Genomic DNA, 115,343 nt, shown 5'->3' on the forward strand with positions numbered 1-115,343 from the left:
GCTGCCGTCGGCGGCGGGCTGGAGCTCGTCATGGCCTGCGACCTCGCCGTGGCCGCCGAGGGGATCCTCTGGATGCTGCGGCAACCACCCGGGTACTCGGGGCACCGCGAGTCGATGGCGGCGCTGCGCGACCGGGAGGGCATCATGCCCAGCCGTGCCGAACGGCCCCACACCGGTCGACCCCCGACCGAGCTGTTCTCGGGCCTGGCCGACCTCGGCGACGAGGTCTTCGTCGAACCCTACTGACCCCCACCCCCTGGAGATCCCATGCTCGTCACCCGCGAACGCCACGGCCACACCGAGGTGCTCACCCTCAATCGTCCGGAGGCGGCCAACTCGCTCAACCCGGCCATCATGGACGAGCTCGGGGTCGCCCTCGCCGAGATCCTCGACGACGACGACGCCCGGGCGGTGGTGTTGACCGGCGCCGGCGAGCGCCACTTCTGCGCCGGCATGGACCTCAGCTCGCTCGGCGAGGTGAACGCCGGCTCCGACGGACCGCGCCCGGGGGCCGAGGCCTTCGGGATGTTCATGTCCGGCGACTACCCGAAGCCCCTCGTGGCGGCGGTCAACGGCGCTGCCGTCGGCGGCGGGCTGGAGCTCGTCATGGCCTGCGACCTCGCCGTGGCCGCCGACCATGCCCGCTTCGGGCTCCCCGAGGTGAAGCGGGGCCTGTACGCGGCGGGCGGCGGCACCATGCTCTCCACCCGCATCCCCCTCGCGCTGGCGTTGGAGATGGGGCTGACCGGTCGGCTCATCCTGGCCCCCAAGGCCGCGGAGATCGGCCTGGTCAACGAGGTGGTCGCCCTCGACGGGCTCATGGCCGCGGCGCGGGCCCTGGCCGACGAGATCGCCGCCAACGGGCCCCTCGGCGTGCAGCTCACGAAGAAGCTGATGCGTGACGCGGTCACCAGGGGCCCCGACGCGGGGAGGGCGACGCCCGAGGAGATGAGCAGGGTGTTCCAGAGCGACGACGCCCGCGAAGGCGCCGCCGCCTTCATGGAGAAGCGACCGGCCGCCTTCACCGGGCGCTGAGACGGGGGCGGCCGTGGCGTTCGAACGCAGCCTGCAGCACCAGGTCGCCCTGCACCCCGACCGCCCGGCCGTGATCATGGCCGGATCGGGCGAGATCACCTCGTACGCGGAGCTCGACGACCGGTCGAGCCGGATGGCCCACGTGCTGCGCGACGCCGGTCTGGGCATCGGCGGGCACGTCGCGCTGATGATGCGCAACAGCTCGGCGTTCCTCGAGGTGGCGTGGGCGGCACAGCGGGCCGGCCTGCGCTACACGGCGCTCAACAGCCACCTGCGCGCCGACGAGGTGCAACACATCCTCGACGACTGCGAGGCCACCGCCTTCGTCGTGTCGGCCGACCTCGCCGACGTCGTCGCCGGCCTCGACCTGTCCCGCGTCGGTCTGCGCATCGTGGTGGAGCCGCCCGGCGGTCCGGGGCTCGACGGGTTCGTCGACTACGCCCGGGCATTGGCGAGTGCGCCGCCGGGACCGATCGCCGACGAGGCCGAGGGTCGCGAGATGCTCTACTCGTCGGGCACCACCGGGCGTCCGAAGGGCGTGAACAAGCCGCTGGTGCCGGTCGCCCCCGGCGACCCGGCGTCCCCCGCGGTGGCCATCGCCGAGGGCATCGCCCTCGCCCTCGGCGACGACGCCGTCTACCTGACCCCGGCGCCGCTCTACCACGCCGCCCCGCTCGTCTACACGATGGGCTGCCACCGCTCCGGGGCCACCGCGGTCGTGATGGAGGCCTTCGACGCCGCCGCCTGCCTCGACGCCATCGAGCGTCACCGGGTCACCCACGCCCAGTTCGTGCCGACCATGTTCACGCGGCTGCTGCGCCTTCCCGACGACGTCCGCGCCGGCGCCGACGTGTCGTCGTTGCGGATGGTGCTCCACGCCGCCGCCCCGTGCCCGGTGGCCGTGAAGCAGGCGATGATGCAGTGGTGGGGGCCGATCCTCTACGAGTACTACGCCGGCACCGAGGACATCGGGGGCAGCTTCATCGGTCCCGACGAGTGGTTGGCCCATCCCGGCTCCGTCGGCCGACCCAACGCCGAGCTGCACGTGCTCGACGCCGACGGCCGGGAGCTGGGCGTCGGCGAGGCCGGCACCATCTGGTTCGCGGCCGGGGGTCGTGACTTCGAGTACCACAACGACCCGGACAAGACGGCCGCCATGACCAACGAGCACGGGTGGCGCACCCTCGGCGACGTCGGCTACGTCGACGCCGACGGCTACCTGTACCTCACCGACCGGTCGGCCGACATGATCGTGTCGGGAGGGGTGAACATCTATCCCCGCGAGGCCGAGGACGTCCTGGCCCTGCACCCGGCCGTGGTCGACGTGGCCGTGTTCGGCATCCCCGACGACGAGATGGGCGAGGCGGTCCACGCCGTCGTGCAGCTCGCCGACCCGGCGACACCGGTTCCCGAGGCCGAGCTGCTGGCCTGGTGTCGGGAGCGCCTGGCGTCCTACAAGTGCCCCCGGTCGATCGAGGCCACCGAGGCGATGCCCCGCGACCCGAGCGGGAAGCTCTTCAAGCGGCGCCTGCGCGATCCGTGGTGGGAGGGGCGCACCAGCCGCATCGTCTGAACGGCCGGCGCGGTGCGGTCCGGTGGCGCCGCTCAGCGGGGCAGGCCGAGCATCCGCTCGCCGACGATCGTGCGCTGCACCTCCGAGGTCCCCCCGGCGATCGAGGACGCCTTGCTCCACAGCCACTGCCGCTGCCACCGCCCGGCGGCAGGGTTGTCGCCGGCCGCCCCCCACAGCGGCGAGGCCGGGCCGACCACGTCGAGGGCGACGTCGGACAACAGCAGGGTCATGTCGGTCCAGGCCAGCTTGGCGACGCTCGACTCGGGCCCGGGCTCCTCGCCGGCGGCGAGGCGGGTCATCGTCCGCCAGTTGTGCAGCCGCAGCACCCGCAGGTGCACGTAGGCGTCGACCAACCGGTCGGCCACCAACGGGTCGTCGAGGGTGCCGTTGGCGTCGGCGAGCGCCACGAGCTCGTCGAGGTACACCTCGTGCACGACCTGTTCCTTGAACGGGAACGTGGTGCCCCGCTCGTGGGCGAGGGTGGTGTTGGCGACCGCCCACCCCCCGTCGAGGGCGCCCACCAGGTGGTCGCGGGGCACGAAGACCGAGTCGAGGAACACCTCGTTGAACTCGGCCTCGGTGGTCATCGTGACCAGCGGCCGCACGTCGATGCCCGGCGCGTGCATGTCGATCACCAGGTAGGAGATGCCGCGGTGGCGGGGCGCGTCGGGGTTGGTGCGGACGAGGGCGATGCCCCACCGGGAGTGCTGGGCGTAGCTCGTCCAGACCTTCTGGCCGTCGACCACCCAGCCGTCGCCGACGTCGGTGGCCCGGGTGGTGAGCCCGGCCAGGTCCGACCCCGCCCCCGGCTCGCTGAAGAGCTGGCACCAGATCTCGTCGGCGTTCAGGATCCCGGGGAGCCACCGGGCCTTCTGCTCGTCGCTTCCGTGGGCCAGCAGGGTGGGCCCGGTGAGGTTGACCCCGGTGCGGTTCACGGGCTGGGGAGCCTTCGACCGGGCGTACTCCATGTTGAAGATCGCCACCTCCACCGGGGTGGCGTCTCGGCCGCCGTAGGCGCGGGGCCAGTGGATGCCGACCCACCGGTCGCGGGCCAGTCGGGCCTGCCAGCGCCGCTCCCACTCGAACTCCTCGTCGAAGGAGTCGAAGGTGGGCGTGGGCTCGACGTTGGCGTCGAGCCAGGCCCGCGCCTCATCGCGGAAGGCCAGCTCGGCATCGCTCAGCGTCAGGTCCACCGGTCCTCCCCGGGGGCGGCCTCGGGCGGGACGGCCCGGGTCACGAGGATGCCACCGCCTGGCGGCGGAGTCGGGCCAGGTCGGGCTTGCCGGCCGGCAGCAGGGGGATGCTCGGCAGGCGGACGACCCGCTCGGGAACCTTGAATCGGGCCACCCGCCGGTCGGCGAACCACTCCCGGCACGAGCCGAGGTCGAAGTCGTCGTCGCTCACCACGAACGCCGCCACCCGCTCCCCCACCCGGTCGTCGGGGTAGCCGACCACCACCGCCTGGCGCACCGACGGGTGCTCGACGAGGACCCGTTCGACCTCGGCCGGCGAGATGTTCTCGCCGCCACGGATGATCACGTCCTTGAGGCGCCCCACGATCCGCAGCCAACCCTCGTCGAGCCGGCCGAGGTCGCCGGTGCGGAACCACCCCCGGGTCACCGCCCTGCGGGTCGCCTCGACATCCAGATAGCCGGCGAACATCTCTGGCCCCCGGAACCAGACCTCGCCCACCGCGCCCGGGTCGACGTCACGGCCCGTGGCCGGGTCGACCGTGCGCACCACGCCGTCGCCCAGGGCGTGACCGTCGGTGTCCCGGCCCTTGTCGAGCGGGTCGTCGGCCTCGCTGGTGGTGATGGTGGGGATCTCGGTGGCGCCGTAGGTGCGTTTCACCCGCGCCCCGAGGCGCGCTGAGGCCTCGGTGACGAACGCCGTCGACACACCCATGGCGCCGGTGGAGAGGAGCCGGAGCGACCCGACCCGCTCCGGGGTGAAGCCGTCGGTGGCCATCAGCCCGTCGAACAGGGTGGGCGGTCCCACCATGAAGCTCACCCCCTCGCCCTCGATCCGGGCCAGCCCGACCGACGGGTCCCAGCGCTCCATGAGGACGGTCGTCATCCCCGCCGCCGCCGGGACGAGCAGGCCGTTGAGCAGACCCGACACGTGGGCCATCGGCAACGGCATGAGGCTCACGTCCCGGGGGCCGAGTCCGTGGACCCCCACCATCTGGACCATCTTGGCGGCCAGGCCGCGGTGTGTGTGCAGCACGCCCTTGGGCTCGCCGGTCGACCCGGAGGTGAACAGCACGAGGGCGACGTCGGCCCCCCGCGCCGGTGAGACATCGACGGGCGGACCGGCGGGGAGACCGGCGAGACCCGACCGGGAGCCGGCGCCGCGCACCGGTGTCGAAGGCGTGACCTCGGCGAGGGGGAGGCCGGGGCCGGAGAACGTGACCGCCGGGCGGAGCACCTCGACCATACGCGCCACCTCGTCGCCGCCCGCCTGGTGGTGCAGGGGGGCGGCCACTGCGCCCAACCGCCAGCACGCCCGGTAGAGCACGACCGTCTCCCACCAGTTGGGGAGCTGCCAGGCGACGACCGCGCCGCGGCGGACCCCGAGGCGGCGCAGCCCGCCGGCCAGCGACGCGACCCGGAGGTCGAGCGCGGGGGCATCGAGACGCTCGGCGCCGTCGACCACCGACAGGCCCCCGCTCCGGCCGGCCCGGGTGAGGGCGTCGAGGGTCCCGACGTCCCACGGCCCGCCCGGGCGGCGATAGCGGGCGGCATGTCCCTCCCGTCGGGTGGCGCGCATCGTCAGCGCCGCCCCCGGGGGACGACGCCGTCGGACCGGCCGGGGCGAACCGTGCGGCCCACGCCGTCAGAGGTCGGCCAGGTAGGCGCCGAGGGCCATGTTGCCGGCCCCCAGGCCCAGCATCTCGCGCAGCTCCGGCGTGAGGGAACGCCGGGTCTCGCGGGAGAGCGACCGGTTCCAGTTGGTCTGGTGGCGCAGGAACGACCGGGTGTAGAACGCGAACAGCAGCGCTCGCTCACGGTCGGTCGAGGTGTTCGCCCCGCTGGTGTGCCAGATGCGCCCGTCCATGAGGATCACCGATCCCGCCCGGGCCTCGAACGACCGCATCCCGTCGGTCGGGTCGTCGGGGACCTCGGCGAAGCAGGTGTAGCGATGGCTGCCCGGCAGGTAGCGGGTGGCGCCGTTTCCCTCGTCGGTGTCGTCGAGGCACCAGATGGCGTTGAGGGCGTAGCACGTGGTCCACGGCTCGGGCATGACGGTCGACTGGTCGTTGTGGGGGTTCATCGACCGGCTCCCGGGCAGGGCCGTGTTGGCCGTGAAGTTCGACACCGCCACGTCGCCGTGCAGGACCGCCGCCACGAGGGGCAGGACCGCCGGGTGCACGACGAGGTCGACGAAGACCGGGTCGTGCTCGAGGAGGTCGTAGACCCGGATGTTGCGCCCGCCGGGGTCGAGGAACTCCATCCGGGTCGGTACGCCCTTGGCCTCCGAGGCGTCGGCGGCCCGCTCCAGCGCGGCACGCGCCGCGGCCACCTCGTCGGGTCCGAGCACGTCGGGGAGCACCGCCCAACCGTGCTCGGCGAAGTGGGCCAGGACGGCCTCGTCGACCTCGGCGGTGGAAACTGACACGCCTGTTAGTCTCGCACGTCACGGGCCGGCCGGCACCGGCAGTCGACCGGCCGGGGTCCCGACCCGGGACCGGGAACGCATCGCCACGAGGGGGACGACATGGCACACCGGCAACCACACGGGGGCGCACCCCGCCGACGGGCCGGGGTCGTCTGATGGCCGCCATCGACGACGCGCTGGCGGCCCTCGACCTCGAGGTGGTCGGCGACGACCGCTACCGGGCCCGGAACATGGACTCGCCGGGGCAGGTGGTGTTCGGCGGGCAGATCCTCGCCCAGGTGATCATGGCCGCCAGCCGCTCCGCGGGCGGCAAGGACGTGCGCTCGCTCCACACGGTCTTCGCCCGCGGGGGCCGACTCGACGCCGACCTCGAGATCGCCGTCGAGGCGCTCAACGACGGGCGGGCGATCGGCAGCTCCACGGTGACGGTCTCCCAGGGGGAGCGCACCGTCAGCCGATCGCTCGTGCTGACCAGCATCGAGGAGGCCGACCTCGTGCGCCACGCCGACCCCATGCCCGACGTCGACGGCCCCGAGGCCTCGCCCGCCTCGGCGCACGGCGAGGGCTGGTGGGAGATCCGCACCGTCGGCGGCGTCGACATCATGGACCCGACGCTCGTCGGCCCCGCCCGGCTCGACGTGTGGACCCGGGCCGCGGGAGCACCCGACGACGGCGTGATCGGCCAGGCGCTGCTGGCCTACGCCACCGACGGGTTCCTCATCGCCACCGCCATGCGTCCCCACGAGGGCATCGGCCAGGCCATGGCCCACCGGGCGGTGTCGACCAGCGTGCTGACCCACACGCTCACCTTCCACGAACCGGTGCGGGCGTCGGAGTGGCACCTGCTCGCCCACGAGAGCACCTACACCGGGCGGGGTCGCGCCTACGGGCGGGCCGAGGTGTTCACCGAGGACGGTCGGATGGTGGCGTCCTACGTGCAGGAGAGCCTGCTGCGGGCGAACCCCAACTGGGACCCCGCCAACGACGTCGCCGTCAAGTACTGACCGGGGTGCCCGTCCCCGCCGCACTCTGATGCGCGCCCTGCGCTGCGTCCACCACGGGCCGCCCGAGGACCTCGAGGTCGTCGAGCTCCCCGACCCGACCGCCGGGCCGGGCGAGGTGGTCGTCACGGTCCACGCCGCGGCAGCGAACTTCCCGGACGTCCTGATCGTCGCCGACCGCTACCAGATGTCGGTGCCGGCCCCCTTCACCCCCGGCAGCGAGCTGGCCGGGGCGGTGCTCGCCGTCGGCGAGGGCGTCGACGACCTGCGACCGGGCGACCTCGTCTACGGGACCACGGCGGTCGGCGCCTTCGCCGAGCAGGCCGTGCTCCCCCGCGCCGCGCTCCGGCGGGTGCCCGCGGGCGTGCCCACCGAGACGGCCGCCGCGTTCGGCGTCACCTACGCCACCGCCTACCACGCCCTGCACTCGGTGGCCGGCGTGGCCCCCGGCGACCGGGTGGCGGTGCTCGGGGCAGCCGGCGGTGTGGGGCTGGCGACGATCGACCTGGCCCGCGCCGCCGGGGCGGAGGTGGTCGCCGTCGTGGGTGGGGCCGAGAAGGCCGAGCTGTGCCGGGCCCGGGGCGCGGCGGCGGTGGTCGACCACACGATCGAGGACCCCAAGGCGGCGGTGCGCGCCGCCACCGATGGGGGCGCCGACGTCGTCGTCGACCCCGTGGGCGGCGCGCTCTCCGAACCGCTGCTGCGGGCCATGCGCTGGGGCGGACGGTTCGTGTGCGTCGGCTTCGCGTCCGGTGAGATCCCCGCCATCCCCCTCAACCTGGTCCTGTTGAAGGGCGTCACCGTCGCGGCCTTCGAGTTCGGCGGGTTCGCCACGCACCGGCCCGACCTGGTGGCCGCGGGCACCGACGCCCTCGAGGACCTGTTGGCCCGAGGCGTCGTGGCGCCCCACATCGGCGGGCGCTACCCGCTCACCGAGGCCGCCGACGCGCTGCGCGCCCTCGCCGGTCGGACCGCGACGGGGAAGCTGCTGATCGTCCCGGACACGACCGGCTGACCCGGACGCCCGACCTGCGGCCGCTCACCCGGTGACGAGGACCGGCACGTTCGAGTAACCCGCCACGTTCGACATGTGCACGCGGCGCAGCCCGTCCTCGTCGACCTCGTGGCGGGGCCAGCGCCGAGCGATCTCGGCGATGGCCAGGCGGGACTCGGTGCGGGCCAGCGCCGCCCCGAGGCAGCTGTGGATGCCGTAGCCGAACCCCAGCGACAAGCTGGGCGGACGGTCGATGTCGAAGCGGTCCGGTTCGTCGTAGGCCCGCGGATCGTGGGTGGCGGCCCCGGTCACCAGGAGCACCGGCTCTCCGGCCGGGATGGTGACCCCGTGCCGCTCGGTGTCGACCAGCGTGTAGCGCCCCTGGTACTGCGACGGCGGGTGGTAGCGCAGGATCTCCTCCACCGCCGCCGGGATGCGATCCGTGTCGTCGAGGACCTTGGTCCACTGCTCGGGGTTGCGGGCGAAGAGCACGACGGCGTTGCCGACCAACTTGGTGACCGTCTCGGCCCCCGCCCCTCCGAGGAGGCTGGCGAACCCGGCGATCTCGACGTCGTCGAGGCCGGTCGCGGAGCCGTCGCCCCGTTCGACCTCAACCGTCGTGAGTCGGCTGATCATGTCGTCGCCGGGATGGCGCCGCTTCTCGACGGTGAGCTCGTAGAAGTAGGTGCCCATGGCGATCGCCGCCGCGGTGCCCTCCGCCGAGGGGCGCATCTCACCTGGCTCGCGGTGCAGCGACAGGTCGAGGGACTCCCGGATCATCTGTCGGTCCCCGGCCGGGACGCCGAGCATGCGCGAGATGATCTCCACGGGGAACAACGCCGAGAACTCGGCCACGGCGTCGAAGGCGTCCCGCCCGTCGAGCGCCTCGGCGAACCCGGCGATCACCTCGGCGATCATGGGCCCGAGCTCGGTCATGGCCCGCGGGGTGAACACCCGGCTCACGAGAGCCCGCAGCCGGTCGTGCTCGGGAGGATCCATGAACAGGATCATCGGCGGGACGGCCTCGCGGGAGTGCTGCGTGAGGAAGTTGAGGTCGGTGCCGAAGGCACTCGAGAAGGTGGGCCAGTCGCGGTGCGCCTCGCACACGTCGTCGAACCTCGACAGGGCGTAGAACCCGTAGCGCTCGCTGTGGTACACCGGCGCCTCGTCGCGGAGACGGGCGTACATCTCGAGCGGGTCGTCGAAGAAGACGTCGGAGAACGGATCGAACTCGACGGGCTCGACGCCCGAGCCCCGACCGGTCCCGTCGGTCCCGCCGGCTTCGGAGCGCTCAGCCATCGCGCTCGGTCCCGACGACGGACACGAAGCTCACGCACTCACCGGGCGCCCCGCCGAGGTTGTGGGTGAGACCGAGCGACCGGCCGGCGGCCACCGTGGCGACCTGGCGCTCCGGGGGGGCCTCACCGCGGAGCTGGAGCCAGCACTCGAACAGCATCCGCAGCCCGGACGCCCCGATCGGGTGCCCGAAGCTCTTCAGCCCGCCGTCGGGGTTGACGGGCAGGTCGCCGTCGCGGTCGAACGAGCCGGCGAGCACGTCCTTCCACCCCGTCCCCCGCTCGGAGAACCCGAGGTCCTCCATGAGGACCAACTCGGTGGGGGTGAAGCAGTCGTGCACCTCGGCCATCGCGAGCTGGGCGCGCGGGTCGGTCACCCCCGCCTGGCGGTAGGCGTCCTCGGCCGAGCGCACGACCTCGGGGAAGGTGGTGTAGTCGTAGTCGGGGTCGATCGCTCCCCCACCGGGCCCGGCCACGAAGCTGAGGGCCTTCACGTACAGCGGGTGGTCGGTGTAGCGGTGGGCGTCCTCGGCGCGGCACAGGATCGCGGCCGCCGAACCGTCGCTCACCCCGCTGCAGTCGAACACCCCCAGCTGGCCGGCCACCAGCGGCGACCGGGCGATGGTCTCCATCGAGACCTCCTTGCGGAACTGGGCCCGGGGGTTGAGCGCACCGTTGCGGTGGTTCTTCCACGCGATGCGGGTCATCACCTCCTTCATCTCCGCCGGGTCGACGCCGTACTTCTGGGCGTAGGCGGGGGCGAGGAACGAGAAGGCGGCCGGGGAGGACAGGGCGGCGTCGGTGCCGTCGCCCACGGGGCGCACCCCGGTCAGTCCCGAGTAGCCGGTGTCCTTCAGCTTCTCGACACCGATCGCCATGGCCAGGTCGTAGGCCCCGGAGGCCACCGCGTAGCAGGCGTTGCGGAACGCCTCGGAGCCGGTGGCGCAGAAGTTCTCGAGCCGGGAGACCGGCTTGTAGTCGATCTTGAGGGGCTTGGACAGGGTCACCCCCGACACCCCCGAACCCATCGTGCCGAGCCAGAACGCGTCGACCTCGTCGAGCCCGACGCCGGCCGAGGCGAGCGCCTCGACGGCGGCGTCGGTGAGCAGGTCGTCGACGCCCTTGTCCCACCGCTCCCCGAACGGGGTGCACCCCATCCCCACGATCGCCACTCGATCACGGATGCCGTGACTCGTCATCGCCCGCTCCCCTCGTCGTCGGCGGCGGCCGGCCCGGTGTCGACCGGACGGGCCTTCCAGAAGTAGTTGTGCACGCCCTGGGCGGTGTGGAGCCGACGGAAGACCATCTCCACGGGGATCCCGATCGCCACTGCATCGGGGTCGACGTCGGTCATCTCGCAGCGGTACCGCCCACCGCCCTCGAAGTCGACGACGGCGCCGACGACGGGCGGTGACAGGGAGTAGGCGAGGTGGTCGATGGTGAACGTCGCCACCCTCCCCGGCGTGTCGGCGAGTCGCTCGAGGCGCATCCGGTCGACGGCGTGGCACGCCAGGCACACCCGCGTGGGCGGCAGGTGCCGGAACCCGCACGCCTCGCACCGGCTGGCCGCGAAGCGGTTCTTCCACGGCCCCGACCGCCAGGTGGCGGGGGCCCCCGGCCGCTCCGGGTCGGGGCGCCGGGCCGGTTCGCGGCGCAGCCGGCCCCGCCAGGTCAGGAAGCGGGCGTAGGGGAGGTCGTCGCGGCCGAGACCGACGAGCTCGTCGACGGTGCGCAGGCCCGAGCGCGTGCGTGCCGCTCGGATCTCGTCGATGCCGTCGGCGATCTCGAGCACCACCGCGTCGGCGCCGTCGGCGACGACGACCACGACGACCACCTCGCCGGGCCGGGCCCGGTCGAGCACGTCGGCGAGCAGGAACCCCGCCTGGGCCGCCCCGAGGTTGCCGGCGGTGACCGCCCGATCGGGCACCACCGCCTCGGCCCGCACGCCGAGCGACGTGCGCGCCGCCGCCACCGCCCGGGCGTTCAGACCGGCCACCACCAGGTGGTCCACCGCCTCGGGGACCACGCCGGCCTGCTTGACGGCGTCGGCGAAGGCCGCCTCGACGAGCGGGCCGTAGACCTCCTGGCCGAAGCGGTCCTCCCAGGTGCGGGAGTCGTCCTCGCCGGGCAAGCGCCAACGATCCAGGAACTCGGCGCTGGCCCGCCCCCGACCGACGACGGTGGCCGCCACCGAGCGGGAGCGGTCGTCGCCGAACACCAGCGCCACGGCACCGTCGCCGGCGTCGCGCTCGTCGGGGCCCCCGGCCGGCCCGCTGCGCAGGTCCGACAGCACGGCGAGGGTGAGGTCGTCCCCGGCGAGCGCCTCGGCGCTGCGCCACGCCCCGACCGCGGCCCGCACCGAACCGACGGCGTCGTAGCTGCCGACCGCGTCGTCGAGGGCGAGGGCGGCGTGCACCGCGGCGGCGTTGCTCTTGTCGAGGTAGGCCGGGGCGGGCGTGGAGAACACGAGGTCACCGATCCGGGCCCCGTCGACGGAGGCGAGCGCCCGGCGGGCGGCCTCGACGCCCATCGTCGTGGTGTCCTCGTCGTAGGAGGCGACCCGCCGGGTGCCCCGACCGGCCGGCCCGCCGAGCGCCTCGCCGATGGCGGAGCGCCGGAGACGCCAGTACGGGAGGTACACCCCCCACGACACGATCCCGATGGTCACGTACCCTCCGTTCTACGGCCTCGCCACGCGCCCGTCCGCGGGACTCGCGACAGCGGCGGTCAGCGGTTCGAACAGCGGCGTCACGAATCTAGTGGTTGCCCCGATCGGCCGCCCCGGGCAGGCTCGCCGCATGGAGATCGAGATGGACACCGAGGCCACCGACCACCTGCTCACCACCACCCGGGCGGTGCGCCGCCGACTCGACCTCGACCGGCCCGTCGACCCGGCGGTGCTCCTCGACTGCCTGCGCATCGCCACCCAGGCCCCCACGGCGAGCAACGACCGCAACTGGCGATGGGTGGTGGTCACCGATCCCGATCGGCGCGCCGCGCTGGCCGACCTCTACCGCGCCAGCGGGGCCGACTACCTCGCCCGGGCCGCCGAGACCGAGACCGATCCCCAGACCCGGCGGGTGTACGAGAGCGCGCTGGCGCTCACCGAGACCCTGCACCGCGTCCCGGTCCACGTGATCCCGTGCATCGAACGTCGCTTCGACGGGGCGGCCAACCCGATCGCCGCCTCGGCCTACGGCTCGATCCTCCCCGCGGCGTGGAGCTTCCTGTTGGCGTTGCGCTCCCGCGGCCTCGGGTCGGTGTGGACGACCCTGCACCTCTTCCGCGAGCAGGAGGCCGCGGAGCTGCTGGGCATCCCCGACCACGTCACCCAGGTGGCGCTGTTCCCGGTGGCCCACACCACCGGCGGCGACTTCCACCCCGCCGCCCGCCCGCCCGTCGAGTCCGTCACGTCGTGGAACCGCTGGGGCGAGGCACCTCCGGGGACCGGCGACCGATGAGTTCGGGCCCGGACCGTCGTCTCCATCACCGACACCCGACCGTCCGACCCCGGAGGCCCCGATGACCGCCCGAGACCACGCCCCCACCGGGGCGCCCTGCTGGATCGACCTGTTCACCTCCGACGTCGACGCCGCCGTGGCCTTCTACGGCGACCTCCTCGGCTGGACCGCCGACGAACCGAACCCCGAGTTCGGCGGCTACACCAACTTCCGCCACGACGGCGAGTGGGTGGCCGGGATGATGGCCAACGACCCCAGCTGGGGGGCGCCCGACGCGTGGTCCGTCTACCTCGCCACGAGCGACGCCGCCGCCACCGTGCAGGCCGTGACGGCGCATGGTGCGACCGTCAGCGCCGGTCCCCAGCGCGTCGGCGAGCTCGGGACGATGGTCGTGATCGACCATCCCGCCGCAGGCGGCGTCGGGTTCTGGGAGCCCGGCGAGCACGAAGGCTTCCGCACCTTCGACGAGCCGGGCACCCCGTCGCACTTCGAGCTCCACACGCCGGCCTACGCCGAGGCGATCGCCTTCTACCGCGACGCCGTCGGATGGACGACGACCACCATGAGCGACACCGACGACTTCCGCTACACCGGGGCGGAGTGGGACGGCGAGACGCTGGCCGGGATCATGGACCGCTCCGACCTGCCCCCTGGTTCGCCGGCCCGATGGGCGATCTACTTCCGCGTCACCGACGTCGACGCCGCGCTGATTCGGATCCCCGGGCTCGGCGGCACCGTCGAGGCCCCGGCCGCCGACACCCCGTACGGGCGCCTCGCCGAGGCCGCCGACCCGACCGGGGTCCGCTTCCGGGTCGTGTCCGGTTGACGACGCGCCCCGCCGACGCCTCCGGCCACGCCGATGACCCGACCGGATCTCTCCCACGTGGATCTGCTGTGCCACCTCCAACGCGCCGCGCAGACCCTCGGCTGCCGCTTCGTCGTGCACGACGCCGGAGCCGACCTGGTCGAGCTCCTCGAGCTGTCCGGGCTCGACCGGGTGCTGCTCGCCGACCCGCCCACGACCGCCCTCGCCGGTCCTCCGGCGAGCCCGGACCCGGGTTCGTAGCATGGGCGCCATGACGACCACGAGCACCGGCCTCGATCCGGCCGCCGCCGAGCTGCACCGCCGGGAGCTGACCGGCTACTGCTACCGGATGCTGGGGTCGGCCGCCGAGGCCGAGGACGCCGTCCAGGAGACGATGCTGCGGGCGTGGCGGGCGCCACCAACGTGTGCCTCGACATGCACAAGAGCCCGCAGCGCCGCGCCCGGCCGATGGAGCTCGGCCCGGCGCGACCGCCCGACCCTCGGTACCTCGACGCCGTGGGGCCCGAGAGCCTCTGGGTGACCCCCGTGGCCGACGACCGGGTCCTGCCGGTCAACGCCGATCCGGCCGAGGTGGCCGAGGCCCGCGAGTCGATCCGGTTGGCCTTCGTGACCGCCCTGCAACACCTCCCCGCCCGCCAGCGGGCGGCGTTGATCCTGTGCGAGGTGCTGCGGTGGCCCGCCGCCGAGGTGGCCGAGCTGCTCGACACCACCACCGCGGCGATCAACAGCGCGCTCCAACGGGCGCGGTCAACCCTGGCGACCGTCGACACCGCCCCGCTCCGCCCGACCGACGACGCGGTCCGCGACGAGGTCCTCGAACGCTACGTCGACGCGTTCGAGCGCTACGACATCGAGGCGCTCGTCGCGCTGCTCCGCCACGACGCCATCCAGTCGATGCCGCCCTACGAGATGTGGCTGCAGGGCGCCGGCGACATCGGGGCGTGGATGCTCGGCGCAGGCATCGGCTGCGAGGGGTCTCGCGTGGTGCCCACCCGCGCCAACGGCCGGCCCGCCTTCGGCCAGTACCGGGTCGACCCCGACGGCGGGCACTCGCCGTGGGCGCTCCAGGTCGTCGAGTTCGACGGGGACGCGATCGGGGAGCTCCACTTCTTCCTCGACACGGCGACGTTGTTCCCCCTCTTCGACCTCCCGATGCACCTTCCCTGATCGGCGGCGCCCCGGTCAGTGCGGGGGGCCGAGCACGTACTCCCCGGTGTCGGGGTGGTGGTACCAGCCGCTGGCGGCGTCGGTGCCGCCGTCGACGTGGATGGTCTGTCCGGTGATGTAGCTGGCGAGGTCGGAGGCCAGGAAGACGGCGGCCCCGGCCATCTCGTCGACGTGGCCGGCCCGACCCATCGGGACCGTGTGGCCGAACGTCGCCTGCATCCCCGCGGGCGCCAGGCCGAGGATCCCCTCGGTGAGGGTGATGTCCGGGGCCAGGGCGTTCACCCGGATGCCGTGGGGGGCGAGCTCGAGCGCGGCGGTCTTCGTGTAGTTGATGACGCCCGCCTTCGCCGCGGCGTAGGCGGCGTAGAGGGGGGCGGCGCGGACCCCCTCGATCGAGGTCACGTTGATCACGCTGCCGGGGAGGCCCGCGTCGACCAGGCCCCGAGCCACCCGCTGGGTGCACAACAGCACGTGGCGCAGGTTCGCCCGGTAGAGGGCGTCCCAGCCGTTCTCGGTCGTGTCGAGCAGGGGCGAGGCGAACACGCCGCCGGCGTTGTTGACCAGGATGGTGACGGGGCCCAGGTCGGCGACCGTGCGGGCCAGCGCGGCGTCCACCTCCCCGCTCTCGCGGACGTCCGTGGTGATGCCGAGGGCGCCGATCTCCTCGGCGGCGGACGCGCAGGAGTCGGCATCGCGCTCCCAGATGGCGACCGACGCGCCGAACGCCGCCAGGCCGGCGGCGATGCCTCGTCCGATGCCGGCCCCGCCTCCGGTCACGACGGCGACCCTGCCCGTCAACGCGACGTCGGATGGTCCGATGCCCATGGCGTGCTCCCCCTCGACCGGCTGACGCCCGGTCCCGCACCGAACCGTAGATGGTGCTGCCCTGGTCTCGCCGGGACACCGCCGACGCGAGCCCCGCGGCTCCTCGGACCGTTCCGGGTGGTTGCGCCGTGGCCCGCTCCTGTATACCCTGGGGGGTATGTGCAGACGAGCCACGTGCCCATCCTGTGACCGACCGACCTTCAAGGGCTGCGGCGCCCACGTCGAGCAGGTGCTCGCCGACGTCGCCCCCGCCGACCGCTGCCGATGCGCCGACCTCCCCCGGGCTCCGCGCGCCAAGCGGTCGTGGTTCCGATCCAAGGCCGCCGCCGACACCTGACCGGCGCCCGCTCCCGGGTGCGACCCCGTCGCCGGTGGGCTACACCGGGGCCATGGGTCGATCCGAGCCGGAGCACGAGTTCACCGCCGAGCTGTGGGAGCACGACGGGCCCGCCGCGTGGTTCTTCGTCAGCCTCCCCGAGGAGCTCGCCGATGACCTCGACGAGCGCCACGGCCACGAGACCAACGGCTTCGGTTCGTTGCGCGTCGCCGTGCGCATCGGGTCGACCCGGTGGTCCACGTCGGTCTTCCCGGACACCAAGCGCGGCACGTTCATCCTGCCGGTCAAGAAGGCGGTTCGACGCGCCGAGGGGATCGACGACGGCGACCGGGTGACGGTCCACCTCACGGTGGTGGGCACCGACGTCACGTCCGACCCCGGCCGCCCGGCCTGAGCGCCGAGCCCGACCAGGCCCTCCGGCGAGCGGGACCGGGCCCGCCGGTCAGCGGGCGCTCGCGACGAGCGGGTCGGCCCCGCGAGCGATCCGGAGGAGGTCGCGCACCGACACGTCCCTGGCCCGCCGTCGCTCCGCCTCGGTGAGGTTGCCCTCGGGGACGAGCAGCCGGAGACCCCTGGGGTGGATCCGGAACCGCAGTGGCGCCTCGAGCTCCAGGGCCTCGCCGTCGACGCCGGCGGCGACGGTCCCGCTCCTCGAGCGGACCTCGAACTCGCGGCAGGTGAACTCGTGCCAGTGGCGGCTGCGGCGTCGCTGGCCCAGGGCCGACATCGCGACGACCGACGCGGCCTCGGCGCCCGTCGACGCGGTGACGGCGACGACCCCCAGGGCGCCGGTGTCGACGCGACGGCGCTGGGCGACGTCGGGGGTCGGGCCGAGCACGTAGGGGTTGTTCGACACCTGGACGAGGAAGGCGCCGTCGACCTCGTTCCCGTCCGGTTCCCGGAACTCCAGGTCGAACGGGGCCTCGGTCCGGCCCAGCATGTCCGGGAGCAGCTGGAGTGCGGTCTCGGCCTTGGCCTCGCGGTAGCCGTCGTGCTGGACGATCGTGGCGTACACACCGAGCGACACGTTGTTGACGAAGAGCCGATCGCCGACGGTGGCGTAGTCGATCCGGCGCTCGATCCCGTCGCGGAAGGCGCGGAGTCCTTCGCGCGGATCCTCCCGGTTCAGGCCCAGGTCGAGGGCGAGGTGGTTGCGGGTGCCGGCGGACACCACCACGAACGGGAGGTCGTGCTCGACGGCGATCGACGCCACCAGTGCCTGGGAGCCGTCACCACCGGCCATGCCCAGGCAGTCGGCGCCCCGGGCGACGGCGTCACGGGCCAGCTGCTCGAGGTCGAGCCCGGCGTCGAGCATCACGACCTCGACGTCCATCGACTCGGCCAGTTCGACGAGGCCGAACCGCTCGACCTTCCCGCCCCCCGACCAGGGGTTGCAGATCAGCACCGGTCGGCGGGGCACGACGACCGATCTCGGCCTCCGCCGATCGAACTCGTGCAGGTGGCTGCTCAACGCCGCCCTCGCGGAGCCCACCGCGGCAGCCACCAGGACACCGAGCAGCACCAGCCGCAGCACCGGGTCGTCCCCCGCGGGGCTGGCCTGCCCGACGACCACCACCACGAGCGCCCCGCCGAGGGCCAGGCCGACGACACCCAGCAGCCGGCGGGGCATGCGCTCGGTGATGAGCCACCATGCGCCGGCCACCGCGACCGCCAGACCGAGCAACGTCAGCAGGACGTAGACCGCGTGTCGCCAGGCGAGGCCGATCGCGAGCACCGCGAGCACCGCTCCCGCAGCGAGTGACACGACCGCCCACAGCTGGGCGGGCACGCCGATGGGGGCTCGTTCGGACATCCCGACGATCCTAGGGAGCGACGAGTTCGTCGTCGCGCCCGCCGGGTCACGCCGGCCCGAGCGTCACTAGGCTGCCGGCCACAACGGCGGTCCGACGATTCCGGATCGCCTCGACCGACGTGGCCGCGGGAACGGCCGGGAGGCTTCGATGGGCTGGAATCTGGCGAACCTGTTCGAGTCGGTGGTCGACGTCATCCCCGACCGGACCGCCCTCGTCGTACCCAACGCCGTCGGCGGACCGGTGCAGCGCACCTACGCCGAGCTCGACGAGCGGGCCAACCGCCTCGCCCATGCCCTCGGCGACCGGGGGATCGGAGCCGGGGACAAGGTGGGGATCTACGCCTTCAACTCCCCGGAGTGGGTCGAGGCGCAGTGGGCGTGCTGGAAGCTGCGGGCGGTCCCGATCAACGTCAACTACCGCTACGTGGAGAACGAGCTCGGCTACCTGTTCGACAACGCCGACCTCGCCGCCCTCGTCCACGGCGCCGAGTTCTCGCCCCGCATCGCCGCCGTGCGCGCCAGCTGTCCGCTGTTGAAGGTGTGCCTCGCCTTCGACGACGGCTCCGGAACTGACATCTCGGTGTGCGACGCCGTCGACTACGAGCAGGCCCTCGCCGCAGCCTCCCCGGAGCGGGGGTTCGACGAGCGCACCGGCGACGAGCTCTACATGCTCTACACCGGCGGCACGACCGGCATGCCCAAGGGCGTGATGTGGCGGCAGGAGGACTTCTTCAAGGCCACCATCGGCCCGGTGATGACCACGATGACCCCCCCGCTCGTCGAGGAGTCGGAGGTCCCCGAGCGGGCCCTCGAACGGACGCCGTCGGTGTCGTTCCCGGTGGCCCCGCTCATGCACGGCGCCGCGCAGTGGACGAGCATCGTGGCCGCGCTCGGCGGCGACACCCTCGCCCTCAGCGGGGCTCACCACTTCGACCCCGTGGAGGTGTGGCGCATCGCCGCCGAGACCGGCACGGTCACGATGTCCCTGGTCGGCGACGCCCAGGCCCGACCCCTCGCCGACGCCCTCGAGACGCTCCCCGACGACATCGACCTGTCGTCGCTGTTCCTGGTGAGCTCGGGCGGGGCGATCCTGTCGCCGTCGGTCAAGCAGCACCTCTCGACGCTGTTGCCGAACATCATCATCTTCGACGCCATCGGCGCGTCCGAGACGGGTTTCCAGGGCACCGGCAGCAGCTCGGACGCCCAGGGCCGCCCCCAGTTCATGTTCGGCGACCACACCCTGGTCATCGACGACGAGGGCAACCCCACCACCCCGGGTGACGGCCAGGTGGGCCGGCTCGTGCGCCGCGGCCACATCCCTCTCGGGTACTACAAGGACGAGGTCAAGACCGCCGAGACGTTCCCGACCATCAACGGCGAGCGCTGGGTCGTCCCCGGCGACATGGCGGTGGCCGAAGCCGACGGCTCCATCACCCTGCTCGGGCGGGGTTCGGTGTCGATCAACTCCGGCGGGGAGAAGATCTTCCCCGAGGAGGTCGAGCTGGTGCTCAAGGGCCACCCCGACGTGTTCGACGCGGTGGTGGTGGGCGTCCCCGACGAGCGCTGGGGCGAACGGGTCGCCGCGGTGATCGCCCCTCGAGGCGACGCCCGACCCACCGTCGAGGAGCTCCGTGACCACGCGAAGGCGATGCTGGCCAGCTACAAGTTGCCCCGGGAGGTGCACTTCGTCGACGAGATGGTGCGCTCACCCTCGGGCAAGGCCGACTACCGCTGGGCCAAGGGCGTGGCCCGGGACGACGAGTCGTCGTCCTGACACCGCGCCGACACGGGAGCGGTCGCCCTCACCGCCACCGTCCGCTCCCCCGGGTCGCGCCGGTCAGCCGACCCGCTCGGGCTGGGCGTAGTCGAGGAGCAGGGCGCGGTCCTCGGGCAGCACGAACCCGGCGTCGATGCCACGGTCGGTCGCCTCGGCGAAGCGCCGCTCGTAGTCGGCCCGGCTCGGGTGGAGCTCGGCGATGCGCTCCGGCGGGAGCGGGAGCGTCGAGCCCATCAGCAGGCAGAGCAGCGAGGCGTCGGGCGCCGACTCGCCCGACAGTACGTCGACGGGCACGTCGACCACCGGGGTGCGCACCCCGCCGACGGCGATGCCGTCGGCGTCGCGGACGATGTCGGGCGCGTCGGTCACCTCGAGGCGCGGGGCGGCGGGGGGCGGCTCACCCGTGCGGACCCAGTGCTCGAGGCCCCGCAGCGCAGCTTTGGCGACGACATGGGTGGCACTGTCGTTGATGGGCACCGCGCACCCCAGCGAGTCGGCCCGGTCGCCGACCAGTCGGGTGTCGGCGTGGGCGCCGCCGGCGACCTCCCACAGCCGGTAGGTGTCGGTGTCGGGTTGGCGGACAGCCACCGATCCGAGGACGCTCGTCACGTCGCCCTCGGCCTGCAGGACCATGACCGGTGCCTCGAGGTCGCTGCGCAGCAGGACGGGGTCGGGCACCCCGAGCGAGCCGGCCAGGTCGACCGAGGCGCCCGGCTCGGCGAGCGGCAGCGCCACGAACGCCCGGCTGTGCACGAAGAAGCCGTCGAAGGCCCGGGTGAGCGGCTGGACCCCGTTGTGGTAGGTGGTGAGGGCGACCGCGGACTGGGACTCGCCGACGGCGAGCACCACGTCGGGGGTCACGCCGCCGGTGGGCGCCCCGCCGTCGCGCAGCGCCCGGGCCACCTGGGTGTAGATGTCGAACGAGTAGCCGTCGCCGGGATGGTCGAGGGTGGCGTACCGGGCCGGGTCGAGGGCCTTCAGGCCCTTGCCGGTGATGCCCTCGGCGCCGGGGGTGGAGACCAGCACGGGTCCGCCCTCGACGCCGCTGCGCTGGGCGGAGACACCGACCCAGGTGTGGCCTCGACGGGTGATCTCCTCGGCCAGCACCACCCAGTCGGGGTTGGCGTCGGCGCCGCCGCTCACGTTGAGCCACTCGACGAGCACCGTTCCACTGGCCTCGGCCGGGTCGGCGGGCCGGCGGACGACGATCCGGGTCCGGTACGGGGCCGTGGTGTCGGGCACGAACGACCACACGCCGTCGCCCGGGAGGCCGTCCGGCGCGGCGTAGTCCGTCGCCGTCCCGGCCGCCACGAACTCCTCCTGCACGTAGCCGGTCAGGTCCGGTTCGGTCGCCTCGGCGACGAACGGCTCTCCCGGTCCGGTGATCTGTTCGGAGAGGTCGGCGACGGGACCGTCCGGTCGGGCGACGGTCGGGACGGTCGCGCCGGCGGTCGCGTCGCTGCCCGACTCGTCCGACGGCCCCGAGCAGGCTGCGACGACGAGCATCGCCACCACGAGCCCGATCGCGCCGATCGCACGTCCCCGGCGCCGCCCCGCCTCCACCCCTGGACCGGCCACTCGCATCGCTCCCCCGTCGCCGCCCTTGCGACCGTCGGCGGGACCCTCCCGCCCGGGCGAGGCTATGCGACGGGCCGCCGCCCGACGCGGGACGCGTCCCCTTCGCTCAGACCGACGCGGTGCCGCCGAGGCCGCGCCACACGAGCGACGCGACGCGCTCGGACCAGTTCCGCGTCGGGGGTCGCCCTGCGAGGGCGTTGGCGTACCAGCTCCCGGTGAACACGGTGAGCGCCACCTCGACGTCGGCGTCGGCGTCGAGCAGGCCCTGCTCCCGGGCCCGTTCGAGGATGCCCCGCAGGCGCGACCGGCGCGGTGCCACGACCCGCTCGCGGTAGAGGGCGACCAGGGTCGGGTCCGTCGAGTCGAGCAGCATCGTCCCGACCATCGAGAGGCCGTCCGGGCGGCTCACCCCCCGGCGGAAGGCATCGAGCTCCCGCACGAGGTCGGCGAAGGGGTCGTCGGTGGGTGGTCGAGCCTCGGCGGCGGACATGGCGGCGATGGCCGCGGTGGCCAGGTCGGCCTTCGACGACCACCGGCGGTACACGGCCTGGCGGGTGGTGCCGGCCTCGGCGGCGATCGCCACCATCGACATGGCGCCGTAGCCGTGGGCGGCGAGGTGGCGACGGGTGACCTCGAGGACCCGGCTGTCGATCGCCGGGTCACGGGGCCGTCCGGGCGGGCGTTCGGGCACGGGAGGGAGGGTAGCGGAGAGCGGGGTTTCATTACAGGGCTGTAGTGTTTAGAGTCACTGTCCGGAACTCGCGGTCACGTCCCCGACCGAGGAGAGGAGACCTGCGGCAACGGGCTCGACATCGCCGACGCGCTCCTCCGGCGGTGACGGTCCGGGCTCCGCTCACGACGACGACCGACGACGACCCGCCCCTCGACCACGTGACCCCGACCAGACCGACGAGGAACCGATGACGCCGACCCCCCTCCCCTCCCCCGCCACCACGAACCTCCGGCCCCCCGACCCCGCGGAGGTGGACCTCCTGGCCCGCGGCGTCCTGAGCGCCGTGCGACCCCCCGGGGGTCACAGCGAGTTCCAGGTGCTGCTCGTCCAGTCGGCGTTCGAGGCGCTCACCGGGCACCGGATCGACCCCGCCGCGCTCCCCCCGATCTCCGCCACCGAGCTCGCCGAGGGGATGGCGGACCGCAACGCCGCGTTCCGCACCCGGATCCTGCAGACGATGATCCTCGGGGCCCTGGTGCTGCGCCCGCTCCCGCCGGCCGTCGCCGCCCAGGTGGAGGAGTTCGCCACGGCGATGTCGGTCGACGACGGCATGCTCGCCGTCGCCCAACGCTTCGCCGACGGCCAGCTCGGGTTGGCGGCCGTCGACTTCGACCGAAACGGGTACACGTCGGGATGGAGCGAGGAGCGGGCCACGAAGCTGAACGCCGCCGGACTGGCCGATGCCTGGGAGCAGTCGTCCGACGACCCCGCCCTGGCGGCCCGGTGGGCGGCGCTCGAGTCGCTCCCCGCCGGTACCCTCGGGCGCCGCATCTGGGAGCTCTACCGGGCCCGCGGTTTCGCCTTCCCCGGTCAACCGGGTTCCGCACCCCCGCTGCTCGCCCAGCACGACTGGGTCCACGTCCTGGCCGACTACGGCACGAAGGTCGAGGCCGAGCTCGAGGTGTTCGCGTTCATCGCCCGCGCCAACGACGACCCCAAGGGGTTCTCGCTGCTCGCCATGGTGGTGAGCCTGTTCGAGACGGGGTACCTCGCCACCGGGGCCGGGCTCTTCGAGTCGTTCCCCGGCCAGCTCTCCCGCGACGGGATGGCCGACCGGATCGCAGATGCGTTGCGACGCGGGGCGATGAGCCACGGACTCGACGATGAGCCCGATGTCGACTTCCTGGCCATCGACTGGTTCGAGCTGGCCGCACACCCCGTCGACGAGCTCCGTGAGCGGTTCCACATCACCCCGAAGTCGACGACCGCCGTGGCCGCCGGCAGCGTCGGGCCGTGGGAACGAGGAGGCATCAGCGAGTACCAGTACGACACCGCCCGTCGAGCCGCCGAGGCGGCCGGCGACACCTACGACGCCTACGGCGCCACCCCGTGACCGGGCCGACGCATCGACCCTCGGTGGGCGGCGCGGGTCGGGGAACGTCCGTGCCCCGGTGAGCGTTGCACCGCCCATGCGCATCGACGTGTGGTCCGACGTGATCTGCCCCTGGTGCTTCCTCGGCAAGCGCCGCCTCGACACCGCGCTCGCCCGGCTCGACTGGGGCGACGAGGTGGAGGTGCGCTGGCGGGCCTACCAGCTCGACCCCACCGCCGGGCCCGAGCCCGGCGACCTGCGCCAGGCACTCGAGCGCAAGTACGGGCCGGGCGCCTTCGAGTCGATGACCAGCCGGCTCACCGCGCTGGGCGCCGACGACGGCATCGACTACCGGTTCGACCGGGCCCTGCGGGTCAACACCGTCGACGCCCACCGCCTGCTGGCCTGGGCCTGGGACCAGGGCGGGGCGCCTGCTCAGGGCGCGCTGGCCGAGCGGCTGTTCCTGGCCTACTTCACCGAGGGCGCCAACGTCGCCGACCACGCGACCCTCACCGGCCTGGCCGGCGAGGCGGGGCTCGACGCCGCAGTCGCGACGTCGGTGCTCGCCGGCGACGGATTCCGCTCCGAGGTCACCGGGGAGCTGCACGGCGCGCTCGAGCGCCAGATCAGCGGGGTGCCGGCGTTCGTCATCGAGGACCGGTTCATGATCCCCGGCGCCCAGGACGTCGACACGTTCGTGGCCGTACTCACCCAGGCCCGCGACCGTCTGGACCCGGTCGGCCCGGGCACCCCGGACGGCGAGGCCTGCGCGGTCGACGATCCGACCTGCTGATCCCCCGGGGGCCGTCCCGATCGGCTCGTGTATCCCTCGACGGGGTTCGTTCGTCTCCTCGGTGCGGACCTGAACGACAGGCCCGAACGAGAGAGGGAGATCGTCATGACGAACGAGGCTGGTTGGGATCGTGTGGCCCGGGTGGTGCTCGGGATGGTGCTGTTGGTCGTCGGCTTCGGCGTGCTCGGCGGGACCGCCGGGGTGATCGTCGGGGTGGTGGCCCTCGTGCCGCTCCTGACCGGGATCATCGGCTTCTGCCCGCTGTACGCGGTGTTCGGCATCCGGACCAACCGGACCGAACAGCACACCAGCCCACGATGAGGGAGCGGCGGACGGGCCCGGCTCGGTCGGCTCCTACGCTGGCCGCCGAGGGGGCCCCCGCCGACCCGACCCCCCGTGGAGGCGGTCGATGAGCTTCGATCCCGACGAGCTTCCCGAGCACCTGGACGTGCTGTACCGCTACGCCGTCGGAGTGACCCGTGACCCCGGTCTCGCCGAGGACGTCGTGCAGGAGACGGTGCTGCGGGCCCTCGAACGCCGCGACCAGTACCGCCGCGACGCGCAGCTGTCGCACTGGCTGATCCGCATCGCCCACAACCTGATCGTCGACAGGGCCCGCCGGTCGAGCCGGGAGATCCTCGTCGACGCCGTCGAGAACGACTGGCGCGACGACGCCTTCACCGTCGACGCCGATGCCGTCATCGAACAAGCGGCAACACGCGCCGAGCTGCTCGACGCCCTGGCCCGACTGCCCTTCATCTACCGGTCGGCGGTGGTGCTCCACGACGTGGAAGGGCTGCGGGTCAGCGACATCGCCGAGATCTCGGGGGTGTCGCTCCCCGCCGCCAAGCAACGACTGCGGCGAGGGCGCATGGCCCTCGTCAGCGCCCTCGCTACCGGACACGAGCGCCGACTCGCCCTCGAAGGAGTGCCCATGCCGTGCTGGGATGCCCGACGCCACGTGAGCGACTACCTCAACGGCGAGCTCGACACGGACACCAGGTCCATGATCGAGACCCACCTCGCCACCTGTCCGACCTGCCCACCGCTCTACGCCGCGTTGGTCGGGGTGAGCGACGAGCTCGGGCAGCTGCGCGACCCCGACTCGGTCATCAACCCCGAGATCGAGGCCCGCGCCCGGGCCGCGATCGCCTCGCCGGCCTAGGCGCCTCGCCGGTGTCCGTCAGCGCACGCCGAGGGCGGATGCGGCCCGCTCGGCGGCCTCGGGTCCGACCGTCTGGCGCAGGAGCAACAGGCCGTCGAGGAGGGCGATCGTGGCGGTCGCCTCGGTCCGGCGACGCGCCGGTCGGCCCTCGAAGAGGGTGGTGAGCCAGTCGATCCAGGCCTCGACGAGTTGGGGCACGAGGGTCCGATGGGGCTCCCGACCCGCCGCGGCCAACCCCGTGGCCTCGAAGAAGAGGGCGAACACGGGGTCGACGCTCGATCGGGCCAACACCGGCCACGCCGCACGGGCGAGGTCGAGGTGGCCGTCCGCAGGACCGGTGAAGGCCTCGCCCAGCGCGCTCTGGAGACGGGCCCCGAGTGAGAGCAGCACTTCGGTGAGCAGGTCGTCCTTGGTGGCGAAGTAGTAGACGACGGTTCGGTCGCTGATGCCGAGGTGCCCGGCGACCCGGCCGAAGGTGATCTGGCTCAGACCCTCGGCGAAGGCGACCTCGACGGCGCCGGCGAGGATCTCTTCGCTCGAGTGCTTCGGGCCCATGGCTTGATTGTAGCGATCACTACAAATAGGGTCCGTAGTGACCACTACAAACCGTCGGGCACCCGGGCCGCCGCACCACCGCTCCCCTGCTCGACCCTTCGAGACCGGAGAACGGGTGCCACCTCTCACCACCGCCACCGCCGCCGACCTCTTCCGCCGACCGCCCGACCGCCACCTCGACGTCGGCGCCGGCGAGGTCGCCCACCGCTGCGTCGGCAGCGGGCCCGACGTGTTGTTCGTCCACGGCTGGCCCGCCAGCGGGGCGACCTTCCGGAAGCTCCTGCCCCACCTGGTCGATCATGTGACCTGCCACGTGATCGACCTCCCCGGTGCCGGTTCGAGCCGCTTCGACGCGAACACCCCGTTGACCGTCGACCAGCACATCGCGTCGGTCCGTCGGATCCTCGATCTGCTCGAGACGGACGACGTCGCCGTGGTCGGCCACGACAGCGGCGGTCTCATCGCCCGACATGCGGTGGCCGGCGACCCTCGCCTACGGGCCATGGGGCTCGTGAACACCGAGCAGCCCCACGGGTTGAGCTGGAGGTTCCGGTCGTTCCTCGCCGTGCGCAGGGTTCCCGGAGTCGGCGGCGGGCTGGGATGGGTGGTCGGTCGGCGGCGACTGCGCCGCCACCGTTTCGTGCTCGGGGACGCGTTCGCCGATGCATCCCTGCTCGACGGCGAGTTCGACGAGTTCTTCCTGCAACCCCTCCACGACGACCCGGCCCGCCGACGAGCGGCAGTCGCGCTCCTGCGCAGCTTCGATGTCCGCCTCGTCGGGGAGCTCGCAGGGGTGCACCGCCGTCTCGAGGTCCCCGTCCAGCTCGTCTGGGGCGACCGGGACCCGTTCTTCCCGTTGGCCTGGGCCGAGGAGATGGTCGCCGCGTTCCCCGATACCCACCTCCGGGTGATCGAGGGGGCCGGGTTGTTCGCCCACGAGGAGCGCCCCGCCGAGGTGGCCGAGGCGCTGCTGCCCGTGCTGACCGCGCCCGGCTGACCTCATCGCCGCCCCGAGCCGGAGGCCGTCAGCGAAGCGGTCGGACGACGTAGAAGGCGTAGGAGTAGTGGTCGCCGAAGCGCCGGAAGGCGTCGATCTCGGTCGCGGCGGAGCGGACCACCTCAGCGGCGGCCGCGTCGTCGGGGGCGCGGGCCCGCAGCGCGTCGACGCGTCCCTGCATCGGCTCGTAGTACTCGTCCCACCAGGCCGAGGGGGGCAGCGTGAACATGGCGACGCTGCGGTAGCCGGCCTCGTCGATCCGGGACCTGATCCCGGTGTCGTCGGTCATGGCCGGATACTCCGACGACCACCAGTCCCGGATCTCGTCCGGGGGCGCCTCGGTGAGCCAGACCGGTTCGGTGAAGGCCACCGTCCCGCCGGGGGCGAGCAGCGGCCGCCACCCTCGCAGCGCCTCGGTGACGCCCAGGTTGTAGATGGCGCCCTCGCACCAGATCAGGTCCTGGCCACCCGGCACCACCGGCGGTCGGGCCATGTCGCCCACCTCGGCGTGGGCCCGGCCCTCGAGGCCTGCGTCGACGAGGCGGCGGTTGGCCTCGTCGACCATGTCGACGAGCAGGTCCAGAGCGAGGATCTCCGCCTCCGGGAGGGATCGAGCGAGGCAGACGGTCTGCGCACCGGGCCCACACCCGAGGTCCAGGACGGATCGGGGGGTCGGCCCGGGCACCAGCGCCAGCGCCCTGGTGGTGTGCTCGTCCCCACCCGGCCCGGCACGGGGAAGGGTGCCGTACACCTCGAGGAAGCGCTGCAGGGCGTGAGGGTCGTCGAGGTCCACCGCGCCAGCCTACGAACGACGCCGCCCGGCGATCGGTTCTCGTCTCCGCGGTCCGGGCCTGCACGGACGCCGACGAGCCGACCGGCGTCGACGTCGGGTCCTGGCGGTCACGTCAGCGATCCCGATGTCCTCGACCCGCAGGGCCCGCATCCGCTCGTCCGGGTCGGACGGCCGCCCCTCCTCGATGCCGACCGGTTCTGCGAACCTCGCCGGCAGCGTCCCGAACCCTGTCGATGGCGACCTTCGGGGACGGCTTTCAAACCCTCCCGAGATCGCGGGAACCCTTGCAGGACAGGGGTCAGTGGGCCCGAGGCGCCCGCGGACGGCCGTCGATCGGACGCGAGACGGGGCTGCGCCGGGCGCGCCGGGCGCGGTTCCAGAGCAAAGGGGACGGCTTTCAAACCTTGTCCAGCGACGCCTGTCCGAGACCGCAGTGGATGCCATCGTGGTCGCCCACACGGAGGGGACGACGATCGACGCACTCGCGAGTCGATTCGAGGTCCACCGGACGACCATCCTCCATCACCTCGATCGCCGAGGCGTTCCCCGGCCGCCAAGCGCGCAAGATGACCGATCGCTCTGTTCACCAGGCGGCCAACGCTACGAGGCGGGCGAGTCGCTCAAGGTCGTTGGGGCCCAGTACGCCATCGACGCAGGCACCCTCGCCCGAGAGTTCCGGCGCGCCGGCGTACCGATCCGTCCCCGCCGAGGCTGGGTGCCCCGACCCAACCAGGCGAGCACCCCTTCCCCAAAGGGTTCCTGAGCTTCCGTCCCTGACGGAGCCGCTGACCTGAAGACGCCAAGTGCAGGACGCTGTGCTGCTCGGTGTCTGCGAGGCGCCGTCGACTCGGGCTGAGGTCATCGACAGATGTGTCGTTGGCGTCCCGTGAGGTGGTGGAAGTAGCGAGGCGGTCGAGGCCTCGGTCGTCCCGGGCCGGTCCGACCTGGGGTGGATCTAGTTGTTGCTGCCCGCAGCTGCAAGTGTCCAGCGATGGTGGTATGCGAACCCGACGGCAAACCCTGCCGTCCCTCCCCGCAGACGATTCGGTAGAAGACCTCAGTCCGCGACGACTTGCGATTCAGCCTCCGGCGCTGTCGGCCAAGGCCTCCTGGGTGAAGGGGTCGTCGTCGACGGGCACATCGGGGCGTCGGGTACCGGGCATGATCTCGAAGGTCGGGGTGAAGTGCACGAGCATGCCAGCGAGGGTGAGGAGGACGCCGGGGTCGCCCTCGACCTGGGCGGTGCCATCAGTGAGCTGCTCCTGCAGGGGCCTCGTACCGATCATCGCCTGCTCGATGTCGGAGCGGTTGATCGTGATCGTGAGGTCGGCGTCCTCCGCGAGGAAGCCTTCGAGGTTGGTGAGGGTGCCGTTGGTCAGCTCGACGACGAACCGCTCGCCGTTGTCGGGGGTGATCAGGTTGATCGTGAACGACGCGCTCTCGGCTCGCACGGGGTCGAGCCGGATCCCGAGCAGGTCGAGGAACTGCCCGGTGCTGACGGCGCGGATGACGTCGGGGCCCGAGGCCTTGGGGACCGAACCCTCGGGTAGGCCTGAGCGCAGCTCGAACGCGGCGGCCAGGAAGCTGTTGCGGACGCTGGGGCTCTCCCGCTGGTAGCCGATCTGCTCGAAGGCGTCGGCCAGCAGCTGGCGCGCGTCGGCGTTGTCGGGCTCGGCGTAGACGAGCTTGTTGAGGATCTCGACGGCGAGCAGGTACTCGCCCTCGTCGACCAGCTCACGGCCCCGAGCCAGGATCGGCTTCGCGCCGCCCATCATCTCGACGTACAGCGGGGCCGAGTCGCTCGGAGACAGCGGGAGCAGGGTGGCGGGGTTGCCGTCCCAGTAGCCGAGCCAGCGGTTGATCACGGCGCGGGTGTTGTGCTCGACCGAGCCGTGGTAGCTGCGGGCCGCCCACTGCTGCTGCAGGCTCCCCGGTGGCTGGTACACGTTGTGGATCTCGTTGATGGTGACGCCCTGGTTCGCGAGGTGCAGCACCGCGTTGTTGAGGTGGGCGTAAGCGTCGCGCTGGGTGCGCATCACCTCCTGGATCCGTTCGTTGCCCCAGCGCGGCCACGAGTGCGAGGCGAACATCACCTCCGCCTCCTTGCCGAAGAGGTAGAGCGCCTTGTTGATCTGGCGGGACCACTCGAGGGCGTCACGCACGAGCGCGCCGCGCAAGGTGTAGATGTTGTGGACCGTGGCCACGATGTTCTCGGCTGCCCAGAACGCCTTCCACTCGGGGAAGTAGGTGTTCATCTCGGCCGGCGCCTCGGTGCCGGGGGTGTTCTGGAACACCATCCGCACGCCATCGACGGTCAGCTCCTCGATGTCGTCCGCGATGTGCACCGTCGGAGCGATCAGGCCGGCGGTCCCGTTGGCCACGCCCTTGCCGATCGCCTGGTCGACGTGACCGAACGGGCTGCGGGCGAGGAGGGTCCCGTACTGGTACACCATCCGCCGGTTCATGGCGTTGCCGGCGTACACGTTCTCGGCCACAGCGTGTTCGAGGAACCCGATCGGGGCGATCACCTGGACCGTCCCGGCGGCCACGTCGGCCGAGTCGATCACGCCCCGCACCCCACCCCAGTGGTCGGCGTGGGAGTGCGAGTACACGACGGCGACGACCGGGCGCTCCCCGAGGTGCTCGGTGACAAGCGCCAGGGCAGCGGCCGCGGTCTCGGTCATCGTCAACGGGTCGAACACGATCCAACCCGTGTCGCCCCGGACGAACGTGATGTTGGCCAGGTCGAAGCCGCGCACCTGGTAGATGCGATCGGGCAACACCTCGTAGAGCCCGTACTCCATGTTGAGCACGGCCTGGCGCTGCAGCGACGGGTGGATGCTCTCGAGCGGCTGCCCGTCGAGCAGGAAGTCGTAGGCACCGATGTCCCACACGGCCCTGCCGTCGTCGGCCACGATCCGGCGTTCGCTCGGTGCAGCCAGGAAGCCCCGCCGAGCCTCCTCGAAGTCCCGTTCGTCGTCGAAGGGAAGGGCGGCGTGTGCCGTCTCGTGGGCCGCCACCGTATAGGAGGAGGCTGGTCGTCCCAGTGGGTGGAAGTGTGCGTGATCGGACATCGGACCTCCCGCTCCAGCGGTTCGCGCACGACGCTCCGCTTGGTGAACGCTGCCTGTGTTTCCAACTGTCTACACTAGGGGATTGTGGTCACGTCAACTCCGAGAGCACAGCAGCGGAGCGACAGCGATGCCGCCATCTTCGATGCGGCCTACCGGCGCTCAACGATGGCCTCCCGCAGCTGTCCGGCACTCGAACGAGCTGACCCGGCGACGGTCCGGCATCGGCTTCGCGGGAGTGTCCGTGACGGTCGTCGACGACACCGCTCCATCGTCGAAGTCGCTTGAATCGCCGTCGCGGCGCGGCTCACCTGACGAAGGGCAGACGTGGACACGCTCATCAACATCGCAACGTTGGTCTTCGTGGTCTCGTCGATGCTCGCCATGGGCCTCAGCCTGACCCTGACCGCGATCTTGGGACCTCTCCGGAGCCCGCGCTTCGTGTTCACCGCCCTCGGGGTCAACTTCGTCGCCGTGCCGCTCATCGCCGTTGGCATCCAAGCGGTGCTCGACCTCGACGACCCCCTCTACGCCGGGCTCTTGCTCATCGCAACCGCTGCTGGTGCCCCGTTCCTGCCCAAGCTGGCGGAGCTCGCCGGCGCCGACGCGGCCCGGGCGGTCGGCCTCATGGTCCTGCTCATGACAGCGACCGTGCTCTACATGCCTGTGGTGCTCCCGATGCTGCTTCCCGAGGTGACCCTCCACCCGTGGGACATCGCTTCGTCGCTGTTGCTCCTGATGCTCCTCCCGCTCGCCGTCGGCCTCCTCGTCAAGGCCAGAGCCGGACGAATCTCGGAGAAGTGCCAACCGATCGCGGCGCGTACATCCACCATCGCCATTGCCGTCCTCGTCGTGGTGGGCATCGCCGCGAAGTGGAGCAACGTCGTCGACCTGTTCGGCACCGGCGGACTGGCCGCCATCGCAGCCTTCCTCATCGGCGCGCTCGTGGCCGGCTTCCTCGCCGGTGGCACCGAGCCCGCTGCCAGGTCACTCAGCGGGCTCGGAACCGCCCAGCGGAACCTGTCCGCCGCGCTCGTCGTCGCCGCCCAGAACTTCAGCGACACGCCCGACACGCTGACGTTCGTCATCGTCGCCGCCCTCGTCGGCCTCGTCGCGCTGATCCTTGCTGCGAGCCTGTTCGGGCGACGAAACCGACCGGCCGCGCCCACGGATTCGCAGGGGGCTTGAACCTGCCCAGCCTCGTGCGCGTGGTCGGACACCGGGTCTCCCGCTCGTGGCAGTTCGCGCACGACGCTCCGCTCGGTGACGAAGCTGTCGCGTTTCCAACTGCCTACAGTGGAAGACCGTGGTTGCGACAATTCCGGGGGTCCAAGAGCGGACCGACAGCCAGGCGGCCATCCTCGATGCGGCCTACGGGCTGTTCGCCCGCTTCGGGCCCGACGGCGCCTCGTTGCGGGCCATCGGCGAGGCCGCCGGCTACACCCACGCGTTGGTCGTGCGCCACTACGGCACCAAGGACGGGCTCGTTGACGCCGTCGCGGCCCGCATGGCTGCCGTCGTCGATGGCGGAGTCGACAGGATCACCACGACGTCGGACCAGCCGGTGGCCGAACTCCTGCACGCCGCCCGCACCCATCGGGCCAGCAGCCAGCTCCTGATCCGCAGCGCCTTGGGTGATCTCCCGGCGACGGGCTTCCCGGCGTGCCTGCACCTCGGTTGGCTGCAGGCTCACGCGAACCGCCAGGGGCGTGCGAGCACGGCGATGCCAGAGCGGCGCCGACGAATCGCCGCCTACGCGGCGACCTGCGTGATGCTCGGTTTCGTCACCTTCGAGGGCTTCGTGGTTGCCGCCACCGGACTGGGTGCGCTCTCGCCTAAGCGACGCGACCGCGCGGTCGCACTCTCGGTGGATCGAATGCTGCAGGTCGGCGGCAGCCACGAGCCGCGCCTCGAGTCGCGCGATCTGTCGCCGCTGCCGTCGGTGACGGCCGCCGACACGGAGGACGACGACCGTCCAGCATCAGGTCGTGACGCCCTCCTGGCATCGGCCATCGAGCTCTTCGCGGCACGTGGCCCGGCTTCGGTGTCGGTGCGCGGCATCGCCCACCATGCGAACGTCAACCAAGGTCTGATCTACCGCCACTTCGGCTCCAAGGACGCGCTGCTGGCGGTGGCGATCGAGGAGAGCAGCAGCGGTCTGTTCCCCGCCGCGCTGGCGGACGAGGGCTTCGACTTCGACGCGGTGAGCTGGATGGTGCACCACCGCTCCCCCGCTCCCCGCCTGATCGCCCGGACCCTCGTCGACGACGTCGACATCCGCACCGTCCGTCGACGGTTCCCGATCCTGCGCCGCCTCATCGACGACTTCGACGATGTGCCCACCGGCGCGGGGCCGGGCGACCTGTCCGATCCCAGGGTCGCCGTCGCCTCGGCTGCCAGCCTCGTGCTCGGATCCGCCGTGTGGGGCGAAGCGGTTGGGCCCGCCCTCGGGCTGCGAGGCGGCATCGAGAGCGCTGTCTCCGACCTCGCCCGCCTCCTCGTCGCCGAACCGCTGGCGATGCAGACTGCGCCGGTCCGCGGGGATGGCTGACCCCGGCAACCCGCCGCTCCTGGCGCCCAGCCCATGGCGCCGCCGGTTCGCCTCGATCCAGGCGGCGGCCGTGGCGGGCATCATCTGTGCGGTCGGCTGGTCGGTGTCGCTGAGAGGACTGCTCGCTGCGCCAGGCATCTCGGCCACCGACGCCGAAATCGCTAACTTCTACGCCGAGCGGGCCAACGCCACCGCTGCGCTCGTGTGGCTGCAGGTCCTCGTGTTCTCCACCATCGCGTTCCTGTGGTTCGTCGGGGTCGTTCGTGGTCGAATCGGCGACAGCGAACCCAAGCTGTTCGGCACGGTGTTCCTCGGTTCCAGCATCCTGTTGGCCGCGCTGCTCTTCCTCGGCGGCGCGCTGCTGGCGGCACCGGCCGTCCAAGTGGCGGTGGCGGACAAGTCGCCGGACCCTGGCGCGGTGTCGCTGCTGCGGTCGACCGCTGCGGGCGTGCTCACGGTGGTGCTCCCCCGGGTGGCGACGCTGGTCATGTTCTCCACCGCCAGCCTGGCACGAGCCACCGAGGCGCTGCCGCGGTGGCTCGTGCTGCTCACCTACGCCGTCGGCGTGTACGAACTTGTCAACGTCACCGTCGACACGCCAACCGTCTACATCGTCCCCGCCTGGATCGCCCTCGTCAGCGTCGTGCTCCTGGTCCGCCGCCCCGCCCATCCCTTCGAGCTCGACGCCGCGACGACCCGACCGAACTCACCTACCTGACCGAACCACCGATCGGGCCACAGCGCAAGCACCTCTGCGACCCCACGTCAGCGCACCGCCGGCGGGTCGTCCCACGAGGGATCGGCGGAGAACTCGACGGTCAGCCACGCGTCGAGGCCGAGATCGGTGAGTGCCCTGGCGACGGACCGGCGGACGTCATCGGTCTCACCGACCGTCCGGTCGGGCTCGGTGACGTACTCGGCGTCGACGTAGAGCTTGGTGCCGACCTTGGTCATCCGCACGGTCGGCGAGTCGAGGCCATGGGCCACCGACACGGCCTCGATGGCCGACTGCACCCGTTCCTGCACGGCGTCGTCGGGTGCCGCCTCGAGCAGCTCGCGCAACATCGTGCGCACCATGCGCAGCGGCGGCACGACGAACACGCACGCCGCCACCAGCACGAGGCCGGGATCGACGTAGCCGGCCAGGTCCGACCGCGACGAGTCCGCCAGCAGCTGCGCCCCGACGAAGGCGGCGAGCATCCCGGCGCCGAACGCACCGCCTGCCCGCCACTGGGTCGCCTCGGCGTCGACCAGCTCCGACGACGACGTCCGAGTGAGCCAGGCGGCCATGCCGAGCGGGGCGACGAAGGAGATGGCGGCGTAGACGAGCCCCCATCCGCCGACCACCTCGCCACCGCCGGAGAGGATCGTGGAGAGCGCCTCGAAGGCGGCGTAGGCGCAGGTGGCCAGCAGGGCGACACCCTCGATCCCGATCACCAGCGGAACGACGCCCTCGCGTCCGTACGGGTAGCCGGGTGTGGGACCGCTGCGGCCGGCGCGTGACGCGAGCAGCGCCATCCACGCCAGCCCGACGCCGAGGAGGGAGAAGGCGCCGTCGAACAGGATCACCTGCGAGCCAGACACGATGCCCAACACGATGCCGATGGCTGCGAACACCCCGGCACCGACCATCGACGCCGTCAGCGCCCGCCGCTCGTTCCTGGCTTCGTCGGCCTGAGCTGGCACCGTCAGGTCCCCTCGTCGTCGGCCGGGCGGTGTTGCTCGACCCAGGCGGCGGCGTCCATCTCGGCGGCTTGCAGGGCGGCGCCAACCCGCTCGTCGCCCCGGTAGAGGGCCTCGGGTCCGACGACATCGAGCACGCCGGTGGCGGCCAGCTGCTCTTCGATCCGCTCGTTGGTCGAGACGACGAGGAGTCGTGACCCGACCTCTCTGACGGCGATGGCGTAGCGGCGCACGACGTCCATGAACGTGGTCCCGAGGTCCGACCGCCCCCGCAGCCGGAGGACGACGACCGTGCCACGTGAGGTCGACGCTACCGTCGGCAGGGCGTTCTCGAACACCGGGGCGGCGGCGAAGAACAGGCTGCCGTAGGGCTGCAGCACCACGACTTCGCCGGCGGGCAGCTCAGCTGGTGGTGCGACCTCGATCACGTGGCCGTCGGCGTCTCGGACCCGCCGCACCACCGTCACCTGGTTGGATTGGCGCACCACGTGCAGCACGACCGACAGGCCGACGCCGACCATCACCGCGTACTGCAGCGGGATCACCATCGTGAGCACGAACGTGACGACCAGGACCGCCTTCTGCACGACACCGGTCCTCCACACCGAGCGCACGTCGGCGGGCTTGACGGTGCGCACGCCGATCAGGATCAGCAGGCCGGCCAGCGCAGGCATGGCCAGGTAACCGACGGCGTCACCGAACGCGACGATCACGACCGCCATCACCGCTGACGCGACGATCGGCGCCCAGCGGCTGCGGGCGCCGGCCGCCTTGTTGATGGCCGACGCCGACACCGACCCGCCGACCGGCATGCCCTGCATCACCCCCGACGCCACGTTGGCGACGCCCTGCCCGACGAAGTCCCGGGACGCGTCCGGGTAGCGGCCATCGGGGTTCACGAAGTTCGCCGAGATCCCAGCACCCTGCACCAGCCCGACGAACGCCAGCGACGCCGCCGGCACCAGCAGTGCCGGCACCGCGCCGACCAGGGGCCACGTCGGTGTGGGCAACCCGTCGAGGTCGACACCGAGATCGGACAGCGTGGCGACGCCCGACCAACCCAGCGTCGCAGCGGCGGCCGAGGTGGCGATCACCCCGACCACCAGGCCCAACGCCCCGATCGATGTGCGTTCCAGAGCGATGATCAGCAGGATGGTGCCGAGGCCGACGGCCACGCTCCGCCAGTCGAGCTCGCCCGGCGACAAGACGGTGTTGAGCGCCCGGACCACCCGATTGGCTCCGTCGGCGGCGAACCCGGTCAGGTTGGCGAGCTGGCCGAGCACGATGTTCACGCCGACGGCGTTGATGAAGCCGACCATGACGGCGTTGGACACGAAGCGCAGCACCGAACCCAGCTTGAGGAGCCCGGCGGCCAGCATCACTGCGCCCGTGAGGATCGACAGCGTGAACAGCGCCCGCTCGGGGTCGGTGCTGTCGTGCACTGCAGGAACGTCGGCGACGACCATGGCCATCGCTCCGGTGCCCTGCACGACCATGAACGTCGACGAGGTCGCCGCTGCCCCGGCGAGGGTGCCGACCACGTAGGCGTAGAGGCCGGCCAACGGGCTCACCCCGGCGAGCAGCCCCGTCGCCAGGCCATCGGGCACGCTCTGCACACCGAGGACGAGACCGGCCACGCCGTCGCGGCGCAGCCTGCGACCGATCGCTGCGACGCGACTCGACCTCATCGTCACCGGACCTCCACAGCTCCGCTCGTTACCATATGTCTACACCTGGAGGATCTGGCCGATGAACTGGTCCGAAGTGCAGATGAGTCCGGCGTTCGGCTTCACCGTGGTCGGGCTGATCATCGTGGCCGCACCGATCATCTTCGAGCGACTCCGCCTGCCAGCCGTGCTCGGGCTGCTCACCTTCGGCGCCCTGATCGGCCCGAACGTGCTCGATCTGCTCCCGCAGTTCACCGGCCTGCGCGCCGTCGGGAGCATCGGCGTGCTCTACCTCATCTTCCTCGCCGGGTTGCAGCTCGACCTCGAGACCTTCGCCCGCTTCCGCAAGATCTCCGCCGGGTTCGGCGCACTCACGTCCGTCGTCCCGATGGCGCTCGGCACCGGCGTGGCGCTGCTCCTCGGCATCGACCCGCGCCCGGCGCTGCTCATCGGATCGTTCTGGGCGTCGTTCACCCTGATCGCCTATCCCACAGTTGCCCGGTACGGCCTGTCGAGGACTCGCGCCGTCGCGGCGATCGTGGGTGCCAGCGCGATCACCGACGCCGTCTCGCTCGTCGTGCTCGCCCTCATCGTGGGCGCCGAGACCGGCGACGCCGGCGGCGCCCAGCTGGTGCTCCAGATCGCCGCCGGGTTCGTCGTCCTCGGCATCTACTGCTTCGTCGTGGTCCCAGCTGTCGCCCGCTGGTTCTTCACCGGTCTCGGCCAGGAGCGCACCCTGCGCTACATGCTGGTGTTCATCTCGCTCACCTCGTCGGCCATGGTCGCCGAGCTCGTCGGTGTCGAGCCGCTCATCGGCGCCTTCTTCGTCGGGGTCGGGCTCAACCGCCTCGTGCCGAACGCAAGTCCGCTCATGGCCGTGACCGACTTCTTCGGGAACGCCCTGTTCATCCCCACCTTCCTGATCTCGGTCGGGCTGCTCTTCGACCCAGAGGTCATGTTCGTCTGGTCGACCATGCGACTGGCCATCGCCTTCACCGCCGCGCTCGTCGTCGGCAAGGCCATCGCCGCCTGGCTCACCGGACTGACCTTCCGTCTGGCGCGAGCCGAGGTGGGACTGCTGTTCTCCATGTCAGTCGCCCAAGCCGCAGCGACCCTTGCCGCCACCGTGATCGGGTACGAGATCGGCCTCTACGGCGCCGACGTGGTCAACGCCGTCATGGTCGTCGTGGCCGTGAGCCTGATCATCACCTCCGTCACCACCAACCGATTCGCCCCCCGCGTCCCACCTCCCGACGACGACCGCCGCCGCGCCGGCGAGATGGTGCTCGTACCCGTCCTCGGCAACCTCGACGGGCTCCCCGAGATGCTCCGGCTCGGTCGTGACCTGGCCGACCCCGCCGGCGGCATCGTCCAACCGCTGGTCCCGGTGGCCTCTGCGACCAGAGACGACCTCCGTGCCGGGCGCGCCATGCAGGCCCAAGCCGACCAGGCACTGCGCGAGCTCGGAGGCGACGAGGAGACCCTGCTTCGGGTGGACCGGTCGGTCGCCGGCGCATTGCACCAGGCGGCCATCGAACATGACGCCTCCCTCCTGCTCCTCCAGTGGCCCGGACCCGGCGACCTCCGTGCCCGGATGATCGGCGCGACGTTCGGTGAGATCATCACCGCCACGTCGGTCCCCGTCGTGATCGCCGGACTCCACCCCCGCAGCGGCGGCGAGCGCATCGTGGTGTACGGCACGCACCAGGACCTCGTGCCCGGCAACCGGCCCACGATGGCGCTCGCGCTCGAGGTGGCGTCCGCACTGTGTCGCCGCAGGGACGAGCCGCTCGTCATCGGCCCGGTCCCCCCATCAGCACTCGAGGACGCCGGTCTCACGATCCCTCCGACCGCGGACCATCGGGAGGCAGACGAGGACCTCGAGACCTGGGCGGCGGCAGTGACCCGCCCCGGCGACGTCGTCGTCGTACCGATCCACGACCGCGCCATCCGCAACGACGCGATCCGCGTCTACCAATCCGGCCGATCGGTGCTCGCGGTCAACCAGAACCCGGAAGCGTCGTCGGGACCGGCCACGAGTCCCCTGAACCTCGCCGTCGGCCGCTCGTTCGCCACCTGACAGCCCCCAGCCCGGGAGGAGCGAAGCAGGACCTCTCTCCAACGTGCCTACGAGCCACCCGGATCACGTCCTCGCGGAACTCACGGGGATAGGGCTTGGGCATGGTGGACATCCTTCCAGCGGTGCCTTCCGGCACCACAGATCAGATGTCACCGACTCACGGGGCAGGTATGACTCCCATGTTCGTAGCAGGTCTCGCCCGAGGAACCTTCGTCGCATCTTTCAAACCCTGCCTCTGACCAGGGGTGATGCGGCGAATCGTTGCGTTTTCCACAACGTTCGTGGGCGTAACAGGACTCGAACCTGTGACCTCTGCCGTGTGAAGGCAGCGCTCTAACCAGCTGAGCTATACGCCCGGGGTCCGGCACGATACCGCAGGCCCTCGGAGCCGCCCAACCGGTGCCGGGCGGTCGCGCCCGTCACGGGTAGGTGCGCAGCTCCACCACGTTGCCGTCCGGGTCACGCACGTAGACCCCCGTCCCCCACCCTCGGGCGCCGAAGAGGCGCCGGGGCCCGACGACCACGTCGAACGCCCCCGAGGCCGCCACCTCGGCCAGATCGGCGCCCTCGACGACGACGCACACGTGGTCGGCGTTCACCCCGCTGCGCTCGGTCTCCAAGAGGTCGATGATCGTGGTGTCGTCGAGGCGGACCGACAGGAACGGCGCCTCGCCGGCCTCCCACTCGGCGAGGCGGACCGGCTCCGCGCCGAGCAACCCCTCCCACCAGGCCAGCGCCCGCCGGGCATCGGCCACGTTGAGCACCACGTGGTCGAGTCCGGTGACGCGCAGCATCAGCCCAGGGTAGGACCGGCCCGGCGGTCGTCGCATCCCTCCTGGCGCGACCCCGGCGTCGGGTTCAGCGGGAGCTCTTCAGGCACAGGGTCGTGCGGTTGTCGTCGAGCGGCAGCGGCCGGGTGTCGGGCGGGCACGGTCGGGGCGTGGCCACGATCGAGGAGACCACCGCCGAGTTCCCGGTGCCGCAGCTCACCTTCACCGGCTGGGGCCCGGTGTCGAGCGCCGCCACGAGCAGGCACGACCCGACCGGGAACGTGGGCTGGGTGGTGGGCGGCGACGGCGTCGGGCCGGCGTCGTCCTGTTGGGTGGCGTAGGCGCTCACCACCAGGATGCCGATGAGCACCGCGGCGATCACCACCACCGGGAGGAACCGGAAGAACGGCGCATGGGCCTCCGCCACGACGATCCCCGACGGCTCCCAGTCCGGCGGGCGCCGCGGCGGACCCGCCGCCTCGCCCTGCACCGGGCCGGGAACCGTCGCGCCGCGGGCCAGCATCCGGTCGTACTCGGCACGCCGCGCCGGGTCGCGCAACACGTTCCAGGCCGCGTTGGCCGCCTTGATGGTGGTGTCGGCGCGCGCTCGACGCAGCGGGTCGTCGGCCTGGCGGCGGTCCGGGTGGTTGGCCTTGGCCAGCCGGACATAGGCCTGGCGGATGTCGTCCGTCGAGGCCCCCGGCGAGACCCCCAGCACCTCGTAGTGCGTGCCCACTCGACGCCATCTCCCTCGCGGCCCGCCCCCAGCGTAGGTGGGCCCGCCGGAGCCGCCACCGGGGCCCCAGGGATGTTTTTCGTACTTTTCATTACTTTTCACTTGATTCCAGACACACCGTCCGGGAGGATGCCGGCATGGGACACCGGGTCAGGGTGGTGCACGACGACGACGGTCGGCTGATGGCGGTGAAGTCGCCGCCCCCCGACGACCCCGACCGGACCCGGAGGGAAGTCGGCCTCCTCCGCGGCGTCCACCACCCCGGCGTGGTCGAGCTGGTCGACGGGGAGGACGACGACGCCACGGTCCGCACCCGCTGGGTGGGCGCCCGCACCGTGGCCGACCTGCCTCGTCCCCTCGACCCACCCCGGGCCGCCGGGATGGTGCTGGCGGTGGCGGCGACCATCGCCGACCTGCACGCCGCCGGCGTGGTGCACGGCAACCTCGACCCCACCCACGTCCTGCTCGACCCCTACGGCCGACCGGTGCTGTGCGGCTTCGGCGAAGCCCGGCGCCTCGACGCCGCCGACCCGCCCCGGCCCTCCACCGACGTCGCCGGCCTGGGGGCGTTGCTCGCCACGCTGCTCGCTCCGGCCGACGAGGACCCTGCGGCGGACGCACCGCCCGTGCCCCGCCTCCGCCGGCGGCGCAGCGTGCCGGAACGGGCCCTGCTCGCCGTCGCCCGCCACGCCACGGTCGACGACCCGGCCGGGCGGCCCGGGCTGCGGGCCTTCACCGACGCGGTGCACAAGGCCGCCCCCGACGCCCGCCTGGCCACCGGCGGTCCCCCCCGACCCGAGGCCCCGGCGGCGTCGACCACCCCCGCCGCCCACGGCGACCTCGACCCGCTCGTCAGCCTCCTCGCCGAACCGACGGGGGGACCGACGATCGACCCCCCACCGGGCGACGGCGCCGCCCCGAGTCGGGCGGAGCACGACGACGAGACCGGCTTCTGGGACGAGCTCGAGAGGCTGCGCCCCGCGGACGACCCCGACCGTGTCCACCGCCGTCGCCAGTGGTGGGGCGCCGGGGTCACTGCCGTGGGCCTCGCCGTGCTCGGGTTCGTCGGCATGTCCGCCGCCACCGGCGACCCGACCCCGCAGCCGGGGGCGACACCGGACACCACCGTCGCCGCCCCCTCGCCGGCGGCGGCACCCCGCGCCGAGACCGGCACCACCGGGCCGACGGTCCCGAGCACATCGAGCACCACCCCCACCACGGCGCCCGTCGTGGCGGTCGTCCCGGGCGAGGCGGTCACCGTGGAGCGGGACGGCCGCCGCTTCGCGGTCGGCGACCCCGGCGACCTCGTGCTCGTCGGCGACTGGCGCTGCGACGGCCGTCAGCTCGCCGCCGCCTACCGGCCGTCGACGGGTTCGCTGTTCGTGTTCGACGCCTGGCCCGAGGTCGGTGACCGCCTCGACACCGCGGCGGTCACGGCGTTCCCGGACGGGACGGCGCTCGCCCCCGGTCCGGCCGACGCCGACGGGTGCGCGACCCTCGTCATCGAGCGGGGTCCCGAACCGGCGGCGGTGCTCGGACCGGAGGAGCTCCGGTGACCCGCCCGCCCACGGCCCGCGCCCCGCTCCCCACCCACCCGGCCGCTCCTCCCGTCGCGCGCCGCATCGCCGGGCTGACCCTCGTGGCGGCGATCGTCGGCCTCGGAGCGGTCACCGCACTGCTGTGGTGGAGCGGGAACGCGCTGCCCCCGCCGACCACGCTCGACGAACGGGGCGTGGCCGAGTGGCTCGGCACCACCGATCCGGTGGTGGCCGCCTTCGCGCTCGTCCGCCTCGCCGGCCTGGCGGCGGCGGCCTGGATCGCGATGACCGGCACGGCGTCCCTGCTCGTCCACCTCAGCCGGCTCCGGAGGATCCGTTGGCTGCGCCGCCTGGTCGACCGCCTGTGCCTCCCCGTGGTGCGGCGTCTGGTGCACGGGGTGGCCGGCGTGACCCTGGCTGCGGCGACGCTGGCGCCCGGCGCAGCCGGCGCCGTCACCGCCCCGACGCCGCCCGCCCGCGTCGAGACCGCCTTCCTCGTCGCCGTCGAGGGGCCCAACGGTGCACGAGAGCCCGTCCCGACCGCCGACCGGGCCCGGATCGTGAGCCTCGACCCGGCCCCCACTGCACCGGCCCCCGCTGCGCCGACGCCCGCGAGTCCCGCGTCGGCCCCGCCTCCGTCGCCCGCCCCGGCGGCCGGCGAGACCTGGGAGATCCGCCGCGGCGACCACCTGTGGCACGTCGCCGAGGCCACGCTGGCCCGCCGCCACGGCACCGCCCCCACCGACGCCGAGACCGCCGGCTATCTGGCGGTCCTGCACCAGGCCAACCGCGATCGCCTGCTCGTGCCCGACGACCCCGACCTCGTCGTCGCCGGGCAGGTCATGACCCTCCCACCCACGACGCATCCCGGACCGGGCTGAACGTCAACGCAGGCGGACGGCCACCTCGTTGGCCAACAGGCGACCCGGGACGGTGAGGCGCAGCCGCCCGCCCGACTCCTCGACGAGACCGTCGAGCAGCTCGCGGTCCTCGACCGCGAGCGCGTCGACCGGGACGCCGGCGGTGGTGCGCAGCGCCAGCTGGAGCGCCTCGACGCGCCGGCGCCGCGGTTCGAGCTCCTCCGCCGCCGCTTCCGTGGGTGCCCCCGCCTCGACCGCGTCGATGTAGCGATCCGGGGTGCGCACGTTCCACCACCGCCGCCCGGCGAGATGGGAGTGGGCGGCGCAGCCGAAACCCAGGTAGTCGCCCTGGTCCCAGTAGAGCTCGTTGTGCCGGCAGCGGTGCCCCGGCTTCGCCCAGTTCGAGATCTCGTACCACTCGAGGCCGGCCCCCCCGAGCACCTCGGTGGCGAGGAGGTACTTGTCGGCCTGGTCGTCGTCGTCGGGATGGCGTTCGACGTCGTCGGCCAGCGGCGTGCCGGGCTCGACGGTGAGGCCGTAGGCGCTCACGTGAGGCGGGTCGAGGGCCACGACGGCATCGAGGGTGCGAGCCCACTGCTCGAGCGTCTCGCCCGCGCCGCCGTAGATGACGTCGAGGTTGACGTTGGTGATGCCCACCGCCCGGGCCGCGGCCACGCTGCGCTCCACGTTGGCCGGGTCATGGGTGCGGCCCAGCGCGGCGAGGACCTCCGGGACCATCGACTGCACCCCGAACGAGACGCGGTTCACCCCACCCTCGACATAGGTCGCGAGGAGCGCCTCGTCGACCGTGTCGGGGTTGCACTCCACGGTCACCTCCGCACCGGGGCGGCGGGGGATCTCGGCCAGCACGGCCGTCAGCCCGGCCGCGGGCACCATCGACGGAGTGCCACCCCCGACGAAGATCGACGACACCTCGCCGAGGCGCCCGTCGTCACGGTGCCGGGCGATGTCGGTGGTCAGCGCCCGCAGGTACGGCTCGGTCAGGTGGTGGCGGTCGGTCCAGGTGGCGAAGGCGCAGTAGTCGCACCGGGCCGCACAGAACGGGATGTGGACGTAGGCGCCGAACGGACGGGCGTCGGGCGACGCCGACATCAACCGTTGTGCCCGAGACCCAGGTCGTCGAGCCGGTCGCCGGCCAGATCGGGGCCGACACCGAGGATGCAGGCGATGGCCCGCAGGTCGTCCTTGCGGATCGTGAGCACCCGGCCGTTGAAGTCCTGGCGCTGCACCTGGATCATCGTGAGGTAGCGGTTGAGCATGTCGGCCTCGGGCCCGCTCAGGTCCTCGAGGCGACGCAGGTCGATGGTGAACGAGCGGTCGTCGAACATCCCGGCGGCGGCCGGCGCGGCGTCGGGGAACCCGGGGCTCTCGTCGGCAGGCAGGAGCTGGTCGACGGGGACGCTGTAGAAGCGGGCCAGGCGCTGGAGCCTCGGAACGGAGATGGCCCGCTCACCGCGCTCGTAGGCGCCGAGGACCGACGCCTTGAACTCCAGCTCGGAGTTCGCCTCGACCTCCTGGAGGCTCAGACGCTTCTGCCGACGGATCGCCCGGAGGCGGTCGCCCACCTTGCGACTGTAGGTGGTGGTCATCTCCCCCGTCGCCGACTCGCTCATCGAAAGGACTCCTTCGCGCCTCTGCAGGCTCGCCCGGGCACGCACGCCCGGGGCCCAGCCACCCATTGTGGCCCAAGAATCACCACGGAGGGTGGTTTCGTGAGGATTTCACGGCTCACCGGTGCCGGCCACCAGCCCCTCCCGCAGCGCCGCGAACACGGCACCGGCGGCGATGGCGGCGGTCTCGGCCCGCAACACGGTGGGCGCGAAGCCCACCCTCGCCGGGAGCCGACTCCGCTCCTCGGGCGACCACCCCCCCTCGGGGCCCACGAGCACGAGGGCGGAGCCCGGCCGAGGCGGCGGCCCGCCCGGGTCGGCGGCCACCGCGTCGGGACGGGCGATGACCTCGTCGAACGTCGTCACCGGCTCGACCTCCGCCAACCACGTGCGACGGCTCTGCATGGCCGCCTCCCGAGCGATCCGGGCCAGCCGCTCGGCCTGGCGGGCGCCCTTGGCGTCGTCCCAGCGCACGACGGATCGGTCGGCGACGAAGGGCACGATGCGGTCGACCCCGAGCTCGGTGAGCTTCTGCACGACGAGGTCGGGCCGAGCTCCCTTCACCAGCGCGAAGGCCACGGCCAGAGAGGGCTGGGGAACCGGATCGGCGACGACCTCGCCGTCCACGGCGAGCAAGGATCCGAACCGGCACCACCGCCACCGGCCGGCGCCGTCGGTCACGCTCACCGGATCGCCGTCACGCACCCGCCGCACCCGTTCGAGGTGGTGACGGTCGTCGGCGTCGAGCTCCGGGTGCTCGACATCGGCCACGATCACGTGCGGCGCCGCTCCCCCCGGGCGGTGCAGCGGCACGGCTACTTGAACGCCGACTTGAGCCGGGTGAAGACCCCGCCCTCGGGCGGGGCGACCTCGTGGCCGCGCAGCTCGGCGAGCTGTTGGAGCAGCGCGACCTCCTCATCGCTGAGGTCCGTGGGCGTCTCGACCACGATCTGCACGATCAGGTCGCCCCGGCCCCTCCCCTGGAGGTGTGGGACGCCCTTGCCCCGGTACCGGACCGTGCGTCCGGTCTGGGTGCCGGCGACGAGGTCGAGGTCTTCCTCGCCGTCGAGGGTGTCGAACGTGAGCCGGGCCCCGAGCGCCGCCTGGGTCATCGGCACGTACAGGTCGAGGAGGAGGTCGTCGCCGTGGCGGGTGAACACCTCGTGAGGTGCGACCCGTACGTGCACGTAGAGGTCGCCGACCCCGCCGCCCCGGGGCCCGACGGCACCGCGACCGCTGAGGCGCAGGGTGGCCCCGCTGTCGACACCGGCGGGGACGTCGACGGTGAGCGTGCGCTCCTCGACGACCCGTCCCTCGCCCCGACAGCGCGGGCAGGGTGTGGGGACGACCGATCCCATGCCCGAGCACCGCGGGCACGGACCGGCGGTGACCATCTGGCCGAGGATCGACTGGCGCACTCGACGCACCTGGCCGGCCCCGTCGCACTCGCTGCAGGTCTCGACGCCGGTGCCCGGCGCCGCCCCGGTGGCTTCGCAGTCGTCGCACGGGACCGCCGTGCGGACGGTGACCGGCGCCTCGACGCCGAACACGGCGTCGGCGAACTCGAGGTCGACGACGACCTCGAGGTCCGATCCGCGAGGTGGCCCGGACGGGCCGCTCGCCGCGCCGCCACCGAACGGGCTGCCGCCGGTGAAGAACATGTCGAAGATGTCCCCCAGACCCCCGCCGCCGCCGAAGGGAGAGCCCCCCGGGCCGGCCTCGCCGAACCTGTCGTACTGGCGGCGCCGGTCGGGGTCGGAGAGCGTCTCGTACGCGACGGCGATCTGCTTGAAGCGGGCCTCCGCCTCGACGTCACCGGGGTTGGCGTCGGGGTGGAGCTGGCGGGCGAGGCGCCGGTAGGACCGCTTGATCTCGTCGGGGTCGGCGTCGCGGGTGACGCCGAGCAGCTCGTAGTAGTCGGCCACCGCTCAGCCCTCGCTCAGCTGACGGCCCAGGCGGTTGCTGACCACGGCCACCGCCGCCAACGCCTGGTCGTAGTGCATGCGGGTGGGTCCGAGCACGCCGATGGAGCCCGCCGTCTCGCCGTCGACCAGGTAGGGGGCGACGACCAGGGAGCAGTCGGAGAGCGCCTGGTTGCCGGTCTCGGTGCCGATGGCCACCGAGAGTCCACGGTCGAGAACGTCCTCGAGGAGGCTGACCACCACGAGCTGCTGCTCGAGGATGCGCAGGATCTCGCTCACGGTGTCGACGGCGTCGAAGGCGGCGGCCATCTGGGCGGTGCCGCCGATGAACACCTGGTCGTCGTGACGGTGCTCGCCCCGCAGCTCGACCAGCGCGGCGTGCACGACGTCGGCCACCCCGGGACCGGCGTCCCCGTGCTCCGGTCCGTCGAGGTCGATCGAGGCCGCCGCGGCGAGCGTCTGGCCGACCAGGATCGACCCGAGGCGCACCCCGGCGGCGTTGACGACCAGCTCGTCGACGTCGCCGTCGAGGTCGATCGTGTGCTTCTCGAGGGCACCGTTGGACAGCACGAGGACGGCGAGCACGACCCGGGGCGCCAACGACACGAGCTGCACCGACTTGATGGTGGCCACCTCGTGGGGCGGCCCCACCACCACCGCCGCGTACTGGGTCAGCTTGGACAGCAGCCGGGTGGTGTCGGACAGCATCTCCTCGAGCTCACCGTGGGTCCGGGAGAAGAACGACCGCACCTGCTGGGCCTCGGTCGACCCGAGCCGACCGGGTCCGCCCAGCTGGTCGACGAAGAAGCGGTACCCCTTCTCGGTGGGCACCCGCCCGGCGCTCGTGTGGGGCTGGGTGAGGTACCCCTCGGCCTCCAGGGCGGCCATGTCGTTGCGCACCGTGGCCGAGGACACGCCGACCTCGGGCGACCGGGCCACGTGCCCGGAACCGACCGGCTGGGCGGTCTCGATGTACTCCGTCACCACCGCCCGCAGGACGGTGGCCTTGCGATCGTCGAGCATGGCGTCCTCTGGTTCGGAGGATCGGCGACCGAGCGGTCGGCCGTCCCTGCATGGTACCGGTCGACCCACCCGGCCAGCAGACGCAGGGCGCGAGTGCCAGCCCGGACGGGGGCGCGCGCTCAGTCCTCGAGGCGGAGCGCGGACACGAAGGCCTCCTGGGGCACCTCGACCCGCCCGATGTTCTTCATGCGCTTCTTGCCCTCCTTCTGCTTCTCGAGCAGCTTGCGCTTGCGGCTGATGTCGCCGCCGTAGCACTTCGCGAGGACGTCCTTTCGCTTGGCCTTCACCGTCTCGCGGGCGATGATGCGCCCGCCGATGGCCGCCTGGATGGGCACGTCGAAGAGCTGGCGGGGGATCAGCTCCTTGAGCTTCTCGGTCATGCGCAGGCCGTAGGCGTAGGCCTTGTCCTTGTGCACGATCATGCTGAAGGCGTCGACGGGCACCGAGTTGAGGAGGATGTCGACCTTCACCAGGTTCGACCGCCGGTAGCCCGACGGCTCGTAGTCGAGGCTGGCGTAGCCCTGGGTGCGGCTCTTGAGCTGGTCGAAGAAGTCGGTCACCACCTCGGCGAGCGGCGTCTCGTAGACGAGCTCCATCCGCTCCGGGGACAGGTACTCGAGCTTGACCATCTCGCCCCGCCGGTTCTGGCACAGCTCCATGAGCGCACCGGTGTAGGTGGTCGGGGTGAGGATCGTGGTGGTGAGGAACGGCTCCTCGATGTGGTCGACCTCGGTCGCCGGCGGCAGCTCGCTGGGGTTGTCGATCGTGACCGTCTCGCCGTTGACCTTGTGCACGATGTACTGCACCGACGGCGCGGTGGCGATGAGCGAGAGGTTGAACTCGCGCTCGAGGCGCTCCCGGACGATCTCCATGTGCAGGAGCCCGAGGAACCCGCAGCGGAACCCGAAGCCGAGGGCACCGGAGCTCTCGGGCTGGAACGTGTACGACGAGTCGTTCAGCCGGAGCTTGTCGAGCGCCTCGCGAAGGGCCGGGAACTCGTCACCGTCGATCGGGTAGAGCCCGCAGAAGACCATCGGCTTGGGCTCCTGGTAGCCCTCGAGCGCCGGCGCCGGTGACGCCAGGGTGGTCACGGTCTCGCCGGAGCGGGCCTCGCCCACGTCCTTGATGCCCGCGATCAGGTAGCCCACCTCCCCCGCGCCGAGGCCCGCCACGGGCGTCGGGTCGGGGGTGCGCACCCCCACCTCGTCGGCGTCGTGCACCGCGCCGGCCTGCACGAAGCGCAGCCGGCTGCCGGTCGACAGCACCCCGTTCACGACCCGCACCGACGACACGACCCCGCGGTACTGGTCGAAGTGGGAGTCGAAGATCAGGCCCTGCAGGTCGGCGTCCGGGTCGCCCTCGGGGGGCGGGACCCGCTCGACGACCGCATCGAGCAGGGCCTCGACGCCCTCGCCGGTCTTGGCGCTGACGCGCAGGATCTCGTCGGCGGGGAGGCCGAGGACCTTCTCGATCTCCTCGGCGTAGCGGTCCGGGTCGGCGGCGGGCAGGTCGATCTTGTTGAGGGCGGCGACGATCTCGAGGTCGTGCTCGAGGGCCAGGTAGCAGTTGGCCAGCGTCTGGGCCTCGATGCCCTGGGCGGCGTCGACGAGCAGGATCGCCCCTTCGCAGGCGGCCAGCGAGCGGCTCACCTCGTAGCCGAAGTCGACGTGGCCGGGCGTGTCGATCAGGTGGACGACGTGGTCCCGGTGCTCGAGGCGCACGCTCTGCAGCTTGATGGTGATGCCCCGCTCTCGCTCGATGTCCATCGAGTCGAGGTACTGGGCCCGCATGTCGCGTGGGTCGACCGCGCCGCACAGCTCGAGCAGGCGGTCCGCCAGGGTGGACTTGCCGTGGTCGATGTGGGCGATGATGCAGACGTTGCGGTAGCGCTCGAGGGTGGCCAACGGGGATCCGACGATCTCTTCGTGCTCAGGGGGACGAGCGCCGACGCCGGTGCGTCAGGCCCGGGGCGAGCCTACCGGTGGGCCCGGGGTGTGACGTGGGTGGCCCCGGCCGCTATCATCGCGTCTTCGTGTCCGGGCCCTGCCGCCCGGCCCTCCCCACAGCACCCCTCGCACCGCCCCTCGCACCGAAGGTCTCCACGTGGCCAACATCAAGAGCCAGATCAAGCGCAACAAGCAGAACGAGCGGCGTCGCCTGCGCAACAAGGCGGTGCGCTCCGAGCTGAAGACCCGCACCAAGCGGGCCGAGACCGCCGCCGCCGAGGGCTCCGACGACGCCACCGAGGCGCTGCGCGAGGCCATCAAGCGGATCGACAAGGCCGCCAGCAAGGGCGTGATCCACAAGAACCAGGCCGCCCGGCGCAAGAGTCGGCTGGTCAAGCGGATCTCCACCGCCGACGCCGCCGAGTAGCAGCCGGCCGCTCCCGGCCACCGCACCACCGCTCACCGACCGGAGCCTCGTGCTCCGGTCGTGTCGCGCCCGGGCCCGAGCTCAGCGCCGCGAGGCCGCCCGGGTGCGCCCGGCGAGGCGGGCCACCAGCACCTCGACCACCACGTCGGGCGGCCACGCCCTGGCCCCGTGCAGGTCGAGGTCGGCCCGGGCCAGCAACTCGACCACCTCGGCCAGGCGGTCCGAGCCCAACCGCTCGGCGCCGGTGAGCGCCTTCTTGGCGGGGAACGTGCTGCCCTTGATGCCGAGCACCTCGGCGGCCGCCTTCTCGCCGCGCACGTCCGGGTCGTCGAGGCGCAGCATCCGCAGGTAGTGGTTCGTGAGGGTGGCCATCACCTGCAATGGGTGCCGGCCGCCGCCGTCGAGCATCCGGTGCAACATGTCGAGAGCCCGGGGCACGTCCCCGGCGTCGATGGCGTCGGTGAGGTCCCAGGGGGCGACGTCGCCCGCACCGCCGAGGTAGGGCTCGACGTCGTCACGACCGACCCGGGCTCCCTCCCCGAAGACGCCGGCGAGGGTCACCAGGAGGGCGGGCAGGCGCCCGAGGTCGTCGCCGAGGGTGTCGACCACCGCGGCCCGGGCGGCCGCGTCGAGGACCACCGACGCGTCGCGGAGCTGGTCGTCCACCCAGGTCGTCCGGGCCTTCCCCCGGCCGGGAGCGGTGTCGACCACGACCCCGCCGGCCCCGCTGACGGCATCGGCGAGGCTGCGCGGGACGTTGCCGAGCCGGCCCTGCCGGCCGGGTCGGTCGTCCTTCTCCCACACCAGCACGAGGGCCGTGCTCGGCAGGGGATCGTCGAGGTAGGCGACCAGCGGCGCGACCGCTTCCTTGGTGGTGAAGACCGCAGCGTGGCGGGCGACCACCACCCGACGGTCGGTGAGGAACGGCGGCGTCTGGGCGGCGTCGACGAGCGGCGCGACGTCGAAGGCCCCGGCGTCGCGTTCGAACGCGTCCGCGGTGAGCTCCTCGACCATCAGTGAGCGGTCCCCGTCGCCCACGAGCTCGCGCACCAGGTCGACCGCAGCCGTCTCGAGCAGCACCTCGTCCGAGCCCTTCAACAGATAGACCGGGAGTGCGGTGTCGACGTTCATGCGGCGGCGAGCACCGCCGACATGGTGTCGGCCACGCGGCGGCCGTCGCGGGCGTCGTGGGACCGCAGGATGCGACAGCCCAGGGCGATGCCGAGCGCGTGGGCGGCCATCGTGCCCATCTGGGCCTCGGAGCGATCGACGCCCAGGAGCGTCCACAGGAACCGCTTGTTGGAGGCCGAGAGGAACACCGGGTACCCGAGCTCGGCCAGGCGATCCGACGCCCGCAGCAGCACCAACGACTGGGCTTCGGACTTGCCGAGGTCGAGCCCGGCGTCGACCATGATCCGCTCGCGCGGGATGCCGGCGACCCGGGCCCGCTCGGCCCGGTCGGCGAGGAAGGCGCACACCTCGCCCACGAGGTCGTCGTAGTGCGGGTCGGGGTCGGGGACCCGCGGCGCCAGGCGGATGTGGGTGGCCACCACCGACGCGCCGGCGGCGGCGCACACGTCGAGGTAGTCCGGGTCGGCGAACCCGCTGATGTCGTTGCCGACGCACGCCCCGGCCTCGAAGCACGCCGCGGCCACGGACGCCCGCCAGGTGTCGACCGAGAGCGGGAGGTCGAACCGGCTGCGCAGCGCCTCGACGGCCGGGACGACCCGGTCGAGCTCCTGAGCCTCGGTGACCTCCTCCCCCGGGCCGGCCTTCACGCCCCCCACGTCGAGGAAGTCGGCGCCGTCGACGACGAGTTGCTCGGCCTTGCGGAGGAAGGCGTCGAACTCGTAGTAGGCGCCCTGGTCGTAGAACGAGTCCGGTGTGCGGTTCAGGATGCCCATCACCACGGCCCGGGTGGTGATGTCGAAGCGGGTCGTCCCGAGGTCGAGGAACACGCGCCGGACCCTACCGTCGGTCCGACGCGTCACCGCGGCGACCCGTCGGGGTCCGTGGCGACGTCGACGTCGACGTCGACGTCGAGGCGGGGCTGGGTGGCCTGCACGTCGAGGGTGAGCCCGGCGAGGCCGACCCGACCCGGGTCGGGCGTCACGGCCCCGGGGATGCGGTGCCCCGGTGGCGCCCAGACCACGCCCAGGTCGACGCGCTCGTCGAGCGCGGCGAGTGCGGCGGCGGTACGGCTGCCCCCCGATCGGGCGACGACCAGGGCGACCTCCTCGACCCCGCGATCGCGCAGCGCGGCGAGGAGCGGGGCGGCGGCGACCGTCCCGTCCACCACCAGGACGGTGAGCGTGTCGCCCGAGGCGCCGTCGGCCGAGACCCAGAGCTGACCGCCCGCCACCTCCACGGGCCCCTCGGGCCGCAGCCCCGTCGCCGTCGAGCAGGCATGGACCGGCACGGCCACCAGGAGGAGCGCGACGACGGTCGCGAGGGCCCGGCGGCCCCGGCGGGCGGCGAGGACCGACACCCCGAGCCCGGCGGCGACCGCGGCCACGCCGACCGACCCGAGGCCGCCGAGGGGGAGATCGGCCGCCCAGCGGGCCACCGCCGCCACCCAGCCGATGCCCAGGCCGGTCGGCCACTGCAGCACGGCGGCCACCGGCCCGCCGGCGACGCCCGCCACCAGACCGGCGCTGCAGCCCCACATCATCACCAGCCCTGCGACGGGCTCGGCGAGGAGGTTGGCCGGGATCGCGGCCACCGGCATCGGGCCGAACGTGGGGATGAGCACCGGGGCCACCCCGGCCTGGGCGGCGAGGGTGACGGCCAGGGGCAGGACGACGAACCGGGGCCCGGGGATCGCCGCCGCCAACGGCGCGGCCAGGAAGAGGATGCCCGCCGACGCCGCCACCGAGAGGCGGAATCCGACGGCGTGGACGAGGAAGGGGTCGGCCACGACGAGCGCGGCGACGGCGAGGGCCAGGACGCGAACCCCGGATGCTGCACGACCGAGGGCCACCGCGAGCGCCGCGAGCCCGGCCATGACCGTGGCCCGCAGCACCGACGGCTCGAACCGGGTGACGGAGGCGAAGACGACCAGCAACGCCACCGTCGCCGCGAGACGGGTTCGGCGGTCGAACCCACGCAGCAGCGGACCGGCCACGACGAGGACGAACGCCACGTTCTGACCGGACACGACGAGCAGGTGCTGGAGGCCGGCGGCATCGAAGTCGTCGGCCACCTCCGGGGGCTGGCCACGGTCGTCGCCGAGCACGAAGCCGAGGAACAGCGCCCGCTGGTCGTCGGGCAAGGGCTCGGCACCGCGACGCAGCACGGACCGCACGCCGTTGGCCAGCCGTCCCAGCGGCCCGCCCTCCCGCCAACCCCCGACCTCGTCGACGACGAGGCGGCCGACCACGTGGCGGGCGGTCAGCCACGGCATGTCCCGGATCGGCTCGATCCGGCCGACGACGTCGACGTGCTGCCCCGCCGAACGGTCGGAGAGGCGGGCGCCGGCCGCCCCGGGAGCGAACGCCTCGAACCGGCGACCGCCGGCGACCACCTCCACCCGCCAGCCCCCGTTCCGGGCCTCCGGGTCACGGGCCAGGGTGACCGCCCCCCGGTACGGCGCGGGATCAGGAGGCGTCATGCCCGTCCAGGCCTGAGCGGCGAGCGACGAGGCCAGCAACGCTCCCGCCGCCCACACCAGCGCCACCCGGCGTGAGGCGAGCGCGGCGAGGGACACACCCACCGCCCCCACCACGGGGACCGCGACCGCGGCGAACGCACCGACGACCACCGCCCCGGCCAGCACGACCGCCCCGACGTCGTCGAGCTGTCCGGGCCGGCCCTGGAGGCCCAACCAGTCCAGGGCGCGACGCGACCGGTCGATGACGCTCACCCCACGGTCACGAGATCGCGCAGCGCCTCGAGCTTCGCCGGTCCGATGCCACGCACCTCGAGGAGGTCGTCGACCCGGGAGAACGGGCCGTTGGCCTCGCGGTGGGCGACGATCGCCGAGGCCGTGCTCGGCCCCACCCCGGGAAGGACGTCGAGCTCCGATTCGGTCGCCGCGTTCAGGTCCACCGGTCCCCCCGCCGTCGGCGAGGTGCCACCACCGGCCGCGCCCGCCGTGCCTGCACCGTCGGCCGCACCCACCGGTGCGGGCACCGCGGCCTCGCCGAGCCGGGGCACGTAGAGCCGCTGACCGTCGGCGACGAGGGCGGCCAGGTTGACCCGGTCGAGGTCGGCATCGGGGCCCGGACCACCGGCCGCCGCCAGCACGTCGGCGACCCGGGACCCGCCGGGGAGGCGGTGCACACCGGGCCTGACCACCGCACCGGCGGCGTGGACGACGACCGCCGTGGTCGTGGTGGGCGCACCGGCCGTGCCGCCCGGCCCGAGGACGTCACCGGTCCCGTCGACGGCCGTCGTGAACGGGAGGCTCAGGGGCGGCCCCTGCGCGGCGGTCGACCCCCCACCGACGACGCCGGTGACCCACAGCACCAGCCCGACGAGCACCACCAGGCCGACCGCCACGGCCACGACCACGCCGCCGGGACGCTCGACCACGGCGGGCCAGCGGGCGACGACCATCTCCCGGGCCCGGTCGACCCACCACGGTCGGACCAGCTCACCGTCGGCGGGCCGACCCGGCGAGGGCTCACGGCGAAGGGCCTCGAGCGCGGCGAGCGAGCGCTCGTCGACCGGGCCGTGCGGTTGGGGCTCGGACACGGCTCCCCCGAACGGGATCGGGCGGCCACCCGACGGTGGTCCACCACGGCATCTCTCGGGGGAGGACGGGCGACGGCGCCGAGGGCGCCGGCCCGGAGGCGCAGACTACGACGACGGCGCGACGGGCGAAAGGGCCCGCTAGAAGAGCACGGTCGTCAGGCGCTTGCGGTAGACGGCGGTGCGGGGGTCGTCCGGGCCCAGCAGCTCGAGCAGGTCGACGTACTGCTGACGGGCGTCGTCGTCGTCCTTGACGACCGCCAGCAGCTCGTCCAGCCGGGCCTCCACCTCGTCGGCGGAGGTGAACCCCCCGCCGCTCCGGGCCAACGCGGCGACGCGCCGGATGGCCGGCGTCTCGGGCACGCGGGCCAACAGCTCGAGGGCTTCGTCGTTGCGCTCGTCGGCGACGAGGACCTCGGCGAGATCGGCGATCACGTCGGCGTTGTCGGGCTCGAGCTCCAGCGCCGTGCGCAGCGACGCCTCGTCGCCGGCCTCCCGTAGCAGGTCGACCTCGCTGGGGGCCGCGCCCCCGTCGAGCCGATCGACGAACGCCTGGACCTCGGCAGGGCCCTGTGCGCCGATGAACGAGTCGACGACCTTGCCCTCCTGGACGGCGAACACCGCAGGGATGCTCTGCACACGGAACGCCTGCGAGGTGGCGGGGTTCTCGTCGACGTTCACCTTGACCAGCACCACCCGGCCCTCCGTGGCGTCGACGGCCGCCTCGATGATCGGGCCGAGCGTCGTGCACGGGCCGCACCACGGCGCCCACAGGTCGACGACCACCGGGGTCGTCATCGACCGCTCGAGCACGTCGGCCTGGAAGGTCTGGTCGGTCACGTCGATGGCTGCCACGACACCACGATACGGGGGCGGGGGACCCACCCCCACGGGTGCGACCCCGGTCGGCGGCCGCCGGTAGGTTGGCCGGGAGACCGGAACGACCGAGGGGGGACGTTGGCCGACACCGTGGAAGGGATCGACGTCGAGGCCGTCACCGCCTGGCTCGCGCCCCGCGTCGAGCGCCTCACCCCGCCGCTGTCGTTCTCGCTCATCCCGGGGGGCCATTCGAACCTCACCTACCTCGTGACCGACACGGACGGCCGCCGTTGGGTCCTGCGCCGCCCGCCCCTCGGCCTCGTGCTGGCCACCGCCCACGACATGGGTCGCGAGCACCGCATCATCACCGCCCTGCGGGGACACGTCCCCGTAGCCCCGGTCGTGGGCCTCAGCGCCGACGACGCCGTCAACGGGGCGCCGTTCTACGTCATGGACTTCGTCGACGGCGAGGTCGTCCGCGACGTCGCCGCCGCCGAGGCCCTCACCCCCGCCCAGCGGCACCGTGCCGGCGAGTCGCTGGTGGAGGTGCTCGCCGCCATCCACGCCGTCGACGTCGACGCGGTCGGCCTCGGCGACCTCGGACGCCGGGAGGCCTACCTGGAACGCCAGCTGCGGCGCTGGCACGGCCAGTGGGAGACGTCCCGTACCCGAGACCTGCCGGTGGTCGACGACGTCCACCGGCGCCTCGTCGAGAGCGTCCCGGACCAGGGCCCCGCCACGATCGTCCACGGCGACTACCGGCTCGACAACTGCATCCTGGGACCCGACGGGTCGGTCGCCGCGGTCCTCGACTGGGAGCTGTGCACCCTCGGCGACCCGCTCGCCGACCTCGGCCTGCTCTGCGTCTACTGGGCCGACCCCGGTGAGCCCACCCACTCCGGGATGCCCGCCGCGACGACCGTGGACGGCTTCGCCACCAAGGCCGAGCTCGTCCACCGCTACGCCGAGCTGACCGGTCGCGACGTCGCCCACATCGGCTACTACGTCGCGTTCGGGTACTGGAAGCTGGCCTGCATCATCCAGGGGGTCTTCGCCCGCTACGCCGCCGGGGCGATGGGCGACCGGGGCGACACCGGCGAGTTCGACGTCTTCGGCCGGCAGGTCGAGATGCTCGCCGACGCCGCCGAACAGGCGCTCGAGGCCATCGACTGAACCGAGCTCCCCGGGGATGCGCCGTGCCCCGGGCCCGGGCGTCGGTACTGTTCGCCTGGTGACCGCCGTCCTCGCCGTCTGCCTCGCTCTCGCCGTCGTCGCCGCCGTCTGGCTGGGCGCCCGCTCCTCGCGCCTGTCGACCCGGCTCGCCGAGGCCACCGGGAAGGTCACCTCCCTCGAGGAGGCTGCCGAGGCGGCCGAGGCGGAGCGCTCGTCCCTGGCTGCCTCGCTGGCGACCTCGACCGCCGACGCCACCGAGGCCACCTCCCGCGCCGACGCGGCGGACGCCGCTCGCCGGAACGCCGAGACCGACCTCGCCGCGGCGAGGGAGGCCACCGCCGCCGCCGAGGCACGAGCCGTCGAGGCCGAGACCCGCCGCGAGGAGGCCGACGACCGGTCGTCGGCGGCCACCGCGGCGCTCGAGCAGGCCCTCGCCGAACGATCGGACCCCCGTCCGGAGGGATGGAGCGGGCCCGAGCCCGAGGTGCTGTGGGCGCTGGAGCGGACGCGCACCGAGCGGACGTGGCGCACGAGCGTGGCCGCCGACCCGACCTCGAGCGCCTTCGAACCCGCCCAGGACGTCCTGCGCCGAGCCGTGGAGATCGACCTCGCCGCGCTCCGCGAGGAGGTCGGCGTCGAGTTCGCCCTCACCTGGGACGTCGACGTCGAGCTCCCCCACCTCACCTCCCTCGCCGTGCTGCGCACCACCCAGGAGCTCGTGGCGGCGGCCACCCGACTCGCCGACGAGGCCACGGTGTCGGTGGCGACGAACGACGGCGACATCGTGATCACGCTCCTCGAGGCGAACGGCGACGCCGGTCGCTTCGCCGACCTGGCCACCGAGCTGGCCACCGACCTCGACGGGCCGGGCCTCGAGGCCGTGCCGGGCGGTGTGCGGCTGGCGGGGGCCGTCCCCGCCCCTCCGACGTGACCGGCCGCCCCCCGACGGGGACGACACCTCGGCCGCCCGCGTGCGAGGGTGGGCGGCAGTGAGCGAGCTCTTCGAACTGCGCAGCCGACCCGATGTCGACGCCCCCGTCCTGGTGATGTGCCTCGACGGGTGGATCGACGCCGGTCTGGCGGCCACCAACGCCCTCGGCACCGTGCTGGAGGTGCTCGACACCGAGACCGTCGCCGTGTTCGACGCCGACCGCCTGCTCGACCACCGCTCGCGTCGCCCGATCATGCACCTCGACGACGGGGTCAACACCGGGCTGACCTGGCCGTCGATCGAGCTGCGGCTCGCCGTCGACCTCGACGGCAACGACGTGCTGTTCCTGGTCGGGGCCGAGCCCGACCACGTCTGGCAGGCGTTCTCCCGGGCCGTGGTCGACCTCGCCCTCGAGTTCGACTGCCGGATGGTGCTCGGTCTGGGCGCCTACCCGGCGCCCACCCCGCACACCCGTCCGACCCGGCTCGTGTCGACCTCCGCCGATCCCGAACGGGTACGACAGGTGGGGGTCACCCACGGCCGGATCGACGTGCCCGCCGGGGTGCACGCCGCCATCGAGCACCAGTGCCACGAGGTGGGGTTGCCGGCGATCGGCCTGTGGGCGCAGATCCCGCACTACGCCGCCGCCATGCCCTACCCGGCCGGCGCGGTGGCGCTGGTGGAGGGCCTCTGGACCGTCGGGGGCCTCCGGTTCCGCATGGGATCGCTGCGCGAGGACGCGGCGACCACCCACGAACGCCTCGAGAGCCTCGTCGCCAACAGCGACGAGCACGTGCAGATGGTGCAACAGCTCGAGGCCCACGTCGACGCCATCGAGTCGGTGACCGACGGCCCCCTCCCCTCGGGCGACGACCTCGCCGCCGAAGTGGAGCGCTTCCTGCGCGACCAGTAGCTCAGCCGGCGACGAGGTTGACCAGCTGGGGCGGCCGGGCGACGACCTTGCGGGGCGGGTTGCCCCCGAGGAACGGCTGCACCTTCTCGCTGGCCAGGGCGAGGCGTTCGGCCTCGGCGGCGTCGATGCCCGACGGCACCTCGATGCGATCCCGCACCTTGCCGTTGACCTGCACGACCATGGTCACGGTGTCGACGACGAGCAGCGCCGGGTCGGCCTGCGGCCAGGGCTGTTCGTGCACGTGGCCGCCTCGGCGCCGCTGCCACAGCTCGGCGGTGATGTGGGGCGCCATGGGGGCCATCAGCTCGAGGAGCGTGTCGACGGCGAAGGCCAGCGTCAGGTCGCGGGGCCCGTCGGGCGACTGCACGTAGCGGTAGAGCTCGTTCGTGAACTCCATGAACGCCGCCACGGTGGTGTTGTAGGACCATCGTTCGAGGTCGTCGTCGACCTTGGCGATGAGGCGGTGCGTGGCCCGGAGCACGTCGAGGTCGGCGTCGGTGGCGTCCCGGGCGACCGGAGGGTTCCCGGCGTCGCCGGTCCCCAACCGCCAGACACGGTGCAGGAACCGCGCGCAGCCCTCGATGCCGACGCCCTCCCAGTCGACGTCGTCCTGAGGAGGCCCGACGAAGAGGTGGGCCAGGCGGAGGGCGTCGGCGCCCTCCCGGTCGAGGATCTCCTCGGGCGCCACGAGGTTGCCCTTCGACTTCGACATCTTGTCGCCCCCGAGGCGGATCATCCCCTGGGTGAAGAGGCGGGCGAAGGGCTCGCGGAGGTCCTTCGGGGCCACGCCGAGGTCGGCGAGGGCCTTGGTGAAGAACCGGGCGTACATCAGGTGGAGGATGGCGTGCTCGACCCCGCCGATGTACTGATCGACGGGGAGCCATCCGGCGACCGCGTCGGACGAGAACGGCTCGCGTTCGTTCCAGGGGTCGGCGAAGCGCAGGAAGTACCAGGACGAGTCGACGAAGGTGTCCATGGTGTCGGTCTCGCGCGTCGCCGGACCCCCGCACGACGGGCAGGTGGTGTGCAGGAAGCCGTCGTGGTGGCGCAGGGGGGACTCGCCGGTGGGGAGGAACTCGACGTCGTCGGGCGCCAGCACGGGAAGCTGGTCGTCGGGCACGGGCACGATGCCGCACCCGTCGCAGTACACGATCGGGATCGGACAGCCCCAGAACCGTTGCCGGCTCACCAACCAGTCGCGGAGGCGGTAGTTGACCGTGCCCTCCCCGATGCCCTCCCGTTCGAGGAACTCGATCGCCGAGGCGATGGCCTCGGCCTTGCCCATACCGTCCATCCACCCGCTGTTGACGTGCACGCCGTCACCGGTCCAGGCCTCGCCCTCCCACCCGTCGGGGGGCTGGATCGTCCGCACGATCGGCAGGTCGTGCACACGGGCGAAGTCCCAGTCGCGTTGGTCCTCGGCGGGCACCGCCATGATGGCCCCGGTGCCGTAGCCCATGAGCACGTAGTCGGCGAGGTAGAGCGGGACGGGCGACCGGGTGAAGGGGTTCAGGACGTGCGCGCCGGTGAAGATGCCCCGCTTGTCGAGCGACCCCTCCGACGACATGCGTTCGACGTCGCTGGACTGCCCCGCAGCGAGGACGAAGGCGTCGACGTCCGCCCGGCGGTCGTCGGGCACGATCTCGGCGACGAGCGGGTGCTCGGGGGCCATCACCGCGTAGGTCATCCCGAAGGAGGTGTCGGGGCGGGTGGTGAACACCCGCACGCAGAGGCCGTCGGGGCGGGCGACACCGTCGGCGTCGGTGACCAGCAGGTCGAACTCGGCCCCCTCCGAGCGCCCGATCCAGTTGCGCTGCATGACCTTGACCCGCTCGGGCCAGTCGAGCGCCTCGAGGTCGTCGAGCAGCTCGTCGGCGTAGTCGGTGATCTTCAGGAACCACTGTTCGAGGTCGCGCTTGACGACGGCGTCGCCGGAGCGCTCGCACGTGCCGTCGGCGAGGACCTGCTCGTTGGCCAGCACGGTCTGGCAACCGGGGCACCAGTTCACCGGGGCGTTGCGCCGGTAGGCCAGGCCGGCCTCGAGGAAGCGCAGGAAGATCCACTGCGTCCAGCGCTGGTACCCCGGGTCGTGGCTGGTGAGGAGGCGCCGCCAGTCGTAGACCGCCCCGATCCGCACGATCGATCGCCGCAGCTCCTCGATGCGCTCGTCGGTGAACTCGCGGGGGTGACGTCCGGTGCGGATGGCGGCGTTCTCGGCAGGCAACCCGAAGCTGTCGAAGCCCATCGGCGAGAGGACGGCATAGCCCTTCATGGTGCGCGAGCGCACGATGAGGTCGCCGAACGTGTAGTTGCGGACGTGGCCCATGTGGGCGGCGCCGCTCGGGTACGGGTACATGCACAGCGTGTACCAGTGCGGCCGCGGGTCGTCGTTGTCGACGTCGTACGTGCCGTGCTCGGCCCACCAGGCCTGCCACTTCGCCTCGATCGCCTGGGGGTCGTAGCCGTCAGCCATGGCGCAGGATCCTACGGGATGGGGTGCCCCCACCCTCCGGGGCGATCGCGCGCCAGTTCGGGCCCCGGGAGATTTTGCGGCCCCCGGTCGTGCCGGTACAGTCGAGGGTCCCCAAGGGGCTATAGCTCAGTTGGTAGAGCGCTTCCATGGCATGGAAGAGGTCAGGAGTTCGATTCTCCTTAGCTCCACTCCGCGGCGGGCGGCCGGGCACCGTCGACCGACGCTCCGAGCACAGCGGGATCGACTCAGGTCCGCCAGTCGACGACGGGGACGTCGCCCCAGAGGCGCTCGAGGTCGTAGAACTCCCGCTCGGTGTCGAGCAGGACGTGCACGACGAAGTCGCCGTAGTCGAGCAGCACCCAACGGTTGGTGTCGCCACCCTCGACGCGACGGGGCTTGGGGCCACCGGCGTCTCGCACCTGCTCCTCGACCTCCTCGGCCAGCGCCCGCACGAGCCGGGTGTTGGTCGCGCCGGTGATGACGAACCACCCGGTGACCGAGAGCACCGCGCCGACGTCGAGGACGACGGTCGGCTCGTCGGTCTTGGACGCCGCCGCCCTCGCTGCGACCTTCACCCACTCGAGCGGATCGGGGGTGTCGGCCTCAGCCACCGGAGCCGCCGAACCCGGAGGCGGCCGACGTCGTGCCGGCGGGCGGTTCGATCCCGGGGACGCCGAACCCGTCCTCGCCCAGCACGACGGTCACCTGCACGGCGCTGCGCTCCTCGCTGCGCACCAGCTCGCCGACCCCGAGGGCGGCGCGCATCCGCTCGGCCGCGGCCAGATCGGCGTCGTCGAAGTAGATGATCTGCGACACCGGGTCGCCGAAGACCGGGGCGTTGCCGATCACCTCGACCTGGCCGGAGGCCGCCCCGAGCGTGACCGCGGCGGTGGTGCCGTGATCGAGGCGGCCGGTGGAGTCGAGGACCCGCAGCGTGGTGCGTCCGCCCGGCGGGCCGGCCGGGAACGGGACGAGCTCGGCGATGGTCGCATCGATGGCCTCGGGCTGGGGCCGGTAGAGCTCGGGAGGCCCCGGGCTGGCCTGGGTGACGGGGAGGGTCACGAACCGGACCTGACCGGCACCGAGCGCCCCGAGGAAGCGCCCCAGCCCCTGCTCGACGGGTTGGGGGACGCTCTGCAGTCCGGCCGCGCCGGTGGCGGTGATCCACGCCCGCCAGAACGACTCCACGCGGACGAGGCGGGCGAGGTCGGTCTCGTCGGGGCCGATGGCCCCGAGGAACGTCGAGACCTGCTCCGCGGGCACGCCGATCGAACCCCTGGGGAAGAGGATCTGACCATCGGGGCCGACGGCGGCGTCGGGGCTGTTGATCGCGAGCGGCGAGACGGGGGCCAGGAGGGCGGTCCACTGCTCCGGGCGGATCACCTGGGTGTCCGTGAAGCTCAGGTTGAGCAGGGCGCTCACGTTGTCGCGGACGGCGTCCTCGCCGAGCGCGAACCAGAGGTACGACAGCGTGACCTCGCCGATGGGGAGGGTGACGATCGTCTCGACCGGGACCTGCAGCACGGCGCCACTCGTGTCGCCGCTCAGGATGAGCACCGCCAGGCCCTGGAGCTCGTTCGACGCGTCGACGGTCATCACCAGCTCGGAGGGCGTGGGCTCGACGATGGCCTCCCAGCCCGGGGCGGTGGGGTCGGTGATGCGGGGGACCAGGCGGCCGTCGTTGCTGTCGAGCAGCACCTGGACGCCCGCCCAGACGAGCACCGGGATGGCGACGACGAGCGCCACCATGGTCACGGGGAAGCCGAACCGCCACCAGAGCGACCGCTGCGGCGCGGTGGGGGCCGCAGGGGGCGCACCGTCGCCGCCACTCCCCCTCCCTTGCTCGTCGGGGCGCCGGACCGGCGCCGGTTCCTCGGGGCCGTCCGTGCCGGGCAGCGGTGTTCGGGTGGGACTGGTCATGGGCTCGGCCAACCATAGAGGCGTCGCCGATCGATCTCGGCGATCACGGCGGGCGGCACGAGCACGTCGAGGGGCCGTCCGGAGGCCACGCGGTCGCGCAACTCGGAGCTCGACACGTCGAGCCGGGGGACCGACACGTGGACGAAGCGCCAGCCGGCGGGCGGCGGGGGTGACGGCAGCCCGGGGCGGTCGACGAGCACGAAGGTGGCCAGCGCGGCCAGCTCGTCGGCGCGCTCCCAGGTGGGGAGGCCGGCGGCGGCGTCGGCGCCCACGATGACGAACCACTCGGTGCCCGGCTCGGCGGCCCGCAGGGCGAGGAGGGTGTCGACGGTGTAGGTCGGTCCACCCCGCTCGACCTCGAGGCCCGACGCCACCACGCCGACGAGGGGGCCCACCGCCGCCTCGACGAGGGCGAGGCGATCGGCGGCCGGCGTCACGGGTCGGCTGCCCACCTTCTGCCACGGTTCGTTCGCCACCACGAGCCGCACCTCGTCGAGGTGGAGGACGTCCCGTACCTCAACCGCGGTGGCCAGATGGCCGATGTGAGGGGGATCGAACGTCCCCCCGAGGATGCCGACCCGGGCCGTGTCCTGGGCCATCGGCGGAGTCTACGGCGCCGTAACCGCTGGTCACGGCGCCGCCCGGCGGTCTCCGGGCGCCACCGTGGCGCCCACGGGTGACGGCCGGCGTCCCGCCGACGGCCACCAGGTGACACAGGTCACGTCTCAAACACGGAATCTTCGGGTACGGCCCTGCGGTTACACCTCTGTCATTTCCCCACGATTTACACCCGAGTTGGGAAGCTCGACCACCCCCGAGATTCGACCGGCGCAGGGCCCCCGCCCCGTCCCGGCATGGAGCATCAACGATGAGCGATTCAGTCGGCCAGTACCTCAACGAGATCGGCCTCGTCCCCCTGTTGACGGCCGAGGAGGAGCGCGAGCTCTCCCAGGTCATCGAGAAGGGCCGTGACGCCGCCGAGGCCCTCGACGCCGGTGAGACCGGTGTCGAGCTGAAGCGGGCCGTGCGCACCGCCGCCGCCGCCAAGGACCGGTTCATCCGGGCCAACCTGCGCCTCGTGGTGAGCATCGCCCGGCGCTACCCCCTTCCCCCCGGCATGGAGCTGCTCGACCTGATCCAGGAGGGCAACCTGGGCCTCGAGCACGCCGTCGACAAGTTCGACTGGCGCAAGGGCTTCAAGTTCTCCACCTACGCCACCTTCTGGATCCGCCAGGCCATCGGCCGGGCGCTCGACCAGAAGGCCAGCCTGGTGCGCCTCCCCGGCGACCGCTCGGCGAGCCTCCGTGCAGCCCTGCGCCAGGTCAGCGGCGACGGCGACGAGCTCGACGACGAGCACGCCCGTCTGCACCGTCTCACCACCCCGACCTCGCTCGACCGCACCATCGGCGACGACGACTCGAACGAGCTCATCGACCTGCTCCCCGACTCGCTCCCCGGGCCCGAGCAGATCGTCATGAACCGTCAGGACGAGCAGATGATCACCGACCTGCTGTCGGTGCTCGACGCTCGGGCCCGCTACGCCGTCGAGCAGCGCTTCGGGCTGAACGACGGGCGCAAGCGGTCCTACCGTGAGGTCGGTGAGGAGCTCGGCGTCACCGCCGAGGCCGCCCGCCGCCTCGTCAAGCGGGCCGTCACCGCGGTGCGCGACCAGGCCGCCGACCGCATCGACGCCGCCTGAGCGGACGGCACCGGCGAATCGGCTTTGCACGGCCGTCCCCCGGTCCGGCAACGTTGAGCCCGTGAGCACCCCCTGGTCACCGTCGTCCTGGCGCGACTACCCGGCCGTCCAGCAACCGGACTGGCCGGATCCCGCCGCGCTCGACGCCACCGTCAAGCAGCTGGCCACCCTCCCCCCGCTGGTGTTCGCCGGGGAGGCCCGGCGACTCACCGCCGAGCTCGCCGAGGTGACCGCCGGCCGGGCGTTCCTCCTCCAGGCCGGTGACTGTGCCGAGTCATTCGACGCGTTCAGCGCCGACGCCATCCGCGACAAGCTCAAGGTCATCCTCCAGATGGCGGTGGTGCTCACCTACTCCTCGGGGCTCCCCCTCGTGAAGGTCGGGCGCATCGCCGGGCAGTTCGCGAAGCCCCGCTCGGCGGGCACCGAGACCATCGACGGCACCGAGCTGCCCTCGTTCCGTGGCCACATGGTCAACGACATCGTGTTCAGCGCCGCCGCCCGCAACGCCGACCCCGAGCGACTGCTCACCGCCTACAACCAGAGCGCGGCCACGCTCAACCTCCTGCGGGCCTTCACGAAGGGCGGGTTCGCCGACCTGTCCCGCGTGCACGCCTGGAACCAGGAGTTCGTGGCCTCGAGCGCCGAGGGACGTCGCTACGAGGAGGTGGCGACCGGCATCGACCGGGCGCTCAACTTCATGGCGGCGTGCGGCATCGACACCGAGAACACCCCCCAGCTGCACACCACCGACATCGCCACCAGCCACGAGGCGCTGATCCTCGGCTACGAGGAGGCCCTCACCCGGCAGGACTCCCTCACCGGCGGTTGGTACGACTGCTCGGCGCACATGCTCTGGATCGGCGAGCGCACCCGCCAGCTCGACGGGGCCCACGTCCACTTCCTCTCCGGTGTCGAGAACCCCGTCGGCTGCAAGGTCGGCCCCACCGCCGGCCCCGACGACGTGGTCGCCCTGTGCGAGGCGCTCAACCCCGGTCGCGTCCCCGGCCGACTCACCCTCATCAGCCGCATGGGCGCCGATCGTGTCGAGGCGGCGCTGCCGCCGCTGCTCGAGGCGGTGCGCGACGCCGGCCATCCCGTGGCGTGGGCGTGCGACCCGATGCACGGCAACACCTTCACGGCGCCGAGCGGACGCAAGACCCGCCACTTCGACGCGGTGCTCGCCGAGATCGCCGGGTTCTTCCGTGCCCACCGGGCCGTCGGCACATGGCCGGGCGGCGTCCACATCGAACTGACCGGCGACGACGTCACCGAGTGCCTGGGCGGCGCGGAGGAGATTGTCGACGCCGACCTCGACACCCGCTACGAGACGATGTGCGACCCGCGGCTCAACGCCCGCCAGTCCCTCGACCTGGCCTTCCGGGTCGCCGAGCTGCTCCGGGCCTGACCCGGCGTGGGGCGTAGGGGCCACCGCTCGCTCCCCGGCGAACATTGCCCCAAGACCTGATCGGGAAAGTCGACTTTCGGTCCTGCCCCGGCTAGATTCCCGACCTGGAACCTCAGGATTCGAACGTCGCAGCCGCGACCGGGGAAGGGACGACATGGCCGATCTCACGATCGACGCCGGCACGGCCGCCGACATCGCCAAGTTCGAGGAGCAGCTCGGCCGCTTCCTCGCCGGTGATCTCGCCGAGGACGTGTTCCGGGTCTTCCGCCTGAACAACGGCATCTACGGCCAACGCCAGGGCGGCCACAACCAGATGGTGCGGATCAAGGCGCCGGCGGGCCACATCACCGCCGAGCAGCTCGACCGCCTGGCCGACATCGCCGAGCGGTACTCGAGGGGATGGGGCCACCTCACCACCCGGCAGAACATCCAGTTCCACTACGTCCAGCTCGAGCAGGTCCCCGACGTGATGCGCGACCTCGCCGCCGTCGGGATGACCACCCGGGAGGCGTGCGGCGACACCGTGCGCAACGTCCAGGGCTGCCACCTCGCCGGGGCCTGCCCCTTCGAGATCCTCGACATCACGCCGTGGGCCGAGGCCGCGTTCCAGCACTTCCTGCGCAACCCGATCGCCCAGCGCCTGCCCCGCAAGTTCAAGATCAACTTCTCCGGGTGCAGCACCGACTGCGGCCAGGCGATGTTCAACGACGTCGGGGTGATCGCCACCACCCACACCCACGACGACGGCCGTGTCGAGGCCGGGTTCCGCGTCTACATCGCCGGGGGCCTCGGCACCACCCCCCACCCCGCGCTCGCCCTCGAGCCCTTCACCAGCCGTGAGGACCTGCTGCCCACCATCGAGGCGCTGCTGCGGGTCTTCGACCAGGCCGGCAACCGCGACAACAAGCTCCGCGCCCGCATGAAGTGGCTCGTCGACGCGCTCGGCTTCGAGGAGCTGCAGCGACGGGTCTTCGCCAGCCGCCATCTGCTGCTGGCCTCGTCGTCGTGGCCTGGCGGCATCCCCACCGAGGTGGAGAAGCACGGCGACCTACCCGCCGGCGTGGCCGCCGACGTGGCCGCCACCCCGATGGGACACGGCACCCCGGTGGCGTTGCGGCGCACCGGCGCCTTCGAGAGGTGGGAGGACGCGAACGTCGTGCGCGGCGTCGCCAACGGCACCGTCTCGGCCTACGCCCACGCCCACCTCGGCGACATCACGGCCGCACAGTTCCGCGGGTTGGCCGCGATCCAGCGCGAGCTCGGCGCCGAGGTGCGCATCACCAACCGCCAGAACCTGGTGTTCCGGGGCCTCTCGGAGCGTCAGCTCCCGGTGCTGCACAGCCGCCTCGACGCCATCGGGATGGCCAGCCCCGGCGCGGAGCTGGTGCGCGACGTGGTGGCCTGCCCGGGTGCCGACACCTGCAACATCGCCGTCACCCAGAGCCGGGGCCTGGCCGACGCCATCGCCTCGGCACTCGAGGCCGAGGGCCTCGGCGAGGTCGGCGGGCTGCGCATCAACATCTCCGGGTGCACGAACTCCTGCGGGCAGCACCACGTCGCCGACATCGGGTTCAACGGTGCCGAACGTCGAGCGCACGGCAAGTCCGCCCCCGGCTACCAGATGCTGCTCGGCGGCTACGTCGGCGACGAGCAGATCCACTTCGGCGAGAAGGCGCTGCGGGTCCCTGCGAAGGCCGCCCCCGAGGCGACGGTCCGGGTCGTGCGCCGCTTCGCAGGCGAGCGCGAGGCCGGGGAGACGTTCCGGGGGTGGATCGAGCGGTCCGGGGGCACCAAGGCCATCGCCGCGGAGCTGAAGGACCTCGACTGGTTCCCCAAGCCCGAGGACGATCCCAGCTTCTTCGTCGACTACGACGAGACCGGCCCCTACGAGGCCGAGGTCGGCGCGTCGGAGTGCGCCACGTGAGCCTGACCAACCTCTCGGCGCCCGAGCTCTCCGACGCCGAACTGGCCGCTCTCAGCGCCCAGTTCGAGTCGTGGCCGGCGTCGCGCATCATCGAGTGGGCGGTCGACACGTTCGCCCCGCACCTGGCGCTGACGGCGTCGATGACCGACTCCGTGCTCATCGACCTGGCCGTGAAGGTCGACCCCGCCATCGAGGTGGTGTTCATCGACACCGGCTACCACTTCCCCGAGACGCTCCAGACCGTCGAGGAGGTCCGGCGCCGGTACGGGTTGAACCTGCGGATCATGACGGTGCAGCGCCAGGACGAGCCCCTCTGGCAGGCCGACCCGTCGAACTGCTGCTCGGCGGTCAAGGTCGGCCAGCTCGACCGGGCCCTCGCCGGCAAGGCGGCGTGGATGAGCGGCCTCCGGCGGGCCGAGGCCGACAGCCGGGTGACCGCGCCGATCGTGGCCCGCGACCTGCGGGGCCTCGTGAAGGTGAACCCGATCGCCGCGTGGTCCGACCTCGACGTGGCCGGCTACATCGCCGACCACGGCGTGCTCGTGAACCCGCTGCTCGAGCAGGGCTACCCCTCCATCGGGTGCCAGCCCTGCACCTCGCGGCCCACCGACCCGACCGATCCCCGTTCGGGCCGATGGGCGGGCCTCGACCGCACGGAGTGCGGCCTGCACGTCATGTAGCACCCCGGCGCCCGGGGCGGGCCGCTTGACCGCCAGAGGTGGTCAGAGTTGACTACGGCCGTGGCAGGAACGACCGGCGAGGTGACGACCGGGGTCGGGGCCCCGGCGGCACGCCGGACGACCTTCGGCTCGGGGACGGAGATCCCCACCCGGATGCTGGTCCTCGGCATGGTCCGCAAGGACGCCACCCTGCACGCCGCCGACGTGTACCCGGTGGCCGAGGCGTGCGGCCAGACCGCCGAGCAGGTCCGGTCGTGCCTGCGCCGCCTCGTCGCCGAGGAGCTGTTCGACCGCGAGGGCGAGGGCCGGGAGGCCTCCTACCGGGCCACCCCCCACGGCGTGCGGACCATGGCCGCGTCGATGGAACGGACGCGGCTGGCGTTCACCCAGGACGCCGCCGGGCGGGGCTGGGACCGACGATGGCACCTCGTGGCCTTCGCCGTCCCCGAGGCCAACCGCCGCGCCCGGGACGCCTTCCGCGACCACCTCCTCGAGCTGGGCGGGGCCGCCGTCCAGAACGGCCTCTACGTCTCGGCGCGCGCCTGGGAGGCGGACGTCGGCTCGGCCGCCGACCGCCTCGGGGTCGGCGACCACGTCACCGTGGCGTCCACCGACGACCTCGCCGTCGGCGGTGCCACCGACCCCCGGGAGCTGGCCGCCCGCTTCTGGGCCATCGACGAGCTCGGCGAGCGGTACCGGCGGTTCATCGAGGCCTACGAGGACGTCCCACCCCTCCTCGAGCAGTGGCGGCGCGACCACCGCCGGCTCACCGAGGCCGAGTTCCTGCCCGGGAGCCTGGCCATGGGCATCGACTTCCAGGCCTGCTTCGACCGCGATCCGCTGCTGCCACCCGAGCTCCTCCCCCGCCCGTGGCCCGGGCGGGCGGCCCGCGAGCTGCTCTTCACCTGCCGACGCCTCGGCGTGCTCCTGAGGGAGGCCCACGACGCCCCCCAGCTGTTCGCCCCGTGGGACGACCTCCTCCTCCGGTTCCGCCACGGCACGGGTGTCGAGACGCCGGCGACCACGACGATCGCAGGCCGATGACGTCGACCCACGACGCCGGCACCGCCACAGCGGCAGGGCGGGCGGTGACCCGATGGGCCCCGGGGTTGACGATGCTGCGCGCCTACGAGCGGCCGTGGTTCCGCCCGGACCTCGTGGCCGGCATCGTGCTGGCCGCCATCCTCGTCCCCCAGGGGATGGCCTACGCCGAGCTCGCCGGGCTGCCCGCGGTCACCGGCCTGTACACGACGATCGCCTGCCTCGTGGCCTACGCGGTCTTCGGCCCGTCGAGGGTGCTGGTGCTCGGCCCCGACTCGTCGGTCTCGCCCCTGATCCTCGCCGCAATCACGCCGCTGCTGGTCGTGGGCGACCCCGACAGCGCCATCACGCTTGCGGGGATGCTGGCCATCATGGTGGGGCTCATCCTCATCGGGCTCGGGGTGGCCAAGCTCGGCTTCATCGCCGACCTCCTGTCGAGCGAGGTCCGGGTCGGCTACCTCAACGGCCTGGCCATTACCATCATCGTGGGCCAGCTCCCCAAGCTCTTCGGCTTCTCGACGGACGCCGACGACTTCCTCGGCGAGGTCGGTGCGTTCCTCGACGGGCTCGACCAGACGAACCGCGCCACGCTGGTGACCGGCCTCGCCGTCCTCGTGGTGTTGCTCGTGATGCCGCGCTTCACCCGCCGGGTGCCCGCAGTGCTCGTCGCCGTGGTCGGCGTCACCATCGCCTCGTCCGTCCTCGATCTCGCTGCGGACGGCGTGGCCACGGTGGGCACCCTGCCCCAGGGTGTGCCGACACCGTCGCTCCCCTGGACGGCTTGGTCCGATGTCGGCCCGCTGCTCGTCGGCGCCATCGGCATCACGATGGTGTCGCTCACCGACACCATCGCCACTTCCAGCAGCTTCGCCGCCCGCCGCGGCGAGGAGGTCGACCCCGACCACGAGATGGTGGGCATCGGCACCGCCAACATCGCCGCCGGGTTCTTCCAGGGCTTCGCGGTCTCGGTGAGCAGCTCCCGCACGGCCGTGGCCGATCAGTCGGGGGCGAAGTCACAGCTCACCGGGTTGATCGGCGCCGGGCTCGTCGCCGCTTTGTTGCTCTTCCTCAACGGCCTGCTCTCCGATCTCCCCCAGACCGCGCTCGCCGCGGTGGTCATCACCGCGGCGCTGAGCCTGGTCGACCTCACCGCGCTGAAGCGCTTCGCCACCGTGCGACCCTCTGCGCTGGCCATCAGCCTCGTGGCCACCGCCGGCGTCATCTTCCTGGGCGTCCTCGAAGGGATCGTCCTGGCCATCGTGCTGGCCGTGCTGCTGTTCTTCCGGCGCAACTGGTGGCCGCACGGCGCCGTGCTCGGACAGGTACCCGAGCTCGGCGGCTGGCACAGCCTCGACGCGTACCCGGAGGCCGAGCAGCTCCCCGAGGTCGTCGTGTACCGGTGGGAGGCGCCGCTGTTCTTCGCCAACGCCGGCCAGTTCCGCCAACATGTGCGCCGCCTCGTCCGGGAGCGTCGACCCCACTGGGTGGTGTTGCAGTGCGAGGCCATGACCGACCTCGACGTCACCGCCGCCGAAGTCCTCCGCGACCTCGACGAGGAGCTCAACGCCGACGGCGTGCACATCGCCTTCGCGGAGATGCGCGACCGCCTCCAGGTTCGTGTGCAGCGCTACGGCCTGCACTCCAGCCTCGATCAGGAGCACTTCTACCCGAGCCTCGAGCGAGCCCTCGAGGGCGTGCGGACGCACCTTCGCGGGGGCGACGAGGACGAGATCACCGACGACACCGGAGGAACGCCCGCATGACCGAGGACCTAGAGGCCTCCGCAGGAGATTCGCCCAGCGGGAACCCGCGCCTCGCCCTGCTCTTGGCGATGGCGATGTTCGTGCTCGTCGTCGACACCTCGCTCATGAACGTCTCCATCTCCGCCGTGGTCGCCGACCTCGACACCACCGCCAGCGGCGTCCAGTCCGCCATCGCCCTCGAGGCCCTGGTCTCGGCCGCCTTCATCCTGATCAACAGCAAGCTGGGCGACCTCATGGGGCGCCGGCGGGCCTACGTGCTGGGCCTGCTCGCCTACGCCATCGGGGCCCTCGCCATGACGCTGGCCCAGGACCTGCGCACGGTCGTCGTCTTCTGGGCGATCGTGGGCGGTCTCGGCGCATCCCTCCTGCTGCCGGCCATGCAGTCGCTCATCCACGGCAACTTCGAAGGCACCGCCCAGAAGAAGGCCTACGCCCTGGTCGGCGCCTCCGCCGCGATCGCCGCGGCCGTGGGCCCCCTCCTCGGCGGCTTCCTCACCACCTACCTCTCGTGGAGGGTCGGCTTCGCCCTCGAAGCCGTCATCATCGCCGTCGTGCTGTCCCAGATCCGCCTCGTCCGGGACGTGCCCTACACCGGGCCGCGCAGGATCGACGCCGTCGGGGCCGTGCTCTCCGTGGTCGGCATGGGGGGTGTCGTGCTCGGCATCCTCGTCTGGCAGGAGGGCGGCGAGTTCGTGGCGCTCTTGATCTCGGTCGGCGCCGTCGCCCTGGGTTCGCTGGCCTGGTGGCTGGTGAGGAGGAAGCGGGACGGCAAACCCACGTTGCTCGACCCGGATCTCTTCGCCCACGTCAACTTCCGGATCGGTGTGTCCCAGCAGATGCTCCAGAACGTGGTCCTCGGTGGAGCGATGATCGCCCTGCCCCTCTTCCTGCAGATGACGCTCGAGCTCGACGCGATGCAGACCGGCCTCTCGTTGGCCCCGCTCTCGCTCTCGATGTTCGCCGTGGCACTCATCGCCGGCAGGAAGCTCAGCGACAGACGGCCCGCCGACATGGTGCTGAGCGGGTTCGCGCTGGCCGCCGTCGGCGTCGGGGCGATCGTCCCCCTCGTGCCGAGGGTCGACTCGGGCTGGTACCTGGTCGTCCCGCTGCTCGTCACCGGCACGGGACTGGGCCTGCTCGTGTCCCAGCTCAACAACTTCACCCTCGCCCCCATCTCGGAGGACCGGATCAGCGAGGCCGCCGGCGTCAACTCCGCGTCGGGCTCGTTCGGGCTGTCGTTCGGTCTGGCGGTGGCGGGCGCGCTCATGTTGTGGGCCCTCGCTCTCAGCTTCACCACCATGACCGAGTCGAGCACGGTCATCCCCCCACGTCAGCAGGAGCAGATCGCGTCGGAGCTCGAGACCGACGCCGAGGTCATGAGCAACACCGCCCTCGCGGCACAGCTGGAGGGGGAGCCACGAGCGATCCAGGAGGAGGTCCTGGCCATCAACACCGACGCTCGCAACCTCTCGCTCCAGGTCGCGCTGTTGGTGCCCGTCCTCGCCGGGCTCCTCGGTGTGGTCAACGGCATCCGCATGCGTCGGCTCCCCGACATCACCCCCGTCGCGCCGATCGACGGCGCGGGGTTCGGCTGACACCCGTCGTCGACCGCGGGCACCCGACACGGGGCCACGATCGCCGGCCCGGGCCGACGCGCCGTCAGGCGAGGTTCTCGACGAAGCGTTCGAGCTGACGCATGTTGCGGCACTCGAAGACCCCGTCGCAGTGCACCCCGTACTCGCCGACGATCGAGTCACCGGTGTCCCAGTAGGAGCCGGGCTCGGGGTTGAGCCAGTACACGTGGCGGGCCTTCTTGCGGATCTCCTTGATGACCCACGCCTGCGAGGCGTGGTAGTTGTTCCGGGCGTCGCCGAGGACCATCACCGTCGTCTTCGGGCCGATCTCGCGCCCGTACCGGTCCCAGAAGACCTCGAAGGCGTGGCCGTAGTCGCTGTGCCCGTCGACCCACACCACGTCGGCCTCGGTGTTCACGCGGTGCACGGCTTCACCGATGTCGTCGACGCCCTCGAAGAACCGGGTGACCTCGTCGATGCCGTCGATGAACACGAACGACCGCACCTTCGAGAACTGCCCGGCGATGGCGTACACGAGGTGGAGGGTGAAGCGGGCGAAGCTGGCCACCGAGCCCGAGATGTCGGCGATCACGAAGATCTCCGGCTTCGAGGGCCGGGGGTAGCGGAACCTCGGTTCCACCGGCACACCGCCGTAGCTGAGCGACTGGCGCACGGTGGCCCGGAAGTCGAGGGGGCCCTTGCGCCCGTGGCGCCGCTTGCGGGCGAGGCGGACGGCCAGCTTGCGGGTGAGGGGGTAGATGGCCTTGCGCAGGGACACCAGCTCCTCCCGGCTGGCGTGCATGAAGTCGATGTCCTCGGGAAGGGGCTTGCGGAGGGTCTTGGCCATCGCCTCGACACCCCGGTCGGCCACCAGTCGCCGGCGGATCTCGGCCTCGACCTCCTGCTTGAGCCGGTCGATGCGGCTCTCGAACTCGTCGCGCTCCAGGCGCTCCTCGAGAGGTGTCAGCGGCTCGGGGGCCTCGTCGCGGGACTGGGCCATCAGGGCCTCGAGGGTGTCGTCGAGGTCGAGGTTCCGCAGCGTGCGGTACAGGTAGTAGGTGCCGCCGACCGGCCGGCCGGGCTCCATCCCCGCGAAGCGCTTCACCGCCTGGCGGGCCAGGGCCCGCAACAGGGCCTCGTCGCCGTGGAGGAGGGCCTGGAAGAGCATCTCCTGGAGCTCCTCCGGCGAGAGGCTGTCGCCCCCGCCGCCCGCCCCCGCGCCGGCGTTGTCCTGCTGGCCCTGCAGTGACTCGTCGTCGTCCTCGGCGGCCTCGACGTCGTCGTCGGGTCGAAGCTGGTACTCCCGGCCCCGGATCGAGAAGTACACCTCGAAGACGGTCTCGAACGCCCGCCAGTGGGCGTTGTTCTTCACGAGCGTCGCCGCGAGGGCGTACTTGAAGGCGTCACGGTCCTCGAGGGGGATGTGGCGGACCGCCTCCATGGCGTCGAGGTTCTCGGTGAGGCTCACCGGCAGCCCGGCGGCGCGCAGCTCGCCCATGAACCCGCCGAGGAGGTCGAGCAGCGGCGAGCCGGGGTCGGCGACGGCCACGCCGCCGGCGCCGACCGGGGCCTCGGTGCCCCCCGGACCGCGGCCGGGGTCGACGTCGGGCGTCGGGCTCACGTCCGGGGCACGCCGGGCTTGCGGGGGCCGCCCCGGTCGCCCGACAGCTCCTTCGTGGCCTTGGCGATGTCGCTCTGGTACTTGAGCAGGATGTGGAGCGTCTCGGTGGCCTCCGCCTCGTTGACGGCGTCGACGCCGAGCAGGAGGAGGGTGCGGGCCCAGTCGAGCGTCTCGGACACCGACGGGGCCTTCTTCAGCTCGAGCTGGCGGATCGACCGCACGATGCGGGCCACCTGGTCGGCGAGGCTGTCGGTGATGTCGGGGATCTTGGCGAGGACGATCTCCTTCTCGCGATCCATGTCCGGGTAGTCGATGTGCAGGAACAGGCAGCGCCGCTTGAGGGCCTCGGAGAGCTCCCGGGTGTTGTTGGAGGTGAGGAACACCATCGGGATCTGGCGGGCCTCGATGGTGCCCAGCTCGGGGATCGACACCTGGTAGTCGGAGAGGATCTCGAGCAGCAGCGCCTCGGTCTCCACCTCGACACGGTCGACCTCGTCGATGAGCAGCACCACCGGGTCCTCGGCACGGATGGCCTCGAGCAGCGGGCGGGTGAGCAGGAACTCGTCGGAGAAGATGTCGGTCTCGATGTCCTCCCAGGTCGACTCGTTGTTCCGCTCGGCCTGGATGCGCAGGAGCTGCTTCTTGTAGTTCCACTCGTAGAGCGCCTTGGACTCGTCGAGGCCCTCGTAGCACTGGAGGCGGATCAGTCGGGCACCGAGGATCTCGGCCACGGACTTCGCCAACTGGGTCTTCCCGGTGCCGGCAGGGCCCTCGACGAGGATCGGCTTGCCCAACCGGTCGGCGAGGAACACCACCCCGGCGATGCCCTCGTCGGAGAGGTAGTTGACCTCCCCCAACGACGAGCGGACGGCAGCGGGTGACTCGAAGCGGTACTCCATCCGATCGACCCTACCGTTCTCATTGCGCCCTCCTCGGCGACGCCTCGTCGGGACGCAGTGCGTGCGGGGACGCTGGCGCTTCCGTTCCCATGGCGCCCTCCTCGGCGACGCCTCGTCGGGACGCGGTGCGTGCGGGGACGCTGGCGCCTCCCCCGCACGCCTGGCCCGGCCCGTCCGGGCGACCACAGCCGGCCGCACGTTCCCATGGCGCCCTCCTCGGCGACGCCTCGTCGGGACGCGGTGCGTGCGGGGACGCTGGCGCTTCCCCCCGCACGCCTGGCCCCACCCCACCGGACACCCACCCCTCGGCGACGCCTCGTCGGGACGCGGTGCGTCCGTCAGCCGCGGGTCTGGCCGGTGCCGTGCACGACGTACTTGGCGGTGGTGAGCTCACGCAGGCCCATCGGACCGCGGGCGTGGAGCTTCTGGGTCGAGATCCCGATCTCCGCGCCGAACCCGAACTCCTCGCCGTCGACGAAACGGGTGCTGGCGTTGACCACCACCGCGGCGGCGTCGACCTCGGTCGTGAAGCGCTCGGCCGCCTCGAGCGACCGGGTCACGATCGCCTCGCTGTGGCCCGAGCCGTAGCGGGTGACGTGGGCGATGGCGGCGTCGAGGGAGTCGACCACCCCCACGGCCAGGCGCAGGTCGAGGAACTCGGTCGACCAGTCCTCGTCCGATGCCGGGGTCGTGCCGGGCAGAACCGCTCCCGCACGAGCGTCGACGAGCAGCTCGACCCCGTCGAGGGCCTCGGCCGCCCGGGGCAGGAACACCCCGGCCACGTCGGCGTGCACGAGCAGCGTCTCGGCGGCGTTGCACACCGAGGGCCGCTGGGTCTTCGCGTTCACGACGATGTCGAGCGCCATGTCGAGGTCGGCGTCGGCGTCGACGTAGACGTGGCAGTTGCCGTCGCCGTCGATCACGTAGGGGACCGTGGCGTTCTCGAGGATGGAGCGGATCAACGACGGCCCGCCCCTGGGGATGAGGCAGTCGATGGCGTCGCGCTGGCGCATGAACTCCACGGCCGCCTCGCGGCTGGTGTCGGTCACGAGTTGCACGGCGTCGGCGGGGAGCCCGGCCTTGGCGACGGCGTCACGGAGCACGTCGGCGATGACGGTGTTCGAGGAGATGGCCCCCGACGACCCCCTCAGGAACGCGGCGTTGCCGGACTTCAGGCACAGCCCGGCGGCGTCGGAGGTGACGTTCGGGCGGTTCTCGTAGATGATCGCCACCACGCCGAGCGGCACCCGCACCCGCCGGATGCGCAACCCGTTGGGGCGGACCCACCCGTCGAGCACCTCGCCGACCGGATCGGCCAACGCCGCGACCTGGCGCAACCCCGAGGCCATCGCCTCGATGCGCCGGGGGTCGAGGCGGAGCCGGTCGACGACCGTCGACGACACGCCCTCGGCCTCGGCGCGGGCGACGTCGGCGGCGTTGGCCTCGAGGATCGGGGCGCTCCGGTCGACCAGCAGATCGGCGGCGGCCAGCAGGGCGTCGTCCTTGGTGGCGGTGGACGCCGTGGCCAACGCCCGGGAGGCCTGCTTGGCTCGGCGGCCGAGCTCGGGGATGGGCACGGGGGCCCCGGTGGCAGCGGGATCGGTCACGCCCGAGAGGCTACCGGCGGGCCACCGCGGGGCCGGAGGGCGGGCCGGGTACGTTGTCGCGATGATCCCCGCCGGCGCGCCGTCCTCCTGCACGGCCCCGGCGCAGCGGCGGTGAGCAGCTCGACCCGCTGGCGCGACCGCGTCGCCGCGGCCCTGCCCCGCCGCTCCCGGTGGCGGATGCGGACCCGGGCGCTCGGCCCCCGGTGGCAGCGCTTCGTGGTCGACGCCGTGGCCGCCGAGGACCGCTACCTGGCGGCCGTCCGCCGGATCGACCGCGGCCCGCTCCGCGACCGCCTGGAGGCCATCGGCGACGACGTCGCGGTCGCCGTCGAGGAGACGTGGCGGGTGGCCGCCGCCGGCCAGGACCTCAACGATGCCCGCGACGGCATCGACGTCGCCGGCATCATCGCCGAGCTGGCCGCCGCCGAGCGCGCCGGCGGCTCCGCGGCGGAGGCCCGCCGCCGCCAGCTCGACATCGCCAAGCGCATCGACCAGCGCCTCACCGCCACCGAGCGCCGCCTCGCCGAGCTCGACGCCCGCCTCGACGAGACGGTGACGCGGACCCTGGAGCTGGGCGCCACCCAGCAGACCGACGCCCTGGCCCTGATCGGCACGACGGTCGACGACGTCGTCGCCGAGCTGCAGGCGCTGGCGTCGGGCCTCGACGCCCTGCCCCCCACACCCTCCGACGCACCCCTCCCTCCTCCCCTGCCGCCGTTCGAGCCGCCCGGGTCCCGCGACGAGAGGCCCGAGCCCGGGCCGGCCGTCCCCCCCTACGAGGGTCCGATGCCCGATGATCCCGACCCGGACCCGCTGGAACGGGGCGGGGGGGCCGTCGGCGGGCCCGAGGGCGAGCGTCGCGAGGGCATGCCTCCGCCCGACCTGCCATGACCGCGACGGGCGGCAGCCGGCTGTTGCGCTCGTCCGGGGTCGTCGCCCTCGGCACGGCGCTCAGCAGGGTCACCGGGCTCGTCCGCACCGTCGTCATCGTCTACGCGCTCGGCACGACGGCGCTGGCCGAGGCCTACAACCTCGCCAACACCACCCCCAACCTGCTCTACGACCTGGTGCTCGGCGGCATCCTGGCCGCCACGCTCGTCCCCGTCGTCGTCCAACAGCTCGACCACGACGACACCGACAGCATCAACGCCCTGGCCACCGTCGTCACCGTGGTGCTCGGGGTCACGACGGTCGTGGCGATGCTGGCCGCCCCGTTGATCATCCGGGCCTACAACCTCACCGAGTCGGGCGACGAGGCCGCCCGGCAGGCCGAGGTGGCCGTCCCGCTCCTCGTCCTGTTCATCCCCCAGATGTTCTTCTACGGGCTCACCGCGCTGGGCTCGGCGATCCTGAACGCCAAGCGCTACTTCGCGGTGCCCGCCTTCGCCCCGGTGCTCAACAACATCGTGGTGATCTGCCTCTTCCTCGCCCTGCCGAGCCTGGCCGGGGGCGACCAGCCCACCTTCGAGCAGGTCAGGGACGACCGGGGGCTGCAGTTCCTCCTCGGCCTCGGGACCACCGCCGGGATCGTGGCGATGACCCTCGTGCTCTGGCCGGCGTTGCGCTACGCCGGCGTCCGTCTGCGTTGGCGGTTCGACCTGCGCGACCCGGCGGTCCGCCAGGTGGGGCGCCTGTCGGGCTGGACCCTCGGCTACGTGGTCGCCAACCAGGTCGCCTTCTTCACGATGATCGTCCTGGCCAACGGCGTCGACGGCGTCACCGTGTACACGACGGCCTACATCTTCTTCCAGCTCCCCTACGGGCTGTGGGCGGTGTCGGTGATGACCGCCTTCACCCCGGAGATGGCGGCCGCGGCGGTGGCCGAGGAGTGGGACCGGCTGCGGGCCCGGTTCACCTACGGGCTGCGCCTGGTGCTGGTCCTGATGTTGCCCGCCGCGGTGGGGATGGCCCTGCTCGCCGGACCCGGGGTGGAGCTCGTGCTCGAACGAGGGGCCCTCGACGCCGCCTCGTCGGACACCATCGCCACGACCCTCGCCGCCCTGGCCGTCGGTCTGCCGTTCTTCTCGGCGTACCTCTTCGCCATGCGGGGGTTCTACGCCCTCCGCGACACCCGTACGCCGTTCGTGGTGAACGTAGGCGAGAACGTCCTCACGATCGTCCTGGCCGTCGCCCTCGTCGGCCCGTTCGGGGTCGAGGGTCTGGCGGCGGCGTTCTCGGGGGGCTACGTGGTGTTCAGCGTGGTGGCGCTGGTGGTGCTGCAGCGCCGCATCGGCCCGTGGTTCGACCGAAGCACCGCCCGGGGGATCGTGCGGCTGGCCGCGGCGACGACGGTGATGGCACTGGTGGTCGGGGGTGTGCTGTGGGGGCTCGGCACCGGTCTGGCCGCATCGGTCCTGGCGGGGCTGGCGGGGTCGGCGGCCTACGTCGTGGTGTTGCTGGCGCTGCGGGCCGAGGAGCTACGGGCGGTCACCGACCGCCTGCGACGGACCGACCGTCGCGCCGCGGAGCGCTCCGGTTAGCCTGCCCGCCATGGCAAACGCACTCACCCGCTGGTGGAAGTACCTCGGCGCCAAGGCCGACTCGTCGCTCGACGAGCGGGCGGACCCGAAGGTGCAGCTCGAGCAGGCCATCCGCGAGGCCCAGGATCAACACCGGCGCCTCCGAGAGCAGGCCGCCAACGTGATCGCCAACCAGAAGCAGGCCGAGATGCGCCTGAACCGGACCATGGGCGAGTACGAGAAGCTCACCGCCAACGCCCGCCAGGCGCTGATCATGGCCGATCAGGCCACCAAGTCCGGCGACGAGGCCAAGGCCGTCGAGTACACGCAGGCCGCCGAGGCCTTCGCGAACCGGCTCATCGCCGTCGAGCGCGACGTCGAGGACACCAAGACGCTGGTGCTGCAGTCCTCCCAGGCCGCCGAGCAGGCCAAGGCGGCCGTCGCCCAGAACTCCGCGGCGCTGCAACAGAAGCTGGCCGAACGCCAGAAGCTCCTCGGCCAGCTCGACCAGGCCAAGATGCAGGAGCAGATGAACTCGGCGATGGCGACGCTGTCGGCGACCGTCGGCGAGGACGTACCGACCTTCGAGCAGGTGCGCGAGAAGATCGAGCTGCGCTACGCGAAGGCCAAGGGCGCCCAGGAGCTCACCTCCCAGGGCGTCGAGGGGCGCATGATCGAGGTCGAGAAGGCGGCCATGAACACCGAGGCGGTGGCACGCCTCGACGTGCTGCGTGAGCAGATGGGCCTGCCCGTCGCCTCCGCCAGCCACGACGCCGCCGAGCTGTTGGCCGAGGCCAAGAAGCTCGAAGCCCCCGGCGCCTCCAGCTCCCCCGAGACGCCGGCGAGCTGACTCGTCCTTGCGGCCCGGCCCGGCCCGCGCCCCCTGGATCAGAGCACGTCGATCCGGCAGCGGATGCCAGGGGCACGGGCGAGCCGTCGGTCGAGGGTGACGAGGGTCGCGTCCATCGCCTCGGCGAGGGCGACGTAGAGGGCGTCGTACCCCCGGACGTCGTCGCGCAGCTCCCACGCCCGAGCGAGGAAGGTACGGTGCGACCAGCGCTCACCGGGCCACGCCGTCAGGTCGGCCACGGCGAGGGAGGCCGCGGTGTCGTCGAGATCGCCTCGTCGATGGTGGGCGGTGATCACGGCCAGCACCTCGGCGTCGACGAGGTGGGGGGCGGCGTGTTCGTCGTCGGCGGCGAGGACCTGGCGGATGGCCCCGGACTCCGGCGTCGCGGCCACGACCTCGAAGAGTGCCGCGGATCAGGGGAGGACGACGAGGTCGTCGACGTGGACCAGCGCCGCCGGCACGCCGTCGGGCAGGTCGGCGCTGCGCCGCCCGGCCATCGTGCGGGCGGTGGCCGCCGAGGTGCGGGCCAGGCCCTTGGCGAACACGGCGCCGCCGACGTCGACGATCTCCACCGCGTCATCGGCGTCGAAGTCACCACGCACCTCGGTCACGCCGGCCGGGAGCAACGACGCTCCACCACGCTCGAGCGCCCGGCGGGCCCCCTCGTCCACCACCAGCGTGCCCGCCGAGCCGACCGCGAAGGCGATCCACAGCTTGCGGGCCGGGAGCCGGCGGTCGTGGGGCACCACCACGGTGCCCACCCCGGGAGCACCCGCGACGGCGTCGGCCAGCACCCGGTGCCGGGCGGCGGCGGCGATGACGGTGCGCACCCCACTCCAGGCGGCGATCTTGGCCGCCGCCACCTTGGAGGCCATGCCGCCGCTCCCCCCGGCGGTGCCGGGGCCCCCGGCCAGCGCCTCGAGGGCGTGGTCGACCTCGACGATCTCCTCGATGAGCGACGCCGAGGGGTCGAGGCGGGGGTCGGCCGACAACAGCCCCGGGGTGTCGGTGAGCAGGACCAGCAGCCCCGCGTCGACGAGGTGGGCGACGAGGGCGGCCAGCCGGTCGTTGTCCCCGAAGCGGATCTCGTCGTCGGCCACGGCGTCGTTCTCGTTCACCACGGGCACCGCTCCGAGCTCGAGCAGGCGGCGCACCGTGCCCCGGGCCTGGAGGTACTGGCGGCGGTGGACGAAGTCGAGTGGGGCGAGCAGCACCTGGGCGGCCACGAGACCGTGGGCGGACAGCGTGTCGTCGTAGACCTGCATGAGCCGGCTCTGGCCGACCGCGGAGACGGCCTGGAGGGTGACGGCGTCCCGGGGGCGTCGCTCGCCGCCGAGACCGAGGGGCGGGAGCCCGGCGCCGATGGCCCCCGAGGTGACCACGACGACCTGATGACCCTGGGCGCGCAGCTCGGCGACCTCGGCGCACAGCTTGGCGACCGCGGTCGCGCTCACCCGCCCCTCGGCGTCGGTCACCGAGGAGGTGCCGATCTTGGCGACGACGATCATCGCCGATCCCCGGGGCTCATTCGTCCTCGTAGTCGAAGGTCAGCCGGCCGATGTGGACGGTGTCGCCGTCACGGGCGCCGGCCCGGGCGAGGGCCTTGTCGACGCCCAGCTTCTTCAGTCGGGCGTGGGCGTAGTCGAGGGCTTCGAGGTTGGTGAGGTCCGAGAGCGCCACTGCCCGCTCGGCGGCCCGGCCGAGCACCCGGAAGCTGCCGTCGTCCTCGCGCTCCACGGTCACCCCTTCGGGGAGGGGTCGGTGGACGATGAACGCCTCGGGCTCGGGCTCGGCGGCCCGCGCCCCGCGCACCGCGTCGGCCATCCGTCCGATCAGGTGGGGCAGCCCGGCGCCGGTGACCGCCGAGATGCACAGGTCGAGCTCGACACCGTCGCCGGTGGTGAGGCCCTGCCCGGCCTCGGCGAGGGTCAGGACCTCGGGCACGAGGTCGGCCCGCGATCCCACCACGAGTCGGGGTCGGTCGGCGAGGTCGGGCTGGTACTGGCGCAGCTCGCGCTGCAACACGTCGACCTGCTCGGCGGGGAGGGCGGTGTTCATCCCGTCGTCGCCGCCGGCGAGGTCGACGAGCAGCACCAGCACGCGGGCCCGTTCGATGTGGCGCAGGAACCGGTGGCCGAGCCCCCGGCCCTCGCTGGCCCCCTCGATCAGCCCGGGGATGTCGGCCACGACGTACTCGAAGCCGTCGTCGAGGCGCACCACGCCGAGGTTGGGCTCGAGGGTGGTGAACGGGTAGTCGGCGATCTTCGGCTTGGCCGCCGACACCCGCGAGACCAGCGTCGACTTGCCGACGTTGGGGAAGCCGACGAGGGCCACGTCGGCCATGAGCTTCAACTCGAGGTTGAGCCAGCGCTCCTCGCCCACCTCGCCCTGCTCGGCGAACATCGGGGCCCGGCGCCGGTTCGACAGGAAGCGGGCGTTGCCCTTGCCGCCCCGGCCCCCGGCGGCGGCCAGCCAGCGGTCGCCGGCGTGCACGAGGTCGGCCAGGACCGTGCCGTCGCGGTCGAGCACGACGGTGCCCTCGGGCAGGTGGACGACCTGGTCGCGGCCGCCCGCCCCGTGCTTCTTCTTGCCCTGGCCGTGCGTGCCGTTCTCGGCCCGACGGTGGGGGTGGTCCCGGAAGGCCAGCAGCGAGGCCACGTTGCGGTCGGCGACGAACCAGACGTCGCCGCCCTTGCCGCCGTCGCCGCCGTCGGGCCCGCCCTTGGCGACGTGGGCCTCGCGGCGCACGGCGACGCAGCCGGCCCCGCCGTCGCCGCCCCGCACGTTGATCTGGCACTCGTCGACGAACCCGGACACGACCGGTGAGCCTACGGCGCGGGAGCGGTCCCGCCGCCGACGTTGCCGCCCGGCACTCCGGGACCGGCGGTCAGCGGATGAGGCGGATGGGGTCGCCGGTCATCGCCGCCGACCACGTGGTGGTGTCCGCTGGGGTGGCGCCGGCGCCGACCACCGCCACGCGGACCTTCACCCAGCACCCGAGGGGGTCGGCCACGTTGCAGTTGTAGGTCCCGGGGATCGGGATGCGCACCTGGACGTTGCGCCCGTTGTAGTTGGCGCTGGTGATGCCCGACAGCGTGCACCCCGTCGCCGTGGCCCCCACGATCGGACCGCCGTCTCTGCTGAACGCGCACGCGAACGTGCCGGCGTAGTCGGCTGGTTGGACGAGCGTGAAGGTGGCCGAGCCGCCGCCGATGTCGGCCATGTCCCAGAAGACGAGCTGGAGGGTCTTGCCGGCCGTCTCGGGGGTGATGCGGGCCAGGAAGAACTCGGCGGTGGCGCCCAGCTGGTTCATGTAGATGGGAAGATTGCCGACCGCCGACAGCCTGACGCCCTCGAAGGTGGTGGGTGCGGCGGGGACGGTCGACAGCGACGACTGGGCGCCGACGGCCCCGGTGCCGAACCCGGTGCGCATCGTGTAGCGGTTGTGGCCGCCGGTGGTGGGCAGCGGGGTGGCGGCGCTCTCGAGCGACCCCGCCCCGGAGGTGAGGCCACCGGTGATGTCGCGCACCGGCGAGGAGAGGTCGGCGTTGGTGCGGATCTGCACCACGTAGTCGCCCTGCTCCACCGCGCCGGCGGGGATGGTGCAGATCGGGAACCACTTGCGGTAGTGGTCGCGGAACAGCACGTTCTCACGGCCCCGGGGGGTGTCGCTGGTGATCAGGTCGAAGATGCCGTTGCCCCCCGTGCGGGCCGGGTTGATCCACGGCTGGGAGCCCTGACCGGGGTTCCCGTAGGCGTCGAAGCTGATGGCGCACACCGCCGGGTTGTCGCTGAGGTCGCTCGGGGTGTCGTCGGGGGCCCGCACGATGTAGGTGGTGACGATCGACGAGCCGTTGGCGGTGCCCTGGGCGGTGAGGTTCTGGTCGCCCATGCACCACGGCGTGCGCCCGCCCTGGTAGCGCTGACCGGCGAAGGGGTCGGTGGCGCCGAAGGTGGTCTGGAGGGTGGTGATCTGGGCGGCGCTCATGTTGTTGGTGCCGCAGGCGTCGTCGTTGAACACGAACGCCGGGTCGTAGACCTCGAAGCGCAGGGGCTGGCCGGAGGTGGCCGTGGGCCCCACGTTGACGGTGTAGAGGTAGCCCGGTCGGGAGTAGTCGGTGTTCACGCCCCCGGCGGTGTTGACCGGGTCACAGCCCGCCCAGCTCCCGCCGCACTGCCCGGCGCTGCGCTTGTCGCCGTTCTGCTTGTTGGTCGACCACCCGGCGGTGTTGAGCACGAACTGGGGGTTGAACCCCCGCTCCGGGTCCTGGCCGGCCTGGGCCTCGGGGCTCCCCATCGAGACGGGCCGGATGAACTCCGAGGTGGCGCTGCGGGAGATGGTGGGGGGCGACGTGAGCAGCGCCGACGAGAAGTACTGGTCGACCTCGGGGTCGAAGATCCGGACCGTGAGCTCGTTGCGAGCGCTGGGGGTGACCGTGACCGTGACGCCGTTGACCCCGTTCTGGTACCCGTTCTTGCGCGCCGTCTCGATGGCCACCGAGGTGGCCTTGGTGGGCAGGTCGGGCAGGTACACCACACCGGCCAGCGAGGCCGCGTCGGCGGCGTTCTGCGCCTTCGACGCGGTCGCCGTCCAGGCGCCGAGGTCCACGGCGAAGCCCGTGAAGGCCAGGAGCGGCAGCAGGAGGAACGCGGTGAGGATGAGGACGTAGCCGTCCTCGGCACCGGAGCGGTCGCCCACGAAGCGGGCGGCACGGTGTCGGGCCGGGGGGCGGACGGAGGGGTGGGGGTCGGCGGGGGACGGTGTCGGATCAGGCACAGGAGACTCCCGTGATGCAGGGATCGAGGCGGAAGACCGAGGTGGCGGTCAGGTCGGCGGTCGGGTTGCCGATGATGCCGGTGAGCGCTTCGTAGCGGATCTTGATGTAGATGCCGAGGAAGTCGGGGTCGGTGACGTCGGTGCCCCTGCTGCGGGCCGTGGGGCACCAGGCGGCGTCCCAGTTGCCGGTGCACGTGGGGTTGCCGAAGTAGGTGAGCACGTTGCCGGCGAAGTCGACCTGGGCAGCGGAGTACACGTTGCAGCGCTGCGCGGGGATGCCCTTGGTCGTCAGGTCGTCGGCGATGGGCAGGTCGACGCACGGCTGCGGGACCCGGCCGTCGGCGGAGTCGGCCCGGAAGATCACGACCCGTTCGATCTCGCTGCCGCCCAGGGAGGCGAGCGACGCCTGCACGGACTGCAGGGCGTTGTAGTCGGCGAAGCGATCGGGGCCCTGGGTGGCGGCCGTGCGTCCGGCGGCCTCGGCGGCGCGGATGACGGTGTTCGACTCGCCCCAGGCCCGGCCGTACTCGAGCACGCCGAGCACCAGCAGCACCAGCAGCGGCAGGACCAGCGCCAGCTCGACGAGGGCGGTGCCCTCGTCACCCCGCGCCCGCCGGGTCGCCGACGGCTCGGCGTGGCGCCCCATCAGTCCACCACCCCGGGCTCGAGGCGGGTGATGACCGCCTCGGAGAAGTCGAACTGGGTGCCGAAGAGACCGGTCAGGTAGGGCCGGGAGATCTCGACGTACACGCCCACGAAGTCCGGACCGCTGTAGCTGGGGGCGGCGATGGGGTTCACCGGGTCGTTGACCCGGGCGATGCCCGGCCAGTTGCACTCGGGGCTCCCGGCGCTCTCGGCGCAGTTGAAGTAGTCGGTGTTCTTGGACTCGTAGGCCCGGAAGGCGAGCTCCGCGTCGTAGACGTTGCAGGCCCCGACGTAGTTGAGCGCCGGATTGGCGTTGGGTCCGCTGCCCGAGGTGCCGACCCCGTCCTTGCAGGTCTGCGGGACCTGGTCGGCGGCCGAGCCGGCCGTGGGGTCTTGAGCCCGGAAGATGACGATCTTCTCGATCCACTCGACGGGGATGGTGCCGAGGCCCTGGCGCAACGCCTTGATGGTGACGAAGTCGGCGGTCGCCTCGGGCAGGATCGGCGGGTCGCCGGTGACGGGCGGCGGGTCGTCGTCGAGGGCCCCGAGGTTGTTGGCGGCGATCGCCGCCGAGCGGGCGCCGTCGCTGACCGCGTCCTGGGTGGTGAGCAGGTCGCGGTACATGAGCCCGAACTCGATGATCCCGAACACGATCAGGAAGAACACCGGGGCCACGATGGCGAACTCCACCAGCGTGGTGCCGTCGTCACCCCTGGCGCGGGGTGGGGCGGGGCGACGGGGTCGACGCATCATGGCTTGGGGATCACCGGGTACACCGGCAGCGGCAGGGCGGCCGGCGGGTCGGACTGCACGGAGACGACGGTGAGGCGCAGGCTGGTCTCGCCGGCGGGGATGGGCCCGAAGGTGATGTTGCACGTGCCGGCGGCGTCGGTGGTGCACCCGACCACGAACGGCTGGCGACCCAGCTCGATGCGGCCCTCGACGACGGCGCCGGCCACGGGCTGGCCGCCGGGGTCGGTGACGGTGATCGGCGCGCTGATCTCCCATCGGCCCAACGGGTCGCCGACGATGATCTGGCTCACCGCCGGGCCGCCGACGACCGTCGAGGTGGGGGGCGGGGCGGTCGTCGTGGTGCTCGCAGGCGGATCGGTGGACGGCGGGGTGAGGGTGGTGGTGGGCGCCACGCCGGTGGTGGTGGGCCCGACCGGCGCCGGCACCGGGGTGCGCACGCATCCCGGCGGGGGCGGCCGGCTCGAGATGCACTCCGCCTGGGTGTTGGCCTGCTGGGTGGCCTCCGAGGAGAGGAAGTTGAACGCGCCGATGCCGACGACGAGGATCAGCGCCGCACCGAGGGCGTACTCCACCAGGGTGGCCCCTGCGTCTCGCTTCTGATCACCGCTCATCAGGCGCTCCTTGGGCCGGGGTTCGGGCCGGTCTCCGACCCGTACACCGTGATCCGATCGCCGGGAGGCCCTTCTGGTGTACCACTTTCGGTGAGGTCAGTGGCCGCGTTCGTCGGAAATGAGCCGTCCGACCCAGGGAGGAGAATCCCCTGGACCACTACCCATCGGCCGTTGTGCCCCGTCTCTTGAGGACGACCACGCTCCGTCACCGTTCGAGACGGGGCGCACTGTCGTCGCGGGCGGGCACACTTGAACCCATGGTTGCCGTCCCTCCCACCCCCCGCCAAGCCGCGTGGGCGGCCACCATGCGCCGTGCGCCCTCGGCCGGAGGGGTGGTGCTGGCCCACGGCGATGGTCCTGGTACCGCCGTGCTCGGCGGCGTGGTGGGACGCGAGGCGCGCGAGGCACGCGAGGACGCCACGTTGAGCGACGGGGCCACCCGTTCGAGCGGTGCGGGTCGTCGGGCGCGGGAGGAGGCCCCCGATCCCCTGCGGACCTGCTTCGAACGCGACCGCGACCGCATCCTGCACGCCACCGCGTTCCGCCGCCTGGCCGGCAAGACCCAGGTGTTCGTGTTCCCCGACGACCACCAGCGCACCCGCCTCACCCACGCCCTCGAGGTGGCGCAGGTGGCCACCGCCGTCGCCCGGGCGGTGGGGCTCAACGTGGCCCTCACCGAGGCCATCGCCCTCGGCCACGACTGCGGCCACGGGCCCGGCGGCCACGCCAGCGAGGACGCCTTCGACAGCTTCGTGCCCGAGGGCTACCACCACGCCGTCTGGGGGGCCGACGTCGTCCTCGCCCCGCTCAACCTGTGCGCCGAGACCCTCGACGGCATCCGCAGCCACTCCTGGTCGCTCCCGGCGCCGTCCACCCCCGAGGGGGCGGTGGTGAGCTGGGCGGACCGCTGCGCCTACAGCGCCCACGACCTCGAGGACGCCGCCGGCGCGGGCATCGTGCGCCCCGACGAGCTCCCCGCCTCGGTCGTCGACGTGCTCGGCGCCACCCGGCCGAGCCAGCTCGGCGCGCTGATCGGCGCCCTCGTCGACACCATCACCACCACCGGCGTGGTCGGCATGGACCCGGTCCACGCCGACGCCCTCGCCGACCTCCGCCGCTTCAACTACGAGCGCATCTACAACCGCCCCGACTCGGCGGCCCAGGGCGCCGCGGTGGCACAGCTGCTGCGGGCCCTCGTCGAGCACCTCGCCGCCGACCCGACCCTCCTGCCGCCCGACGCCGACCGCGACGATCCTGTCCGCGCCGCGGTCACCTACGTGGCCGGGATGACGGACCGCTTCGCCTTCGACGCCGCGGTGCGACTCCTCGACTGGCCGGTCGACCGGCTCCCGCAGGGCATCGACAGCGAAGGTCCCCGCCGGACCCGGTCCTGACGAGGCGTCAGCTGGGCAGGATGTCGACGAGCTTGCGCCCGTTGCGCTGCCCGAACTTCACCGTGCCGGCCGCCGTGGCGAAGAGGGTGTCGTCGCTGCCCTTGCCCACGTTCTCACCGGGGTGGATACGGGTGCCGCGCTGGCGCACCAGGATGGTGCCGGCGTTGACGGCCTGACCGTCGAAGCGCTTCACCCCGAGGCGCTGGGCCTGGGAGTCGCGTCCGTTGCGGGTGGACCCGCCGCCCTTGGTCTTGGACATCTGCTCAGCCCTTCGTGATGCCGGTGATCTCGATGGTGGCGTACTGCTGGCGATGGCCCCACCGGCGACGCTGGTTCGACTTGTTCTTGTACGTGAAGCCGGTGATCTTGGGCCCCTTGGCCTCCCCCACCACGCGGGCGGTGACGCTGGCGCCCGACAGCTGGGCCGGGGTGGCCAGCACGGCGTCGCCGTCGACGACGAGGACCGGGGTCAACGAGACCTCGTCGACGTCACCGAGGCGCTCGACCTCGAGACGCTGCCCTTCCTCGACGCGATACTGCTTGCCACCACTCTGGATCACGGCATACATAGGGACGCCATCCTAGCGACGGCGACTCTCGCCTCCAAACCTGCCCGATCGGCCGACGCGCGGGTCGGGCGCGAGGACCAGACGGGTGGTCGGGCTCAGTCGAGCAGCGCCCTGTCGATGAGCAGACCCCGGCCCTCGCACTCCGGGCACCGGCTGGAGAACGACTCGAGCAGACCCTCCCCGATCCGCTTGCGGGTCATCTCCACCAGGCCCAGCTCGGAGATGTCGAACACCTGGGTGCGGGTCTTGTCCCGGGCGAGGGCGTCGCGGAACACGGTGATGACCTCGTCGCGGTTCTTGCGGATCTCCATGTCGATGAAGTCGATGACGATGATCCCGCCGATGTCGCGCAGGCGGAGCTGCTTGGCGATCTCCACCGCGGCTTCGAGGTTGTTGCGGAACACCGTCTCCTCGAGGCTCGACGAGCCCACGTTCTTGCCGGTGTTCACGTCGATGACGGTCAGGGCCTCGGTGTGCTCGATGATGAGCGACCCGCCCGAAGGGAGCCACACCTTCGGGTCGAGGGCCTTGTGGAGCTGCTCGTGGACGTGGTGGCGCTCGAAGATCGACAGCGGTTCGGTGGCGGGGTCGAAGAACTGCACCCGGTCGGCCAGCGCCGGGGAGATGCTGGCGACGTAGTCACGCACCTCGGTGTAGAGCTGCTGGTCGTCGATGACGATGCCCCGGTAGTCGTCGTTGAACTCCTCGCGGATGACCCGGACGGCCATGTCGGGCTCGCGGTACAGCAGCGCCGGGCTCTGCACCTTGGCGGCGAGCTGCTCGATCTGCTCCCACTGCGACAGCAGGCGGGTGACGTCGGCGGAGATCTCCTCGGATGTGACCCCTTCGGCGGCGGTGCGCACGATCACCCCGTGCTGGGGCGGCTTCACCTTGTCGAGGATCGACCGGAGGCGCTTGCGCTCGTCGTCGGCGAGCCGCTTCGAGATGCCGTAGGTCGACGAGTTGGGGATGAGCACCACGAACCGACCGGGGAGGGAGACCTCCTGGGTGAGGCGGGCGCCCTTGTGGGCGATCGGGTTCTTGGTGACCTGGCAGATGATCGTCTGCTTGGGCTTGAGGATCTGCTCGATGCGGGCGTTGCCGCCCTTCTCGATGTCCTCCGCGTCGTACTGGACGTCGCCGCGGTAGAGCACGGCGTTCTTCGGGGTGGCGATGTCGACGAACGCCGCCTCCATGCCGGGGAGGACGTTCTGGACCTTCCCCAGGTAGATGTTGCCGTGGATCTGGGCGACGTCGTCGGCGGGACGCGACACGTAGTGCTCGATGAGGTTGCGCCCCTCGAGCACGGCGATCTGCGTGGCTGTGGGGCGCACGCTGACGGCCATGAGGTAGCGCCCGACAGGGCGGCCCTTGCGCTCCCGACCCCGACGCCGGTCCAGCGTCTCCTCGTCGAGCTCGGGCGCGTCGCCGCCGAGGATGGCCTCGACGGGGGTCGCCGCCGGGCCGCTCGGGCGCCCGCCGCCGCTGCCCTTGCCGCGGCCGCCGCGCCGGCGCCGCGACCCGGATTTCGAGCCCTGGCCGGCAGATCCGTCCTCGGCGGCACCGCCCTTGCGGGCCCGACCGCCGCCTGCACCGCCGGAGCGTCCCGAGCCGCCCTGGCCTCCCGGGCTCCCGGGCTCGACCACGGGAGCGGGACGGCTGTCACCGATCTTGGGCCGCTTCACGAGGGCCCGCTCGGCCACGGCCGGATCCTGGGGCTTGCCCTCGAAGTGGCGATCGGGCAACTCGGGGATCCGGTCGTCGTCGAGATCGCTCCCCGCCCCGTCGGGGGCGTCGTCGTCGGGGCGGCCGGCATCGCCCCCGGGGCCACGGCCGCGGCTGCGGCCGCCCCGGGATCCCCGACGGCGCTTGGGCCGGGGTGGACCCTCGCCGCCGGCGTCCGGACCGGGCCGGCCGGCCGCAGAGGCGCCCGGGTCCACGGCCGCGGCGCCCTCGGAGGGCGCCGGTCGGGGCGCCGGTTCAGGCGACGGCGGCGACGCCGGAGCGGGATCGAGGTTCGACGGGGTGTGGTCGACCGTGGGGTCGGGCATGCGGGTGGTCCCTTCTCATGAGGCGCGCGCCGTGGGTTGCGCCGGCGACGGCGCGCCGAGCGGGGCCAGGGGCTCCCGCGTCGCGCCGTCGGTGGTGATCCATTGGTGGATGCGACAGACCCGACCCTCTTCGAGGGGCGGGTCGAACGCGACCAGCAGCTCTGCCGGTCGCACGGAACGGGGGTGGGTGGCCAGCTCGGCCTCGAGGACGGCACCCGGCTCGGGGGCGTCGTCGGGTGTCGCGCCGAGCACGACCAGTCCGAGGATGCCCGGCCGGAGGTCGTCGGTGACCGGCTTGCCCTTGCGCTCCCGGGTCACCGGGATGGTGGGGCGGGCGAGGAGGGCCTCGACCCTCGCCACGAGGTCGGCCGGATCGGCGCCGGGCACCTCGATGCGCCAGACGCTCGAGGTGACCGCCTCCTGGAGCGACGGCTCGCCGGGATCGACCGCGGCCACCCACTCCACGTCGAGGCCGGGGGGGAGCAGCGGGGTGAGGAGCTCGGGCAGCGCGGCCAGGTCGACGGTGTCGGCCTCGGGCTCGGTGAGGTCGACGTCGAGGTACTCCCCCAGCGATTCGTGGCCCGTCGAGAGCGCCAGGCCGAAGTGCAGCTTCGGTCGGGGCGAGAAGCCCTGGCTGCTGGCCACCGGCAGCTCGGCCCGACGCAGGGCCCGCTCCCAGATCCGGGCGACGTCGCGATGGCTCGTGAAACGGACCTTGCCCTGCTTGCGGTAGCGCACCCGGATCCTCACGGGGCCACCCCCGTCCCCGCGGGACGCCGTCCGAGGGCGACGGGCACCGCCGTGAGGTCCTGCCCGGTGCCCTGGGATCCGCCCGCCGGCGGTGTGGCCGAGGCCACGATGTGCTCGATCGAGTACCCCGTGCACGCCCCGCAGTCGTAGCAGGGGGTCCAGCGGCAGTCGGGCAGGCCGACCTCGGCCAGGGCGTCACGCCAGTCCTGCCAGAGGAAGTCCTTGTGCAGCCCGGCGGAGAGGTGGTCCCAGGGCAGGACCTCGTCCTCGGTGCGGTGACGGTGGGCGTACCAGTCCGGCGAGATGCCCTGCTCGGCCATGACCGACAGCCACAGGTCGAGGTCGAAGCGCTCGTTCCACTCCTGGAACGTGCCGCCTCGGCGCCACACCTCCTCGATGACGGGGCCGAGGCGCCGGTCGCCGCGGCTCATCACCCCTTCGATGAGGGTCGCCTTCGGGTCGTGCCACTTGACCTGCACCCCGTTCGAGCGCCGGGTGTCGTCGCGCAGCAGGTTGATCTTGCGCCGCAGCTCCTCGACGGTGTTCTGGCCGAACCACTGGAACGGGGTGAACGGCTTGGGCACGAACCCGCCCACCGACACGGTGACCGACGGGCTCTTGGTGTGGGCCCTGCCGAGCTCGACGCAGTTGCGGGCCAGCTCGCCGATGCCGAGTGTGTCCTCGTCGGTCTCGGTCGGCAGCCCGGTGAGGAAGTACAGCTTCATCCGGCGCCACCCGTTGGCGTAGGCGGCGTCGACGGCGCTGTAGAGGTCCTCCTCGCGGATGAGCTTGTTGATGACCTGGCGCATCCGCCAGGTACCGGCCTCGGGTGCGAAGGTGAGGCCCGTCCGACGGGCCCGCTGGAGCTGGGTGGCGATGCCGACGCCGAAGGCGTCGACCCGCAGCGACGGCAACGAGACCGACACGGGCGGCCCGTCGTCGGTGGAGGTGACGATGTCGCCGACGAGGGCCTCGATGCCGGAGAAGTCGGCGGTGGACAGCGACGTGAGGGCCACCTCGTCGTAGCCGGTGCGCTTCAGGCCCTCGGTGACCATGGTGCGCACCTGGTCGGCCGGGCGTTCGCGCACCGGGCGGGTGATCATGCCGGCCTGACAGAACCGGCATCCACGGGTGCAGCCCCGGAACACCTCGACGTTGAGGCGATCGTGGACGACCTCGGTGAGCGGGACGAGCTGGTTCCTGGGGTAGGGCCAGTCGGCGAGGTCGGCCACGGTGCGCTTCTCGACGAGCTCGGGCACGTCGGGGTGGCGGGGGGTCACGGACACGAGCCGCTCGGCGTCATAGACGACGTCGTAGAGCGAGGGCACGTACACGCCGGTGACGCCGGCCAGCTCTCGCAGCACACCCTCCCGGGAGCCCTCGGTGCGCCCGGACGCCTTCCACGACGCCAGCACGTCGGTGATCTCACCGACGACCTCCTCGCCGTCGCCGAGCACGACGAAGTCGAGGAAGTCGGCGAGGGGCTCGGGGTTGTAGGTGCAGTGGCCGCCGGCGGCGACGAGCGGGTGCTCGGGACGGCGGTCGGCGACGCGCACCGGCACCCCGGCGAGGTCGACCATGTTCAACAGGTTCGTGTAGGTGAGCTCGGCCGAGAGGTTGAACCCGATGACGTCGAAGTCGGTGGCCGGCCGGTGGGTGTCGAGCGAGAACAGCGGCAGGCGATTGGCGCGCAGGAGCCCGTCGAGGTCGACCCACGGGGCGTAGGTGCGTTCCGCCACCGCATCGGGGTGCTCGTTGAGCAGTTCGTAGAGGATCTGCAGGCCCTGGTTGGGCAGACCGATCTCATAGGTGTCGGGGTAGGCGAGCAGCCACGCGACCTGACGGGGATCGTGGTCGGGCCGCTGCGCACCGTCCTCGAGGCCGATGTAGCGGGCGGGTTTGGCGACCTTGGCCAGCAGGGGTTCCAGCTGGGTCCACAAACCGTTCATTTGCCGAGAGGTTACCGGTTCGCGCTCGATGCCGACGAACCCCCTCCCACCAACCACGGACGGCGGCGGGGTTGTGCGAGCATCACGGTGTGCGCGATGTGCTCGTCGCCCTCTTCTGGGCCTGGTTGGCAGTGTCCCTCCTCGTCTACGGCTACCGCCTGTACCGGCGCATCACGCAGGGTTCCAAGGCCACCCGGGAGGCGCGGGCGGCGGCCACCGAAGGGCGCACGGTGGGCCTCGGCGAGGCTCGGCCGACCGACGCCGTCCCGCCCCTCGCGCCGGGGCTGCCGCGGTCGCTCGCCGGGAAGGTCCCCGAAGGCGACCCGGCGGAACCCCGACCGGCGGGGGCCGACGGGGCCCCCGGGGTCGGCCCGACCGGTCGGGCCGAGCACACCGGTTCGATCGACGCGCCGGAACCGCCACCCCCGAGCGGGGCGGCGCCGATCGGCGCCGGTGGCCTCTCCCCCACCGTGGTGCAGGCGCTGTGGGGCATCGACCTGCCGTGCGACCTGGTCCCCATCGCCGACGGGAACGACGGCGACGTGACCAGCAGCCACCGGGTGGTGTTCACCACCCGGACGGCGACGGTGCGCACCGTCGCGGCGTCGCTCGCCGACGAGCTCGAGCGCCTCGGCTACCGGGTCTCCAACGCGGCCACCGACCCGGCCGGCACCCGCCACCGGCTCATCGCCACCCGCACGAACGCCGCCGTGTCGGTCTCGGTGACCATCGACGCCGCCGGTGCCGTCGCCGCCGAGGTCACCACCTGACGACCGTCAGTCGGCCGGGGCGGGCGGCAGGAGCCGCAGGCCCAGCTCCTCGAGCTGGGCCGGGTCGATCGGCGTCGGCGCCTTGGTCAACGGGTCCGCGCCGGACTGGGTCTTGGGGAAGGCGATGACCTCGCGGATGTTCTCCTCGCCGGCGAGCAGGGCCACGAGACGGTCGATGCCGAACGCGAAGCCGGCATGGGGTGGGGCCCCGAAGCGGAAGGCGTCGAGGAGGAACCCGAAACGCTCCTGCGCGGTGTCGGCGCTGATGCCGAGGAGGGCGAACATGCGCTGCTGGACGTCGCGCTGGTGGATACGGACGCTGCCGGAGCCGAGCTCCCAACCGTTCAGGACGAGGTCGTAGGCCTGGGAGCGGACGGCCAGCAGGTCGTGCGGATCAGCGGCGTCGAGGAGCCCGACGTCGTCCGGGTGGGGCATCGTGAAGGGGTGGTGGGCGGGCACCGGTCGCCCGTCGTCGCCGATCTCCTCGAACAGCGGGAAGTCGACGACCCAGAGGAACCGGAGGCCCCCCTCGGTGACCGGCGGGCGGCCGAGCTCGAGACGCAGGAGCCCCAGCACGTGGCGCACCGCGGGGCGCTCGTCGGCCACGAGCAGCAACAGGTCGCCGGTGACGGCGCCGGTGGCGTCGACGAGGCCGCGCAGCTCGTCCTCGGAGAGGAACTTGGCGACCGGCGACTCGAGCTCCCCGCTGTCGCGGACGCGCATCCACACGAGGCCCTTGGCCCCCCAGCGCTTGGCCCGGTCGGTCAGGTCATCGAGCCGCGAGCGCGTGAAGGACGCGCCGTCGGGGACCCGGAGGCCCTTCACGCAGGGGGCCTTGAAGGCGTTGAACCCTGTCTCGGCGAAGAGCCCGGTCAGCTCGACGAGCTCCATGCCGAAGCGGGTGTCGGGCTTGTCGGAACCGAAGCGCTCCTGGGCGTCGTGCCAGGTGAGGGTCGGGATGTCACCCACCGGCGAACCGCTGACCGCCTCCACTGCGGCGCTGACCGCCACGGAGATGAACTCGAGCACCTCGTCCTGGGTCACGAAGCTGGCCTCGGCGTCGAGCTGCATGAACTCGAACTGCCGATCGGCGCGCAGGTCCTCGTCGCGTAGGCAACGGGCGATCTGGTAGTAGCGGTCGACACCGCCGACCATGCAGAGCTGCTTGAAGAGCTGGGGGCTCTGGGGCAGGGCGTAGAACTCGCCCGGCGACTGGCGACTCGGCACGACGAAGTCACGCGCCCCCTCGGGGGTGGAGGCGATCAGCATCGGTGTCTCGACCTCGACGAAGCCCTGGTCGTCCATGGCGCGGCGCAGGGCGCCGTTGACCTTGGCGCGGACGCGCAGGTTGCGCTGCATCCGCTCGGTGCGCAGGTCGACGTAGCGGTGGGCGAGGCGGACCATCTCGTCGACCTCGACCCGGTCGTCGAGCTGGAACGGCGGCGGCTCGGCGACGTTGAGGACCTCGACCGTGCACTCCCCCACCTCGACGGCACCGGTGTCGAGCGCCGGGTTGTCGGTGCCCTCGGGTCGGGCCCGGACCACGCCCACGACGCGCACGACGTACTCGGACCGGAGCTCGGCGGCACCGTCGACGACGCACTGGACGACCCCGGTGTGGTCGCGCAGGTCGAGGAAGGCGAGGTGCTCGCCGTGCTCGCGGCGTCGGGCCACCCACCCGCACAGCGCCACCCGTCGCCCGACGTCCTCGGCGCGAAGGGTGCCGCAGCGATCGGTGCGCATGGGGAGTGGGGTGTCGGTGCTCACGGCGGGTCCTTCGGGAGGGGCGGTCAGGGTCGGGCGGACGGGCAGGCAGACACGCGGGTCAGGTCGCCAGTCGGGCCCGCACGTGGTCGACCACGTCGGCCCGGGGCACCGGCTCCTGGGTGCGTTCGCCGGCCATCTCGCGGACGGTGACGGTACCGGCGGCGAGCTCGTCGGGTCCCACGATGGCCACGAACGCCGCGCCGGCGCGGTCGGCGGCCTTCATCTGGGACTTCATCGACCGTCCGTCGAAGGCGCGGTCGGCGGCCACGCCGTGGCGGCGCAGCTCGACGCACAGGTCACGGGCGGTGTCCCCGCCGGCGGTGTCGACCACGAACACGGCCACCTCGCCCGGCGTGGCGGCGAACACCCCCTCGGCGTCGCAGGTGGCCAGGACCCGTTCGATCCCGCTGCCGAACCCGATGCCGGGGGTGTCGGGGCCGCCGAGCGACTCGGCGAGGCCGTCGTAGCGGCCGCCCCCGCCGATGGTCGACTGCGCGGCGTCGAGGGCCCCGCTCGTGAACTCGAAGGTGGTGTGGGTGTAGTAGTCGAGGCCCCGCACGAGGCGCGGCTCGATGCGGAACTCCACCCCGGCCGACCGCAGCCCCGCCTGGACCCGCCCGAAGCGGGCGAGGGCGTCGTCGCCGAGACGGTCGGTGATGCGGGGGGCGTCAACGGTGGCGGCGATGGTGGTGGGCCGCTTGGAGTCGAGCACCCGCAGCGGGTGGGCCTCCACCTTCTCGGCGTCGGTGGGATCGAGGTCGCCGATGATGCCGACGAGGTGGCTGCGGACGTCGTCGACGTAGCGGCGCCGGTCCTCGGCGGTGCCCATGGAGTTGAGCACCAGCTCGACCCGGCGCAGGCCGAGCGACCGGTAGAAGTCGTGGAGCAGGACGATGACCTCGACGTCGAGGTCCGGGTCGGCGCTGCCCAGGGCCTCGATGCCGAGCTGGTGGTGCTGGCGGAACCGGCCCGCCTGGGGCCGCTCGTAGCGGAAGCTGGGCGCGGCGTACCAGACCTTCCATGGCGTCGCCGGGCGGTGCTGGACGAAGGCCCGCACCACCGACGCCGTGCCCTCCGGGCGCAGGGCGAGGTGGCGGTCGCCCTTGTCGAGGAAGTCGTACATCTCCTTGCGCACCACGTCGGTGCCCTCACCGACGCGGGCGAAGACGGCGAACTCCTCGAACATCGGGCTCTGGAGCAGCCCGTAGCCGGCCCGACCCACGTGGTCGGCGAAGGTCGCCACCAGCTGCTGCCAGCGGCCCGACTCGGGAGGGAGGACGTCACGCGTGCCGGTGGGCGCCTGGAAGGGCTCGACACGGCGGGCGGACGGTTCGGACACGGCGGCCGAGGCTACCGGTCGCCCCCATCGCCGACGAACGCGCTTCCCGGGCGGGGGCGCGGCGAACGCCCGGTGAAGCCGGGGTGAAGAAGCCCGGACTCGCTCGTCTCGGGGATGGAGCCGTGCCAGAGTCGACCCATGGGGTGGCCGAGGTGAGTCTGCGGTCCCGTGGCGTCCTCGTGGCAGCCCTCGCGGCGGTCGTGGTGGTCGCCGCCGCGCTCGCCCCACGGGCCGACGCCCTCCCCTCGGTGGTGCCGCCCGGGTCGCCGACCCTGTTCCAGGCGCCCGCCCCCACCACGGCCGGCTGCGTGGTCGATCTCGACGACATGATCGGCTGGTGGAAGGGCGAGGACGACCTCCTGGGCCTGGTCGGACCGACCCTCACGGGCTCGGTCGGGTTCACCGACGGCGAGGTGGGGCGGGCGATGGACTTCGACCCGTCGCGGGTCGCCGCCACCGACGCGCTGCCCACCGTGTCGAGCGCGGTCAGCGTCGAGGCCTGGGTGAAGCCCGTCGCCACCGGTCAGACCCAGGCGCTCGTCAGCCGGTGGACGTGGGTCGGCGGCGAGGGCGACGACTCCTACGCCCTGTTCCTGGGCCCCAACTCCGACCTCTTCTGGACCACCGACGACGTCTCGACGCGTTCCCCGGAGTCGATCTCGGTGCGGGTGCCCGAGATCTACGACGGCGGGTTCCACCACGTCGCCGCCACGTGGTCGGCCACCGAGATGGCGGTGTACCTCGACGGGCAGCTCGTCGCCTCCCAACGCTCCCAGGGCGGCGTGCTCAACCCCGGGACCACCACCCCGTTCCGGCTGGGCGGCTCCTCCGGGCCGGGCAGCGCCTTCCCCTACACCGGGGTGCTCGACGAGCCGACCGTCTACGACCGGGCGCTCACCGGTGCCGAGATCGCCGCGATCCACGAGAACGGCCCCGAGGGGAAGTGCCCGCCGGGTGACCCCAGCGGCACCCAGGTCGCGCTCGTGGCCGACGACGGGGCCGACGGCGACCTCTTCGGCTACTCGGTGGCGGTGAACGGGACGACCATGGTGATCGGGGCGCCGGTGGCCGACGTCGCGGTCGGGCCGGCGAGCGTCGTGGCCGCAGGTGCCGCCTACGTGTTCACCCGGACCGGCACCACCTGGACCCAACAGGCCAAGCTGGTGGCCGCCGACGCGAGGGCGGGGGCCAACCTGGGCTGGTCGGTGGCCCTCGCCGGCGACACGATCGTGCTCGGGGCACCGAACGACCGTCCCCCGAACGGCGCGTTCCGCGGCGGATCGGCCTACGTGTTCACCCGGACCGGCACCACCTGGGCCCAACAGGCCAAGCTGACCGCACCCGATGCGGCGATCGACGACAACTTCGGCCACGCCGTCTCGGTGGCCGCCGACACCGCCCTCGTCGGGTCGTACCGCGACGACACGACGGCGGTCGACACCGGTTCGGCCTACGTCTTCACTCGCAGCGGCACGCTCTGGAACCAGGAGGCGAAGCTCGTTCCCGCCGACGCGGCGGCGAGCGACACCGCCGGCTTCTCGGTGGCGCTGGCCGGTGACCTCGCGCTCGTCGGGGCGGTGCAGGCCGACGCGCCCGGCGCCGACAGCGGCGCGGCCTACGCCTGGGCCCGCACCGGGACGACGTGGGTCGAGGAGGCCAAGCTCGTCGCCACCGACGGCGTCGCCGGTGACGCCTTCGGGTTCTCGGTCGGGCTGAACGGCACGTCGGCCATCGTCGGGGCACCGAACGTCGACGGCACGGGTGCGAACTCGGGCGCGGCGTACGTGTTCACCCGCAGTGGGACCTCGTGGAGCCAGCAGACGAAGCTCACCGCCGGGGACGGCACCGGTGGCGCGGTGTTCGGTCGCTCGGTGGCCGTCAACCTGAACCGGGCCGTCGTCGGGGCGCCCCTCGACGACGAGATGGGCGTCGACGCCGGGGCGGCGTACCTCTTCACACGTTCGGGGACCACCTGGTCCCAGCTGGCCAAGCTGACCGCCGCCACACCCTCGGCGGCGGCCGTCTTCGGCTTCGACGTGACCCTCAACAGCGTGACGGCGGCGGCGACCGCCCCGAACGACGACCAGCTGTCCCCCGACGCCGGAGCGACCTACGTCTTCACGCTCTTCTGATCGAGGACGAGCCGTCGGCATCGGGCCGAGGCCGACGGCTCCGCGCCCCACGACCACGGCACCCCTGCGGCGACCGGGCGGGTGGGCCGGCGCCACGTTCGCGATCGGCACGCTGGTGTCGCTCGCCGGGATCGTCCTCGGGGTCGGCCTGGCGGCCGGACCTGCGGCGCCCGGTACCTTCCCGGGCGCCAACGGCAGGATCGCGTTCAGCTCACAGCGTGACGGTGACACCGAGATCTACGTGATGGAACCCGACGGCACCGACCAGATCCGACTTCCCGGCTCGGAGGCCGTGGAGCTGAACCCCTCCTGGTCGCCCGACGGCACCCGAATCGCCTTCGAGAGCAACCGGAGCTCGGACCTCGACGTGTACGTGATGGACGCCGACGGCACCGACCAGGTGCGCCTGACCGATGCCCCCGGTCCGGACTACGGCGCGACCTGGTCACCCGACGGCACGAGGATCGCGTTCACGAGCCAACGGGACGGCGACGAGGAGATCTACGTGATGGACGCCGACGGGACGAACCAGACCCGCCTCACCGAGCGGCCCGGCAACGACGCCTTCCCGGCCTGGTCCCCCGACGGCTCGCGCATCGCGTTCACCCGGGACTTCGACATCTGGGCGATGCGGCCCGACGGTACCGATCTCGTCCAGCTCACCGAGGACCCCGAAGCCGACAAGAACCCGAACTGGTCGCCCGACAGCTCACGGATCGCCTTCTACTCCCAGCGCGACGGCCGGTTCAACATCTACGTGATGGACGCCGACGGGACGGACGAGACCCGTCTCACCCCCGGCCTGGGGCTCGACCTCTTCCCGGCGTTCTCGCCCGACGGTTCGCAGATCGTGTTCACCGTCATCGAGGGTTCCCGGCCCGACATCGACAACGAGATCTGGGTGATGGCCGCCGACGGGACGAACCGCAGGCGACTCACCGACGCCCCCGGCTTCGACCAGACCAACCAGGGTTCCTGGCAGGCCCTGCCCGACGGGCCCACGACGACCACGTCGACGACCACGTCGACGACCACGTCGACGACCCCACCGCCGACCGAGGCGCCGACCGAGGCGACCGACGTGCCACCCCCCGCATCGACGGCTCCGAGGGCGGGGGCCGCACCGTCGCCTGCGAGGCTGACGCCCACCTTCACCGGGTGACGACCCGCACCGCCGACCCGGTCACCGTGGGCGCCCCGCCACACCACCTGGGGGGACCGGACCCGGCCTACCGGCCGGGCAGCACCCGATAGGCGTCGTAGATCCCGTCGATCTGCTTGATGGCCGAGATCACCGAGTCGAGGTGGGACGGGTCGCCGAGCTCGACATCGAAGCGCATCTTCGAGATGCGGTCGGACCCGGTGAGGGTGTTGCACGACACGATGTTGACGTGGGCGTCGGCCAGGGCCGCCGAGGTGTCGCGCAGCAGACGGGAGCGGTCGAGAGCCTTCACCTCGATCGAGGCGACGAACACCGCCGAGATGGACGTGTCCCAGTCGACGTCGATCAGCCGGTCGCTCTGGCCGACCGACAGCGACACCCCGTTGGCGCAGTCGGCACGGTGCACCGACACGCCGCGACCTCGGGTCACGAAACCCATGATCTCGTCGCCGGGCACCGGCGTGCAGCACCGCGAGAGGCGGACCATCACGTCGTCCAGGCCCTCGACGTGCACCCCCGAGTGGGTGGCCCCGGCCCGGCGCTGGCGACCGGGCTCGCGCACGGTGACCGGCAGCTGCTCCTCACGGGTCGGGTCGACGTCCTGGAGCTCGCGCCGGACCCGCTCGGCCACCGACTCAGCCGACACGTGGTGCTCGCCGATGGCGGCCAGCATGGCCTGGCGATCCGGGTACTTGAGCGACTCGGCGACCTCGTCGAGCACGCCGGAGGCCTGGATCTTCTGGACGGGCAGCCCTTCGCGTCGCAGGGCCTTGGTGAGGTCGTCGGTGCCGCTCTCGATGGCGTCCTCGCGACGCTCCTTCGAGTACCACGACCGGATCTTGTTGCCGGCCCGGTGCGTGGCGACGAACTTGAGCCAGTCACGGCTCGGCCCGGCACCGGGGACCTTCGAGTTGAAGATCTCGACCGAGTCGCCCGAGGTGAGCTCGGAGTCCAGCGGGACCAGCCGGCCGTTCACCCGGGCGCCGATGCAGCTGTGGCCGACCTCGGTGTGGATGGCGTACGCGAAGTCGACCGGCGTCGCCCCCATCGGCAGGGTGATCACCTTGCCCTTCGGCGTGAAGATGAAGACCTCGTCCTGTTCGAGGTCGGTCTTCAGGTTGGCCATGAACTCGCCCGGGTCGGAGGTCTCCGACTGCCAGTCGACGATGCGGTTGAGCCACGCCAGGTCGGCCGAGGACTCGTGGCCGTCCTTGTAGTTCCAGTGGGCGGCCACGCCGAACTCCGCCCGCTTGTGCATCTCCAGGGTGCGGATCTGGACCTCGAGGGGCTTGCCCTGGGGCCCCACGACCGTCGTGTGCAACGACTGGTAGAGGTTGAACTTGGGCATGGCCACGTAGTCCTTGAAGCGGCCCTGCACCGGCTTCCACGTGGCGTGGATCGACCCCAGCGCGGCGTAGCAGTCCTTCACGGACTCGACCACGACCCGGATCCCGACGAGGTCGAAGATGTCGTCGAAGTCGCGGCCCTTGACGACCATCTTCTCGTAGATGCTCCAGTAGTGCTTGGGGCGCCCGGTGACCTCGGCGTGGATGCGCAGCTCGCGCATGCGCTGCTGGACGTCCTCGAGGACCTGCATCAGGTAGATGTCGCGCTCGGGACTGCGGCTGGCGACCATGTGGTCGATCTCGGCGTAGCGCTTGGGGTGCAGCGCCGCGAACGCGAGGTCCTCGAGCTGTTGCTTCAGCTCCTGCATGCCGAGGCGATGGGCCAGAGGGGCGTAGATGTCGAGGGTCTCCTGGGCCGTGCGCTCCTGCTTCCAGGCCGGCATCGCGGCGATGGTGCGCATGTTGTGGAGGCGGTCGGCCAGCTTGATGATCAGGACCCGCAGGTCCTTGGCCATGGCCACGAGCATCTTGCGGACGGTGGCGGCCTGCTGGGCCTCCTTCGAGTCGAACTTGATGCGGTCGAGCTTGGTGACACCGTCGACGATGCGGGCCACCTCGGGGCCGAAGGTCTGCTCCAGGTCGGCGATGGTGGTGCCGGTGTCCTCGACGGCGTCGTGGAGCAGGGCGGCGGCCATCGTGACGTCGTCGAGACCGAGCTCCGCGCAGATCTTCGCCACCGCCACCGGGTGCGTGATGTAGGGCTCACCGCTCTTGCGGCTCTGGCCGACGTGGGCGGCCGCCGCCACCTCGTAGGCCTGGGTGATGAGCCCGGTCGGTGCCTTCGGGTGCACGGCGCGATAGGCCGCGACGAGCGGGGCGACCTCCTCCGACGGGGGGGCGGTGTGGCGCCGCCACGGCAGCACGCGGTCGACGGTGGCCACCGCTCAGTCCCCCGGCACGAGGGGGGCGAGCGGGAACGACGCCAGCACCTCGACGTGGTGACCGGCGAGAGCGGTGCGCCCGCCGAGCTCCGGCAGCTCGAGTACGAACCCGAGGGCCGACACCACGCCGCCGAGGCTCTCGACGAGACGGATGGTGGCCGCCGCGGTGCCGCCGGTGGCCAGCACGTCGTCGACGATGACCACGTGCTCGCCCGGATGCACGGCGTCCTTGTGGATCTCGAGGAGGTCGACGCCGTACTCGAGCACGTACTCCTCGCGCTCGATCTCCCACGGCAACTTGCCCGCCTTGCGCACCGGCACGAACCCGGCACCGAGGCGATAGGCCACGGGGGCGCCGAACACGAAGCCGCGGGCCTCGACACCCACCACCCGGTCGATGCGGCGCCCGGGGATCGTGACGGCCTCGACGAGCGCGTCGACCACCGACGTGAACCCGTCGGCGTCCTGGAGGAGCGGGGTGATGTCGCGGAACGTGACGCCCGGGCGCGGCCAGTCCGGGATCTCCCGGACCAGCTCGCGCACGACGGTCTCGACGCGCTTCACCGTCGCCCGCCCACCACGACCGTCGGCCACGCGAACCGTGCACCCATGGCCCCACGGTACAGGGTGACCTCCCGCCCCCGGCTCCTGCGACGGGCCGGGGAGAAGCCGGTCAGCGCTTCTTCGACTTCTTGCGGGGTCGGGGCGGGATGGCCCCGCTCGGTGCCGCCCCGGCGGGCACCGACGGCGTCCCGTCGTCGGACCCGGGACCCGAGGCCGAGGGCCTCTCCGCAGCAGCCGCCGCCTTGCTCGACGGGGTGGCCCGCAGGCCCCGGGAGAGCGCCGCCATGGCCTCGGCGTCGGTGGCCGACACCCCTCCACCGCTGGCCTCCAGACGCTCGCGGACGCTGCGGTTCTTGGGCTCCTTCTCCTTCAGCCAGACGAGGATCGGCGCAGCCACGTAGATCGAGGAGTAGGCACCGGCGGTGAGGCCGACGAGGAGCGCGAGGGAGAACTCCTGCAGGGTCACCGCGCCGAGCATCCACGCCCCCACCACGAGCAGCGAGATCACCGGGAGGAGCGCCACGACGGTGGTGTTGATCGACCGCAGGAGGACCTGGTTCATCGAGCGGTTCACCATCTGGGTGTAGGTCATCCGCCCGGTGAGCCCGACGAACCGCTCGTTCTCCTTGATCTTGTCGTCGACCACGATCGTGTCGTAGATCGAGTAGCCGAGGATGGTGAGGAAGGCGATCACCGTCGCCGGCGTGACCTCCCACTGGAAGATGGAGTACACGCCGACGCTGATGATCACGTCGTGGGCCACGGCGACGATCGCCGCGACGGCCATGCGCCACTCGAGGCGGATGGTCAGGTAGAGCAGGATCGCCGCGAAGAACAGCACCAGGGCCCGCACCGACGCCTCGGTGATGTCGCTGCCCCACGACGCCCCCACGGTCGACACGCTCACCTCGGTGGTCGGCACACCGGCCACCTCGCTGATGGTGACCGTCACCTGACGCGTGACGTCCTCGTCCTCGTTGGGCCCCTGCACCCGCAGGACGTCACCTCCGACGATCTGGATCTTGGCGCCCGCCAGCCCGACGTCGGTCAGGGCCGAACGGGCCTCCTCGACCGACACGCCCGGGGCGGGGACCTCCCAGGACACCCCACCCTCGAAGTCGATGCCCAGGTTCAGCCCCCTGACGAAGAGCGACGTCACGCTGAGCACCACGAGCACCGCCGACACGACGAGGGCGCGACGCCACCAGGTCACGAAGTCGAAGGTGCTCTCGCCGCGGTACAGCCTGGTCAGGCCGTTCATCGGTCGGCTCCGGAGGTGGCCGGGACCCTCGGGGTCGCGGAGTTGTAGGCCACCTGCTCGGCGGGGAGGCCGAGCAGGCGCGGTCGGGCCAGCAGCCACTTCGAGCGGGTGGCCAGCTTCACGGTGGGACGCATGCACGCCCACGAGGCGATGAGGTCGAGGATGCCGGCCAGGGCCAGGTAGAAGGCGAAGCCCCGCACCGGGCCGACGGTGAGCCACCAGAGGAGCCCGGCGCCGATGAGCGAGGCGACGTCGGCCTTCACGATGGTCGAGAAGGCCGACACGAACGACTTGTCGCTGGCGCTGCGGATGCTCCGGCCGTTCTGCACGTCCTCCTTGAGGTGCTCGTAGTAGACGACGTTCGAGTCGAGGGACACACCGATCGACACGATGATGCCGGTCACGCCGGCGAGCGTGAGGGCGAGCCCGTTGTTCGAACCGAGGTAGCTGATGATCGTCCAGAGCAGGGCCGCCTCGATGGCCAGCTTGACGAGCGACAGCACCCCCAGGAACCGGTAGAAGGCGATCATGTAGGCGGCGGCGAGGACCACGCCGACGGCGCCGGCCACCAGACCGGCGCGCAGCGCGTCCTGGCCGAGGGTCGCCGACACCACCTGGGCCTGTTGCTGTTCGAGCTCGACCGGCAGGGCGCCGTAGCGCAGTGCGGTCGACAGGTCGTTGGCCTCGCGCTCGGTGAAGGTGCCCGAGATCTGGATCTGGTCGGCCTGGAACGACCCCGTCTGGATGACGGGCGCGGAGATGACCCGGCCGTCGAGGACGATGCCCAGCTGACCCGTCGGGCAGGTGGGCGACTGGGCGAAGCACTGGGCGGCTGCGCTGTTGAACAGGTCGATGCCGTCGGCCCCGCCCTTGAAGACCGGGTTGACCGTCCAGCGGCCGCCCTGATCCAGCCCCGCCGACGCCGACGAGAGGGCGCTGCCGGTGAGCGAGACGGGGCCGAGCTGGTAGGAGGCCACCAGCTGACCGTCGCGGCACTCCGGCAGCACCACCGGCTGGTCGGCGGGGATTTCGCTCGACGGGATGCCGGTCGAGCACACGTCGGGCGGCAGGCCGGTGGTCGCCGGTGCCGCCGGCGGGGCGACGGTGACCCCGGGGGTCGACTGCGCGTCGACCGGGGCCGGCGCCTCGGTGACCGGCACCTCCGTGGCCGGCGCCTCGGCCTGGGCCGACTCGACGGCCCCGGCGCTCTCCCCCAGCCCGAGACCCCCGGCGGGCGGCGAGCCGAGGCCCTGCTCGGTCGTGGCGGGCACGGACTCGGTGACCGACGGGACGGTGGCGGTGGGATCGGTCGGGGTGGGCTCGGTCGGCGCCGTGGGATCGCCGGTGCCGGGCGTGGTCGTCGGATCGGTGGGGAGCGCCTCGACCCCGGCGGGCACGACGGCCAGCACCGGGCGGAACTGGAGCTCGGCGGTCTGGCCGACCAGCTCCAGCGCCCGGTCGCGGTCCTTCACGCCCGGGATCTGGATGAGGATGTTCTGGCCCTGCCGCGTGATCTCCGGCTCGGCCACGCCGAGGGCGTCGACGCGCTGGCGGATGATCGAGATGGCTTGTTCGAGGGTGTCGTCGCTGACCTCCTCGACCGGCTTCAGCACCACCGACACCCCGCCCTGGAGGTCGAGGCCGAGCAGCGGCTGGTTGCCCACCGCGAACGTGTAGGCCAGGCCGCCCACGGCCAGCAGGACGATGATGATGAGCGACCAGAAGCCCCGGAACCGTCGCACGTCAGGCTCTCTCGGCGGGCCCGGCGTCGCCCGGGGAGCTCTCCGCCTCGGCCCCGCCCCGGTCCCCCGGTTCGAGCTCGCCGACCTCGTCGGACCGGTCGTCGGAACCATCTCCGATCGCGTCGTCGTTCTCGTCGAGCTCGTCGAGCTCGCCGTCCCCGGTCGCGTCGTCGAACGCTGGGGGGACCTTGCTGGCCACGGCGCGTCGGGCGACGCGCAGCTCGATGCCCGGGGCGACCTCGAGGTGCACGACGTCACCCTCGATGGCGGTGATCGTGCCGTAGATGCCCGATCCGCTCATCACCTCGTCGCCCTCCTCGAGGGTGGCCAGCAGGGCGTTGTGGCGCTTCAGCTCCCGCTGCTTGGGGAGGATCAGCACGACCCAGGCCAGCACGAACAGCAGGACGAGGAGGATCGTGGACATGGTCGTCAGTTCACCGGGGAGGAAGGGTCCGGTGGGCTCACCGAACCGGCTGAGCGTAGCCCCATCGGCGGGTCACCCCAGATCGCCTCGACGTCGCGACGCAGGGTGGCGAGGGTGCCCTCGGCGACCGCCGCCCGGACCCGGGCCATCAGCGCCAGGAGCCAGTGCACGTTGTGCACCGTCGCCAAGCGGGACACCGTCGGTTCGTTCACCATGAGCAGGTGGCGCAGGTACCCCTTCGACCACCGTCGGCAGGTCGGGCAGGCGCACCCCGGCTCGAGCGGATCGGGATCGCGGGCCCAACGGGCGTTGCGCAGGTTGAGCCGACCGGTGGAGGTGAGGATCGTGCCGTGACGGGCCAGGCGGGTGGGCAGGACGCAGTCGAACATGTCGACCCCGAGCGCCACCGCCTCCACGAGCGAGAGCGGGTCGCCGACCCCCATCAGGTAGCGCGGCTGGTCGTCGGGTAGGACCGCGGTGGCAGCCGCCAGGGCGGGAAGCATCTCCTCGCGGGTCTCGCCGACCGACAGGCCCCCGATGCCGTACCCGTCGAAGCCGACCGCCATGGTCCGCTCGGCGCTCTCGACGCGCAGCCCCGGGTCGACACCCCCCTGGACGATGCCGAACTGGGCCTGCGTGGAGCCCCCGAGACGTGCGGGTCGGTGGGCCGCCTCGGCCCGCTGCGCCCACCGGGCACTGCGGTCGACGGCGGCGCGCACCACCGACGGCGGCGACGGCAGCGGAGGGCACACGTCGAGCACCATCTGGATGTCGGCCCCCAGCTGGTGTTGGAGCGCCACGCAGCTCTCCGGGGTGAGGTGGTGCCGGCTGCCGTCGTAGGTGGAGCTGAACGTGGCGCCGTCGTCGGTCACCTTCGGCTCGAGCGAGAAGACCTGGAACCCGCCGGAGTCGGTGAGCACGTGACCGTCCCAGCCCGAGAAGCGGTGCAGTCCCCCCAGGTCGGCCACGACATCGGCGCCGGGGCGCAGCATGAGGTGGTAGGTGTTGGCGAGGACGACCTCGACGCCCAGGTCCTCGAGGTCCTCGGCGGTCAGCGCCCGCACCACCGCCCGGGTGCCGACAGGCATGAAGCAGGGGGTGCGGAAGTGCCCCCGGGCGGTGTGCACGACCCCGGTGCGGGCCGCACCGTCGGTCGCCTCGACGTCGATGCGCACCACCCGCCCGCCCGGGTCGGGCACGAACGGCACAGAGATCCGCGGTGAGCTCACGCCGACCGCCACCTCCTCGAACCGGGCCGACGAGACACCCGAGCCGGACTGGACGGAGCGGCGGCGCTGGTCGTCATGAAGCCCGCAATCTAGGCGGGGTCGACGAGGACGAACGCTCTCCGCCCCCACCTCGATCGAGCCCGGCGACGGCCGGAAACAGCGTCAGGCCGGTCCGAGACCCAGGGGGTTGGGGATCTCGATGACGCTCCCCGCCACCGCTGCGCCGTCGTCGTCGGACGTCATCACGACGAGGCAGCCGTCGGTCGCCTTGAAGGGGGCGACCCGGATGAACGAGAAGTCCCAGGTCGTCGTCCCTCCCACCACACGGGCGGTGAAGGACCCGGAGATCGACCCGCCGGGGCCCACGAGCTCGGCCCCCTGGGACCACCCGGTGGGACCGCCCGCGTCGGAGCCCGATCCCTGGCTGCGGACGTAGACCGGATCGGAGGACGTGTTGGTCACCGTGACGTCGGCCGTCGAGAACGTCTCGTCCCGGAAGGTCGCCGACTCGACGGGACCGGTCGTCACTGACAGAGCGTCTCCCACCAGGCACTCAGCACGAGCCTGGTCGACTGCGTCTCCCGACGGGACCGGCGCGTCGACGTTCTCCGATGCCTCGTCGACCGTTCCGGCACTCTCAGAGGGTGCGTCGTCGCTGCGTTGGAGCTGGAAGATCACACCGATGATCACGAAGAAGGCGACGAGCAGCGCGACCGCCACAGCCAGGACCGCAGGACTCAGGGCGCAACCCCACCGGGGTGGCTGGACCGGTGGCTTCGCCTCACCGCCGAGATCGGTGAGCTCCGTCACCGTGCCCCGGATCTGCTCTTCGAGCCGCTGGGCTTCCTCGCTCAGTGGTTCCTTCGCTCCTCCACTCATGCCCCGAGCGTCGGCCATCCGGTTCGATCCCACCAGGGCCGAACGTCGTTCTCGCCGCAATGGTCGAACTCTTGCGGGGCCACATCCCGTCAGGGGCGCTTCGTCAACCCGACCCCTCGGAGCGCGAGAGCAACATGGCATCACCGAAAGAGAGGAAGCGATAGTCGTAGGCGAGTGCCTCGACGTAGAGATCCCGCCATCGGGGGCCGACGAAGGCGTCGATCATCACCAGCAGCGACGACCGAGGCAGGTGGAAGTTGGTGAGGAGTCGATCGACCACCGCCCAGGGGTACGGCCGCCGGATGTAGAGGTCGGTGCGTCCCTCGAGCTCGCCGGTCGCTGCTGCGCTCTCGAGTGCCCGCACCGCAGTCGTGCCCACGGCCACAACCCGGCCGCCGGCCCGTCGGGCCGCCGCGCACGCCTCGAGCGTGGCCACGGGAACCCGGTAGGACTCGGAGTGCATCACGTGGTCGGCGACGTCGTCAACGGCGATCGGCCGGAACGTGCCGAGCCCCACGACCAGCTCGACGTCGGCGCGGGTGACGCCGGCGGACGCCAGGCGATCGAGCAGCTCAGGCGTGAGGTGCAGACCGGCCGTCGGCGCCGCAGCGGAGGCCGGGCGCTCGGCGTACACCGTCTGGTACCGCTCCGGCTCCGCGAGCGGCGTGGTGATGTAGGGAGGGAGCGGCATCCGACCGTGGCGATCGAGAGCGCGCAGCACCTCACCGTCGGCAGCGAGGGTGACGAGTCGCCGACCCTCCCCCAGGTCGTCCCCCACGGTGACGACGAGATCGGCCTGGGCGCCGACGGTCTGGCCGGGAGCGGGCGGTGGGGTGAGCACCGTTCCCGGCGGCAACCGCCGGCCGGGGCGGACCAAGGCCTCCCAAGTGTCGTGATCGATGCGATCGAGCAGGAGCACCTCGGCCGCGCCGCCGGTGGACTTCACCAGGGAGAGCCGCGCCGGCAGCACCCGGGTGGTGTTGACGACGAGGACGTCACCGGGGTCGAGCAGGTCGGCGAGGTCCCGAACGTGTCGATGCTCGGGTTCGGAGCCGGGGCCACGGTCGACCAGGAGCCGAGCGTCGTCGCGCCGCGCCAGCGGCTCCTGCGCGATCGCCTCGACCGGCAGCTCGTAGTCGAACCCACGAATGTCCACGGGCCCGGAGGCTACGACCACCGCCACGGTCGCCCGCGACTTCGGCAACTGTGAGTGAAAGCGTCCGGACATGCGGACGATTTCACTCACAGTTCGGTGTCATTCGCGTCGCTGACCGGGGTCGATGTCGCAGGCGAGTGGTTCACTCCGCAAATGCGCGAGTCGACGGCGCAAGGCGAGGTGGCACTCTTCGATGTGGCACGGCACCAGCACGGCGTGGTCACGTTCGACCAAGCCCGTGGCGCCGGGCTCTCCCGGCAACAGGTACACCGCCTCGTCGGTCTCGGCCGGTGGCGGTACGGACCAGGCCGAGTGCTGATCCTGCCCGGTGCCCCTCCCGGCCCCTGGCAGGAGACGGCGACCGCTCTGCTGGGCAGCGGTCGGGGGGCATGGCTCTCCCACGACTCGGCGGCGGCGCATTGGGGCATCCCTGGATGCAGCCTGCTCCCGACTCACGTGCTCGTCGACTACCACCACGCCCGTTCGGAGCAGGTGAACGCCCGAATCCACCGATCCCGACGTCGTCTCGCCCATCACGCAGTGCTCGTGGACGGGCTGATGGTCACCACCCCGTCGCGCACCGTCTTCGATCTCTCGGGAACCCTGTCCCCGACCTGGCGGGTCGAGCGACTGCTCGACCATGCGTGGTCCAGCCGCCTCGTCACCTACCAGTCGATGCGTCGTGTCATCGAGGAGATGAGCGGCCGGGGCCAACGCAATGTGGCCGAATTGCGGCAACTCGTCGAGAACCGGGGCCCGGACTACCTCGCTGGCGACAGCGCGCTCGAACGCCGATTCCACCGAATCCTCGCCGAGGACGGTCAGGAACCGATGGAACGGCAGGTCGACATGGTCGACAAGGAGGGCTGGTGGGGAAGAGTCGACGCGGTCGACCGGGTGGCGTTCGTGCTGGTGGAGATCGACGGCCAACGGTGGCACTCGGCTCTCACCGATCGCCTCGTCGACGTCGAGCGCCGGCGTCGTGCCGAAGCAATGGGCTTCCTCGTCCTCCGGATCGCCGAAGATGACGTCTGGTACCGACCCTCACAGGTCGCAGCGACAGTGCGGGAAGCCCGCCGGAAAGGTCGACGCCGCGTTGCGGCGTCGACCGCAGCCTGAACGCAACCGACGCCGAGCACATGCCACTCCGCCCCCATCGCTGATCACCTCCCCTCCCCTTGGAACTGTGAGTGAAAGCGTCCGCATACCCGGACGCTTTCACTCACAGTTCGTGTATTGGGGTGCCCAGACACCGGTGGGGCCGGAGAGCTGCGGGCAACCGTCGGGAGGGTCAGTCGTCGAACAGGGAGGGGCCGTCGTCGGCGGCGGCCAGGGGGGCGCCGGCGGGAGGGACCATGCCGACGTGGGCCCACGCCGCCGGGGTGGCCACCCGCCCGCGGGGAGTGCGCATCAGCAGCCCCTGCTGGATGAGGAACGGCTCGTAGACGTCCTCGACGGTCTCCTCGGCCTCACCGACGCTGATGGCCAGCGTGCCGAGCCCGACCGGCCCACCGCCGAACTTGCCGCACAGGTTGCCCAGCACCGCCCGGTCGACCTTGTCGAGGCCGAGCTCGTCGACCCCGAACAGCGAGAGGCCCGCCCGGGCCACCTCACGATCGACCGTGCCGGTGCCCCGCACCTCGGCGAAGTCCCGCACCCGGCGCAGGAGGCGGTTGGCGATGCGGGGCGTCCCCCGCGAGCGGCGGGCGATCTCGACCGCCCCGGCGTCGTCGACGGCCAACCCGAGGATGCCGGCGGCCCGCGTCACGATCGACTCGAGCTCGTCGGCGTCGTAGTAGTCGAGCCGGGCGACGAGACCGAACCGGTCGCGCAGCGGCCCCGTGATGAGCCCGGTGCGGGTGGTGGCCCCGACCAGGGTGAAGCGGGGCAGGTCGAGACGGATGGACCGCGCCGCCGGGCCCTTGCCGAGCACGATGTCGAGCTGGAAGTCCTCCATGCCCGGGTACAGCACCTCCTCGACGGTCCGGCTGAGGCGGTGGATCTCGTCGATGAAGAGCACGTCGCCCTCGCCCAGGCGGGTGAGGATGGCGGCGAGGTCGCCGGCGCGATCGAGCGCCGGCCCGGACGTGACGTGGAGCGCGACGCCCTGCTCGGCGGCCACGATGCCCGCCAGCGTGGTCTTGCCCAGGCCCGGCGGGCCGGCGAAGAGCAGGTGGTCGACCGCCTGGCCACGCCGCCGGGCCGCCTCCAGGATGATGTGGAGGTGCTCCTTGAGCTCACGCTGGCCGACGAACTCGGCGAGCGTGCGGGGCCGCAGCCCTCCCTCCTCGCCGATGAGGTCGCCGGCGCCGCCGACCGCGTCGAGGTCGGGTTCGTGGGCCAGGTCGTCGGGGCCGGGTTCCGGGCGGAGCAGCTCGTCGCGCATCAGGCCACCGCCAGGCGTTGCAGGGCGACCCGCAGCAACGCCGAGGGGTCGTCGTCGTCGGGCAGGTCGCGCAGGACGGTGGTGACCTCGTCGGGTCCGTAGCCGAGGTTGGTGAGGGCGTCACGGACGTCGGCCTGGGGCGAGCCGGCGATCCCCTCTGCCGACCCCGCCGACCCGGCGGCGGCGGCCGCTTCGAGCCCCGGCACGTCGAGCCTCGACTTCAGCTCCACGAGCAACCGGGCCGCGGTCTTCTTGCCCACGCCGGGCACCAGGCAGAGCGCGTCGAGGTCGTCGCTGACCAGCACCCGGCGAAGGGCGACCGGCGGGTGGACGGAGAGGATGGCCAGGGCCAGGGTCGGCCCGACGCCGTGGGCGCCGAGCAGCGCCTCGAAGGCCAAGCGGTCCTCGGCGGCGAGGAACCCGTAGAGGGTCTCGGCGTCCTCACGGCGGTGGTGGTGGACGTGGAGGAACACCTCCCGGCCGGGCTCCCCGAGCGCGACGGCCGTCGCCGGGGCCACCGTGACCCGGTAGCCCACGCCGGCCACCTCGACGAGCACCTCGCCGGCCGGCAACCGGTCGAGCAGCGTGCCCCGCAGCGAGCCGATCACCGGGCCACCCGGGCCCGGGAGTCAGCGGCCGCGGCGGCCCGCCGGAGGGGTTCCATCGCCAGGTGGCACAGGGCCAGCGCGGCGGCGTCGGCGGCGTCGGGGGGTTCGGGCAGCACGGCCAGGCCGAGCAGCGCCTGCACCATCTGTTGCACCTCCTGCTTGCCGGCGCCGCCCCAGCCGGCGACGGCGGACTTGACCTCGTTCGGGGAGTACTGGACCACGTCGGCCCCGGCGGCGACCGCCTCGGCCATGGCGACCCCGCTGGCCTGACCGACCGACATGGCGGTGCGCACGTTCACCTGGAACAGCACCCGCTCGACCGCCATGACCGACGGACGGTGCTCGGCGATGAGCGCCCGCAGCTCCTGCTGGAGCTCGGCCAGGCGGAGGTGGACCGGTTCGGACGGGGCGGTGGTGATCACCCCCAGGGCGAGCGCTCGGGCCCCCGCCCGGCGTCCGGGCGCGGCCGGACGGGCCTCGAGCACGCAGTACCCGCATCGGGACAGGCCGGGGTCGACACCGAGCACGAACACCCGTACGACGATAGCGGCGTGGACCTCGTCCGTCGGGGATGACGGCCCCGTCCGACGGCACCGGGACGGGCCGGGACGACACCACCGCGGCGGAACCGGGCTCAGCCGACGGCATCATCGTGCCGATGACTCGACCTGTGCCCTCCGTGACCGCGGATCCGTCCGTCGCCGACGAGTCCCTCTCCCCTCCCCCGCCGACCGCCCCCGACCCGGCCCTCACGGTCGAGCTGCGCGGCGTCAGCCGCCGCTTCGGGACGGTGGCCGCTCTCCACGACCTCGACCTGTTGGTCCCGGAGGGCCGCATCACCGTGCTCCTGGGTCCCAACGGTGCCGGCAAGACGACGGCCATCCGCATGGTGACCGGGGCGCTCAGCCCCGACGAGGGGACCGTGCGGGTGTTCGGCCTGGACCCGGACCACGACGGCGAGGACGTCCGCCGGCGCTGCGGGGTGGTGTCGGCCAAACCGGCGCTCTACGACCGGTTGTCGGGGCGGGCCAACCTCCAGTACGCGGCCGAGCTCTACGGGCTCGGGCGACGGGCCGACGGGCCGATCACCGAGGCCGCCGACCGCTTCGGGATCGTCGAGGCCCTCGACCAGCAGGTCGGCGGCTACTCCACGGGGATGAAGACCCGCCTCGCGCTGGCCCGCTCGGTGCTCCACGACCCCGAGCTGTTGCTGTTCGACGAGCCGACCAGCGGGCTCGACCCCGAGTCGTCCCACGCCGTGCTCGAACTGATCCGCGAGATGACCGCCGGCGGCCGCACCGTCGTCATGTGCACCCACCTGCTCATCGAGGCGGAGGGGCTGGCCGACCGGATCGTCGTCCTCGACGCCGGCACCGACCTGCTCTCGGGCACCCAGGACGAGCTCACCCGCCTCTACTGGCCACCCAACCTGGTGCACCTCTCGGCCGAGGACCCGGCGACGCTCGCCTGCGTCGCCGACTGGGACGGCGTCGTGTCCTACTCCCCCGCCGCGGCCGAGCGGCCGGGCGTCGCCGAGGTCCAACTCGACGACCTCGCCCGTCTCCCCGACCTCATCGGTCGCCTCGTCGCCGACGGCGTCCGCCTCACCCGCGTCGAGCCCCACGACCCCACGCTCGAAGACCTCTACTTCGCGGTCCGGCGGGACCACCGCGAGCGTCTGGCCGCCGCCGGGCGGGGCGACGACGGCCTCGCCCCGATCGTCCTGCCGGACCGGCCTGCACCGCCCCGCAACCGCATCGACGTCGCCGAGGAGGACCGGCGATGACCGCGCCGGCGCTCGACGCCCGCCGCCGGACCCGCCGACCGCTCGACCGCGCCCGCATGTTCACCGTGATGCGCACCGATCTGAAGCAGCTCATCGAGTCCAAGGACTTCTGGGTGCCGATGCTGCTCCTCGGCGGCTTCTTCTTCCTCATCGTGCCGGCGTTCCTGTTGAGCATCATCACCAGCATCGGCAACGTGAGCGCCATCCAGCAGGTCTCCCAGGCCCTCGAGCTGCTCCCCTCCTCGGCGCAGGCCGCGGTGCCCCAGGACGTCGACGCGTCGACGCAGGTCGGCTACGTGCTGGCCGTCTATCTCTTCGCCCCCATCGCCGTCGTCGTGCCCCTGACGATCTCCACC

The 115,343-nt window shown here is 72.5% G+C and carries 103 protein-coding genes, 2 tRNA genes and 1 pseudogene (1 of these 106 running past the window's edge); 45 read left to right on the forward strand and 61 right to left on the reverse strand.

Features of this window, described 5'->3' with window-relative positions; genetic code table 11:
* The 3 genes from MUE36_09190 to MUE36_09200 form a co-directional block, all read left to right on the forward strand.
* The coding region (locus tag MUE36_09190) for a hypothetical protein (GenBank protein MCU0311106.1) at positions 1 to 246 on the forward strand (246 nt) is incomplete at its 5' end.
* Positions 247 to 267: 21 nt separating this feature from the next.
* Positions 268 to 1,035, forward strand: coding sequence for an enoyl-CoA hydratase-related protein (locus tag MUE36_09195; GenBank protein MCU0311107.1), 768 nt, complete (start codon positions 268 to 270; stop codon positions 1,033 to 1,035).
* A 13-nt stretch (positions 1,036 to 1,048) separates the two neighbouring features.
* Positions 1,049 to 2,608: an acyl-CoA synthetase gene (locus MUE36_09200; GenBank protein MCU0311108.1), complete on the forward strand. Its 1,560-nt coding sequence runs from the start codon at positions 1,049 to 1,051 to the stop codon at positions 2,606 to 2,608.
* 32 nt (positions 2,609 to 2,640) lie between these two features.
* Here MUE36_09200 and MUE36_09205 read toward each other — a convergent pair whose 3' ends face one another.
* The 3 genes from MUE36_09205 to MUE36_09215 all read right to left on the reverse strand — a co-directional run bounded on the left by MUE36_09205 (position 2,641) and on the right by MUE36_09215 (position 6,226).
* Positions 2,641 to 3,801 carry an acyl-CoA dehydrogenase family protein gene (locus MUE36_09205; GenBank protein ID MCU0311109.1) on the reverse strand — a complete coding sequence of 387 codons (1,161 nt, stop codon included), beginning with the start codon at positions 3,799 to 3,801 and terminating at the stop codon, positions 2,641 to 2,643.
* A gap of 40 nt (positions 3,802 to 3,841) precedes the next feature.
* A complete protein-coding gene (locus MUE36_09210) occupies positions 3,842 to 5,377 on the reverse strand; it encodes an AMP-binding protein (protein ID MCU0311110.1) in 1,536 nt (511 codons plus the stop codon).
* Positions 5,378 to 5,443: 66 nt separating this feature from the next.
* Complete coding sequence (locus MUE36_09215; protein MCU0311111.1) at positions 5,444 to 6,226, reverse strand: phytanoyl-CoA dioxygenase family protein; 783 nt, start codon at positions 6,224 to 6,226, stop codon at positions 5,444 to 5,446.
* Between the two features lie 155 nt (positions 6,227 to 6,381).
* On the opposite strand from MUE36_09215, the gene MUE36_09220 reads away from it, so the two are divergent.
* Together MUE36_09220 and MUE36_09225 are read left to right on the forward strand one after the other, a co-directional pair.
* A complete protein-coding gene (locus tag MUE36_09220) occupies positions 6,382 to 7,230 on the forward strand; it encodes a thioesterase family protein (protein MCU0311112.1) in 849 nt (282 codons plus the stop codon).
* Positions 7,231 to 7,258: 28 nt separating this feature from the next.
* Positions 7,259 to 8,242 carry an NADPH:quinone oxidoreductase family protein gene (locus MUE36_09225; GenBank protein ID MCU0311113.1) on the forward strand — a complete coding sequence of 328 codons (984 nt, stop codon included), beginning with the start codon at positions 7,259 to 7,261 and terminating at the stop codon, positions 8,240 to 8,242.
* Positions 8,243 to 8,266: 24 nt separating this feature from the next.
* Here MUE36_09225 and MUE36_09230 read toward each other — a convergent pair whose 3' ends face one another.
* From MUE36_09230 to MUE36_09240, 3 genes are read right to left on the reverse strand one after another with little or no spacing between them, the layout of a single operon-like run.
* Positions 8,267 to 9,520, reverse strand: coding sequence for a cytochrome P450 (locus MUE36_09230; GenBank protein MCU0311114.1), 1,254 nt, complete (start codon positions 9,518 to 9,520; stop codon positions 8,267 to 8,269).
* Positions 9,513 to 10,715, reverse strand: a complete 1,203-nt coding sequence (locus MUE36_09235) for an acetyl-CoA acetyltransferase (GenBank protein MCU0311115.1) — start codon at positions 10,713 to 10,715, stop codon at positions 9,513 to 9,515. The genes MUE36_09230 and MUE36_09235 overlap by 8 nt, the downstream gene beginning before the upstream one ends.
* Positions 10,712 to 12,184, reverse strand: coding sequence for an OB-fold domain-containing protein (locus tag MUE36_09240; protein ID MCU0311116.1), 1,473 nt, complete (start codon positions 12,182 to 12,184; stop codon positions 10,712 to 10,714). Before MUE36_09240 ends, MUE36_09235 begins: the two co-directional genes overlap by 4 nt.
* Before the next feature lie 130 nt (positions 12,185 to 12,314).
* Between MUE36_09240 and MUE36_09245 the strand changes: the two genes are divergently transcribed.
* From MUE36_09245 to MUE36_09260, 4 genes are all read left to right on the forward strand, one after another.
* Positions 12,315 to 12,977, forward strand: a complete 663-nt coding sequence (locus MUE36_09245; protein ID MCU0311117.1) for a nitroreductase family protein — start codon at positions 12,315 to 12,317, stop codon at positions 12,975 to 12,977.
* A 61-nt stretch (positions 12,978 to 13,038) separates the two neighbouring features.
* Positions 13,039 to 13,803, forward strand: coding sequence for a VOC family protein (locus MUE36_09250; GenBank protein ID MCU0311118.1), 765 nt, complete (start codon positions 13,039 to 13,041; stop codon positions 13,801 to 13,803).
* Between the two features lie 33 nt (positions 13,804 to 13,836).
* A complete protein-coding gene (locus MUE36_09255) occupies positions 13,837 to 14,043 on the forward strand; it encodes an STAS domain-containing protein (GenBank protein ID MCU0311119.1) in 207 nt (68 codons plus the stop codon).
* A gap of 144 nt (positions 14,044 to 14,187) precedes the next feature.
* The gene (locus tag MUE36_09260; protein MCU0311120.1) at positions 14,188 to 14,970 is read left to right on the forward strand and encodes an RNA polymerase subunit sigma-70; all 783 of its coding nucleotides are present in this window, start codon (positions 14,188 to 14,190) and stop codon (positions 14,968 to 14,970) included.
* A gap of 15 nt (positions 14,971 to 14,985) precedes the next feature.
* Here the strand turns inward: MUE36_09260 and MUE36_09265 are convergent, their stop codons facing one another.
* Positions 14,986 to 15,795, reverse strand: a complete 810-nt coding sequence (locus tag MUE36_09265; GenBank protein MCU0311121.1) for an SDR family oxidoreductase — start codon at positions 15,793 to 15,795, stop codon at positions 14,986 to 14,988.
* A 157-nt stretch (positions 15,796 to 15,952) separates the two neighbouring features.
* On the opposite strand from MUE36_09265, the gene MUE36_09270 reads away from it, so the two are divergent.
* Positions 15,953 to 16,132 (forward strand): hypothetical protein, encoded by a 180-nt coding sequence (locus MUE36_09270; protein ID MCU0311122.1) that lies wholly within the window; start codon positions 15,953 to 15,955, stop codon positions 16,130 to 16,132.
* 52 nt (positions 16,133 to 16,184) lie between these two features.
* Positions 16,185 to 16,526: a DUF1905 domain-containing protein gene (locus MUE36_09275; GenBank protein MCU0311123.1), complete on the forward strand. Its 342-nt coding sequence runs from the start codon at positions 16,185 to 16,187 to the stop codon at positions 16,524 to 16,526.
* 48 nt (positions 16,527 to 16,574) lie between these two features.
* Here MUE36_09275 and MUE36_09280 read toward each other — a convergent pair whose 3' ends face one another.
* Positions 16,575 to 17,945: a hypothetical protein gene (locus tag MUE36_09280; protein MCU0311124.1), complete on the reverse strand. Its 1,371-nt coding sequence runs from the start codon at positions 17,943 to 17,945 to the stop codon at positions 16,575 to 16,577.
* A gap of 148 nt (positions 17,946 to 18,093) precedes the next feature.
* Between MUE36_09280 and MUE36_09285 the strand changes: the two genes are divergently transcribed.
* Entirely contained in the window at positions 18,094 to 19,719 is a 1,626-nt protein-coding gene (locus MUE36_09285) for an acyl-CoA synthetase (GenBank protein ID MCU0311125.1), read from the forward strand.
* Positions 19,720 to 19,782: 63 nt separating this feature from the next.
* Here the strand turns inward: MUE36_09285 and MUE36_09290 are convergent, their stop codons facing one another.
* Both MUE36_09290 and MUE36_09295 read right to left on the reverse strand, forming a co-directional pair.
* Positions 19,783 to 21,300, reverse strand: a complete 1,518-nt coding sequence (locus tag MUE36_09290; protein ID MCU0311126.1) for a hypothetical protein — start codon at positions 21,298 to 21,300, stop codon at positions 19,783 to 19,785.
* A gap of 106 nt (positions 21,301 to 21,406) precedes the next feature.
* Positions 21,407 to 21,991, reverse strand: a complete 585-nt coding sequence (locus MUE36_09295; GenBank protein ID MCU0311127.1) for a TetR/AcrR family transcriptional regulator — start codon at positions 21,989 to 21,991, stop codon at positions 21,407 to 21,409.
* A gap of 229 nt (positions 21,992 to 22,220) precedes the next feature.
* Here MUE36_09295 and MUE36_09300 point away from each other — a divergent pair, with 229 nt between their 5' ends.
* From MUE36_09300 to MUE36_09315, 4 genes are all read left to right on the forward strand, one after another.
* Positions 22,221 to 23,366 (forward strand): hypothetical protein, encoded by a 1,146-nt coding sequence (locus MUE36_09300; GenBank protein ID MCU0311128.1) that lies wholly within the window; start codon positions 22,221 to 22,223, stop codon positions 23,364 to 23,366.
* Between the two features lie 76 nt (positions 23,367 to 23,442).
* Entirely contained in the window at positions 23,443 to 24,138 is a 696-nt protein-coding gene (locus MUE36_09305; protein ID MCU0311129.1) for a DsbA family oxidoreductase, read from the forward strand.
* Between the two features lie 105 nt (positions 24,139 to 24,243).
* Positions 24,244 to 24,459, forward strand: coding sequence for a DUF2892 domain-containing protein (locus MUE36_09310; GenBank protein ID MCU0311130.1), 216 nt, complete (start codon positions 24,244 to 24,246; stop codon positions 24,457 to 24,459).
* 88 nt (positions 24,460 to 24,547) lie between these two features.
* Positions 24,548 to 25,303, forward strand: coding sequence for a sigma-70 family RNA polymerase sigma factor (locus MUE36_09315; GenBank protein MCU0311131.1), 756 nt, complete (start codon positions 24,548 to 24,550; stop codon positions 25,301 to 25,303).
* An 18-nt stretch (positions 25,304 to 25,321) separates the two neighbouring features.
* Here MUE36_09315 and MUE36_09320 read toward each other — a convergent pair whose 3' ends face one another.
* Entirely contained in the window at positions 25,322 to 25,858 is a 537-nt protein-coding gene (locus tag MUE36_09320) for a TetR/AcrR family transcriptional regulator (protein ID MCU0311132.1), read from the reverse strand.
* 115 nt (positions 25,859 to 25,973) lie between these two features.
* Between MUE36_09320 and MUE36_09325 the strand changes: the two genes are divergently transcribed.
* Positions 25,974 to 26,855 (forward strand): alpha/beta hydrolase, encoded by an 882-nt coding sequence (locus MUE36_09325; protein ID MCU0311133.1) that lies wholly within the window; start codon positions 25,974 to 25,976, stop codon positions 26,853 to 26,855.
* Positions 26,856 to 26,883: 28 nt separating this feature from the next.
* On the opposite strand, the gene MUE36_09330 is transcribed toward MUE36_09325, so the two are convergent.
* Together MUE36_09330 and MUE36_09335 are read right to left on the reverse strand one after the other, a co-directional pair.
* Positions 26,884 to 27,648, reverse strand: coding sequence for a class I SAM-dependent methyltransferase (locus tag MUE36_09330; GenBank protein ID MCU0311134.1), 765 nt, complete (start codon positions 27,646 to 27,648; stop codon positions 26,884 to 26,886).
* Between the two features lie 1,079 nt (positions 27,649 to 28,727).
* Positions 28,728 to 30,668, reverse strand: a complete 1,941-nt coding sequence (locus MUE36_09335; GenBank protein ID MCU0311135.1) for an MBL fold metallo-hydrolase — start codon at positions 30,666 to 30,668, stop codon at positions 28,728 to 28,730.
* Positions 30,669 to 31,046: 378 nt separating this feature from the next.
* On the opposite strand from MUE36_09335, the gene MUE36_09340 reads away from it, so the two are divergent.
* The 3 genes from MUE36_09340 (at position 31,047) to MUE36_09350 (ending at position 33,988) form a co-directional block, all read left to right on the forward strand.
* The gene (locus MUE36_09340) at positions 31,047 to 31,907 is read left to right on the forward strand and encodes a hypothetical protein (GenBank protein ID MCU0311136.1); all 861 of its coding nucleotides are present in this window, start codon (positions 31,047 to 31,049) and stop codon (positions 31,905 to 31,907) included.
* Positions 31,908 to 32,025: 118 nt separating this feature from the next.
* Complete coding sequence (locus tag MUE36_09345) at positions 32,026 to 33,270, forward strand: TetR family transcriptional regulator (GenBank protein MCU0311137.1); 1,245 nt, start codon at positions 32,026 to 32,028, stop codon at positions 33,268 to 33,270.
* Positions 33,263 to 33,988 carry a hypothetical protein gene (locus MUE36_09350; GenBank protein ID MCU0311138.1) on the forward strand — a complete coding sequence of 242 codons (726 nt, stop codon included), beginning with the start codon at positions 33,263 to 33,265 and terminating at the stop codon, positions 33,986 to 33,988. The genes MUE36_09345 and MUE36_09350 overlap by 8 nt, the downstream gene beginning before the upstream one ends.
* Positions 33,989 to 34,035: 47 nt before the next feature.
* On the opposite strand, the gene MUE36_09355 is transcribed toward MUE36_09350, so the two are convergent.
* Positions 34,036 to 34,956, reverse strand: coding sequence for a cation transporter (locus MUE36_09355; protein MCU0311139.1), 921 nt, complete (start codon positions 34,954 to 34,956; stop codon positions 34,036 to 34,038).
* Positions 34,957 to 34,958: 2 nt separating this feature from the next.
* Positions 34,959 to 36,641, reverse strand: a complete 1,683-nt coding sequence (locus MUE36_09360; GenBank protein MCU0311140.1) for a SulP family inorganic anion transporter — start codon at positions 36,639 to 36,641, stop codon at positions 34,959 to 34,961.
* Positions 36,642 to 36,702: 61 nt separating this feature from the next.
* On the opposite strand from MUE36_09360, the gene MUE36_09365 reads away from it, so the two are divergent.
* Positions 36,703 to 38,700: a cation:proton antiporter gene (locus MUE36_09365; GenBank protein MCU0311141.1), complete on the forward strand. Its 1,998-nt coding sequence runs from the start codon at positions 36,703 to 36,705 to the stop codon at positions 38,698 to 38,700.
* A gap of 282 nt (positions 38,701 to 38,982) precedes the next feature.
* Here MUE36_09365 and MUE36_09370 read toward each other — a convergent pair.
* The 3 genes from MUE36_09370 to MUE36_09380 all read right to left on the reverse strand — a co-directional run bounded on the left by MUE36_09370 (position 38,983) and on the right by MUE36_09380 (position 40,206).
* Positions 38,983 to 39,056, reverse strand: a tRNA-Val gene (locus MUE36_09370).
* Positions 39,057 to 39,119: 63 nt separating this feature from the next.
* A complete protein-coding gene (locus MUE36_09375; GenBank protein ID MCU0311142.1) occupies positions 39,120 to 39,494 on the reverse strand; it encodes a VOC family protein in 375 nt (124 codons plus the stop codon).
* A 64-nt stretch (positions 39,495 to 39,558) separates the two neighbouring features.
* Positions 39,559 to 40,206, reverse strand: coding sequence for a J domain-containing protein (locus tag MUE36_09380; protein MCU0311143.1), 648 nt, complete (start codon positions 40,204 to 40,206; stop codon positions 39,559 to 39,561).
* Between the two features lie 137 nt (positions 40,207 to 40,343).
* On the opposite strand from MUE36_09380, the gene MUE36_09385 reads away from it, so the two are divergent.
* Positions 40,344 to 41,762: a hypothetical protein gene (locus MUE36_09385; GenBank protein ID MCU0311144.1), complete on the forward strand. Its 1,419-nt coding sequence runs from the start codon at positions 40,344 to 40,346 to the stop codon at positions 41,760 to 41,762.
* On the forward strand, positions 41,759 to 42,625 hold the full coding sequence (locus tag MUE36_09390) for a hypothetical protein (GenBank protein ID MCU0311145.1): 867 nt from the start codon (positions 41,759 to 41,761) through the stop codon (positions 42,623 to 42,625). The genes MUE36_09385 and MUE36_09390 overlap by 4 nt, the downstream gene beginning before the upstream one ends.
* Before the next feature lie 3 nt (positions 42,626 to 42,628).
* On the opposite strand, the gene hemW is transcribed toward MUE36_09390, so the two are convergent.
* The 6 genes from hemW to lepA all read right to left on the reverse strand — a co-directional run bounded on the left by hemW (position 42,629) and on the right by lepA (position 49,084).
* The gene (gene hemW / locus MUE36_09395; GenBank protein MCU0311146.1) at positions 42,629 to 43,717 is read right to left on the reverse strand and encodes a radical SAM family heme chaperone HemW; all 1,089 of its coding nucleotides are present in this window, start codon (positions 43,715 to 43,717) and stop codon (positions 42,629 to 42,631) included.
* The gene (locus MUE36_09400) at positions 43,717 to 44,238 is read right to left on the reverse strand and encodes a transcriptional regulator (GenBank protein MCU0311147.1); all 522 of its coding nucleotides are present in this window, start codon (positions 44,236 to 44,238) and stop codon (positions 43,717 to 43,719) included. Before MUE36_09400 ends, hemW begins: the two co-directional genes overlap by 1 nt.
* 108 nt (positions 44,239 to 44,346) lie before the next feature.
* Positions 44,347 to 45,012, reverse strand: coding sequence for a 16S rRNA (uracil(1498)-N(3))-methyltransferase (locus MUE36_09405; GenBank protein ID MCU0311148.1), 666 nt, complete (start codon positions 45,010 to 45,012; stop codon positions 44,347 to 44,349).
* Between the two features lie 38 nt (positions 45,013 to 45,050).
* Entirely contained in the window at positions 45,051 to 46,160 is a 1,110-nt protein-coding gene (gene dnaJ, locus MUE36_09410; GenBank protein MCU0311149.1) for a molecular chaperone DnaJ, read from the reverse strand.
* A 3-nt stretch (positions 46,161 to 46,163) separates the two neighbouring features.
* Entirely contained in the window at positions 46,164 to 47,180 is a 1,017-nt protein-coding gene (gene hrcA, locus MUE36_09415; protein MCU0311150.1) for a heat-inducible transcriptional repressor HrcA, read from the reverse strand.
* Between the two features lie 119 nt (positions 47,181 to 47,299).
* Positions 47,300 to 49,084: a translation elongation factor 4 gene (gene lepA, locus MUE36_09420; GenBank protein ID MCU0311151.1), complete on the reverse strand. Its 1,785-nt coding sequence runs from the start codon at positions 49,082 to 49,084 to the stop codon at positions 47,300 to 47,302.
* Positions 49,085 to 49,283: 199 nt separating this feature from the next.
* Here lepA and rpsT point away from each other — a divergent pair, with 199 nt between their 5' ends.
* On the forward strand, positions 49,284 to 49,553 hold the full coding sequence (rpsT, locus tag MUE36_09425) for a 30S ribosomal protein S20 (protein MCU0311152.1): 270 nt from the start codon (positions 49,284 to 49,286) through the stop codon (positions 49,551 to 49,553).
* A gap of 81 nt (positions 49,554 to 49,634) precedes the next feature.
* On the opposite strand, the gene holA is transcribed toward rpsT, so the two are convergent.
* From holA to MUE36_09450, 5 genes are all read right to left on the reverse strand, one after another.
* Complete coding sequence (gene holA / locus MUE36_09430) at positions 49,635 to 50,684, reverse strand: DNA polymerase III subunit delta (GenBank protein MCU0311153.1); 1,050 nt, start codon at positions 50,682 to 50,684, stop codon at positions 49,635 to 49,637.
* Positions 50,681 to 51,511, reverse strand: a complete 831-nt coding sequence (gene folP, locus MUE36_09435; protein ID MCU0311154.1) for a dihydropteroate synthase — start codon at positions 51,509 to 51,511, stop codon at positions 50,681 to 50,683. Before folP ends, holA begins: the two co-directional genes overlap by 4 nt.
* A 29-nt stretch (positions 51,512 to 51,540) precedes the next feature.
* The gene (locus tag MUE36_09440) at positions 51,541 to 53,415 is read right to left on the reverse strand and encodes a ComEC/Rec2 family competence protein (protein ID MCU0311155.1); all 1,875 of its coding nucleotides are present in this window, start codon (positions 53,413 to 53,415) and stop codon (positions 51,541 to 51,543) included.
* A complete protein-coding gene (locus MUE36_09445) occupies positions 53,412 to 54,248 on the reverse strand; it encodes a helix-hairpin-helix domain-containing protein (GenBank protein MCU0311156.1) in 837 nt (278 codons plus the stop codon). The genes MUE36_09440 and MUE36_09445 overlap by 4 nt, the downstream gene beginning before the upstream one ends.
* Before the next feature lie 138 nt (positions 54,249 to 54,386).
* Entirely contained in the window at positions 54,387 to 55,100 is a 714-nt protein-coding gene (locus MUE36_09450; protein ID MCU0311157.1) for a tetratricopeptide repeat protein, read from the reverse strand.
* Between the two features lie 102 nt (positions 55,101 to 55,202).
* On the opposite strand from MUE36_09450, the gene MUE36_09455 reads away from it, so the two are divergent.
* From MUE36_09455 to MUE36_09465, 3 genes are read left to right on the forward strand one after another with little or no spacing between them, the layout of a single operon-like run.
* Positions 55,203 to 56,237, forward strand: a complete 1,035-nt coding sequence (locus MUE36_09455; GenBank protein MCU0311158.1) for a phosphotransferase family protein — start codon at positions 55,203 to 55,205, stop codon at positions 56,235 to 56,237.
* A gap of 58 nt (positions 56,238 to 56,295) precedes the next feature.
* A complete protein-coding gene (locus MUE36_09460; GenBank protein ID MCU0311159.1) occupies positions 56,296 to 57,168 on the forward strand; it encodes a hypothetical protein in 873 nt (290 codons plus the stop codon).
* 58 nt (positions 57,169 to 57,226) lie between these two features.
* A complete protein-coding gene (locus tag MUE36_09465; GenBank protein ID MCU0311160.1) occupies positions 57,227 to 58,081 on the forward strand; it encodes a PAC2 family protein in 855 nt (284 codons plus the stop codon).
* A 1-nt stretch (position 58,082) separates the two neighbouring features.
* Here the strand turns inward: MUE36_09465 and leuS are convergent, their stop codons facing one another.
* Positions 58,083 to 60,554, reverse strand: coding sequence for a leucine--tRNA ligase (leuS, locus tag MUE36_09470; GenBank protein MCU0311161.1), 2,472 nt, complete (start codon positions 60,552 to 60,554; stop codon positions 58,083 to 58,085).
* Positions 60,555 to 60,669: 115 nt separating this feature from the next.
* On the opposite strand from leuS, the gene MUE36_09475 reads away from it, so the two are divergent.
* Positions 60,670 to 60,742, forward strand: a tRNA-Ala gene (locus tag MUE36_09475).
* A 57-nt stretch (positions 60,743 to 60,799) separates the two neighbouring features.
* Here the strand turns inward: MUE36_09475 and rsfS are convergent.
* Genes rsfS through nadD form a run of 3 tightly spaced genes read right to left on the reverse strand, consistent with a single transcriptional unit; the run spans position 60,800 to position 63,073 of the window.
* Entirely contained in the window at positions 60,800 to 61,165 is a 366-nt protein-coding gene (gene rsfS / locus MUE36_09480) for a ribosome silencing factor (protein ID MCU0311162.1), read from the reverse strand.
* Positions 61,158 to 62,474, reverse strand: a complete 1,317-nt coding sequence (locus MUE36_09485) for a LytR C-terminal domain-containing protein (GenBank protein MCU0311163.1) — start codon at positions 62,472 to 62,474, stop codon at positions 61,158 to 61,160. The genes rsfS and MUE36_09485 overlap by 8 nt, the downstream gene beginning before the upstream one ends.
* Positions 62,471 to 63,073, reverse strand: coding sequence for a nicotinate-nucleotide adenylyltransferase (nadD, locus tag MUE36_09490; GenBank protein ID MCU0311164.1), 603 nt, complete (start codon positions 63,071 to 63,073; stop codon positions 62,471 to 62,473). The genes MUE36_09485 and nadD overlap by 4 nt, the downstream gene beginning before the upstream one ends.
* A 269-nt stretch (positions 63,074 to 63,342) precedes the next feature.
* Here nadD and MUE36_09495 point away from each other — a divergent pair, with 269 nt between their 5' ends.
* From MUE36_09495 to MUE36_09525, 7 genes are all read left to right on the forward strand, one after another.
* Positions 63,343 to 64,173 carry a sigma-70 family RNA polymerase sigma factor gene (locus MUE36_09495; GenBank protein ID MCU0311165.1) on the forward strand — a complete coding sequence of 277 codons (831 nt, stop codon included), beginning with the start codon at positions 63,343 to 63,345 and terminating at the stop codon, positions 64,171 to 64,173.
* A 61-nt stretch (positions 64,174 to 64,234) separates the two neighbouring features.
* Positions 64,235 to 65,578 carry a 3-deoxy-7-phosphoheptulonate synthase class II gene (locus MUE36_09500; protein ID MCU0311166.1) on the forward strand — a complete coding sequence of 448 codons (1,344 nt, stop codon included), beginning with the start codon at positions 64,235 to 64,237 and terminating at the stop codon, positions 65,576 to 65,578.
* Positions 65,579 to 65,732: 154 nt separating this feature from the next.
* Entirely contained in the window at positions 65,733 to 67,502 is a 1,770-nt protein-coding gene (locus MUE36_09505) for a nitrite/sulfite reductase (GenBank protein ID MCU0311167.1), read from the forward strand.
* Positions 67,499 to 68,182 (forward strand): phosphoadenylyl-sulfate reductase, encoded by a 684-nt coding sequence (locus tag MUE36_09510; GenBank protein MCU0311168.1) that lies wholly within the window; start codon positions 67,499 to 67,501, stop codon positions 68,180 to 68,182. The genes MUE36_09505 and MUE36_09510 overlap by 4 nt, the downstream gene beginning before the upstream one ends.
* 60 nt (positions 68,183 to 68,242) lie before the next feature.
* Positions 68,243 to 69,226, forward strand: a complete 984-nt coding sequence (locus tag MUE36_09515; protein MCU0311169.1) for a hypothetical protein — start codon at positions 68,243 to 68,245, stop codon at positions 69,224 to 69,226.
* Entirely contained in the window at positions 69,223 to 70,986 is a 1,764-nt protein-coding gene (locus MUE36_09520) for a SulP family inorganic anion transporter (GenBank protein MCU0311170.1), read from the forward strand. Before MUE36_09515 ends, MUE36_09520 begins: the two co-directional genes overlap by 4 nt.
* Positions 70,983 to 72,581 (forward strand): MFS transporter, encoded by a 1,599-nt coding sequence (locus tag MUE36_09525; GenBank protein MCU0311171.1) that lies wholly within the window; start codon positions 70,983 to 70,985, stop codon positions 72,579 to 72,581. Before MUE36_09520 ends, MUE36_09525 begins: the two co-directional genes overlap by 4 nt.
* Before the next feature lie 64 nt (positions 72,582 to 72,645).
* Here MUE36_09525 and MUE36_09530 read toward each other — a convergent pair whose 3' ends face one another.
* The 3 genes from MUE36_09530 to MUE36_09540 form a co-directional block, all read right to left on the reverse strand.
* Positions 72,646 to 74,181 (reverse strand): VWA domain-containing protein, encoded by a 1,536-nt coding sequence (locus MUE36_09530; protein MCU0311172.1) that lies wholly within the window; start codon positions 74,179 to 74,181, stop codon positions 72,646 to 72,648.
* Positions 74,178 to 75,080 carry a MoxR family ATPase gene (locus tag MUE36_09535; GenBank protein ID MCU0311173.1) on the reverse strand — a complete coding sequence of 301 codons (903 nt, stop codon included), beginning with the start codon at positions 75,078 to 75,080 and terminating at the stop codon, positions 74,178 to 74,180. Before MUE36_09535 ends, MUE36_09530 begins: the two co-directional genes overlap by 4 nt.
* A gap of 338 nt (positions 75,081 to 75,418) precedes the next feature.
* Positions 75,419 to 76,687: a glutamate-5-semialdehyde dehydrogenase gene (locus MUE36_09540; GenBank protein MCU0311174.1), complete on the reverse strand. Its 1,269-nt coding sequence runs from the start codon at positions 76,685 to 76,687 to the stop codon at positions 75,419 to 75,421.
* A 111-nt stretch (positions 76,688 to 76,798) separates the two neighbouring features.
* Between MUE36_09540 and MUE36_09545 the strand changes: the two genes are divergently transcribed.
* Genes MUE36_09545 through MUE36_09555 form a run of 3 tightly spaced genes read left to right on the forward strand, consistent with a single transcriptional unit; the run spans position 76,799 to position 79,996 of the window.
* Positions 76,799 to 77,578 (forward strand): hypothetical protein, encoded by a 780-nt coding sequence (locus tag MUE36_09545; protein MCU0311175.1) that lies wholly within the window; start codon positions 76,799 to 76,801, stop codon positions 77,576 to 77,578.
* Positions 77,575 to 79,167, forward strand: coding sequence for a murein biosynthesis integral membrane protein MurJ (gene murJ / locus MUE36_09550; GenBank protein MCU0311176.1), 1,593 nt, complete (start codon positions 77,575 to 77,577; stop codon positions 79,165 to 79,167). The genes MUE36_09545 and murJ overlap by 4 nt, the downstream gene beginning before the upstream one ends.
* Positions 79,168 to 79,177: 10 nt before the next feature.
* On the forward strand, positions 79,178 to 79,996 hold the full coding sequence (locus MUE36_09555; protein ID MCU0311177.1) for a PspA/IM30 family protein: 819 nt from the start codon (positions 79,178 to 79,180) through the stop codon (positions 79,994 to 79,996).
* A gap of 38 nt (positions 79,997 to 80,034) precedes the next feature.
* Here the strand turns inward: MUE36_09555 and MUE36_09560 are convergent, their stop codons facing one another.
* The 7 genes from MUE36_09560 to MUE36_09590 all read right to left on the reverse strand — a co-directional run bounded on the left by MUE36_09560 (position 80,035) and on the right by MUE36_09590 (position 86,782).
* Positions 80,035 to 80,388 (reverse strand): type II toxin-antitoxin system VapC family toxin, encoded by a 354-nt coding sequence (locus MUE36_09560; protein ID MCU0311178.1) that lies wholly within the window; start codon positions 80,386 to 80,388, stop codon positions 80,035 to 80,037.
* Positions 80,389 to 80,409: 21 nt separating this feature from the next.
* Positions 80,410 to 81,504, reverse strand: coding sequence for a glutamate 5-kinase (gene proB / locus MUE36_09565; GenBank protein ID MCU0311179.1), 1,095 nt, complete (start codon positions 81,502 to 81,504; stop codon positions 80,410 to 80,412).
* 16 nt (positions 81,505 to 81,520) lie between these two features.
* Complete coding sequence (gene obgE / locus MUE36_09570) at positions 81,521 to 82,813, reverse strand: GTPase ObgE (protein ID MCU0311180.1); 1,293 nt, start codon at positions 82,811 to 82,813, stop codon at positions 81,521 to 81,523.
* 70 nt (positions 82,814 to 82,883) lie between these two features.
* Positions 82,884 to 84,695, reverse strand: coding sequence for a Tad domain-containing protein (locus tag MUE36_09575; protein MCU0311181.1), 1,812 nt, complete (start codon positions 84,693 to 84,695; stop codon positions 82,884 to 82,886).
* A gap of 70 nt (positions 84,696 to 84,765) precedes the next feature.
* Positions 84,766 to 85,419 carry a pilus assembly protein gene (locus MUE36_09580; GenBank protein MCU0311182.1) on the reverse strand — a complete coding sequence of 218 codons (654 nt, stop codon included), beginning with the start codon at positions 85,417 to 85,419 and terminating at the stop codon, positions 84,766 to 84,768.
* Positions 85,419 to 86,171, reverse strand: coding sequence for a pilus assembly protein (locus MUE36_09585; protein MCU0311183.1), 753 nt, complete (start codon positions 86,169 to 86,171; stop codon positions 85,419 to 85,421). Before MUE36_09585 ends, MUE36_09580 begins: the two co-directional genes overlap by 1 nt.
* On the reverse strand, positions 86,168 to 86,782 hold the full coding sequence (locus MUE36_09590) for a carboxypeptidase-like regulatory domain-containing protein (protein MCU0311184.1): 615 nt from the start codon (positions 86,780 to 86,782) through the stop codon (positions 86,168 to 86,170). Before MUE36_09590 ends, MUE36_09585 begins: the two co-directional genes overlap by 4 nt.
* 257 nt (positions 86,783 to 87,039) lie before the next feature.
* Between MUE36_09590 and MUE36_09595 the strand changes: the two genes are divergently transcribed.
* Positions 87,040 to 88,176: an HD domain-containing protein gene (locus MUE36_09595; GenBank protein ID MCU0311185.1), complete on the forward strand. Its 1,137-nt coding sequence runs from the start codon at positions 87,040 to 87,042 to the stop codon at positions 88,174 to 88,176.
* Positions 88,177 to 88,183: 7 nt separating this feature from the next.
* Here MUE36_09595 and rpmA read toward each other — a convergent pair whose 3' ends face one another.
* The 5 genes from rpmA to MUE36_09620 all read right to left on the reverse strand — a co-directional run bounded on the left by rpmA (position 88,184) and on the right by MUE36_09620 (position 93,495).
* Positions 88,184 to 88,435 carry a 50S ribosomal protein L27 gene (gene rpmA, locus MUE36_09600; GenBank protein MCU0311186.1) on the reverse strand — a complete coding sequence of 84 codons (252 nt, stop codon included), beginning with the start codon at positions 88,433 to 88,435 and terminating at the stop codon, positions 88,184 to 88,186.
* A gap of 4 nt (positions 88,436 to 88,439) precedes the next feature.
* The gene (rplU, locus tag MUE36_09605) at positions 88,440 to 88,745 is read right to left on the reverse strand and encodes a 50S ribosomal protein L21 (protein MCU0311187.1); all 306 of its coding nucleotides are present in this window, start codon (positions 88,743 to 88,745) and stop codon (positions 88,440 to 88,442) included.
* A 95-nt stretch (positions 88,746 to 88,840) separates the two neighbouring features.
* Positions 88,841 to 90,796, reverse strand: a complete 1,956-nt coding sequence (locus MUE36_09610) for an Rne/Rng family ribonuclease (GenBank protein ID MCU0311188.1) — start codon at positions 90,794 to 90,796, stop codon at positions 88,841 to 88,843.
* Positions 90,797 to 90,811: 15 nt separating this feature from the next.
* Positions 90,812 to 91,546 (reverse strand): TIGR03936 family radical SAM-associated protein, encoded by a 735-nt coding sequence (locus tag MUE36_09615; protein ID MCU0311189.1) that lies wholly within the window; start codon positions 91,544 to 91,546, stop codon positions 90,812 to 90,814.
* Positions 91,543 to 93,495 carry a TIGR03960 family B12-binding radical SAM protein gene (locus tag MUE36_09620; GenBank protein MCU0311190.1) on the reverse strand — a complete coding sequence of 651 codons (1,953 nt, stop codon included), beginning with the start codon at positions 93,493 to 93,495 and terminating at the stop codon, positions 91,543 to 91,545. Before MUE36_09620 ends, MUE36_09615 begins: the two co-directional genes overlap by 4 nt.
* 89 nt (positions 93,496 to 93,584) lie before the next feature.
* Between MUE36_09620 and MUE36_09625 the strand changes: the two genes are divergently transcribed.
* Positions 93,585 to 94,265 carry a hypothetical protein gene (locus tag MUE36_09625; GenBank protein MCU0311191.1) on the forward strand — a complete coding sequence of 227 codons (681 nt, stop codon included), beginning with the start codon at positions 93,585 to 93,587 and terminating at the stop codon, positions 94,263 to 94,265.
* Between the two features lie 6 nt (positions 94,266 to 94,271).
* On the opposite strand, the gene aspS is transcribed toward MUE36_09625, so the two are convergent.
* Entirely contained in the window at positions 94,272 to 96,032 is a 1,761-nt protein-coding gene (gene aspS / locus MUE36_09630) for an aspartate--tRNA ligase (GenBank protein ID MCU0311192.1), read from the reverse strand.
* 58 nt (positions 96,033 to 96,090) lie between these two features.
* Positions 96,091 to 97,371, reverse strand: a complete 1,281-nt coding sequence (gene hisS / locus MUE36_09635) for a histidine--tRNA ligase (protein ID MCU0311193.1) — start codon at positions 97,369 to 97,371, stop codon at positions 96,091 to 96,093.
* Positions 97,372 to 97,493: 122 nt separating this feature from the next.
* Between hisS and MUE36_09640 the strand changes: the two genes are divergently transcribed.
* Both MUE36_09640 and MUE36_09645 read left to right on the forward strand, forming a co-directional pair.
* Positions 97,494 to 99,503, forward strand: coding sequence for a hypothetical protein (locus MUE36_09640; protein ID MCU0311194.1), 2,010 nt, complete (start codon positions 97,494 to 97,496; stop codon positions 99,501 to 99,503).
* Positions 99,504 to 99,618: 115 nt separating this feature from the next.
* On the forward strand, positions 99,619 to 100,665 hold the full coding sequence (locus MUE36_09645) for a DPP IV N-terminal domain-containing protein (GenBank protein MCU0311195.1): 1,047 nt from the start codon (positions 99,619 to 99,621) through the stop codon (positions 100,663 to 100,665).
* Positions 100,666 to 100,732: 67 nt separating this feature from the next.
* On the opposite strand, the pseudogene MUE36_09650 reads toward MUE36_09645, so the two are convergent.
* From MUE36_09650 to queA, 8 genes and pseudogenes are all read right to left on the reverse strand, one after another.
* Positions 100,733 to 102,826: pseudogene (locus MUE36_09650) on the reverse strand (bifunctional (p)ppGpp synthetase/guanosine-3',5'-bis(diphosphate) 3'-pyrophosphohydrolase).
* A gap of 129 nt (positions 102,827 to 102,955) precedes the next feature.
* Positions 102,956 to 103,516, reverse strand: a complete 561-nt coding sequence (locus MUE36_09655) for an adenine phosphoribosyltransferase (protein ID MCU0311196.1) — start codon at positions 103,514 to 103,516, stop codon at positions 102,956 to 102,958.
* A 109-nt stretch (positions 103,517 to 103,625) separates the two neighbouring features.
* On the reverse strand, positions 103,626 to 104,777 hold the full coding sequence (gene secF / locus MUE36_09660) for a protein translocase subunit SecF (protein MCU0311197.1): 1,152 nt from the start codon (positions 104,775 to 104,777) through the stop codon (positions 103,626 to 103,628).
* Positions 104,774 to 106,519, reverse strand: a complete 1,746-nt coding sequence (gene secD, locus MUE36_09665; protein MCU0311198.1) for a protein translocase subunit SecD — start codon at positions 106,517 to 106,519, stop codon at positions 104,774 to 104,776. The genes secF and secD overlap by 4 nt, the downstream gene beginning before the upstream one ends.
* A 1-nt stretch (position 106,520) precedes the next feature.
* Positions 106,521 to 106,943 carry a preprotein translocase subunit YajC gene (gene yajC, locus MUE36_09670; protein MCU0311199.1) on the reverse strand — a complete coding sequence of 141 codons (423 nt, stop codon included), beginning with the start codon at positions 106,941 to 106,943 and terminating at the stop codon, positions 106,521 to 106,523.
* A 5-nt stretch (positions 106,944 to 106,948) separates the two neighbouring features.
* Positions 106,949 to 108,172, reverse strand: a complete 1,224-nt coding sequence (gene tgt / locus MUE36_09675) for a tRNA guanosine(34) transglycosylase Tgt (GenBank protein ID MCU0311200.1) — start codon at positions 108,170 to 108,172, stop codon at positions 106,949 to 106,951.
* Positions 108,173 to 108,334: 162 nt separating this feature from the next.
* Complete coding sequence (locus tag MUE36_09680; protein ID MCU0311201.1) at positions 108,335 to 109,051, reverse strand: hypothetical protein; 717 nt, start codon at positions 109,049 to 109,051, stop codon at positions 108,335 to 108,337.
* Positions 109,052 to 109,154: 103 nt separating this feature from the next.
* On the reverse strand, positions 109,155 to 110,207 hold the full coding sequence (gene queA / locus MUE36_09685) for a tRNA preQ1(34) S-adenosylmethionine ribosyltransferase-isomerase QueA (GenBank protein ID MCU0311202.1): 1,053 nt from the start codon (positions 110,205 to 110,207) through the stop codon (positions 109,155 to 109,157).
* Positions 110,208 to 110,387: 180 nt separating this feature from the next.
* Here queA and MUE36_09690 point away from each other — a divergent pair, with 180 nt between their 5' ends.
* Positions 110,388 to 111,326 (forward strand): hypothetical protein, encoded by a 939-nt coding sequence (locus MUE36_09690; protein ID MCU0311203.1) that lies wholly within the window; start codon positions 110,388 to 110,390, stop codon positions 111,324 to 111,326.
* 172 nt (positions 111,327 to 111,498) lie between these two features.
* On the opposite strand, the gene ruvB is transcribed toward MUE36_09690, so the two are convergent.
* Genes ruvB through MUE36_09705 form a run of 3 tightly spaced genes read right to left on the reverse strand, consistent with a single transcriptional unit; the run spans position 111,499 to position 113,734 of the window.
* Positions 111,499 to 112,593, reverse strand: coding sequence for a Holliday junction branch migration DNA helicase RuvB (gene ruvB / locus MUE36_09695; GenBank protein MCU0311204.1), 1,095 nt, complete (start codon positions 112,591 to 112,593; stop codon positions 111,499 to 111,501).
* A complete protein-coding gene (gene ruvA, locus MUE36_09700; GenBank protein ID MCU0311205.1) occupies positions 112,593 to 113,201 on the reverse strand; it encodes a Holliday junction branch migration protein RuvA in 609 nt (202 codons plus the stop codon). Before ruvA ends, ruvB begins: the two co-directional genes overlap by 1 nt.
* A complete protein-coding gene (locus tag MUE36_09705) occupies positions 113,198 to 113,734 on the reverse strand; it encodes a crossover junction endodeoxyribonuclease RuvC (GenBank protein ID MCU0311206.1) in 537 nt (178 codons plus the stop codon). The genes ruvA and MUE36_09705 overlap by 4 nt, the downstream gene beginning before the upstream one ends.
* Before the next feature lie 125 nt (positions 113,735 to 113,859).
* Here MUE36_09705 and MUE36_09710 point away from each other — a divergent pair, with 125 nt between their 5' ends.
* Together MUE36_09710 and MUE36_09715 are read left to right on the forward strand one after the other, a co-directional pair.
* Positions 113,860 to 114,987, forward strand: coding sequence for an ABC transporter ATP-binding protein (locus MUE36_09710; protein MCU0311207.1), 1,128 nt, complete (start codon positions 113,860 to 113,862; stop codon positions 114,985 to 114,987).
* Positions 114,984 to 115,343 carry the 5' portion of an ABC transporter permease gene (locus tag MUE36_09715; GenBank protein ID MCU0311208.1) on the forward strand. It continues 519 nt past the right edge of the window, so only the first 360 of its 879 coding nucleotides appear in the window; its start codon is at positions 114,984 to 114,986; its stop codon lies beyond the right edge, outside the window. Before MUE36_09710 ends, MUE36_09715 begins: the two co-directional genes overlap by 4 nt.

Source organism: Acidimicrobiales bacterium (assembly GCA_025455885.1).
GTDB lineage: Bacteria > Actinomycetota > Acidimicrobiia > Acidimicrobiales > Acidimicrobilacustridaceae > Rhabdothermincola_A.

Coding starts and splice junctions, on each gene's coding strand:
- MUE36_09195 (MCU0311107.1), top strand. CDS start 268: ATGCTCGTCACCCGCGAACGCCACGGCCACACCGAGGTGCTCACCCTC.
- MUE36_09210 (MCU0311110.1), bottom strand. CDS start 5,377: ATGCGCGCCACCCGACGGGAGGGACATGCCGCCCGCTATCGCCGCCCG.
- MUE36_09220 (MCU0311112.1), top strand. CDS start 6,382: ATGGCCGCCATCGACGACGCGCTGGCGGCCCTCGACCTCGAGGTGGTC.
- MUE36_09225 (MCU0311113.1), top strand. CDS start 7,259: ATGCGCGCCCTGCGCTGCGTCCACCACGGGCCGCCCGAGGACCTCGAG.
- MUE36_09230 (MCU0311114.1), bottom strand. CDS start 9,520: ATGGCTGAGCGCTCCGAAGCCGGCGGGACCGACGGGACCGGTCGGGGC.
- MUE36_09235 (MCU0311115.1), bottom strand. CDS start 10,715: ATGACGAGTCACGGCATCCGTGATCGAGTGGCGATCGTGGGGATGGGG.
- MUE36_09245 (MCU0311117.1), top strand. CDS start 12,315: ATGGAGATCGAGATGGACACCGAGGCCACCGACCACCTGCTCACCACC.
- MUE36_09250 (MCU0311118.1), top strand. CDS start 13,039: ATGACCGCCCGAGACCACGCCCCCACCGGGGCGCCCTGCTGGATCGAC.
- MUE36_09255 (MCU0311119.1), top strand. CDS start 13,837: ATGACCCGACCGGATCTCTCCCACGTGGATCTGCTGTGCCACCTCCAA.
- MUE36_09265 (MCU0311121.1), bottom strand. CDS start 15,795: ATGGGCATCGGACCATCCGACGTCGCGTTGACGGGCAGGGTCGCCGTC.
- MUE36_09270 (MCU0311122.1), top strand. CDS start 15,953: ATGTGCAGACGAGCCACGTGCCCATCCTGTGACCGACCGACCTTCAAG.
- MUE36_09275 (MCU0311123.1), top strand. CDS start 16,185: ATGGGTCGATCCGAGCCGGAGCACGAGTTCACCGCCGAGCTGTGGGAG.
- MUE36_09280 (MCU0311124.1), bottom strand. CDS start 17,945: ATGTCCGAACGAGCCCCCATCGGCGTGCCCGCCCAGCTGTGGGCGGTC.
- MUE36_09285 (MCU0311125.1), top strand. CDS start 18,094: ATGGGCTGGAATCTGGCGAACCTGTTCGAGTCGGTGGTCGACGTCATC.
- MUE36_09300 (MCU0311128.1), top strand. CDS start 22,221: ATGACGCCGACCCCCCTCCCCTCCCCCGCCACCACGAACCTCCGGCCC.
- MUE36_09305 (MCU0311129.1), top strand. CDS start 23,443: ATGCGCATCGACGTGTGGTCCGACGTGATCTGCCCCTGGTGCTTCCTC.
- MUE36_09310 (MCU0311130.1), top strand. CDS start 24,244: ATGACGAACGAGGCTGGTTGGGATCGTGTGGCCCGGGTGGTGCTCGGG.
- MUE36_09315 (MCU0311131.1), top strand. CDS start 24,548: ATGAGCTTCGATCCCGACGAGCTTCCCGAGCACCTGGACGTGCTGTAC.
- MUE36_09320 (MCU0311132.1), bottom strand. CDS start 25,858: ATGGGCCCGAAGCACTCGAGCGAAGAGATCCTCGCCGGCGCCGTCGAG.
- MUE36_09350 (MCU0311138.1), top strand. CDS start 33,263: ATGGCTGACCCCGGCAACCCGCCGCTCCTGGCGCCCAGCCCATGGCGC.
- MUE36_09360 (MCU0311140.1), bottom strand. CDS start 36,641: ATGAGGTCGAGTCGCGTCGCAGCGATCGGTCGCAGGCTGCGCCGCGAC.
- MUE36_09365 (MCU0311141.1), top strand. CDS start 36,703: ATGAACTGGTCCGAAGTGCAGATGAGTCCGGCGTTCGGCTTCACCGTG.
- MUE36_09375 (MCU0311142.1), bottom strand. CDS start 39,494: ATGCTGCGCGTCACCGGACTCGACCACGTGGTGCTCAACGTGGCCGAT.
- MUE36_09385 (MCU0311144.1), top strand. CDS start 40,344: ATGGGACACCGGGTCAGGGTGGTGCACGACGACGACGGTCGGCTGATG.
- hemW (MCU0311146.1), bottom strand. CDS start 43,717: ATGTCGGCGTCGCCCGACGCCCGTCCGTTCGGCGCCTACGTCCACATC.
- MUE36_09400 (MCU0311147.1), bottom strand. CDS start 44,238: ATGAGCGAGTCGGCGACGGGGGAGATGACCACCACCTACAGTCGCAAG.
- hrcA (MCU0311150.1), bottom strand. CDS start 47,180: ATGCTCGACGATCGCAAGGCCACCGTCCTGCGGGCGGTGGTGACGGAG.
- holA (MCU0311153.1), bottom strand. CDS start 50,684: ATGAACGTCGACACCGCACTCCCGGTCTATCTGTTGAAGGGCTCGGAC.
- leuS (MCU0311161.1), bottom strand. CDS start 60,554: ATGGCTGACGGCTACGACCCCCAGGCGATCGAGGCGAAGTGGCAGGCC.
- MUE36_09485 (MCU0311163.1), bottom strand. CDS start 62,474: ATGACCAGTCCCACCCGAACACCGCTGCCCGGCACGGACGGCCCCGAG.
- nadD (MCU0311164.1), bottom strand. CDS start 63,073: ATGGCCCAGGACACGGCCCGGGTCGGCATCCTCGGGGGGACGTTCGAT.
- MUE36_09495 (MCU0311165.1), top strand. CDS start 63,343: ATGAGCGATTCAGTCGGCCAGTACCTCAACGAGATCGGCCTCGTCCCC.
- MUE36_09505 (MCU0311167.1), top strand. CDS start 65,733: ATGGCCGATCTCACGATCGACGCCGGCACGGCCGCCGACATCGCCAAG.
- MUE36_09520 (MCU0311170.1), top strand. CDS start 69,223: ATGACGTCGACCCACGACGCCGGCACCGCCACAGCGGCAGGGCGGGCG.
- MUE36_09525 (MCU0311171.1), top strand. CDS start 70,983: ATGACCGAGGACCTAGAGGCCTCCGCAGGAGATTCGCCCAGCGGGAAC.
- MUE36_09535 (MCU0311173.1), bottom strand. CDS start 75,080: ATGGAGTACCGCTTCGAGTCACCCGCTGCCGTCCGCTCGTCGTTGGGG.
- murJ (MCU0311176.1), top strand. CDS start 77,575: ATGACCGCGACGGGCGGCAGCCGGCTGTTGCGCTCGTCCGGGGTCGTC.
- MUE36_09555 (MCU0311177.1), top strand. CDS start 79,178: ATGGCAAACGCACTCACCCGCTGGTGGAAGTACCTCGGCGCCAAGGCC.
- proB (MCU0311179.1), bottom strand. CDS start 81,504: ATGATCGTCGTCGCCAAGATCGGCACCTCCTCGGTGACCGACGCCGAG.
- MUE36_09580 (MCU0311182.1), bottom strand. CDS start 85,419: ATGGGGCGCCACGCCGAGCCGTCGGCGACCCGGCGGGCGCGGGGTGAC.
- MUE36_09585 (MCU0311183.1), bottom strand. CDS start 86,171: ATGATGCGTCGACCCCGTCGCCCCGCCCCACCCCGCGCCAGGGGTGAC.
- MUE36_09590 (MCU0311184.1), bottom strand. CDS start 86,782: ATGAGCGGTGATCAGAAGCGAGACGCAGGGGCCACCCTGGTGGAGTAC.
- MUE36_09595 (MCU0311185.1), top strand. CDS start 87,040: ATGGTTGCCGTCCCTCCCACCCCCCGCCAAGCCGCGTGGGCGGCCACC.
- rpmA (MCU0311186.1), bottom strand. CDS start 88,435: ATGTCCAAGACCAAGGGCGGCGGGTCCACCCGCAACGGACGCGACTCC.
- rplU (MCU0311187.1), bottom strand. CDS start 88,745: ATGTATGCCGTGATCCAGAGTGGTGGCAAGCAGTATCGCGTCGAGGAA.
- MUE36_09610 (MCU0311188.1), bottom strand. CDS start 90,796: ATGCCCGACCCCACGGTCGACCACACCCCGTCGAACCTCGATCCCGCT.
- MUE36_09620 (MCU0311190.1), bottom strand. CDS start 93,495: ATGAACGGTTTGTGGACCCAGCTGGAACCCCTGCTGGCCAAGGTCGCC.
- secF (MCU0311197.1), bottom strand. CDS start 104,777: ATGAACGGCCTGACCAGGCTGTACCGCGGCGAGAGCACCTTCGACTTC.
- yajC (MCU0311199.1), bottom strand. CDS start 106,943: ATGTCCACGATCCTCCTCGTCCTGCTGTTCGTGCTGGCCTGGGTCGTG.
- MUE36_09680 (MCU0311201.1), bottom strand. CDS start 109,051: ATGAGTGGAGGAGCGAAGGAACCACTGAGCGAGGAAGCCCAGCGGCTC.
- ruvB (MCU0311204.1), bottom strand. CDS start 112,593: ATGCGCGACGAGCTGCTCCGCCCGGAACCCGGCCCCGACGACCTGGCC.
- MUE36_09710 (MCU0311207.1), top strand. CDS start 113,860: ATGACTCGACCTGTGCCCTCCGTGACCGCGGATCCGTCCGTCGCCGAC.